The organism is Nitrosomonas limosa (genome assembly GCF_054188085.1).
In genome coordinates, this window is record NZ_CM135180.1 from 2,823,829 (window position 1) to 2,939,171 (window position 115,343).

The 115,343-nt window shown below is 48.7% G+C and carries 110 protein-coding genes (1 of these 110 running past the window's edge); 69 read left to right on the forward strand and 41 right to left on the reverse strand.

Going from position 1 to position 115,343, the window contains the following annotated elements; genetic code table 11:
- Window positions 1–112 precede the first annotated feature (112 nt).
- The 3 genes from ACV7NC_RS13165 (at window position 113) to ACV7NC_RS13175 (ending at window position 1,526) form a co-directional block, all read left to right on the forward strand.
- Window positions 113–325 (forward strand): DUF4177 domain-containing protein, encoded by a 213-nt coding sequence (locus ACV7NC_RS13165; RefSeq protein WP_307932161.1) that lies wholly within the window; start codon window positions 113–115, stop codon window positions 323–325.
- A 20-nt stretch (window positions 326–345) separates the two neighbouring features.
- A complete protein-coding gene (locus tag ACV7NC_RS13170) occupies window positions 346–750 on the forward strand; it encodes a TM2 domain-containing protein (protein ID WP_458153041.1) in 405 nt (134 codons plus the stop codon).
- 173 nt (window positions 751–923) lie between these two features.
- Window positions 924–1,526 carry an FxDxF family PEP-CTERM protein gene (locus ACV7NC_RS13175; protein WP_458153042.1) on the forward strand — a complete coding sequence of 201 codons (603 nt, stop codon included), beginning with the start codon at window positions 924–926 and terminating at the stop codon, window positions 1,524–1,526.
- Window positions 1,527–1,666: 140 nt separating this feature from the next.
- Here ACV7NC_RS13175 and ACV7NC_RS13180 read toward each other — a convergent pair whose 3' ends face one another.
- A complete protein-coding gene (locus ACV7NC_RS13180; RefSeq protein ID WP_458153043.1) occupies window positions 1,667–2,629 on the reverse strand; it encodes a chemotaxis protein in 963 nt (320 codons plus the stop codon).
- A 192-nt stretch (window positions 2,630–2,821) separates the two neighbouring features.
- Here ACV7NC_RS13180 and ACV7NC_RS13185 point away from each other — a divergent pair, with 192 nt between their 5' ends.
- Together ACV7NC_RS13185 and ACV7NC_RS13190 are read left to right on the forward strand one after the other, a co-directional pair.
- Window positions 2,822–3,742: a CPBP family intramembrane glutamic endopeptidase gene (locus ACV7NC_RS13185; protein ID WP_458153044.1), complete on the forward strand. Its 921-nt coding sequence runs from the start codon at window positions 2,822–2,824 to the stop codon at window positions 3,740–3,742.
- Entirely contained in the window at window positions 3,739–4,188 is a 450-nt protein-coding gene (locus ACV7NC_RS13190; protein WP_458153045.1) for a DUF6174 domain-containing protein, read from the forward strand. Before ACV7NC_RS13185 ends, ACV7NC_RS13190 begins: the two co-directional genes overlap by 4 nt.
- A gap of 31 nt (window positions 4,189–4,219) precedes the next feature.
- Here ACV7NC_RS13190 and ACV7NC_RS13195 read toward each other — a convergent pair whose 3' ends face one another.
- Window positions 4,220–5,458 (reverse strand): EAL and HDOD domain-containing protein, encoded by a 1,239-nt coding sequence (locus ACV7NC_RS13195; protein WP_458153046.1) that lies wholly within the window; start codon window positions 5,456–5,458, stop codon window positions 4,220–4,222.
- A gap of 231 nt (window positions 5,459–5,689) precedes the next feature.
- Between ACV7NC_RS13195 and ACV7NC_RS13200 the strand changes: the two genes are divergently transcribed.
- The gene (locus ACV7NC_RS13200; RefSeq protein ID WP_458151853.1) at window positions 5,690–6,727 is read left to right on the forward strand and encodes an IS630 family transposase; all 1,038 of its coding nucleotides are present in this window, start codon (window positions 5,690–5,692) and stop codon (window positions 6,725–6,727) included.
- A 61-nt stretch (window positions 6,728–6,788) separates the two neighbouring features.
- Here the strand turns inward: ACV7NC_RS13200 and pip are convergent, their stop codons facing one another.
- The gene (gene pip / locus ACV7NC_RS13205) at window positions 6,789–7,745 is read right to left on the reverse strand and encodes a prolyl aminopeptidase (RefSeq protein ID WP_458153047.1); all 957 of its coding nucleotides are present in this window, start codon (window positions 7,743–7,745) and stop codon (window positions 6,789–6,791) included.
- Window positions 7,746–7,893: 148 nt separating this feature from the next.
- Here pip and ACV7NC_RS13210 point away from each other — a divergent pair, with 148 nt between their 5' ends.
- Genes ACV7NC_RS13210 through ACV7NC_RS13235 form a run of 6 tightly spaced genes read left to right on the forward strand, consistent with a single transcriptional unit; the run spans window position 7,894 to window position 13,727 of the window.
- Window positions 7,894–8,151, forward strand: coding sequence for a hypothetical protein (locus tag ACV7NC_RS13210; protein ID WP_458153049.1), 258 nt, complete (start codon window positions 7,894–7,896; stop codon window positions 8,149–8,151).
- Window positions 8,144–9,331, forward strand: coding sequence for a patatin-like phospholipase family protein (locus ACV7NC_RS13215; RefSeq protein ID WP_458153050.1), 1,188 nt, complete (start codon window positions 8,144–8,146; stop codon window positions 9,329–9,331). Before ACV7NC_RS13210 ends, ACV7NC_RS13215 begins: the two co-directional genes overlap by 8 nt.
- 35 nt (window positions 9,332–9,366) lie before the next feature.
- Complete coding sequence (locus ACV7NC_RS13220) at window positions 9,367–10,089, forward strand: TerC family protein (RefSeq protein ID WP_458153051.1); 723 nt, start codon at window positions 9,367–9,369, stop codon at window positions 10,087–10,089.
- Window positions 10,090–10,116: 27 nt separating this feature from the next.
- Entirely contained in the window at window positions 10,117–10,542 is a 426-nt protein-coding gene (locus ACV7NC_RS13225; protein WP_458153052.1) for a universal stress protein, read from the forward strand.
- Window positions 10,543–10,563: 21 nt separating this feature from the next.
- Window positions 10,564–11,328 (forward strand): 3',5'-cyclic-nucleotide phosphodiesterase, encoded by a 765-nt coding sequence (locus ACV7NC_RS13230; protein WP_458153053.1) that lies wholly within the window; start codon window positions 10,564–10,566, stop codon window positions 11,326–11,328.
- An 11-nt stretch (window positions 11,329–11,339) separates the two neighbouring features.
- Window positions 11,340–13,727 carry an ATPase, T2SS/T4P/T4SS family gene (locus tag ACV7NC_RS13235; protein ID WP_458153054.1) on the forward strand — a complete coding sequence of 796 codons (2,388 nt, stop codon included), beginning with the start codon at window positions 11,340–11,342 and terminating at the stop codon, window positions 13,725–13,727.
- A gap of 48 nt (window positions 13,728–13,775) precedes the next feature.
- Here the strand turns inward: ACV7NC_RS13235 and ACV7NC_RS13240 are convergent, their stop codons facing one another.
- Together ACV7NC_RS13240 and glnE are read right to left on the reverse strand one after the other, a co-directional pair.
- On the reverse strand, window positions 13,776–14,333 hold the full coding sequence (locus ACV7NC_RS13240) for a pilin (protein ID WP_458153055.1): 558 nt from the start codon (window positions 14,331–14,333) through the stop codon (window positions 13,776–13,778).
- A gap of 102 nt (window positions 14,334–14,435) precedes the next feature.
- Entirely contained in the window at window positions 14,436–17,225 is a 2,790-nt protein-coding gene (gene glnE / locus ACV7NC_RS13245) for a bifunctional [glutamate--ammonia ligase]-adenylyl-L-tyrosine phosphorylase/[glutamate--ammonia-ligase] adenylyltransferase (protein ID WP_458153057.1), read from the reverse strand.
- A gap of 242 nt (window positions 17,226–17,467) precedes the next feature.
- Between glnE and ACV7NC_RS13250 the strand changes: the two genes are divergently transcribed.
- The 9 genes from ACV7NC_RS13250 (at window position 17,468) to ACV7NC_RS13290 (ending at window position 27,204) form a co-directional block, all read left to right on the forward strand.
- On the forward strand, window positions 17,468–18,331 hold the full coding sequence (locus ACV7NC_RS13250; RefSeq protein ID WP_458153058.1) for a carbon-nitrogen hydrolase family protein: 864 nt from the start codon (window positions 17,468–17,470) through the stop codon (window positions 18,329–18,331).
- Window positions 18,332–18,397: 66 nt separating this feature from the next.
- A complete protein-coding gene (tldD, locus tag ACV7NC_RS13255; protein ID WP_458153059.1) occupies window positions 18,398–19,870 on the forward strand; it encodes a metalloprotease TldD in 1,473 nt (490 codons plus the stop codon).
- A 118-nt stretch (window positions 19,871–19,988) separates the two neighbouring features.
- Complete coding sequence (locus tag ACV7NC_RS13260) at window positions 19,989–21,692, forward strand: acetolactate synthase 3 catalytic subunit (protein ID WP_458153060.1); 1,704 nt, start codon at window positions 19,989–19,991, stop codon at window positions 21,690–21,692.
- Between the two features lie 4 nt (window positions 21,693–21,696).
- The gene (gene ilvN, locus ACV7NC_RS13265; RefSeq protein ID WP_458153061.1) at window positions 21,697–22,188 is read left to right on the forward strand and encodes an acetolactate synthase small subunit; all 492 of its coding nucleotides are present in this window, start codon (window positions 21,697–21,699) and stop codon (window positions 22,186–22,188) included.
- 115 nt (window positions 22,189–22,303) lie between these two features.
- Complete coding sequence (gene ilvC / locus ACV7NC_RS13270; protein ID WP_458153062.1) at window positions 22,304–23,320, forward strand: ketol-acid reductoisomerase; 1,017 nt, start codon at window positions 22,304–22,306, stop codon at window positions 23,318–23,320.
- A gap of 56 nt (window positions 23,321–23,376) precedes the next feature.
- Window positions 23,377–24,042, forward strand: coding sequence for a phosphatidylserine decarboxylase (locus ACV7NC_RS13275; protein ID WP_458153063.1), 666 nt, complete (start codon window positions 23,377–23,379; stop codon window positions 24,040–24,042).
- A 138-nt stretch (window positions 24,043–24,180) separates the two neighbouring features.
- On the forward strand, window positions 24,181–24,963 hold the full coding sequence (gene pssA / locus ACV7NC_RS13280; protein WP_458153064.1) for a CDP-diacylglycerol--serine O-phosphatidyltransferase: 783 nt from the start codon (window positions 24,181–24,183) through the stop codon (window positions 24,961–24,963).
- A gap of 225 nt (window positions 24,964–25,188) precedes the next feature.
- Window positions 25,189–26,721 (forward strand): 2-isopropylmalate synthase, encoded by a 1,533-nt coding sequence (locus ACV7NC_RS13285; protein ID WP_458154947.1) that lies wholly within the window; start codon window positions 25,189–25,191, stop codon window positions 26,719–26,721.
- Window positions 26,722–26,742: 21 nt separating this feature from the next.
- Window positions 26,743–27,204 carry a TlpA family protein disulfide reductase gene (locus ACV7NC_RS13290; RefSeq protein ID WP_458153066.1) on the forward strand — a complete coding sequence of 154 codons (462 nt, stop codon included), beginning with the start codon at window positions 26,743–26,745 and terminating at the stop codon, window positions 27,202–27,204.
- A gap of 51 nt (window positions 27,205–27,255) precedes the next feature.
- Here ACV7NC_RS13290 and ACV7NC_RS13295 read toward each other — a convergent pair whose 3' ends face one another.
- Both ACV7NC_RS13295 and ACV7NC_RS13300 read right to left on the reverse strand, forming a co-directional pair.
- A complete protein-coding gene (locus tag ACV7NC_RS13295; RefSeq protein WP_458153068.1) occupies window positions 27,256–27,846 on the reverse strand; it encodes a lytic transglycosylase domain-containing protein in 591 nt (196 codons plus the stop codon).
- Complete coding sequence (locus tag ACV7NC_RS13300; protein WP_458153069.1) at window positions 27,834–29,543, reverse strand: proline--tRNA ligase; 1,710 nt, start codon at window positions 29,541–29,543, stop codon at window positions 27,834–27,836. The genes ACV7NC_RS13295 and ACV7NC_RS13300 overlap by 13 nt, the downstream gene beginning before the upstream one ends.
- A 205-nt stretch (window positions 29,544–29,748) precedes the next feature.
- Here ACV7NC_RS13300 and ACV7NC_RS13305 point away from each other — a divergent pair, with 205 nt between their 5' ends.
- The 10 genes from ACV7NC_RS13305 to ACV7NC_RS13350 all read left to right on the forward strand — a co-directional run bounded on the left by ACV7NC_RS13305 (window position 29,749) and on the right by ACV7NC_RS13350 (window position 38,677).
- On the forward strand, window positions 29,749–30,309 hold the full coding sequence (locus ACV7NC_RS13305; protein ID WP_458153070.1) for an RNA pyrophosphohydrolase: 561 nt from the start codon (window positions 29,749–29,751) through the stop codon (window positions 30,307–30,309).
- Between the two features lie 163 nt (window positions 30,310–30,472).
- Window positions 30,473–31,465, forward strand: a complete 993-nt coding sequence (locus ACV7NC_RS13310; RefSeq protein WP_458153071.1) for a cytochrome-c peroxidase — start codon at window positions 30,473–30,475, stop codon at window positions 31,463–31,465.
- 238 nt (window positions 31,466–31,703) lie between these two features.
- The gene (gene hfq / locus ACV7NC_RS13315) at window positions 31,704–31,949 is read left to right on the forward strand and encodes an RNA chaperone Hfq (RefSeq protein ID WP_458153072.1); all 246 of its coding nucleotides are present in this window, start codon (window positions 31,704–31,706) and stop codon (window positions 31,947–31,949) included.
- Between the two features lie 29 nt (window positions 31,950–31,978).
- Entirely contained in the window at window positions 31,979–33,145 is a 1,167-nt protein-coding gene (hflX, locus tag ACV7NC_RS13320) for a GTPase HflX (protein WP_458153074.1), read from the forward strand.
- 21 nt (window positions 33,146–33,166) lie between these two features.
- Window positions 33,167–34,357, forward strand: coding sequence for an FtsH protease activity modulator HflK (hflK, locus tag ACV7NC_RS13325; protein ID WP_458153075.1), 1,191 nt, complete (start codon window positions 33,167–33,169; stop codon window positions 34,355–34,357).
- On the forward strand, window positions 34,358–35,233 hold the full coding sequence (gene hflC, locus ACV7NC_RS13330) for a protease modulator HflC (protein WP_458153076.1): 876 nt from the start codon (window positions 34,358–34,360) through the stop codon (window positions 35,231–35,233).
- Window positions 35,234–35,504: 271 nt separating this feature from the next.
- A complete protein-coding gene (locus ACV7NC_RS13335; RefSeq protein WP_292916609.1) occupies window positions 35,505–35,690 on the forward strand; it encodes a DUF2065 domain-containing protein in 186 nt (61 codons plus the stop codon).
- 44 nt (window positions 35,691–35,734) lie between these two features.
- Complete coding sequence (locus ACV7NC_RS13340) at window positions 35,735–36,886, forward strand: ATP phosphoribosyltransferase regulatory subunit (protein ID WP_458153077.1); 1,152 nt, start codon at window positions 35,735–35,737, stop codon at window positions 36,884–36,886.
- 35 nt (window positions 36,887–36,921) lie between these two features.
- Window positions 36,922–38,217 (forward strand): adenylosuccinate synthase, encoded by a 1,296-nt coding sequence (locus tag ACV7NC_RS13345; protein ID WP_458153078.1) that lies wholly within the window; start codon window positions 36,922–36,924, stop codon window positions 38,215–38,217.
- A 28-nt stretch (window positions 38,218–38,245) separates the two neighbouring features.
- The gene (locus tag ACV7NC_RS13350; protein ID WP_458153080.1) at window positions 38,246–38,677 is read left to right on the forward strand and encodes a GNAT family N-acetyltransferase; all 432 of its coding nucleotides are present in this window, start codon (window positions 38,246–38,248) and stop codon (window positions 38,675–38,677) included.
- 15 nt (window positions 38,678–38,692) lie between these two features.
- Here ACV7NC_RS13350 and ACV7NC_RS13355 read toward each other — a convergent pair whose 3' ends face one another.
- Entirely contained in the window at window positions 38,693–39,064 is a 372-nt protein-coding gene (locus tag ACV7NC_RS13355; RefSeq protein WP_458153081.1) for a hypothetical protein, read from the reverse strand.
- A 120-nt stretch (window positions 39,065–39,184) separates the two neighbouring features.
- On the opposite strand from ACV7NC_RS13355, the gene ACV7NC_RS13360 reads away from it, so the two are divergent.
- Window positions 39,185–39,556, forward strand: coding sequence for a hypothetical protein (locus tag ACV7NC_RS13360; RefSeq protein WP_458153082.1), 372 nt, complete (start codon window positions 39,185–39,187; stop codon window positions 39,554–39,556).
- A gap of 29 nt (window positions 39,557–39,585) precedes the next feature.
- Here the strand turns inward: ACV7NC_RS13360 and ACV7NC_RS13365 are convergent, their stop codons facing one another.
- From ACV7NC_RS13365 to ACV7NC_RS13405, 9 genes are all read right to left on the reverse strand, one after another.
- Complete coding sequence (locus ACV7NC_RS13365) at window positions 39,586–41,133, reverse strand: M10 family metallopeptidase (protein ID WP_458153084.1); 1,548 nt, start codon at window positions 41,131–41,133, stop codon at window positions 39,586–39,588.
- A gap of 205 nt (window positions 41,134–41,338) precedes the next feature.
- Entirely contained in the window at window positions 41,339–42,067 is a 729-nt protein-coding gene (phoB, locus tag ACV7NC_RS13370; protein WP_458153085.1) for a phosphate regulon transcriptional regulator PhoB, read from the reverse strand.
- A 223-nt stretch (window positions 42,068–42,290) separates the two neighbouring features.
- Window positions 42,291–43,916 (reverse strand): formate--tetrahydrofolate ligase, encoded by a 1,626-nt coding sequence (locus tag ACV7NC_RS13375; RefSeq protein ID WP_458153086.1) that lies wholly within the window; start codon window positions 43,914–43,916, stop codon window positions 42,291–42,293.
- 197 nt (window positions 43,917–44,113) lie between these two features.
- Complete coding sequence (locus tag ACV7NC_RS13380; RefSeq protein ID WP_458153088.1) at window positions 44,114–44,824, reverse strand: Abi-alpha family protein; 711 nt, start codon at window positions 44,822–44,824, stop codon at window positions 44,114–44,116.
- A gap of 179 nt (window positions 44,825–45,003) precedes the next feature.
- A complete protein-coding gene (locus ACV7NC_RS13385) occupies window positions 45,004–45,228 on the reverse strand; it encodes a hypothetical protein (protein WP_458153089.1) in 225 nt (74 codons plus the stop codon).
- Window positions 45,225–45,467 carry a hypothetical protein gene (locus ACV7NC_RS13390; protein ID WP_458153090.1) on the reverse strand — a complete coding sequence of 81 codons (243 nt, stop codon included), beginning with the start codon at window positions 45,465–45,467 and terminating at the stop codon, window positions 45,225–45,227. Before ACV7NC_RS13390 ends, ACV7NC_RS13385 begins: the two co-directional genes overlap by 4 nt.
- 68 nt (window positions 45,468–45,535) lie before the next feature.
- Window positions 45,536–46,378, reverse strand: a complete 843-nt coding sequence (gene fghA / locus ACV7NC_RS13395) for an S-formylglutathione hydrolase (protein WP_458153091.1) — start codon at window positions 46,376–46,378, stop codon at window positions 45,536–45,538.
- A gap of 2 nt (window positions 46,379–46,380) precedes the next feature.
- Window positions 46,381–47,487, reverse strand: coding sequence for an S-(hydroxymethyl)glutathione dehydrogenase/class III alcohol dehydrogenase (locus tag ACV7NC_RS13400; protein WP_458153092.1), 1,107 nt, complete (start codon window positions 47,485–47,487; stop codon window positions 46,381–46,383).
- 13 nt (window positions 47,488–47,500) lie between these two features.
- The gene (locus ACV7NC_RS13405; RefSeq protein WP_458153094.1) at window positions 47,501–47,995 is read right to left on the reverse strand and encodes a low molecular weight protein-tyrosine-phosphatase; all 495 of its coding nucleotides are present in this window, start codon (window positions 47,993–47,995) and stop codon (window positions 47,501–47,503) included.
- Window positions 47,996–48,145: 150 nt separating this feature from the next.
- Here ACV7NC_RS13405 and purB point away from each other — a divergent pair, with 150 nt between their 5' ends.
- The 5 genes from purB to ACV7NC_RS13430 all read left to right on the forward strand — a co-directional run bounded on the left by purB (window position 48,146) and on the right by ACV7NC_RS13430 (window position 54,199).
- Window positions 48,146–49,525, forward strand: coding sequence for an adenylosuccinate lyase (gene purB / locus ACV7NC_RS13410; RefSeq protein ID WP_458153095.1), 1,380 nt, complete (start codon window positions 48,146–48,148; stop codon window positions 49,523–49,525).
- Between the two features lie 125 nt (window positions 49,526–49,650).
- Window positions 49,651–50,244: a nucleotide exchange factor GrpE gene (gene grpE / locus ACV7NC_RS13415; protein ID WP_458153096.1), complete on the forward strand. Its 594-nt coding sequence runs from the start codon at window positions 49,651–49,653 to the stop codon at window positions 50,242–50,244.
- 68 nt (window positions 50,245–50,312) lie between these two features.
- Window positions 50,313–52,247: a molecular chaperone DnaK gene (gene dnaK, locus ACV7NC_RS13420; protein WP_458153097.1), complete on the forward strand. Its 1,935-nt coding sequence runs from the start codon at window positions 50,313–50,315 to the stop codon at window positions 52,245–52,247.
- A 148-nt stretch (window positions 52,248–52,395) separates the two neighbouring features.
- Window positions 52,396–53,505, forward strand: coding sequence for a molecular chaperone DnaJ (gene dnaJ / locus ACV7NC_RS13425; RefSeq protein WP_458153098.1), 1,110 nt, complete (start codon window positions 52,396–52,398; stop codon window positions 53,503–53,505).
- A 202-nt stretch (window positions 53,506–53,707) separates the two neighbouring features.
- On the forward strand, window positions 53,708–54,199 hold the full coding sequence (locus ACV7NC_RS13430; RefSeq protein WP_458153099.1) for a hypothetical protein: 492 nt from the start codon (window positions 53,708–53,710) through the stop codon (window positions 54,197–54,199).
- 136 nt (window positions 54,200–54,335) lie between these two features.
- On the opposite strand, the gene ACV7NC_RS13435 is transcribed toward ACV7NC_RS13430, so the two are convergent.
- On the reverse strand, window positions 54,336–54,488 hold the full coding sequence (locus ACV7NC_RS13435; protein WP_458153100.1) for a hypothetical protein: 153 nt from the start codon (window positions 54,486–54,488) through the stop codon (window positions 54,336–54,338).
- Between the two features lie 373 nt (window positions 54,489–54,861).
- On the opposite strand from ACV7NC_RS13435, the gene ACV7NC_RS13440 reads away from it, so the two are divergent.
- The 24 genes from ACV7NC_RS13440 to ACV7NC_RS13555 all read left to right on the forward strand — a co-directional run bounded on the left by ACV7NC_RS13440 (window position 54,862) and on the right by ACV7NC_RS13555 (window position 84,846).
- A complete protein-coding gene (locus ACV7NC_RS13440) occupies window positions 54,862–55,242 on the forward strand; it encodes an exosortase system-associated protein, TIGR04073 family (RefSeq protein WP_458153101.1) in 381 nt (126 codons plus the stop codon).
- Between the two features lie 205 nt (window positions 55,243–55,447).
- The gene (locus ACV7NC_RS13445; protein ID WP_458153102.1) at window positions 55,448–57,031 is read left to right on the forward strand and encodes a phage tail sheath family protein; all 1,584 of its coding nucleotides are present in this window, start codon (window positions 55,448–55,450) and stop codon (window positions 57,029–57,031) included.
- Between the two features lie 80 nt (window positions 57,032–57,111).
- On the forward strand, window positions 57,112–57,570 hold the full coding sequence (locus ACV7NC_RS13450) for a phage tail protein (RefSeq protein WP_292924259.1): 459 nt from the start codon (window positions 57,112–57,114) through the stop codon (window positions 57,568–57,570).
- Window positions 57,571–57,602: 32 nt separating this feature from the next.
- The gene (locus ACV7NC_RS13455; protein WP_458153103.1) at window positions 57,603–58,073 is read left to right on the forward strand and encodes a phage tail protein; all 471 of its coding nucleotides are present in this window, start codon (window positions 57,603–57,605) and stop codon (window positions 58,071–58,073) included.
- A gap of 17 nt (window positions 58,074–58,090) precedes the next feature.
- Window positions 58,091–58,255: a DUF5908 family protein gene (locus ACV7NC_RS13460; RefSeq protein WP_458153104.1), complete on the forward strand. Its 165-nt coding sequence runs from the start codon at window positions 58,091–58,093 to the stop codon at window positions 58,253–58,255.
- On the forward strand, window positions 58,256–58,957 hold the full coding sequence (locus ACV7NC_RS13465) for a CIS tube protein (protein ID WP_458153105.1): 702 nt from the start codon (window positions 58,256–58,258) through the stop codon (window positions 58,955–58,957).
- A 9-nt stretch (window positions 58,958–58,966) separates the two neighbouring features.
- Entirely contained in the window at window positions 58,967–60,757 is a 1,791-nt protein-coding gene (gene vgrG / locus ACV7NC_RS13470) for a type VI secretion system tip protein VgrG (protein ID WP_458153106.1), read from the forward strand.
- Between the two features lie 45 nt (window positions 60,758–60,802).
- Window positions 60,803–61,102: a PAAR domain-containing protein gene (locus ACV7NC_RS13475; RefSeq protein WP_458153107.1), complete on the forward strand. Its 300-nt coding sequence runs from the start codon at window positions 60,803–60,805 to the stop codon at window positions 61,100–61,102.
- A 19-nt stretch (window positions 61,103–61,121) separates the two neighbouring features.
- Complete coding sequence (locus ACV7NC_RS13480) at window positions 61,122–61,544, forward strand: GPW/gp25 family protein (protein ID WP_458153109.1); 423 nt, start codon at window positions 61,122–61,124, stop codon at window positions 61,542–61,544.
- Between the two features lie 38 nt (window positions 61,545–61,582).
- Window positions 61,583–65,401 carry a hypothetical protein gene (locus ACV7NC_RS13485; protein ID WP_458153110.1) on the forward strand — a complete coding sequence of 1,273 codons (3,819 nt, stop codon included), beginning with the start codon at window positions 61,583–61,585 and terminating at the stop codon, window positions 65,399–65,401.
- Window positions 65,374–66,207 carry a hypothetical protein gene (locus ACV7NC_RS13490; protein ID WP_458153111.1) on the forward strand — a complete coding sequence of 278 codons (834 nt, stop codon included), beginning with the start codon at window positions 65,374–65,376 and terminating at the stop codon, window positions 66,205–66,207. The genes ACV7NC_RS13485 and ACV7NC_RS13490 overlap by 28 nt, the downstream gene beginning before the upstream one ends.
- A 1-nt stretch (window position 66,208) precedes the next feature.
- The gene (locus ACV7NC_RS13495; protein ID WP_458153113.1) at window positions 66,209–66,538 is read left to right on the forward strand and encodes a hypothetical protein; all 330 of its coding nucleotides are present in this window, start codon (window positions 66,209–66,211) and stop codon (window positions 66,536–66,538) included.
- A complete protein-coding gene (locus ACV7NC_RS13500; protein ID WP_458153114.1) occupies window positions 66,525–69,635 on the forward strand; it encodes a hypothetical protein in 3,111 nt (1,036 codons plus the stop codon). The genes ACV7NC_RS13495 and ACV7NC_RS13500 overlap by 14 nt, the downstream gene beginning before the upstream one ends.
- Window positions 69,619–74,619: a contractile injection system tape measure protein gene (locus tag ACV7NC_RS13505; RefSeq protein WP_458153115.1), complete on the forward strand. Its 5,001-nt coding sequence runs from the start codon at window positions 69,619–69,621 to the stop codon at window positions 74,617–74,619. The genes ACV7NC_RS13500 and ACV7NC_RS13505 overlap by 17 nt, the downstream gene beginning before the upstream one ends.
- 41 nt (window positions 74,620–74,660) lie before the next feature.
- A complete protein-coding gene (locus tag ACV7NC_RS13510) occupies window positions 74,661–75,014 on the forward strand; it encodes a hypothetical protein (protein ID WP_458153116.1) in 354 nt (117 codons plus the stop codon).
- Window positions 74,947–76,011, forward strand: coding sequence for an ATP-binding protein (locus tag ACV7NC_RS13515; protein ID WP_458153117.1), 1,065 nt, complete (start codon window positions 74,947–74,949; stop codon window positions 76,009–76,011). Before ACV7NC_RS13510 ends, ACV7NC_RS13515 begins: the two co-directional genes overlap by 68 nt.
- 8 nt (window positions 76,012–76,019) lie before the next feature.
- Window positions 76,020–78,650: a hypothetical protein gene (locus ACV7NC_RS13520; protein WP_458153118.1), complete on the forward strand. Its 2,631-nt coding sequence runs from the start codon at window positions 76,020–76,022 to the stop codon at window positions 78,648–78,650.
- A gap of 27 nt (window positions 78,651–78,677) precedes the next feature.
- The gene (locus ACV7NC_RS13525; RefSeq protein WP_458153119.1) at window positions 78,678–79,298 is read left to right on the forward strand and encodes a class I SAM-dependent methyltransferase; all 621 of its coding nucleotides are present in this window, start codon (window positions 78,678–78,680) and stop codon (window positions 79,296–79,298) included.
- A gap of 57 nt (window positions 79,299–79,355) precedes the next feature.
- A complete protein-coding gene (locus tag ACV7NC_RS13530; protein ID WP_458153120.1) occupies window positions 79,356–80,942 on the forward strand; it encodes a hypothetical protein in 1,587 nt (528 codons plus the stop codon).
- A gap of 134 nt (window positions 80,943–81,076) precedes the next feature.
- Window positions 81,077–82,816, forward strand: coding sequence for an eCIS core domain-containing protein (locus tag ACV7NC_RS13535; protein WP_458153121.1), 1,740 nt, complete (start codon window positions 81,077–81,079; stop codon window positions 82,814–82,816).
- A gap of 368 nt (window positions 82,817–83,184) precedes the next feature.
- Window positions 83,185–83,649: a GNAT family N-acetyltransferase gene (locus ACV7NC_RS13540; protein WP_458153122.1), complete on the forward strand. Its 465-nt coding sequence runs from the start codon at window positions 83,185–83,187 to the stop codon at window positions 83,647–83,649.
- Window positions 83,650–83,755: 106 nt separating this feature from the next.
- Window positions 83,756–84,199 carry a hypothetical protein gene (locus ACV7NC_RS13545; RefSeq protein ID WP_458153123.1) on the forward strand — a complete coding sequence of 148 codons (444 nt, stop codon included), beginning with the start codon at window positions 83,756–83,758 and terminating at the stop codon, window positions 84,197–84,199.
- 15 nt (window positions 84,200–84,214) lie between these two features.
- Entirely contained in the window at window positions 84,215–84,619 is a 405-nt protein-coding gene (locus tag ACV7NC_RS13550) for a hypothetical protein (RefSeq protein WP_458153124.1), read from the forward strand.
- 38 nt (window positions 84,620–84,657) lie between these two features.
- Window positions 84,658–84,846 carry a DUF3330 domain-containing protein gene (locus ACV7NC_RS13555; RefSeq protein WP_458153125.1) on the forward strand — a complete coding sequence of 63 codons (189 nt, stop codon included), beginning with the start codon at window positions 84,658–84,660 and terminating at the stop codon, window positions 84,844–84,846.
- 128 nt (window positions 84,847–84,974) lie between these two features.
- Here the strand turns inward: ACV7NC_RS13555 and ACV7NC_RS13560 are convergent, their stop codons facing one another.
- Window positions 84,975–85,172 (reverse strand): hypothetical protein, encoded by a 198-nt coding sequence (locus ACV7NC_RS13560; protein WP_458153126.1) that lies wholly within the window; start codon window positions 85,170–85,172, stop codon window positions 84,975–84,977.
- Window positions 85,173–85,564: 392 nt separating this feature from the next.
- Between ACV7NC_RS13560 and ACV7NC_RS13565 the strand changes: the two genes are divergently transcribed.
- Window positions 85,565–85,975 carry a hypothetical protein gene (locus ACV7NC_RS13565; protein WP_458153127.1) on the forward strand — a complete coding sequence of 137 codons (411 nt, stop codon included), beginning with the start codon at window positions 85,565–85,567 and terminating at the stop codon, window positions 85,973–85,975.
- 260 nt (window positions 85,976–86,235) lie between these two features.
- Here the strand turns inward: ACV7NC_RS13565 and ACV7NC_RS13570 are convergent, their stop codons facing one another.
- Complete coding sequence (locus tag ACV7NC_RS13570) at window positions 86,236–87,279, reverse strand: IS481 family transposase (protein ID WP_458152119.1); 1,044 nt, start codon at window positions 87,277–87,279, stop codon at window positions 86,236–86,238.
- A 585-nt stretch (window positions 87,280–87,864) separates the two neighbouring features.
- On the opposite strand from ACV7NC_RS13570, the gene ACV7NC_RS13575 reads away from it, so the two are divergent.
- Window positions 87,865–89,175, forward strand: a complete 1,311-nt coding sequence (locus tag ACV7NC_RS13575) for a porin (RefSeq protein ID WP_458153128.1) — start codon at window positions 87,865–87,867, stop codon at window positions 89,173–89,175.
- A gap of 28 nt (window positions 89,176–89,203) precedes the next feature.
- Here ACV7NC_RS13575 and ACV7NC_RS13580 read toward each other — a convergent pair whose 3' ends face one another.
- From ACV7NC_RS13580 to ACV7NC_RS13595, 4 genes are all read right to left on the reverse strand, one after another.
- Window positions 89,204–90,694: an alginate export family protein gene (locus ACV7NC_RS13580; protein ID WP_458153129.1), complete on the reverse strand. Its 1,491-nt coding sequence runs from the start codon at window positions 90,692–90,694 to the stop codon at window positions 89,204–89,206.
- 328 nt (window positions 90,695–91,022) lie between these two features.
- Entirely contained in the window at window positions 91,023–91,349 is a 327-nt protein-coding gene (locus ACV7NC_RS13585) for a P-II family nitrogen regulator (protein WP_458153130.1), read from the reverse strand.
- A 172-nt stretch (window positions 91,350–91,521) separates the two neighbouring features.
- Window positions 91,522–92,514: a sodium-dependent bicarbonate transport family permease gene (locus ACV7NC_RS13590; protein WP_458153131.1), complete on the reverse strand. Its 993-nt coding sequence runs from the start codon at window positions 92,512–92,514 to the stop codon at window positions 91,522–91,524.
- 26 nt (window positions 92,515–92,540) lie between these two features.
- The gene (locus tag ACV7NC_RS13595; protein WP_458153133.1) at window positions 92,541–92,684 is read right to left on the reverse strand and encodes a hypothetical protein; all 144 of its coding nucleotides are present in this window, start codon (window positions 92,682–92,684) and stop codon (window positions 92,541–92,543) included.
- Window positions 92,685–92,991: 307 nt separating this feature from the next.
- On the opposite strand from ACV7NC_RS13595, the gene ACV7NC_RS13600 reads away from it, so the two are divergent.
- Both ACV7NC_RS13600 and ACV7NC_RS13605 read left to right on the forward strand, forming a co-directional pair.
- Complete coding sequence (locus ACV7NC_RS13600; RefSeq protein ID WP_458154949.1) at window positions 92,992–94,452, forward strand: PAS domain-containing sensor histidine kinase; 1,461 nt, start codon at window positions 92,992–92,994, stop codon at window positions 94,450–94,452.
- Window positions 94,449–95,066: a response regulator transcription factor gene (locus ACV7NC_RS13605; RefSeq protein ID WP_458153134.1), complete on the forward strand. Its 618-nt coding sequence runs from the start codon at window positions 94,449–94,451 to the stop codon at window positions 95,064–95,066. The genes ACV7NC_RS13600 and ACV7NC_RS13605 overlap by 4 nt, the downstream gene beginning before the upstream one ends.
- An 83-nt stretch (window positions 95,067–95,149) precedes the next feature.
- Here the strand turns inward: ACV7NC_RS13605 and ACV7NC_RS13610 are convergent, their stop codons facing one another.
- From ACV7NC_RS13610 to ACV7NC_RS13685, 16 genes are all read right to left on the reverse strand, one after another.
- A complete protein-coding gene (locus tag ACV7NC_RS13610) occupies window positions 95,150–95,533 on the reverse strand; it encodes a VOC family protein (protein WP_458153135.1) in 384 nt (127 codons plus the stop codon).
- 191 nt (window positions 95,534–95,724) lie between these two features.
- Window positions 95,725–95,934, reverse strand: a complete 210-nt coding sequence (locus ACV7NC_RS13615; RefSeq protein ID WP_458153136.1) for an addiction module protein — start codon at window positions 95,932–95,934, stop codon at window positions 95,725–95,727.
- Window positions 95,935–96,125: 191 nt separating this feature from the next.
- Complete coding sequence (gene csm6, locus ACV7NC_RS13620; RefSeq protein WP_458153137.1) at window positions 96,126–97,214, reverse strand: CRISPR-associated ring nuclease Csm6; 1,089 nt, start codon at window positions 97,212–97,214, stop codon at window positions 96,126–96,128.
- Window positions 97,211–98,338 carry a Card1-like endonuclease domain-containing protein gene (locus ACV7NC_RS13625; RefSeq protein WP_458153139.1) on the reverse strand — a complete coding sequence of 376 codons (1,128 nt, stop codon included), beginning with the start codon at window positions 98,336–98,338 and terminating at the stop codon, window positions 97,211–97,213. Before ACV7NC_RS13625 ends, csm6 begins: the two co-directional genes overlap by 4 nt.
- A gap of 189 nt (window positions 98,339–98,527) precedes the next feature.
- Entirely contained in the window at window positions 98,528–98,953 is a 426-nt protein-coding gene (locus ACV7NC_RS13630; protein WP_458153141.1) for a hypothetical protein, read from the reverse strand.
- Between the two features lie 33 nt (window positions 98,954–98,986).
- Complete coding sequence (locus ACV7NC_RS13635) at window positions 98,987–99,601, reverse strand: hypothetical protein (RefSeq protein ID WP_458153142.1); 615 nt, start codon at window positions 99,599–99,601, stop codon at window positions 98,987–98,989.
- Between the two features lie 40 nt (window positions 99,602–99,641).
- Window positions 99,642–100,091, reverse strand: coding sequence for a cyclic-phosphate processing receiver domain-containing protein (locus tag ACV7NC_RS13640; protein WP_458153144.1), 450 nt, complete (start codon window positions 100,089–100,091; stop codon window positions 99,642–99,644).
- A 31-nt stretch (window positions 100,092–100,122) separates the two neighbouring features.
- Window positions 100,123–101,199: a hypothetical protein gene (locus ACV7NC_RS13645; protein ID WP_458153146.1), complete on the reverse strand. Its 1,077-nt coding sequence runs from the start codon at window positions 101,197–101,199 to the stop codon at window positions 100,123–100,125.
- 9 nt (window positions 101,200–101,208) lie between these two features.
- Window positions 101,209–102,330: a hypothetical protein gene (locus ACV7NC_RS13650; RefSeq protein WP_458153148.1), complete on the reverse strand. Its 1,122-nt coding sequence runs from the start codon at window positions 102,328–102,330 to the stop codon at window positions 101,209–101,211.
- Window positions 102,327–103,118: a hypothetical protein gene (locus ACV7NC_RS13655; protein ID WP_458153150.1), complete on the reverse strand. Its 792-nt coding sequence runs from the start codon at window positions 103,116–103,118 to the stop codon at window positions 102,327–102,329. Before ACV7NC_RS13655 ends, ACV7NC_RS13650 begins: the two co-directional genes overlap by 4 nt.
- Before the next feature lie 19 nt (window positions 103,119–103,137).
- The gene (locus ACV7NC_RS13660) at window positions 103,138–104,715 is read right to left on the reverse strand and encodes an ATP-binding protein (RefSeq protein WP_458153151.1); all 1,578 of its coding nucleotides are present in this window, start codon (window positions 104,713–104,715) and stop codon (window positions 103,138–103,140) included.
- 19 nt (window positions 104,716–104,734) lie between these two features.
- Window positions 104,735–106,255: a DUF4407 domain-containing protein gene (locus tag ACV7NC_RS13665; protein ID WP_458153153.1), complete on the reverse strand. Its 1,521-nt coding sequence runs from the start codon at window positions 106,253–106,255 to the stop codon at window positions 104,735–104,737.
- A gap of 563 nt (window positions 106,256–106,818) precedes the next feature.
- Complete coding sequence (gene cas2, locus ACV7NC_RS13670; protein WP_458153154.1) at window positions 106,819–107,106, reverse strand: CRISPR-associated endonuclease Cas2; 288 nt, start codon at window positions 107,104–107,106, stop codon at window positions 106,819–106,821.
- Window positions 107,107–107,116: 10 nt separating this feature from the next.
- Window positions 107,117–109,219 (reverse strand): CRISPR-associated endonuclease Cas1, encoded by a 2,103-nt coding sequence (gene cas1, locus ACV7NC_RS13675; protein WP_458153155.1) that lies wholly within the window; start codon window positions 109,217–109,219, stop codon window positions 107,117–107,119.
- A gap of 9 nt (window positions 109,220–109,228) precedes the next feature.
- Window positions 109,229–109,507, reverse strand: coding sequence for a CRISPR-associated endonuclease Cas2 (gene cas2 / locus ACV7NC_RS13680; RefSeq protein ID WP_458153156.1), 279 nt, complete (start codon window positions 109,505–109,507; stop codon window positions 109,229–109,231).
- Window positions 109,508–109,564: 57 nt separating this feature from the next.
- Window positions 109,565–109,924 (reverse strand): hypothetical protein, encoded by a 360-nt coding sequence (locus ACV7NC_RS13685; protein WP_458153157.1) that lies wholly within the window; start codon window positions 109,922–109,924, stop codon window positions 109,565–109,567.
- Window positions 109,925–110,110: 186 nt separating this feature from the next.
- On the opposite strand from ACV7NC_RS13685, the gene ACV7NC_RS13690 reads away from it, so the two are divergent.
- Window positions 110,111–110,326 carry a hypothetical protein gene (locus ACV7NC_RS13690; RefSeq protein ID WP_458153158.1) on the forward strand — a complete coding sequence of 72 codons (216 nt, stop codon included), beginning with the start codon at window positions 110,111–110,113 and terminating at the stop codon, window positions 110,324–110,326.
- 164 nt (window positions 110,327–110,490) lie between these two features.
- Here the strand turns inward: ACV7NC_RS13690 and cas6 are convergent, their stop codons facing one another.
- A complete protein-coding gene (gene cas6 / locus ACV7NC_RS13695; protein ID WP_458153159.1) occupies window positions 110,491–111,390 on the reverse strand; it encodes a CRISPR system precrRNA processing endoribonuclease RAMP protein Cas6 in 900 nt (299 codons plus the stop codon).
- 496 nt (window positions 111,391–111,886) lie between these two features.
- Between cas6 and cas10 the strand changes: the two genes are divergently transcribed.
- The 3 genes in view from cas10 to csm3 are tightly spaced (at most 12 nt apart) and all read left to right on the forward strand, a layout consistent with a single transcriptional unit that may run on beyond the window.
- Window positions 111,887–114,439, forward strand: coding sequence for a type III-A CRISPR-associated protein Cas10/Csm1 (cas10, locus tag ACV7NC_RS13700; protein ID WP_458153160.1), 2,553 nt, complete (start codon window positions 111,887–111,889; stop codon window positions 114,437–114,439).
- A gap of 3 nt (window positions 114,440–114,442) precedes the next feature.
- Complete coding sequence (csm2, locus tag ACV7NC_RS13705; protein ID WP_458153161.1) at window positions 114,443–115,078, forward strand: type III-A CRISPR-associated protein Csm2; 636 nt, start codon at window positions 114,443–114,445, stop codon at window positions 115,076–115,078.
- A gap of 12 nt (window positions 115,079–115,090) precedes the next feature.
- On the forward strand, window positions 115,091–115,343 hold the 5' portion of the coding sequence (gene csm3, locus ACV7NC_RS13710; protein WP_458153163.1) for a type III-A CRISPR-associated RAMP protein Csm3. Its footprint extends 545 nt past the window's final position; the window shows 253 of its 798 coding nt (coding positions 1–253); it begins with the start codon at window positions 115,091–115,093; its stop codon lies beyond the right edge, outside the window.

A 115,343-nucleotide genomic window follows, 5' to 3' on the forward strand; every position in this document is an offset into this window, starting at 1 on the left:
GCTTTCACGGCTGTTGTGCTATACAGCAGATTCGCTGCTACCATTGTTCATATCAGTTGGTTGTTAAAGGTAAACTTTTCTCGAATAAATAAGATGAGTAAGGAGATGTGCAATGGCGTATAAAGAATACAAAGTGTTATACGTGACGGAAGGCGGGCTGGGAACGCTTTTTCTGGGAGCATCGGGTATACCGATCAAGCGGCTGGAAGCGACGCTCAACAAGGAAGCAGCCGAGGGCTGGACGCTGGTGTTTCAGTTTGTCGAACAGAAACGGTTCTTATTGTTCTGGAAGCGGGAAGCCGTCATTATCACGCTGGCACGTTGACAATCTCAAGTACTATACGGATGAAAAACAAACAAGCCATCGAACAAGATGAAGAACGCATTCGCAAAATGGTGCGTGAACTGCCGGATGACAAACGGTTATGGTTCTTCCGGGAGGCGGAGAAACGGCTGAAAGATCCTGATACTTATGCAACGCTGAACTTTCTTTTTATCGCCGGTTTGCACCATTTTTATTTGGGAAGATGGGTGCACGGATTTATCAATCTTGGGGTTTTTCTGGCTGGTGCCGTGATGTTGTTTACATCGCTTTTCGGATTGGGTTTATTGCTGCTAATTGCTGTTACGGTGATCGAACTGAAAGCGCTGTTTCAGTCGCAAACCGTGGTTCAGGATTACAACAATGGCGTGATGGAGCGTATTTATCGGGAAACTACCGCGCGAAAGGAAGCATTGCCGGGGAGCTAGTACATTTGTCCTGGAAATAAAGGATTCATGTTCTATTCCCGGCTGAAAAGAATCGTTAGATCATGTACTTTGGAGGTTGATAGGTTGCCGCTTGATTGAAGGATTGATTAACTCTGAAAAAAGGAAAAATGATGAAAACGAAAAGCATTTTAAAAACAATAGGTTTATGTTTGTTGGCAGCTCCCGTTGTTGCGCAAGCGTCGTTGTTGACCATTGCACCGGGTGGCACGACAACCGTGCTGAGCACCGTTTCCGGAACTTGGGCTTCGGCGCCATCGGTGGTGGCCGGTGGGTATAACGTATTCGCGCCGCCGGGAGAAGAAGTTTGGTACGGTGATAGCAGATATAGTTTATTCGGTAACGGAAACTGGGATGATTTTGCATGGGTAGGCGGTTACTGCTTTTCGGGTTCTTGCACCGCGACATTTGATTTGGGTGGCTTAGCCTCGGCGGTGGGCGGTTTTATGAATTATGCGCCGGGTAGTGGCGGAACACCAATGATCAGCGCGCTCGCGGCGGATGGCGTGACCATTTTGGAATCGTATGATTTAGCGGCTGTGGCGCCGATTGTGACACCGGGTGGATTAAACGCCGGTGAATTCCGCGGCATTTTTCGCAGCGAAGGAGATATTGCTTACTTGCAGATTTCCGGATCGTATTTGATTATGCATGATCTGACAGTGTCTGCGGTGCCAGAACCGGAAACCTATGCCATGTTATTGGCGGGTCTTGGAATTCTAGGGTTTGCAGTTCGCCGCAGAAGACAAGTTTCGTAACCGGAAAGTTTTTGGATTGATGGATTATCTCCATGAATCCGAGGCTTTAAAATTTTCTCCAGAAAAAACAAACCCCGTCTCGTAGACGGGGTTTGTTTTCTTAAACTCAACTATTTCTGAGAACAAAATTTTACTGGGTCTCAGGCGTGCGTTTTAGTTAAAACATTCCGGATTGCCGAAGCCATTTCGTCCGCGGCAAACTTGGCGACGTACGCATCCGCGCCGACGGATTTAACATGGTTCTCATTGGCTTCACCAGTGAGAGACGAATGGATGACTACTGGAATCGATTTGAACCGCTGATCATTTTTGATATTGCGAGTCAGTGTAAATCCGTCCATTTCAGGCATTTCCAGATCCGTCAACACCATAGCAACTTTGTCTTGAATAGTTTTACCCTCGGCTTCCGCCGCATCAGCCATTGATTGAATCTTGGTCCAAGCTTCTTGCCCGGTTTTGGTCATTACAAAAGGCGCATTCATTGCTTTGAGGCCGTTCTCAATCATGCTGCGGGCGAGCGGTGAATCATCGGCTGCCAGTATCACTTTCCCTGGTGGAATCGTCAATTGGACCTCGGTACTTTCCATTTCCATTTTTCCGGAAGAATCTGGCAATACATCACGCAAAATTTGTTCAACATCGAGCACTTGCGCCAAACGGGAATCTTCCCGGTCGCCGTCGAGCCGGGCGATGCTGGTGATTAGATTGCCGCCCTTTCCATCCGCAGCGATGACTTGATTCCAATCCAGGCGGGCTATCTCGTTGACTTCCTCAACGGCAAAGGCTTGCGTCGAGCGGGCATACTCGGTTACCAGCAGAATTGAGGTTCCTTTTTTGGGTGTGCAACCGACCACTTTAGGTAAGTCAATGACGGTAATGATCTGACCACGAATGTTGGCAACGCCCATTACGTGTTCTGGAGAATTGGCAACTGCCGTGATGGTCGGCATAACCAGGATTTCCCGAATTTTGAAGACATTAATGCCAAATAATTCGCGGTGATCGGTACCCGGGGCTTCTCCTAATCTAAACAGCAGTAATTCGAATTTATTGTGCGCTGTCAGGTTCGTGCGTTCGTCAATTTCGTGTAAAGCTGTGCTCATGGCAAGTTCTCCGCAATCGTTGAGTAGGTTAGAATGTGAAGTGTATCTTACGGCTGTTGCTGGAAAAGCTTGAAAAACGAGAAAAAAGCTGGTCATTTCACTCTTCAATAAAGTATTACTACATTGTTTCTTTTGATTATTACGAACAAATTGTCCAGCTGATGCCATGTTCTATTCGATTTGTTGCTACCCATGACCGTCCTTCTCCATTATTTGCGGGATTATGTTCTAGCGGTTGATAAATGGTTATTGCTGATATGTAGCATTTGGATCGGAATTCTGGTTACAGTGAACTATCAGCTGGGTATTGAACGCGAAATAATTGCAAGTTTGGGTACGCGTTATTATCAATTTGCAGCATTGGCAGGGCTGTATGCTTGTGCTTTTGTGATTCCTTATGGATTTGTGATCTCACGGAGAAAATATCGAAATAGTTTAACGCCTGTATTCTGTTGTTTGCTGATGCTTGCACCGCTGCTATTTGCGCTTAAAGTCAGTATTGCCAATCCGCTTGAAAATTTTATCGTGGGGATTTGGGGCGATTATTTGACGGCGGTGACGACACTGCCGTTTAAGTTACTGGTGGTGTTGATTCCGTTGTGGGTTCTAGCCAGGCTCTTACTGCGGAAGCAAGGGTTCTGGGGCATGGCATGGAGGGATGTGCAATGGCGGCCTTATCTGCTGATGATGGGATTCATGCTGCCATTGATTGTTTTTGCCAGCACGCAACCGGATTTTCTAAGCGCTTATCCTCGTTTGAAGCAAATTGATTTCATTTTGCCGCATACGGATCATCCCATCATTTTTCAGTTATTGTATGAAATCAGTTATGGTTTGGATTTTGTAACGATTGAGCTTTTTTTTCGCGGGTTTCTGATTTTTGCTTTTGTCCGCTATGTTGGAGCAGCTGCGATTTTGCCGATGGCGACTTTTTATTGTAGTATTCATTTCGGTAAGCCACTGTTTGAATGTATTTCTTCCTACTTCGGCGGATTGATATTGGGTGTTATCGCTTACCGGACACATTCGATCGCCGGCGGTCTTGCCGTGCATTTAGGCGTTGCCTGGATGATGGAAATCGGCGGTTATTTTGGGAATCTTGCGCTGAAATGAAAAAAATAGTTTGGTTAATATTGACTTTTACCATTGTGGCTTGCGCTACGCCAGGGCAAAGTAATTTCGATCATCAGCAACGCAAATGGCAGGAAGCGAAAATTCCTCATTACCGGTTTGATTTGCGGATTGTTTGTTACTGTCCATTTAGAGGGCGCATGCCGTTGCACGTTGAAGTTCTGGATGGACAGATTGTATCGATGCAAGATGTCCGTGGCAGCGTTATTACACAGTCGGATATTCATTTTGAGTACTTTGAGCGTCATGCAACCATTGACCGCTTATTCTCTCTATTGCAAACCTACCAAAGCGGGAAATCTGATCGGGTTATAGTCAAATTCCATCCGGTGCATGGTTTCCCGGAGCGGATTACGGTCGATCGCATTAAAGGCGCTGCGGATGATGAAATCGGATTCGTGGTTTCTAAGTTCGAACAATTGCCTTAAGCGGTTTCGCTGATCGATTTGCAGTTTACGGTTAATTGGCAACTGGTCCGGTTTGGCTGGTCCAATCGGAGGCATGTAATTTGATGCCGTTAAATTCGTGCAAGCTTAAGAATCCCAATTCGGTCAGCGCCGCTTCAACGGCGGCATTATCGCCATTTTCGTCACTTTCGATTAATTGGAGTGCTTGGCCCAGACGGCCTTCCCGCGTTATCAATGCTTGATGCATGTCGTCCGAAATACCCAATTTGTTGACTATCTGGTGCATTTCGATGCCTAGCAACTCGTCCAGTAACGATAAAATACCGACGATAAAGGCGCGTTCCTGGTGATTTTTATCGTGCGGGCGTTCGGCAGCAGCGATCAATTCCATTAACTTGCCGCGTTCAACTGCGGTTTGCATGCGTCTGTCAGGCAGTCCGTCTTCAGTTTGAGTCGAGGTATAGAGCAGCAATTGAATCCATTTTAATAATTGCTCACGCCCCATCAGCGTAATGGCGTGTTTAATCGAATTGATTTTTCGCGGCAGATCTCCGGCTACGGAATTAACCATGCGCATAAGGTGATAACTTAAACCGGGCTGGCGTTTGAATTCTTTCTCAATCTCATCGTGATCGCGATTATCCGTAACCAGTGTCAGCAACTTCATCAGCGATAATTTTCCAGGGTCTGCGCGCTTAACCGACATCACCTCCGGCTTGGCGAAATAGTACCCCTGAAACATTTGAAATCCCAGTTGCTTGCAGCGCATTTCCTGTTCGCGGCTTTCGACTTTTAATGCTAACAGCAGGACAGGCCAGCGTTTCAGATCGTTAACCAATTTTTCCAGCGCATCGATTTCAAGTGCTAGCACATCGACTTTGACGATGCTGACAATTGGCAATAGCTGTTCAATCCGGCTATCAATCGCAACAATATTATCCAATGCGAATTGATAGCCTTTTTGCTTTAATTCTTGGCAGTGCTGCAAAAAATCGCCGGTAATGAGATCGGGTACTCTGACTTCCAGAACTACATGCTTGCATGGCAGCAAACTGATGATATCGCTCATGATCAAACCGGGATCCGCGTTGATGAATCCTCGCTGCTGCCCCAATACATTCTGGATGCCAAAGCGGCCGTAGGCGTTCACAATGACATTGGCTGATGCCGATAAATCGTCGGTAATGGCTGCTGTCTCCTGCGTTTGCTCTTGACGGAACAGCAGCTCATACGCGACCAGGTTTTGATTGCGGTCAAGAATCGGTTGCCGCCCGAGAAAATAATTGTCCATTGCAATCTCTCCGCATTCATTCGTATCTTAGTGATTTAAATTAAATCAAGTACATATTGCCAAGGCTGGGAAGTATACGGTACGGAGCGTGAAAGCCTAAAGCGGGAATAAAAGGGCTTTTCTGGATCAATGGCAAGTTTGGTTCCAGAGTATTTGCTTGCTAGTTAGCAATCCTTATTGACTCGGCACAATAATACTTGAAATTTATGAATCGCCCCCCATCTTGTTGAAATGGAAAAAGACGACGCAAGATATTCGACGCTGGAGCAACTGCATGAACGGCGCAAGCAAGTGGTGCGGTTGCATCGCAAGGGCTACGGCGTGATGCAAATTGTTGAGCTCAGTGGGCTTTCGTATCCGACAGTTCGGTTTGCGATAGATCGGTATGAAGAAGGCGGATTTTCCGCCCTGAAGCCAGGGATGCGAGGCAAGCGTGCTGGTCAAGGGCGGGCACTGACAGAGGAACAGGAACAAGCCATCCGCAAGATCATTTGTGACAAGCGCCCGGAGCAACTGAAGATGGAATTTGCGCTGTGGAATCGGGCGGCGGTCATGCAACTGATAGAGCGGGAGTACAGCATCAAGCTGTCGGTGCGCGGCGTAGGCAACTATCTGTCACGTTGGGGTTTCACTCCCCAGAAGCCGATCAAGAAGGCCTATGAGCAGCGGCCTGAAGCCGTACAAGCCTGGCTCAACGAGCAATACCCGGAAATTGAGAAGCGCGCCAAGGCGGAAGGCGGCGAGATTCACTGGGGCGATGAAACTGCCTTGGTCAATACCGATGTGCGCGGTCGTTGCTATGCTCCGGCAGGCAAGACGCCAGTCACCTACGCGACTGGTGGTGCGCGACAGAAGCTATCGATGATTGCCGCAGTGACGAATCAGGGCAAAACACGCTGGATGATCATCGACGAGGCCTTCAACGCCGACAGGCTGATCGAATTCCTCGAAGCGCTGATCAAGGATGCCGGGAAGAAGGTATTCTTGATTCTCGACAATCTGCGGGTTCATCACAGCAAACAGGTCAAGGCATGGGTCGCTGAACGACAAGACAAAATCGAGCTGTTCTACCTGCCCAGCTATAGCCCGGAACTGAATCCGGAGGAACGCCTCAATGCCGACCTCAAGCATGCCATCGGGACGAAAGTGCCGGTGCGCACCAAGGCCAAACTCAAACTCGCTGCCACCGAACACATGGTTAAACTTGAACAATCACCCGAACGGGTCAAAAGCTTCTTTCAAGATCCGAGGGTCAAATATGCCGCTTGAAACTTCAAACTTAATCTGACCGGATCAATAGTGTTGATTTATAAAATCTTCTGTCAGGTACTCAGAAGTTCCGTGATCTGAATTGATCCGTAGCGCGGATTAAGGCTGCTTGTATGCCTGGTTCCCATACTGAGTGGCCGGCATCGTCAATGATGAGGTATTCGGCTTGTGGCCAGGCATGATGTAAATCATCGGCGCTGACGATCGGGCAAACCGCGTCGTAGCGTCCTTGCACGATGGTGGCGGGAATGTTGTGCAGCTTATGCACGTTATCCAACAATGAATTTTCCGGTAAGAAGATGTTGTGCCTGAAGTAGTGCGCCTCCATGCGCGCCAGCCCGAGCGCTACGGTGTCGCTCGCGAAATAGCTGACGGTGGCAGGATTGGGTAGCAGTGTCGAGCAGGATCCTTCATAGGTGCTCCAAATTCGTGCCGCCGGCATATGGATGACGGGATCCGGATTCATTAAGCGCTGATGATAAGCGGAAAGGATATCGCTACGTTCTGGCGCGGAGAGTGGTGCTACAAATTCTCGCCAGGCTTCCGGGAAGAAATTGCGTAATCCATACAAAAACCAGTCAATTTCCTGCTGGCGGCACAAGAAAATTCCACGCAGTATAAAACCGAGACAGCGTTGCGGATGCGCTTCCCCATACGCCAACGCTAATGTGCTGCCCCACGAACCGCCAAATACAAGCCACTGTTCAATTCCTAAGTGTTGACGAAGTAACTCCAAGTCATTGATCAAATGAGGCGTTGTGTTATCTTGAATTTCGCCAAGTGGAATTGAACGTCCCGCACCTCTTTGATCATATACGACAATACGATAAGATGCCGGATCGAAAAAGCGACGGTGAGCTGGAGCTGACCCGGCCCCTGGTCCGCCGTGAAGAAATACGACAGGGATGCCGTCAGGATTGCCGGATACTTCCCAATACATGGTATGGATGTTATCCAAAGGGAGCATCCCTTGCTGATAGGGTTGAATTTCGGGATAGAGCGTGGTTTGATGGTTCATGATATGAGTACAAATGCCGTTAAATAATTTGGTTAAAAAAACTGAAAAAGAGTGATAAACAGCACAGAGTTCAAAATATAAATGAATTATAGTTCTGTTATATTGCTCGACAGGCGAACTACTGTATTTATGTTATAAGGAATATCATATGCCTAATACAATCCTGAGAGAACAAGAAGTTTCCATGCTGCGTGAAGAAATGGAAATTTTGATGAGTGAACGTCAAAGCCTCCTGAATGCAACTGGAGCAGCGGCTGTTTTTGTGGCTAAACTGGATAGTTCGAAATTGCCGGATTCGGCATGCCAAGCGGCGAAAATCTTATCCAGTTCGTTAAATAATTTACCAGAAGAAACCTTACGGGATGCGCTGGAGAGGGTGAAATCAGAATTTGCAGTTCGTGCATGAACAACAAAAAGATTCGAGTACACCTAAAGTCGGTTTGGTATTAACCGGAGGTGGTGCTCGTGCAGCTTATCAGGTAGGGGTATTACGAGCGATTGCGGAACTTTTACCCGATAAAAGCCGTAATCCGTTTCCCATCATTTGCGGTACTTCGGCTGGTGCGATTAATGCAGCCAGTATTGCAGTTTCGGCAAGCAATTTTGGTGAAGGTGTTGAGAGGCTCGAAGCCGTCTGGTCAAATTTTCACGTTGACCAAATTTATCGATCAGACTTCCTTGGGGTGTTGCATAATACCTTGCGATGCTTGCTTTCTTTGGTTTCGACTGAGTATGGCCAACATCATCCGATTTCCCTTTTGGATAACTCCCCGCTAGAAGCCTTATTAAGAAACCGATTCTCTTTCCGCACGATTCAGCATTCCATACGTTCCGGTTCTTTATATGCTTTGGGTCTTACCGCATGGGGCTATACCTCCGGCCAATCCGTCACTTTTTATCAGGCGGCTAAAGAAGTGACTCCCTGGAAGAGAGCCCAGAGATTGGGGATCCCGGCCGAAATTGGGGTTGGACACCTGATGGCTTCTTCGGCGATACCTTTTATTTTTCCAGCGGTAAAATTGAATCGGGAATTTTTTGGCGATGGTTCCATGCGTCAGCTGGCGCCGATCAGCCCGGCGTTGCATTTGGGAGCGGATAAAGTATTGATAATCGGTGTGCGCAAGCCCGTAACCGATGAACCGAAGCGTGTCAGCGTATCGGGTTATCCACCATTTGCGCAGATCGCCGGGCATGCGCTGAACAGTATCTTTGTCGATAGTTTGGACGTGGATTTGGAACGCTTGCTGCGTATTAACGAAACTTTAAAACTGATTCCTCCGGCAGCATTCAAAGAAAAAAATATTTCATTGCGGCCCGTCGAAGCAATGATGATCGCGCCTAGCGAAGGTATCAATGAGATCGCGCAAAAATATGCGAGTACTTTACCTTGGATCATGCGTTACTTATATCGTGCGATCGGTGCGATGGGACCTAACGGGTCGACCTTACTGAGTTACGTGCTGTTTGAAATGGCTTTCTGCCGTGATTTAATCGAATTGGGTTATAACGATACCCTTCAGCAGAAAACGGAATTGTTGCAATTTATCGGGGTTCAGAATAAACAAAACCCGCACGAGCGTTCTTAGCAGTTTTTTTTCATTTATATTTCGTAGGAAAGTTGATGGCATTTGATAGTCCGCAGTTTTGGTTTGCTGTATTGCAAATTATTGCGATTGATATTGTTTTAGGTGGCGACAATGCAGTTGTAATCGCTCTGGCTTGTAGGCGTTTGCCTGAACAACAGCGCAAGCTCGGGATTTTCTGGGGCGTTGCAGGTGCAATTGCGCTTCGTGTTATTCTGATTTTTTTTGCATTGAATCTGTTGACCATTCCTTATTTGAAGGTTGCAGGTGCGGCATTGCTGGTTTGGATCGGTATTAAATTGTTACAGCCTGAATCGGAAGGAGAACACGAAGTCGACGCCAGTACCACGCTGCTTGGCGCTATCAAAACCATCATCGTGGCGGATGCGGTAATGAGTCTCGATAATGTAATTGCAATTGCAGGAGCAGCGAAGGACGAAATCAGCTTGGTGATTTTTGGGCTGGTGATCAGTGTACCGATCATTGTTTGGGGTAGTCAGTTTGTAATGAAGATCATGGATCGATTTCCGGTCACTATCGCGATAGGCGCGGGATTGTTGGGGTGGATTGCTGGCGATATGGCGGTTACTGACGTAGTTACCAAAGATTGGGTCAATGCAAATGCGAAGTTTTTGCACTGGATCGCTCCCGCTGTCATGGCAATCGTAGTAATTGCCAGCGGCAAAATGCTGGCCGCTCGTAAATTGATCGAAACGAAACCGATCATCGATCTGGCCGATGAAAATAATCCCAGAAAGTAATCTGGATCGATAAATAAAGGATTAATCATGCTAAAAATATTGTTGCCTGTTGATGGCTCTGAATGCTCGAAAAAAGCTGTGGCTGATTTTATTCAATTGCTCGATTGGTACAAGGAAATACCGGAATTTCATCTGCTTAATGTCCAATATCCACTCGATGGGAATGTGTCATTATTTATCAATCAAGCTGATATCAAGCAATATCATCAAGAGGAGGGTCTGAAGAATTTGCATGAAGCTCGCGATATATTGGATCAAGGGGGAATCGCTTATCAGTTTCATATTACGGTGGGTGATCCAGCTGAAATGATCGTGCGGTTTGCAACCGAAAAACAATACGATCTGATCGTGATGGGACCGCGCGGCAGAGGCGGGATAAAAGGATTGCTGCTGGGATCCGTGACCAGCAAAGTGATGCAGCTGTCGCAAATACCTGTCTTACTGGTTAAATAATTCCTTCTTTGGATTGGTTCATTGAAACTGAGGATCTTGGGATGCAGCGGCGGTGTTGGCAGTGGGGCGCAGACCACGGCGATGCTGCTGGATGACGATATCTTGATTGACGCCGGAACCGGGGTCGGGAATCTGAGTATCGAGGAAATGATCAAGATTGATCACGTTTTTGTGACGCACGCACATTTGGATCATGTCGCTTTTATTCCTTTTCTGGTGGATACGGTCGGTTCGTTACGCACTAAACCGCTGATCGTTCATGCAATTGAGGCGACGCTCATTGTTTTACAGAAGCATCTGTTTAATTGGCATTTGTGGCCAGATTTTACAAAAATCCCGGATGCGGATCTTCCCTATATGCGCTATGAAACGCTATCGCCGGAACAGGCAATTATTCTAAATGGCCGGAAAATCATACCGCTTCCGGCGAATCATACGGTTCCGGCAGTAGGTTATCAGTTGGACTCTGGTCATGCCAGTCTTGTTTTTACCGGTGATACCACCACGCATGCCGCATTCTGGCCGATCGTGAATAGGATCCCGAATTTAAAGTATTTGATCATTGAGTCCGCTTTTTGTAATAAAAAAAGAGCGATCGCCATTCGATCCAAACATCTTTGCCCCAGTTTGCTGATGGAAGAATTGGAGAAGCTGGAGTGTGAAGCGGAAATTTTAATTTCACATTTAAAGCCCGGAGAAGCCGATATTACCATGAATGAGATCCGGCAATGCCTCGCGCGATTCAGTCCGAAACGATTGGAGAACAACCAATTATTTGAATTTTAGGAAGCGACATTATGAATACATTTGCGCCAACGCTGCTTAAACAAAAAAACACACCCAACGGTAATGTGCAGGATTTCTCCAAGAGCCTGCAAACTGTAATCGCCAGGATTCAGGCCGCGAACAATGTTGATGAAATTATGGTGGAGGTAAGTAAAGAAATCTGTGCGTTATGTAATGCGGATCGATTAACAATTTATGCATTGAGTGACGATAAGTCTTTTTTAATGACGCGGGTTAAAACCGGAATTAATTCATTTCAAGATCTAAGAATTCCGGTAACAGAGAACAGTATTATCGGCTATGCCGGACTGCAAAAGAAAACTGTCAATATTGAGGATGTTTACAATAAAAGTGAATTGAAGGCGCTGGATGCGCAATTGGTTTTTTCCAACGAAGTTGATAAACGCACCGGTTATCGAACCAAGCAAATGCTGGTTGCGCCGATTGTAAGCCAGGATAACCAAGGGTTGCTAGGCATTGTTCAAGCAATCAATCATAAAAGCAATCAAACGTTTCCGGCAGAAGTTGTGCAAGGCATTGCTGAAATTTGCCGTGCGGTTGCAGGCGCGTTCAAGCATCCGCAGAAACCAAATCAATTATTGAAATCAAAATACGATTACCTGGTTCTCGAATCGGTTATTTCGGCTGCGGAACTGGAACTCGCCGCACGCTCGGCGCGCAAAAAAGGATGTGATCTGGAAGATGTCTTGCGCGATGAGTTCCAGATCGGATCGGCGGTTATCGGCAAAGCACTTGCTTCGTTTTTCGAGGTGAAGTACGAGCCATTTAAGGCTGATCGTATCAAGCCTGCAGATTTACTTAAAAACTTAAAAAGAGACTACGTTGAAAGTAACGCAATATTACCGATAGACGACACCAAAGACGGTTTGGTGGTTTTAACGCTGGATCCCGAACGGGTTAAAACCCAACGCATCGCCAATACTATTTTCCCGAAAAATAAGATTATTTACGCTGTTACCACCAAACGGGAGTTTGAACAGACCGTTGAACAGTTTTATGGTGATACTGGTGATGGAATCGGCTCCGGCGATATCAATGAGATGCTCGTGAGTCTTCAATGGGAATCGAGTGATATCGAAGAAGCTTCTGATGAGAAAGAGGAATCTTCCGCGGCCTCCGATAACGAATTGGTTAAGCTTGTCAATAAAATCATCATCGATGCCTATAAGATGGGAGTCTCGGATATTCATATCGAGCCTTTTCCCGGCAAGGAAAAAACGAAGATCCGTTTCCGCAAAGACGGTTCGCTGATGCCGTATATCGAGATTCCAGCCGGCTATAGGAATCCGCTGGTGACACGGATCAAGATTATGTGTGACCTGGATATTTCTGAGAAGCGCAAACCGCAAGACGGCAAAATTAAATTTAAGAAGTTTGCGCCACTGGATATTGAGTTGCGGGTGGCGACGATTCCATCGGCAGGCGGCATGGAAGATGTGGTCATGCGGATTCTTGCCGCCGGTGAACCGATCCCGCTGGAGAACATGGGTTTTACGCAACACAATCTGAAAGAATTAAAAGATATCATCAGTAAGCCTTATGGCTTATTTTTTGTATGCGGGCCGACCGGTTCCGGTAAAACGACCACGCTGCATTCCGTGTTGAAATATCTGAATCAGAACGATACCAAAATCTGGACAGCGGAAGATCCGGTTGAGATCACCCAGAAGGGTTTGCGGCAAGTGCAGATCAACGTCAAGGCAGGACTTACTTTCCCGGTTATCATGCGTTCCTTCTTGCGCGCAGATCCGGATATCATCATGGTCGGCGAGATGCGTGACAAGGAAACCACCAGTATTGGCATCGAAGCATCGTTGACCGGTCATTTGGTGCTGGCGACCTTGCATACCAACAGCGCGCCGGAATCGGTAATTCGTTTGTTGGATATGGGGATGGATCCGTTTAATTTCGCCGATGCCTTGCTGGGTGTATTAGCGCAACGACTGGCGAAACGGTTATGTAAACATTGCAAGGAAGCCTATGTCGCCAGCGAACAGGAAATCGATACTTTGTTAGAAGAATATAGTGCGGAACTCAAAAATATCGATCGGTTTAAATCAGATCCCGAGACCGCACTTCGTGAAATTCGCGAGCAGTGGATCCAACAATATGGTGACGATCAGGGCCGGATTTCGCTCTACAAGGCCGTCGGTTGTGATGAGTGTGTCGGTACCGGTTATGCCGGACGGGTCGGATTGCACGAGCTGATGACTGCGACCGATGCACTCAAGAAGAATATTCAGGAACGAGCGCGCGTGGCGGAGATGCTGGTGACCGCATTGGGAGACGGCATGCGTACGCTCAAGCAAGACGGCATTGAAAAGGTTCTGCAGGGTATTACTGATATGCATCAAGTGCGAGTGGTTTGTATCAAATAAAAAAACCGCCCACAATAGGCGGTTTTTTATTTAGAACCTAATTATGCTTTAGCATATTGCACCTGCAGCACGAGTACGGCAGGTACTTGCTGCATTTACTGTCCATGTAACTTTTCCTTGAGCGTCGACGGCGGGCGTTAGAATATAAGTTTCACTATTCAATCCTTGAACCGCTGTGGCAGTAGCTGTAATTTGACCGGCGGCCGTAACAACGACACCATTTAAGAAAGTACTAGCTACAGGAGCTGCCGGTATCAATCCAAAAGCACCAAAAGCAACGTTTTGTATTGCAGGGCCGCCCGCATTAAAGCAGTTACCTTCTTGTACACATACTTCAATACCGGCTTTAATGCCTGCTGTTGCATTAATTACCTCTGTATATTTTGCCTTTAATGCGTAATTCTGATAAGCAGGCACCGCTACCGCAGCCAGAATACCAATAATGGCTACAACAATCATTAACTCGATCAGGGTAAAACCTTTTTGTACTTGTTGCATTTGTTGTTCTCCTTTAGGTTGTGAGTAGAACACACCCGATGTGTGTATTGAATCATTAGCAGAATTCATGCCAGAATTATTAAAAATTAATTCCTCTTTTATATTCAATAGTTATCAATTATATTTAAAGTAATTCATGATTAATTTAGATGTTGAGGCGAGCTGAAATCCATCATTGGGTGAACAGTCATTTAAAACAATGTATTGGTATTAGTTTCCAAAAACTTCTTCCCACAGCGTCAATACTGCTTTGCGATCATCTTTTAGATGATTGTCTTCAACCCGGGTGAATTTTTGTGCTTGGCCGTCCACTGGCGAGCTGCCGGCCATATCTGCTTCACCATTCAATCGTTGGCGGTGCTGGATGCGCCGGAATTCGCGATAGGCTGAACGCGTTTTTTCCGCAGTGATTTTGCCTATGAGTTCCAGTTCTCCCGCAAGTTTCAAGAGCGCGATATTACCAATGTTCCCGGTAAGCTGTGGGTAACGATTCGAGTAACCGAGCACCAGATATTGCACAATAAATTCGACATCAATGATACCGCCTCGATCATGTTTAATGTCAAATAACGCGGTTGGATTGGGGTGTGCTTCCAGCATTTTTTCACGCATTTTCAATATTTCTTTTTTAAGTTCATCAAGGTTGCGTTGCTTGCACAAAATTTCTTTGCGGGTATGCTCAAAAACATCGCCAACGTGCGGATCGCCGACGACGAATCGGGCGCGGGTTAACGCCTGATGTTCCCATACCCAAGCCTGGCGGTGCTGATATTGCGCGAATGCTTCCATCGAACTGACCAGTAAGCCGGAAGCACCATTCGGGCGCAGGCGCAGATCGGTTTCATACAGGAGTCCGGCGGACGTATGGCGGGTCAACCATGCGTTGATGCTTTGTCCCAGCTTGGTATAAATTTCTGCGGCATCGGGATGGTCGTCGTCGTACAAGAACACGATGTCGAGATCCGAAGCATATCCGAGTTCTTTCCCGCCCAATTTGCCGTACCCGATGATTGCGAAAGCGGGGTTTTCCCGATGGCGTTTCTTCAAGCCGGACCAAGCGAGAGTCAGGACATTGTTCAAGACCAAATCAGCCAGTGCGGTCAGGTGATCACTCAATGTCTCTAACTGCAAGGAGCCTTCAAGATCGGTGACCAGCAGGCGGAATACTTGCGCATGCTGGAAATGCCGCAAAACATCCATTTGCCACTCGATTACGTCATTTTTCGGATTGTTGACATGATTCAATTGATAAATCAATTCGTTATTGAGTATTTTCCAATCGGGAACCGGGTGCGGTTCGTGTTGACGTAATAATTCATCCAGCAGGATAGGATGGCGCCCCAAATAATCGCTGGCCCATTGACTAGTACAGGCAAGTTCCGCGACGCGCTGCAAGGTATGCGGGTGTTCCAGCAGCAACGCCAAGTAAGAAGATTGGGTGCTGATTTTTTCGAGTAATTGCAGCATACGTTCCAAGGTAATATCGGCAGGCGGATATCCAGAGGCTGCTTCAATGAGCATGGGTATCAATGTAATGATTTGCTGTTGGCTTGTTTCTGCGAGATGCTGATAGGTTGTATCTTGATAGAAAGAGCGGATCCGTTCCGAAATTTTTGCGGGCTCCGAGAACCCCATCGTGCTAAGTTGCGTGGTAGCGGCTTCGGTTTGTGAAATATCATGCGCCTCGGCCTGCCATAAATTAGCCAGCATGTCATGCGCGGGAGATTTCCGGGGAGTGGCAAAAATGAGCTCAAAGTGACGTGTTACGTCACTCCGGTGTCTGTCCAACTGTTGCATAAATCGCTCGTAGCCGCTAAAACCCATTGCCATCGCGATGCGGTGCTGGTCTTCGGGATTCAATGGCAAGGTTTGAGTTTGCTGATCATCCAGATATTGCAGGCGATGTTCCAGTTTTCGCAGGAAGCGATAAGCTTCTATGAGTTCTGTTACAGCTTGAACAGGCAATTGCTGTTTTTTTTGCAGCCGCTCCAGAACACTGAGAGTTGGCCGGATGCATAAATCCACATCCCGGCCGCCGCGGATTAATTGGAAAACCTGTGTAATAAATTCGATTTCCCGAATGCCGCCAGGTCCGAGTTTGATATTGTCGTGCAGTTCGCGGCGTTCGACTTCTTTGCGCAATTGTGCATGCAAGCGGCGCATCGATTCGTAAGCATTGAAGTCCAGGTACTTGCGGAATACGAAAGGTCTGACGATTTGTTCCATCAAAGTGGACTCGCTCTCGCTATCGTCGCCACCAGCGATAATGCGTCCCTTGATCCAGGCATGGCGTTCCCATTCCCGGCCATGCTTGATGAAATATTCCTCCAGCATCGGGAAGCTGATGGCTAAAGGACTGTTTTCTCCATGTGGCCGTAACCGCATGTCGACGCGAAAGACATAACCGTCAGCGGTAAAATCGTTGAGACTGGCAATTAATTTGCGCCCAAGGCGCGCAAAAAATTCATGGTTTGAAATCGATCTGGCGCCATCGGTTTCACCATCCTCGGGGTATACGAAGATCAGATCGACGTCCGATGATACGTTCAGTTCTCCGCCACCGAGTTTGCCCATGGCAACCACCAGTAAATGCTGGACCGCATGACTGTTTTCACCGCGCGGTAATCCAAATCGGTCAGGCTGTGCAAGCCACATTTCGTGATATTTAAGGGCGAAATCAATCGTGACTTCGGCCAGATTCGTCATGCAGGTCATCACTTCCGCTAAATCGGCCAGGCCGCTGATATCGCGAATCGCTAAACGAAGTATGACTTGTTTGCGTAAATCGCGAAGTAAGCTATTCAAGTTGTCTTCGTTTACGATTTGTCTTGAATGTGATTCGAGAAAATTCTGCATTTCTTTTCTTTGAAAAGGGGTGTGCAGATTATTTAACAAGTTAATTTTTCGTGCCGGCTCGCTGTTCAATAATTGTTGTACATAGCGGCTGGCAGGCAGCGCGGCGGCTAAAATAGCATCAGGAGAATCGTTGTCTTGTTTCATGAGTCAGTCGGACATTAACTGGTATGGATAACCGAAAAGCTTACATTAAAGTATCAAATAAGAATTGTGAATAAAACGAAATAGATCGTTATCTGACTAAATGCTAGAATCCGGGTTGAATATTATCAATTTGGTACCGTCTGGAATGCGTATACTGAATTAGTTGATAATAAATTTTATTTTTACATCATCCCTAATGATTTATTTTAGTTTTGCAGGCATTGAGCCAGAGTAAGTGACGTATGTTGAAAAATACAGTTAAAGATCATCCCTCAAACATTGGTAAAGACCCAAGCAGGGGTTTTTGTGTGGCTGCTATACAAATGGCTTCCGGTCCGAGTGTATCCGCCAATCTCGAGGAAGCGGCGCGACTGATTGAAGATGCCGTTAGCCGTGGCGCCAAATTGGTTGTGCTGCCGGAATATTTTTGCATTATGGGCATGAAAGATACGGATAAGCTGGCAGTGCGGGAGCAACCGGGCGAAGGGCAGATTCAGAAATTTCTTAGTGACACCGCAAAGCGTTTAGGAATCTGGCTGGTGGGGGGGTCAGTGCCGCTGGCTTCGCCGGATCCTGATAAAGTCTATAATAGCTGTCTGGTTTATGCGGATGACGGTCGGCAAATGGCCCGTTACGACAAAATTCATTTGTTTGGTTTGCAACTGGGACACGAGCGTTATGCCGAGGAAAAAACGATCAAGGCGGGGGATAAAGTGGTCACGGTAAATTCCCCTTTTGGCCGGATCGGTTTGTCGATCTGTTACGATTTGCGGTTCCCGGAATTATTCCGGCTGATGGATAAAGTTGATATTATCCTGGCGCCGGCTGCATTTACCGCGATTACCGGGAAAGCGCATTGGGAAGTTCTGGTGCGGGCGCGCGCTGTTGAAAACATGGCGTATGTGATAGCACCGGGACAAGGCGGGTATCACGTAAATGGACGCGAAACCAATGGCGATAGCATGATTGTTGATCCGTGGGGGGTAGTGATAGAACGTCTGCCGCGTGGTTCCGGTGCTGTTGTAGCGACGATTGATCCCGATTATCAATCGAGTTTGCGAGCCAATCTGCCCGCTCTGGATCACCGGACTTTACAAGCCTGCTGAGCGTGCATTTGAAATTTTACGTGATGGGCCTATTGCGGCTGCAGCGTGATTAATTGAATTACAACTATGAATATTGAAGGTATTGCGGAAGATAAAGATTTTATGGCGATTGCAAATCGCTGCTTGCTGATGCCATACGATCTGGACGCATCCGGCTTGCAACAAGTAATGGGACAGTTACTGTCTCATCAAATCGATTATGCGGATCTCTATTTTCAGTACAACCGATCTGAAGGCTGGATGCTGGAAGAAGGTATTGTGAAATCGGGTAGTTTCAATATTGACCAAGGCGTCGGCGTTCGTGCGATCTGCGGTGAAAAAACCGGATTTGCGTATTCCGACGACATCAGCATGCCGGCTTTGGTAACAGCTGCGCAGGCAACACGTGCAATTGCCCATCAGGGCAATCCGCAAGCGGTGCAAGTGGCAAAGCGGGCAGGGTTGAATCAGCGGGCGCAATTATATTTGCCCGAAGATCCGATTGCGAGCCTGAAGGACGCGGAGAAGGTGGCATTGTTGGAGAAAGTCGAACGCTATACCCGACAACTCGATTCCAGGATTACGCAAGTGGTGGCGTCATTGGCGGGTGAATACGAAGTGATCTTGATCACTCGCAGCGACGGCATGCTGGCAGCCGATGTGCGGCCTTTGGTCCGGCTGTCGCTGCAAGTAATCGCCGAGGAGAAAGGCCGGCGCGAGCAAGGAGTGGCTGGCGGTGGCGGGCGTTTTGGTTACGAATACTTTACTGATGAAGTTTTGCAGGATTACGCCAGGCAAGCGGTACATCAGGCCGTGGTTAATCTGGATGCACGTCCGGCGCCTGCTGGCACGATGACGGTTGTTCTGGGTAGCGGTTGGCCCGGGATATTGCTGCATGAAGCGATTGGTCACGGATTGGAAGGCGATTTCAATCGCAAGGGAAGTTCCGCATTCTCCGGTCGCGTAGGGCAAAGGGTGGCGGCGCCTGGCGTTACCGTAGTCGATGACGGCACCATTCCCCGGCGGCGGGGATCGTTGAATATCGATGACGAAGGTAATCCGACGCAATGTACTGTATTGATAGAAGATGGCATACTGCGAGGCTATTTGCAGGATAGTTTGAATGCCCGCTTGATGGATTTGCCGGTAACCGGCAATGGCCGGAGAGAATCTTTCGCGCATATTCCCATGCCACGCATGACCAACACTTATATGTTGAACGGAGACAAGGATCCGGCCGAAATTATCGCGTCTGTTAAACATGGACTGTATGCAGCCAACTTTGGCGGCGGTCAAGTTGACATTACCAGCGGAAAATTTGTTTTTTCGGCGGCAGAAGCGTACATGATTGAAGACGGCAAGATTACTTACCCGGTTAAAGGTGCTACTTTGATTGGTAATGGCCCGGATGTATTAACGCGGGTTTCCATGATCGGCAATGATATGCTGCTAGATCCGGGGGTAGGCACCTGCGGCAAAGAGGGACAAAGCGTGCCGGTTGGTGTCGGGCAACCGACGCTACGCGTCGACGGATTGACAGTGGGTGGAACGGGTATTTAATCCTTTTGACGTTACGCCTTTTGCTTTGTGTCTTTGAGTTTTTTGATACGATAGCGGTAATGAAGTTTTTGTGAATTTTTATAACTTGTTTTGAAATTGATATTAGGGTGCAATTAGCATGAGTGTAGAACTGACCGGTGCTGAAATTACCATACGGTGTTTGCAAGAAGAAGGGGTGCAATGTATTTTCGGCTATCCTGGTGGCGCGGTGTTATTTATCTACGATGAACTGTTTAAGCAAGATAAGGTTCGTCATATCTTAGTCCGCCACGAGCAAGCCGCGCTCCATGCGGCAGATGGTTATGCGCGCTCCAGCAACAAGGTGGGGGTTGCGCTTGTTACTTCCGGTCCGGGCGTCACCAATGCGGTGACAGGAATCGCAACTGCTTACATGGACTCCATTCCGTTGGTGATTATTAGCGGTCAGGTACCGACCAGCGCGATTGGTTTGGATGCATTTCAGGAAGTTGATACGGTGGGTATTACACGCCCTTGCGTTAAACATAATTTTCTGGTTAAGGATGTGACCGAGCTGGCGCAGACCATCAAAAAAGCTTTTTATATTGCTTCGACCGGGCGCCCTGGCCCCGTTCTCGTTGATATTCCAAAGGATGTTTCACAACAGAAAACCAAGTTTGTGTATCCGGACAAGATAACGATGCGTTCTTATAACCCGGTGGTGAAAGGACACGCAAGGCAGATCAAGAAAGCCGCGGAATTGATATTGAGCGCTAAGCGTCCGATGATTTATACCGGTGGCGGTGTGATATTGAGTGATGCTGCGGCACAATTGACGGAATTAACGCAACTGCTGAATTTTCCATGTACCAATACCTTGATGGGGTTGGGCGGTTATCCGGGTACCGATAAGCAGTCCTTGGGAATGCTAGGCATGCACGGCACTTATGAAGCGAATATGGCGATGCAATATTGCGATGTGCTGGTTGCGGTCGGCGCCCGCTTTGACGATCGTGTGATTGGTAATCCGAAACATTTTTACAATGAGAACCGGAAAATTATCCATATTGACATTGATCCTTCATCGATTTCCAAACGAGTAAAAGTCGATGTTCCGATCGTCGGCGATGTTCTGGATGTGCTGAAAGAATTAATAAAATTGCTGAAATCCGAAAATGCAAAACCCGATCAATCGGCATTGAAGGAATGGTGGAAACAGATTGATCTCTGGCGTGAGCGGGATTGCTTGAAATTTGATCGTGACAGCAAAATTATTAAACCGCAGATGGTTGTTGAGAAATTATTTGATGTTACCAAAGGGGACGCATTCGTAACTTCGGATGTCGGGCAACATCAGATGTGGGCTGCGCAGTTTTACAAATTCGATAAGCCGCGGCGCTGGATCAATTCCGGCGGGCTAGGCACGATGGGATTTGGCATGCCCGCAGCCATGGGGGTGCAATTGGCTAATCCGAAAGGGAAAGTGGCTTGTATTACTGGTGAAGCCAGTATCCAAATGTGTATCCAGGAGCTGTCAACCTGCAAACAATACCGGTTGCCGCTAAAAATTATCAACTTAAATAATCGCTATATGGGCATGGTCAGGCAGTGGCAAGAATTTTTCCATGGCAATCGCTATGCCGAGTCGTATATGGATGCGCTCCCTGATTTTATTAAATTGGCTGAAAGCTACGGACATGTCGGGATGCGCATCGAAAAGCCTGGAGACATTGAAGGCGCATTAAAAGAGGCCTTTAAGCTCAAGGATCAATTGGTATTTCTGGATTTCATTACAGATCAGACCGAAAACGTTTTTCCAATGGTGCCAGGTGGTAAAGGGCTTTCTGAGATGATTTTGGTGTAATTAAATGCGACATATAATTTCTTTATTAATGGAAAATGAGGCGGGAGCTTTGTCTCGAGTTGCGGGTCTGTTTTCGGCGCGGGGTTATAATATCGAGTCACTATCTGTAGCGCCAACGGAGGATCCGACCCTGTCCCGTATGACACTGGTTACGGTAGGATCCGATGATGTTGTCGAGCAAGTGACAAAACAGCTAAACAAACTGATCGAAGTGGTCAAAATTATAGACCTGAATGACGGCAATCATATCGAACGGGAGTTGATGCTGGTAAAAGTGCGCGCGATCGGGCCTGATCGAGAGGAAATCAAACGGTTGTCGGAAATTTTTCGAGGCTCCATCATCGATGTCACCGATAAATCATTTACGATTGAGCTGACGGGCACAAGCTCAAAGCTGGACGCGTTTCTTGAAGCCGTCAATAAGAGCGCTGTATTGGAAACCGTGCGCACGGGTGCGTCGGGCATCGGGCGCGGCGAATGGATTTTAAAGGTATAATTCGTTTTTGCAGATTAATCCGGGCCTTGAAAGCTTAAATCCACGGTGTTTATTTTGTTAACGAGCGATTTCTTATTGGCTTGTTTCTATCCAACATTTGTATAAAAGGAAAATAATGAAAGTTTTTTACGATAAAGACGCAGATTTGTCTCTTATTAAAGGAAAGAAAGTTACGATCGTGGGTTACGGCTCTCAAGGGCATGCTCACGCGAATAATTTAAGCGAATCTGGCGTCAAGGTTACGGTCGGCTTGCGGAAGGATGGTGCATCGTGGGGTAAAGCAGAAAAGGCAGGATTGAAAGTCAAAGAAGTGGCCGATGCGGTTAAAGGGGCCGATGTCGTAATGGTTTTATTACCGGATGAACAAATTGCATCTGTGTATAAAAAAGAAATCGAACCGGCATTGAAAAAAGGCGCTACGTTGGCGTTTGCTCATGGCTTTAATATTCATTACGGTCAAGTGGCTCCGCGTGAAGATTTGGATGTCATCATGATTGCTCCAAAAGGTCCTGGGCATTTGGTGCGTTCAACCTATTTGCAGGGAGGTGGGGTGCCGACACTCATCGCAGTGCATCAGAATAAATCGGGTAAGGCGCGGGATCTGGCATTATCTTATGCAGCCGCAAATGGCGGCACGCGCGGCGGCGTGATCGAAACGACGTTTAAGGAAGAAACCGAGACCGATTTATTCGGTGAACAGGTGGTGCTTTGCGGTGGACTAACTGCATTGATTCAAGCCGGCTTTGAGACATTGGTCGAAGCTGGATATGCTCCGGAAATGGCTTATTTTGAATGCTTGCATGAAGTAAAATTAATCGTTGATCTCATCTATGAGGGTGGAATCGCAAATATGCGATATTCAATTTCCAATAACGCAGAATATGGTGATGTATCGCGTGGACCTAGAATAATTACCGACCAGACCCGTGAGGAAATGCGGAAAATTCTTCGACAAATTCAAACCGGAGAATATGCCCGTGAGTTTATTCTGGAGAATCAAGCAGGTGCGCCTGTACTCAAATCGAGTCGCCGTCTCGCATCCGAACATCCGATTGAGCAAGTGGGTGCAAAATTGCGCGATATGATGCCGTGGATCAAGAAAAATAAACTGGTTGATCAAGGAAAAAATTAGCATATTGATTCTGATCAGATTCTCTACTTTAATTAAGTTATTGGCGTCATTTATTCATGGTTTACTATCCTTATCCTATTATTGCACGCGAAGGCTGGCTGCATATCTTGATCGCATTTTCAGCAGCAATCGGTATGACCCTGTTTGTCGATTGGTATTGGGCAATACCATTCTGGGTTATTGCTATTTTTGTCTTGCAGTTTTTCCGGGACCCACCACGGGAGGTGCCGGTTGCACTCAATGCTGTTTTGGCGCCTGCTGATGGTCGGATAGTAGCCGTTGAGAAAACACAAGATCCTTTTTTAGAAAGAGAAGCGGTTAAAATCAGCGTGTTTATGAATGTATTTAATGTTCATTCCAATCGCAGTCCGATCGATGGTGAAGTTCGCAACAAATGGTATTTTCCGGGAAAATTCATTAATGCTGATTTGCCTAAAGCATCACTGGAAAATGAACGCAATGCCCTTTGGATTAAAGCCGATAACGGTGCGGATGTAACTTGTGTACAGGTTGCCGGTTTAATTGCGAAACGCATCATTTGCCATGCGTCGCTTGGCGATCACTTGGCGAAGGGACAACGCTTCGGATTTATTCGTTTTGGATCGAGAGTGGATGTGTACTTGCCGCTGAATACCAAAGTGAATGTCAATATCGGTGATAAAGTTTTTGCGACTACGTCCATATTGGCAGAATTTCGTGAAGAAGCTAACGCTACAAGCTGAAACAAATAAATTCTTTTGGTGCATTACCTATATTTCTACAGCGTTAACCGGTACTTGGAATGATGGTTCTGAGGAAAGCGATCGTTAGTGCAGTCAGCACAATTGAATTCTTATTTACTGTGTTTCCAAGGCAGTCGAATGCCCATAACACCTGATCTACTACCTGAGCGTACTGTAATAAAGTCGCGACTTCGTCGCCGTGGTATCTATTTGTTACCCAATTTGTTTACGACGGCCGCATTATTTGCTGGTTTTTATGCGATCGTGCAGGCAATGAACGGGAATTTTGAGTATTCTGCGATCGCTGTTTTTATTGCGATGGTGCTGGATGGTCTGGATGGTCGCGTGGCGCGGTTAACCGGAACGCAAAGCGAGTTTGGGGCTGAGTACGACAGTATGTCCGATATGGTTTCATTCGGAGTTGCGCCTGCATTGATCGTTTATGAATGGTCACTCAAGGAGATGGAGCAATGGGGCTGGATTATTGCGTTTATTTACTGTGCCTGCGCTGCGCTGCGATTAGCTCGATTCAATACCAATATTGAGGTAATTGATAAGCGTTTTTTTCAAGGATTACCCAGCCCGGCTGCTGCAGCATTAATCGCAGGATTGGTGTGGGTGATGCTGAATTTTGAAATTCAAGGCAGTGAAATCAAGTGGCTGGCAAGTATTGTGACGCTATTTGCCGCATTAACGATGGTGAGCAATATTCCTTACTATAGCGGCAAAGAGATAAATTTGCGGCGCCGAGTTCCATTCTTTACGGTTTTGTTATTGGTATTGTTCTTTTTTGTGCTGATTCCAAGTCATCCGCCTGTGGTGTTATTCATTCTATTTGCAGCCTATGCATTTTCAGGATATATCATTAAATTATGGCGTTTTGGTAGAAATAAAAAGAATCCTGATGGATCTAATCGCTAATTTCTATTGCATGGGAAGGAAAAAATATTTATAGTCGCAGCCATGATGTATCTGAATAACAACTTCCAATTTTGTGATTTCCTTCCTTCCCCGATAAAAAAACTATCGGTCCTATTATTGCGCCCTGCGCGCTAAATTTCCTATCCCAATTTCATTTCTTCCCTATAAAATTCGATTAACGAATTTTGTTATTCTTTTAGATTTCTTCCTCAAGTGGAGAGCATGATGCAAGATCATTTAATTATTTTCGATACAACACTGCGTGATGGCGAACAAAGCCCCGGCGCCTCTATGACCCGGGAAGAAAAGGTGCGTATCGCTTGGCAACTGGAGCGGATGGGGGTGGATGTGATTGAAGCGGGTTTTCCGGCTGCATCCAACGGTGACTTCGAAGCAGTCAAGGCAGTGGCGGATACGGTCAAAGAAAGCGTGGTATGCGGTTTAGCCCGCGCGATCGAATCGGATATTCAACGTGCCGGTGAGGCGCTCAGAGGGGCACAATCAGCGCGTATCCACACGTTTATTGCAACATCGCCCATTCATATGAAAAATAAGCTGAGAATGTCTCCGGATCAGGTAGTTGCGCAGGCTGTAAAAGCTGTCAAATGGGCGCGGCAATATACCGATAACGTTGAATTCTCACCGGAAGATGCAGGGCGTTCAGAAATTGATTTCTTGTGCAAGATTCTGGAAGCGGTTATCGACGCCGGTGCGACTACGCTTAATATTCCGGATACAGTCGGTTACACCATGCCAGAGCAGTTCGGTAAGCTTATTCGCAATTTACGTGAACGTATTCCGAATTCCGATAAGGCGATTTTTTCGGTACATTGTCATAACGATCTAGGGTTAGCAGTGGCCAATTCACTGGCTGCCGTGATGAATGGCGCACGGCAGGTTGAGTGTACGATCAATGGTCTGGGCGAAAGAGCTGGAAATGCTGCACTGGAAGAAATTGTTATGGCTGTCCGCACACGCCAGGATTTTTTTTCTTGCGATACTAAGATTGATGCCACGCATATTGTGTCGGCCAGTAAGCTCGTTTCTGGCATTACCGGCTTTCCGGTGCAACCGAATAAAGCGATTGTCGGCGCGAATGCTTTTGCGCACGAATCGGGTATTCATCAGGATGGCGTGTTGAAGCATCGCGAAACATACGAAATCATGCGTGCGCAAGACGTGGGCTGGAATGCCAATAAATTATTGCTGGGAAAACATTCCGGCCGTAATGCATTTCGCAGCAGGTTACTGGAATTGGGGATTGAATTGGAATCTGAAGAAATGCTCAATAATATGTTTATGCGTTTCAAGGAATTGGCGGATAAGAAACATGAAATATTCGATGAAGATCTGCATGCGCTGGCTTCAGAAGAAGAATTGGTGTTGCATGAATGTTATCGGCTGATATCGTTGACCATTCATTGTGAAACGGGTGAAATTCCTTATGCCCAAATCGTGATCTCTGAAAATGGTAATGAAATGCGTGCTGAGTCTCAAGGTAGCGGGCCAGTAGATGCAACCTTCCGGGCAATTGAGAAATTACTGACAAGTGGCGCGGAACTGCAATTGTTTTCGGTTAACAATATTACCAGCGGCACCGATGCGCAAGGCGAGGTTACGGTTAGATTACGAAAATCCGACCGGATTGTAAATGGTCATGGTGCGGATACTGATATTGTCGTAGCTTCAGCAAAAGCTTATTTGAGCGCTTTAAATAAGCTTTGCAGCAAGTTAGAACGAGCTCATCCGCAAGTTTAGTGTTTTAAAGGTTTTCGAGATATGAAAAAGTTAAGCGTGCTATCTTGCGTATTGCTTCTGATGTTCAGCGTTCAAGTGTATGGATTTCAGTTTCAGGATACCGCAGGGAAAATTCATAAGCTTCAAGACTACAAAGGCAGGTGGGTGCTGGTTAATTTCTGGGCAACCTGGTGCCCGCCTTGCTTGAAAGAAATCCCTGATTTAATTTCTCTTTCCAAAGATCGCAAAGATATCATAGTGATTGGTGTAGCGATGGATTCGGATGATCCACGGATCGTTATGGAGTTTGTGCAATCAATGGCCATCAACTATCCGATTGTATTCGGTAACCGTCAGATCGCTGCGCAGCTGGATGATGTCTCACTATTGCCCAGTACCTATTTTTACGACCCTGAAGGTAATCCCGCAGCACGTCAGCAAGGGATTATTTCGAGAGAGAGCATTGAGAACTTCATTGATTTAAAGTCGGCTGAAAGAAAATAAAGTGGATTTGCAGATATTCAAGCAGCGACAGTGTTGTTGCCGAATGGCCGGTTATGAGGGGGTATAGCGCCAGGTGGTTTGCCATTTGTTGAAAACCAATTGCGGATATGAAGCGGCTCCCAGGCTGCCGTTGTATCTTCCCAGCGCCCGGAAATAATCGCCTTTTTCTTTGTCGAGGTAGTGCCGCAAAATAGTGCAGCCATAACGTAAGTTAAGGCGCAGATGAAATAAATTATGATCTTGGTGTCCGATAACACCGACCCAAAATGGCATTACTTGCATATAGCCGCGCGCGCCGGCATGGGAAACCGCGTATTTCTTAAAGCCGCTTTCCACTTGAATGACGCTCAGTACTAACTGAGGATCAAGTCCTGCACGTGTCGCTTCATAGTATACGGTTCTGAGAAAAGCTTCGCGTTCAAGGATATCCGGCATGTATTTTTCCAGGCGGCGGCTCATACTGATGAGCCAGGTGACGTTATCCGCTACCGCTGCATACTCAGTATAGGAAGCCGCTTGATCGCTTGTATCGTGAAGGATGATAGTTTGGGTGCTGGCGGCCAGCTGCTCATAATGAGGATTATTGGCGCTGGAGATCCCGGAAAACAGCAAAACGAAAATTGTAAAAATTAATTTGTGCATAGCTTGGCTGTGATAAATGAAAAAATCTCATCAAGGCGCACTGCTTGCGAAACTTGATCTCTACGGCCTTGATATTCAACGGTTGCTTCTTTAAGTCCGCGTTCGCCGATAACGATTCGATGCGAGATGCCCATTAACTCGGCATCTGCAAACATCACCCCAGGCCGTTCGTTTCGATCGTCCAGCAAAACCTCAATGTGCGCATCAATGAATTGATTGTATAATTTTTCCACTGTTTCCGCGATCTGGTTGTTTTTATGCAACCCGATCGGAATGATCGCTAGCTGAAAGGGAGCCATCGCTGATGGAAAAATTATGCCGTGATCATCATGATTCTGCTCAATAGCGGCTGCGACAATGCGCGATACGCCGATACCATAGCAACCCATTTCCATATTTCTAATCTGCCCTGATTCATCCAGAAAATTAGCCTTCATGATTTCAGAATATTTGGTACGTAACTGGAAGATATGTCCCACTTCAATTCCGCGGCATATTTCCAAAATACCTTTGCCGTCCGGTGAGCGATCTCCAGGAACGACATTTCTGATATCAAAGACATGCTCCGGCAGCCTAAGATCGCGATCGAAATTGACATCCATAAAGTGGAAGCCTTCTTCATTTGCGCCACAGACAAAATTGCTCATATTGAGCACTGCTCGATCGGCAATAACGCAAGTATCCAAACCTAGGGGGCCAATATAGCCTGGCACGGTTCCAGTAGCTTGCAGGATATCCTCTTCACTGGCCATCTGAAATCCCGATAAAAAAGGGATTTTCCTTACTTTTAACTCGTTTAGCTGGTGATCGCCGCGCAGCAATAGTAAATAAATTTGATCATTGGCCCTAACGGCAAGCGTTTTAACAGTTTTTTCCAAAGGAATATTCAGGAACTCTGCAACTTCGGCGCAGGTTTTTTTTTCAGGGGTTGCAATCTTTTTCATCACTCCTGCTGCTTCATCCCGATCTGCTGGCGAGAGTAATGAACTGGCCAATTCGATATTGGCGGCGTAATCAGAGTTTGGACAAAACGCAATGGTATCTTCGCCAGAATCTGCCAATACATGAAATTCATGCGAGCCACTGCCGCCAATCGCGCCGGTATCAGCGGCAACAGCGCGGAATTTCAATCCCAGGCGTGTGAAAATACGGGTATAAGTTTCATGCATGCACTGGTAGGTTTGCATCAGACTTTTTTCGTCGGTATGAAAGGAATACGCATCTTTCATGATAAATTCGCGTGCACGCATGACCCCGAAGCGGGGGCGGATCTCATCGCGAAATTTTGTTTGTATCTGATAAAAAATCAGCGGCAACTGGCGATAGCTTTTGACCTCCCTGCGTGCGATGTCGGTGATGATTTCCTCATGCGTGGGACCAAAACAAAAATCATGTTCATGCCGATCTTTAATTCTGAGCATTTGAGGTCCGAATACCTCCCAGCGCCCGCTTTCCTGCCATAATTCAGCCGGTTGTATCGCGGGCATCAAAACCTCAATGGCGCCGCTCCGATTCATTTCGTCACGGATAATGTTTTCTATTTTTCTTAAGACCCTGAGACCCAAAGGCATCCATGTGTACAATCCACTGCCTAACCGGCGTATAAGGCCAGCGCGCAACATAAGTTGGTGGCTAATCAATTCGGCTTCAGCCGGGGCTTCTTTTAATGTAGTAATAAAAAATTGCGAGACGCGCATGAACGATTCCATATTATAATAAAAGCAATTGCGATTTTACCTTGAAACTCAAGGGAAAGTGCGCATCAAACAAAATATCGCAGGTATGTTGATCACTTTCTTTAAACAAACGCTGCGAGATGTAATTTTCTGTTTTAGGGCACTTTTAATCTATAGTAAAGTATGAAAAAATCCACTTATTTAATGGATCAAATGAATAACTCAAATGATCGATCGTAATGGATATCGTCCCAATGTTGGTATTATTCTCCTGAATTCGAAGAATGAAGTTTTCTGGGGTAAACGAATACGGCAGAATTCTTGGCAATTTCCCCAAGGTGGCATTAAATCAGGAGAAAGCCCTGAGCAAGCCATGTATCGGGAGTTAAGCGAAGAGATCGGGTTGCGCCCTAATCATGTCGAAATTATTGGACGCACACGCGATTGGCTGCGATATGAAGTGCCTGACCGTTGGATAAGACGTGAATGGCGTGGAAACTATAAGGGGCAAAAGCAAATATGGTACCTTCTGCGTTTGATTGGGCGTGATAGCGATGTTTCCTTGCGCAGAAGTGCGCACCCGGAGTTTGATGCATGGCGATGGAATCAATATTGGGTTGAGCTGGATACGGTTGTTGAATTCAAGCGCAAAGTTTATAAGCAAGCTTTAACAGAGTTATCACGTTTGTTAAAGACGGATCCTTGTCAAAGTACTGGTGACAGCAATAGCAGCTTAACCAGACAAGCAAAGAAAATACTCACAGATCGGCTGGAAATTAACGAATAATGAATCTGTTGAGGATTTGCAAAGATGCATTTATAGTTGCAGTTACTGATTTAAGTTTTTCTGCTTTTTCTTGCTAAATTTCCAATTTCTGGTGTTTTATTAGGCGTAATCGGCTGCGCCATTACAGCCGTTTTTTCAATTATTTTAGGTAGGGAGAATACCGATGAAGACACGTACACTGGTTGCGTCACTGATATCGATTGGGGCTCTAGTCACTTCGATGAATGTTTCAGCCAATGAGCCGATTCAACCCATCAAAGCTGTCAAAGTAACAAATGCTGACATGGTTGAATTGGGAAAGATGTTGTTTTTTGATCCACGACTTTCGAAATCTGGCTTTATCTCGTGCAATTCTTGCCATAATCTCAGCATGGGCGGAACGGATAATATTCCAACTTCAATTGGACATGCTTGGCAACAAGGTCCGATTAATGCGCCGACAGTATTGAATGCGAGCATGAATTTGGCGCAATTCTGGGATGGACGTGCTAAGGATCTGAAAGAACAAGCCGGGGGACCGATTGCAAATCCTGGCGAAATGGCATCCACCCACAAGGTTGCGGTAGAAGTGTTGCAATCAATTCCTCAATACCGAGAGCACTTTGCAAAAGCTTTTGGTTCTGACCAAGTGGATATCGACCGAGTGACGACCGCGATCGCCGCTTTTGAAGAAACTTTGGTGACGCCGGGATCACGATTCGACAAATGGCTGGAAGGTGATAAGAAAGCGTTGAGCGCTCAAGAACTGGAAGGTTATGAATTATTTAAAAGCAGTGGTTGCGCCGGATGTCATAACGGTCCTGCAGTTGGCGGCGCGCTATATCAAAAATTCGGCGTGCATCATCCTTATAAAACCACTAGCAAAGCGGAGGGAAGAAAAGCGGTTACTGGAAAAGATACCGATTTGAATGTTTTCAAAGTTCCAACATTACGTAACATTGAATTAACCTACCCCTACTTTCACGATGGTGCGGCAGCAACATTGGAAGATGCAGTTAAAACAATGGGTAAGGTGCAGTTAGATCGTGATTTTAATAAAAAAGAAATTGACAGCATCGTAGCTTTCTTGAAAACATTAACGGGAGAGCAGCCGGATATCAAGTTACCGATTCTGCCGCCTTCCAATAACAATACCCCGAAACCGGTACCGTTCTGAGTTCAAAATCAATACTCGAACTATGAGAATAAGTATTGGCTGAGAGTTAAAATTGGCATCCAGGTTCAAGCGAATCTGGGTGTCAATTTCCGTAATGCCGATGCGGCCATGGTCGGCTAAAAAATCGGCAGACTATGACGAAATTTGCAGATATGAGTATAATCTGTTGTAGATTTACATCCAAAAATGAAGTAGAGTCACTTATCCGATAACCAATAATTAGAAGAGGGAGTTACCAATGGGTAACAAGGGGCAGTTACTACAAGATCCATTTCTCAATGTTTTACGGAAAGAACATATTCCGGTGTCAATCTATTTAGTGAATGGTATTAAACTACAAGGACAAATTGATTCGTTTGATCAATATGTGGTGCTGTTAAAAAACTCAGTTACACAGATGGTATACAAACATGCAATCTCAACAGTTGTGCCTGCGAGAGCCGTTTCAATTCCCATTGAAACTATGGAATCACGCGATACTTGATGTTATCTGAGTCGGGTAAGAATCAGGCGATGGCCGCAAATGCGGCTATACTTGTCGGAATAGATTTTGGAAATGCCACCCATAAAGAAAGTTTGCAGGAGCTAGAACAGCTAGCGGTCAGTGATCAACTTCAAGTGCTGGCAATTGTTGAAGGGAAACGTAGCCGCCCTGATCCGACGACCTTTATCGGCAGCGGAAAAGTTGATGAAATTGCGCAGCAACTGCTGCAAACGAAAGCTGCGTTAATAATCTTCAATCATGATTTATCGCCCGCGCAGCAACGCAATTTATCTATGCGATTGAATTGCAATGTAATTGATCGCACTAGTCTGATTTTGGATATTTTTTCTCAGCGTGCGAAAAGCCATGAAGGGAAACTACAAGTTGAACTGGCGCAGCTAGAACATCTTGCTACTCGCCTTGTACGAGGTTGGACGCACTTGGAGAGACAGAAAGGTGGTATTGGTTTGCGTGGCCCGGGTGAAACTCAGTTAGAAACAGATCGGCGGTTAATTAAGAAACGAGTTAAGTTACTTAAGGAAAAACTTGCAAACCTGCAACGTCAACGGAGTGTTCAACGGCGATCACGGCAGCGCTCGAAAGTGATATCGGTGTCGATTGTTGGATATACCAATGCGGGGAAATCAACATTATTCAATAAACTAACGCATGCGCAATCCTATGCGGCTGATCAGCTTTTCGCTACGCTTGATACGACAACACGGAAAGTTTTTTTGTCTGAAGAGGGTACAGTCGTCATATCTGATACTGTCGGATTTATTCGTGAATTACCGCATACACTGGTTGCAGCATTTCGTGCAACGTTAGAAGAAACTGTACAAGCCGATATTCTGCTTCATGTAATTGATACCAGCAGTCCAAATAAGAATGAGCAAATAGATGAAGTGAATAAGATATTAAAAGAAATCGGGGCTGATACGATTCCACAGATTTTAGTGTTTAACAAAATTGACTGTGTTGATGATACAAATTGCAGGAAAAGTTTCGTGCGCGATGAATATGATAGAATATCGCGAATTCGTTTAAGCGCAAGAACTGGCGAGGGTATTGAGTTTGTAAGGCAGGCACTATTAGAAGCAATCGTAGAAAACTCCAAAAAATTTAATGAAAAAGTAGTAAATAATAAAATCGGGGATGAACTTGGAGGTTGTACTAAGGTACGAGAACTTTTTTGAACGAACAAAATAGGAAAGATTATGGGATTAAATGATCCTCAATGGGGGAAAAATAAAGGTGATTCTGGACCACCGGATTTAGATGATGTGCTGCGTAACGTCAATAAAAAAATTAATAATATATTTGGACAGAAGAAAGGCGGTGGCGGTGGTGGTGGTGGAGACGAGGGCTCTCGCTCTTCAGGGCCTACGCCGCAAAGTGGTGGAAGTATCGCTCTAATCCTCGGTCTATTGGTTGTCGTATGGTTGGCCAGCGGGTTCTACATCGTCGATGAAGGCCATCGGGGGGTGGTCTTAAGATTTGGACAATATGTTGATACGACACCGGCAGGTTTGCGTTGGCATATGCCTTATCCGGTTGAGAAGGTGGAGATAGTCAATGTCAGTCAAGTACGAACCGTTGAGATTGGTTACCGCAATAATGTTAGAAGTAAAGTTCTGCGAGAATCGTTAATGCTAACTGACGATGAAAATATCATCGATATTCAATTCGCAGTTCAATACATTTTAAATAATCCTGAGAATTTTCTGTTTAAGAACAGAAATCCTGATGAAGCCGTGTTGCAAGCGGCTGAAACCGCCATTAGACAAGTCATCGGTAAAAGCAAAATGGACTATGTTCTTTACGAAGGCCGTGAACAGGTAGCGGCTAACGCAACCCAGTTAATGCAAAAAATTCTGGATCGCTATGAGATCGGTATTTCGATCAGTAGAGTAACAATGCAAAATGCGCAGCCGCCGGAACAGGTTCAAGCTGCATTTGATGATGCCGTGAAGGCCGGTCAAGATAGAGAACGTCAAAAGAATGAAGGCCAGGCGTATGCAAATGATGTTATTCCAAGAGCGGTTGGTAATGCGGCGCGGTTAATCCAGGAATCCGAAGGTTATAAACAACGTGTGATTGTAAGCGCAGAGGGTGACGCCAGTCGTTTTGAGCAGATTCTTACGGAATACAGTAAAGCACCTAAAGTGACGCGAGAACGGTTGTATCTGGATATGATGCAACAAGTGCTTTCAAATACCAGCAAGATTATTGTCGATCAAAAGAATGGCAACAATCTGTTGTACTTACCATTGGATAAGTTAATCAATATCAGCGGCTCTCAACCGGTTGCACCAGTAACGGTTCAACCTATGATTCAAGAAGCGACGCCTGACAGCAGCCTACGTGCACGCGAATCGTTTCGTAGCCGCGAACGGGAGATAAGATAGATGAAAAGCATAACATCCGTATTAACAGGTATTCTTGTTGCCGTTTTCTTTTTTGGCAGCTCGGCTATTTACATTGTGGATGAGCGGCAGCAAGCCATCCTGTTTCAACTGGGGGAAGTAATTGATGTAAAAACCGAGCCCGGTTTGTATTTTAAAATCCCGATTGCCCAGAACGTGCGTTATTTCGAGAAACGCATACTGACGATGGATACTGAAGAACCTGAACGCTTTATTACTTCAGAAAAGAAAAACGTGCTAGTGGATCTTTTTGTGAAATGGCGTATTGTTGATGTAAAACAATATTATATCAGTGTGCGCGGTGATGAAGGACTGGCGCAAACCCGGCTGGCTCAAACGATTAATGCAAGCCTGCGGGACGAATTCGGTAATCGTACCGTGCATGACGTGGTGTCCGGTGAACGCGACATTATCATGGAAATCATGCGCCAAAAAGCTGACAATGATGCCCGCTCTATTGGTGTAGAAGTTGTGGATGTGCGTCTGAAACGGGTGGATTTGCCGCAAGAAGTCAGCGAATCGGTATTCAGACGTATGGAAGCGGAACGTAAACGAGTCGCGAACGAATTGCGTTCAACCGGTGCTGCCGAATCAGAGAAAATCCGTGCGGATGCCGATAAACAACGGGAAATTATTCTGGCGGAAGCATATCGTGAAGCGCAAAAAACTATGGGTGATGGCGATAGTCAAGCAGCCGCAACCTATGCTGCGGCTTTTCAGAAAGACCCTGAATTTTACGCATTCTGGCGTAGTATCGATGCATACAAGCAATCGTTTAAAAACAAAGGGGATATGATGGTTCTTGAACCGACCTCCGAGTTCTTTAAATATTTGAAGAATCCGTCGATCAATAAATAGTTAACAGTGATCCCATCGAGTGATGATCGTGTTTAATTCCCAGCATAATGGATTGATATTCTTTCGCTTCTGATATTAAGCGGATTAGGTTCGGATAGACGGCACTATGATTACTTGATGAGTTTTGGATCTGCTGTTTTGATTGGTTATGAAGAGGTTCTGGGAATCGTAGTTTTTTGCACTCGATTACAACAGAACCTCTTAATTTTTGTAGTGCACGATTGGTTAAATCGACGTGAAAGCGTTAATAGCGCATGAGGTTATCGTTTAAATGTGGGAAAATTTTTTGAACGCGATAGCGTTGATGTTAATTATCGAAGGGATGCTGCCATTTTTGTCGCCACAAGCGTGGCGGGAAGCTTTCAAAAGATTGATCGAAACCAACGACAATCAGATACGGTTTATCGGTTTGACTTCCATGATGGTCGGCGTAATGCTGCTTCTTATCTTCAGTTGAATGGTTGTTCAATTCTATCTTTGATAGCTAACAATTTTTAATATATGCGTAATTGGTTACTTCCGGAATATGTCGAAGATATATTGCCCGTAGAAGCGTTGCAAATCGAAAGTATGCGCCGGCAGATTATTGATTTGCTGAGGGTGCATGGTTATCAGCAAGTGATTCCGCCGATGCTGGAATATATTGAATCATTGTTGACCGGCAGCGGCAGCGATATGGATTTACGCATGTTCAAAGTCATCGACCAATTGAGCGGCCGGATGATGGGGTTACGTGCTGACATGACGCCGCAGGTTGCACGAATCGATGCACACTTATTGAATTGCGAAGGCGTCACTCGGCTATGCTATGTCAATAGCGTGTTGCATACAGTGCCTTCCGCTATCACCAAAACGCGCGAGCCACTGCAAATTGGTGCGGAATTGTATGGTCATGCCGGTCTCGAAAGCGATCTGGAAGTACAGCGGTTGATGCTGCAATGTTTGTCAGTCGCGGGTGTTAACCAGATTCATTTGGATCTTGGCCATGTCGCGGTTTTTCGCAGCATCATCAAAGGTGCGGGCATCTCGCAACAACTCGAATCCGAGCTATACACCGTATTGCAGGCAAAAGATATTACGACATTGAGTGAATTGTGCGGGCAACTGCCGGCGCATACCCGTGAGGCGTTATTGTTACTACCCGAATTGTATGGGGATGAAAAAGTATTAGCTGATGCGTTCAATTGCTTGCCGGATTATCCCGAAGTCAGATCGGCGCTTAACGAATTATCGGCGGTCGCAGCAGCGTTGCGTGCATTTGTTGATACGATCGCGTTCGATTTGGCAGATCTGCGCGGTTATCACTATCATACCGGGATGGTCTTTGCCGCGTATGCGCAAGGTTGCTCGAATGCAATTGCTTTGGGAGGACGCTATGATGAAATCGGTAAAGCTTTTGGCCGGGCTCGCCCCGCAACTGGTTTTAGCATGGATCTCAGGGAACTGGCGAGATTGGTAAAACCGGCAATCTACCCGAAAGCCATCCGCGCGCCATATCCGCTGAAAAATCCAGCGCTTGAAAACAAAATTGCACAATTGCGACAATCAGGTGAAATTGTCATCGTCGAATTACCAGGACAGCCGAATGAATCACAGATTTGCGATCGGCAATTGGTCTGGCATGACGATCAATGGATCGTTAAAGGGATATAATTTCCGGAAAACAGAATTTTTTAGAGATAACAACTATGACAAGAAATGTTGTCGTCATCGGGACGCAATGGGGAGATGAAGGGAAAGGCAAGATCGTCGACTGGCTGACTAATCATGCGCAAGGCGTGGTGCGCTTCCAGGGGGGGCATAACGCCGGTCACACCTTGGTTATCGGCAATAAGAAAACTGTGCTGCATCTGATTCCTTCCGGCATTCTGCGTGACAACGTGGTGTGTTACATCGGTAACGGCGTGGTGATTTCGCCGGAAGCGTTACTCAATGAAATCGACATGCTTGAGAATAACGGTATTGACGTCAGTGGCCGCTTGCGTATCAGCGAGGCGTGTCCGTTGATTTTACCGTGCCATATTGCGCTGGATAACGCTCGCGAAACCGCTCGAGGAATTGGAAAAATTGGCACGACCGGGCGCGGTATCGGTCCGGCGTACGAAGATAAAGTCGCGCGGCGAGCGGTACGGTTGCAGGATTTGTTTCATCGTGACCGCTTTGCTGCAAAATTAGGCGAAATTCTCGATTATCACAATTTTGTGCTGAAAAATTACTTTCATGCGCCCGTGATTGATTTTCAGAAAACGATGGACGAAGCATTAGTGCTTGCCGCACGGATTAAACCGATGGTTGCCGATGTGCCGCGACTGCTGTATGAAGCGCACAAAGCTGGCAATAATCTGCTGTTCGAAGGCGCGCAAGGTGCGCTGCTCGATGTCGATCACGGCACTTACCCGTTTGTAACTTCCAGTAATTGCGTGGCTGGGGCAGCGGCGCCGGGTAGCGGCGTCGGTCCGCAAATGCTGCATTACGTGCTAGGCATTACCAAAGCTTATACAACGCGAGTCGGATCGGGGCCCTTTCCGACCGAACTGGATGACGAAGTTGGCAAACATTTGGCGGCCCGCGGGCACGAGTTCGGTTCCACAACCGGTCGTCCGCGCCGCTGCGGCTGGTTTGATGCGGTAGCGCTGAAGCGTTCGATCCAGATCAACGGTGTGACCGGATTGTGCATTACCAAGCTGGACGTATTGGACGGTGTCGAGAGTCTTAATTTGGGAATTGGTTACCGGTTGAGCGATGGCAAGCAAAGCGATATTTTGCCGGTCGGGGCGGATGATCTTGATCACTGCGAACCCATCTATGAAGAAATACCGGGTTGGTCGGAAAATACTGCCGGTATCAGGGAATTCTCTCAATTGCCGAAAGCTGCGCAGAATTATTTACGGCGCCTCGAAGAAGTCTGCGAAATTCCGATCGACATGATATCTACCGGTCCGGATCGCGAAGACACGATCCTGCTTCGCCACCCGTTTAATTAATCTTCAGGACGACTGACCGGAATTAATCATGGGTTCCGCCGCGTCGGTACGGATTGTGAGCTGGCAACACGAAGCATCTGCATTACGCACGATTCGCACGGCGGTATTTATTCAAGAACAACAAGTTCCCGAAGCATTGGAATGGGATGAGTTCGACGCTGTCAGTGTCCATGCGCTGGCCTTCAATGCCGCCGGACAACCGGTCGGGACGGCGAGACTGATACCGGACGGACGCATCGGACGCATGGCGGTACTCAAACAATGGCGCGGACAAGGATTCGGGGCGGCATTGTTGCAAGCGCTTTTGCAAGAATTGCAGCAACGGCGGCAAAAGAAAGCGATGCTGAATGCGCAAACTTACGCAGTACCGTTCTATCAAAAATTCGGTTTTAACGTCTGCAGTGAAGTATTCATGGAAGCTGGCATACCGCATGTCAAAATGGAATTGCGGCTGCTGTGAAAATGCAGCGAGCGTCTACTTCACCTCGGAATTTCCCCATTCACTGGCCAAAGCATCGGTAGCTTGTTTCCATTGATCGGTTGCCTGTTGGGCAGCCATCCTGGCGCGCTCTGATCGTATCTTTGCAGCTTCGGCTTCTTGTTCGGCTTCCGCCAGTTTTTGTTTTGCAGTGTTTACTTTTCTTTGGGCGAGTGCCGCGTCTTTTGCCAGAGCATCCGCGGATTTTTTTGCATCCATCATTTTTTCATACGCGATACTGGCATTTTTCTGCAACAACTCGATGGTATCCGCTTGTGCCGGCAATATCCAAGCACTCAGCAACAATAGCAACGTGCAGCCAGTACAGCGGAAATGGTTGCGGGGGAATGGTTGTGTGTGACGGTTCATGTTCATCATCGCCTATGAGTTTGAAAACTGGTTGAGTTGCTTGTCAGCGTTTGAGTTAGGGTAAAATCAGTATAGCAAAAAGCTATTGTTCAGTGTTTATCTAACATTTAGGGAAGAGAAATGCCAAAGTTATTTTTTTTCAGAGCCATCATGATCGCTTTCAGTGCCGGGTTAAGTTTATTTGCAGCGCCGGTGCTGGCGAGCTGCGAGGGTTGCTTGTGTCCGGGGGATCCCTGCAACTTGTGTCCGTTACCGGCGATGGAAAGCGATCCGCCTAAAGCAAATGAACCAGAGATATGCGCTCGCATCCGCGCGCGTGTTCCGCCAACTTCAGCGCAACCCGGATCCAATGAATATTTTCCCAGCCTGGATCAGTCAATTGCGGTTTGTGTCAATGAAGGCGGTGATGTGATACGTAACCGGTTGCGCAATAACCCGGAGTTTCCGTCGCGCTATTACTGCAAACCGCCGGCAGTGATCAAGAAACAGTGAGAATGGTGGAAAATAGCCGCAGGAAAACGTCAACCGACTTCAATATACGTTAATCCGCTTTGCACCAATCCGGTCAAATTGATGTTTTCCGCGTTGATAACGCTTTCCGCGGCCAGCACGGTTAATCCGCCAATTGAGAGGTCGCCTTCGTCAAGCATTTCAACATAAGGAGATTTTTCGCTGTCGGTCGGAAGTTCGCCAAACAGGTTGTGCCACAGCAGGGTGACAATTTTGTCGTGATCGGTCAGCCGGGTAGCGTCGATCGCGAATTTTGCCAGTTGCTCATAACTTAATCCTTCATCGGCTTTGTCCAGTCCGATGCCGACGTAACCGGTGTTGTTGACGAAGGTTGCGCCGAACACCGCACCGATCAGTTTGGCCACTTCTCCTGCATTTCCGTCGAGGTCGAGCGCCAATAGCTGATCGTCAAATTTTACCCGTTCGATATTAACGAGGCTATCTTCGTTGCCCGGGCTGGTATTTACCTTGGCGGTGTAACCGCTGGCATTTTTGCTCAGCGTGACCTGGTTACGCGGGGCTTCGATCCGAACTGTATCGATACCGGTGCTACCATCCAAATTGTTGCGACTGTTGTTGCCGATCAGGATATCGTCACCTTGTCCGCCGATGGCATTTTCAATAGTCACTTTGTCGGCGATCCATACATTCGGGATCGGCGAGCCGACATTGATGCCGTTGGCCTGTACAAAGACCGATTGCCCGATTAACGATGGGCGGGTGGCATTCAGATCGATCAAACTTGGCAGGGAACCGGCATAGTGAATCGAATCGGATGCGCCGCCTGCATCCCAGATGGTTTGATGGTATGTGTGAGCATCGTCGAACAGGTAAGTGTCATTACCTACGTGGTAGTTATTATTGGGACTGTAGAGGTATTGGATCGCAGCAATATCCAGCACCATCGGCGTCGTCGGATGAAAAGAAAAACCGTTGCCTTCATCACCATCCAGATTGGCGTAGGTATAACTCATGATGGTATGGATGGTGTTATCCAAATCGGGCGGCAATGTGGCTTCCGAAGGATCGTCAGGGTCTGCAAACGGGTGTTTCAACCCCAGTGCGTGACCAAGCTCATGCATGATCGTTTCGAATGAAAGGCTACCGGGATTCCATTCTTCCTTATTGAGCTGACTTTTAGTGTTAATCCAGATATCGCCTCCAAGCGGACTGCCGCTCGGCAGGTAAGTCCATGCCAAAGTCAGCGAATCCGCTTCGATCGTATAGGCTGCACGGATGTCGCCGACGTTGCTGGGGGATTCGCCGACTTGGGTAAAATTCAATTTGATAACATTCGCCCATTGTTGCAAAGCAAGGGTGAAATTGCTCTGATCGGTACTGGATAGAGGAGCAAATGTGCTTCTCCACGGTTCACCATCACCGGATACAGCGCCGTAGCCGTTGGAATACGTAGACCAAAATGAAGTGCTGTTGCTGGTTGGGAAGCTGTAGGAGATGGTGGAACTCAACCAGCGCACGCCATTCAATAACGCATCAATCGAGTTGACGCCGGACAGGCTGCGGTTAATGGCGCCACTGGAAAATAAGGGTGTTGGCATAGATAAAAAAGTATATGCAGTTGCACATCAATTTTTTTATTGTAACCGATCCGGAAATTATAAGCTGCTGAGATCTTATCCAGCGTAACAGAGAAATTATTGAAGGAGTTTAATGAGTTAGGGGAAAGCAAAGCGCACTGAATGTTTTGCCGGTGTTCCTTAAAAGGTATTCTAAAAATGGTAAGCAGAAATTAAAATAAATAGCTTATTCAATACTTTCTTCTTCGCACTCTACCGAAAAGCGGTAGCCCGTACCGCGCACGGTTTGCACCAGATTTTCTTTGCCAACTTTCTCCAGAATCTTGCGTAACCGGCGGATATGAACGTCGACCGTGCGATCCTCGATAAACACATGATCGCCCCATACGCGATCGAGCAATTGTGCGCGAGTATGCACTCGTTCTTTATACGCCATGAGGAAATGCAATAACCGGAACTCAGTCGGTCCGAGCGAAATTTCTGTCATTCTTGAAGGATCTTCATTCGCAGCAGCATGGACACGGTGTGTCACCGGATCGAGTTTTAAGCCGGCGATTTCGATGATTTCATCCGACATTTCCGGCAACCGGCGGCGCAACACTGCCTTGATACGTGCAAGCAATTCGCGTGGCGAAAACGGTTTGGTGACATAATCATCAGCGCCAGCATCCAATCCGGCGATTTTGTCGCTTTCCTGCACACGCGCCGTGAGCATGATGATCGGAATCGCTTTGGTGCGATCCTCGCGCCGTAATTTCTTGGCAAATTCCAGTCCGCTCGTATCCGGCAGCATCCAATCGAGCAAAACCAGATCCGGCAAAACATTATTGACCATTTTTTTGGCTTGCTCGGCATCGCTTGCGCAGAGCACGATATGCCCAGCCTTCTTGAGGTTCAGCGCGATTAATTCCTGGATTGCAAGTTCATCTTCAACTACGAGTATGGTGACAGCCATCAACGACTCCCTGTTGACCACAGTTTTATGATGCTGTAATCATATAAAGAATGCGTTACATATTTATGACAATATGATGAAGGAAATATTATTTGTCACGGATGACGAAGCGAGCCGGCGATGGCATGTGTCGAGCGGGCTTCTAAAAGATTTTTTGTGTTTACTGAGCGCGATTTTGAATGGGATTCATCCCGGCATAATACCCATTCAGGTCAATCGGCATTCAAACACCCACGATATCGCCATCGCCGCTCAAGTCGATGCGATGCGCGGCTGGGTCGTGAGGCAGTCCTGGCATGGTGACGATATCGCCGGTCATGACCAGCAAATACCCCGCACCGGCAGCGATGCGCACCGATTCGACCGGCAACGGGAATGCTTCGGGGTGGCCAACTTTTGCGGGATCGCTGCTGAGCGATAAATGAGTTTTGGCGATACACACTGGCAGCCGGTCGAAACCCAGCGTGCGGATTCGCTCGAGGTCTTTCTTTGCCGTCCGGCTGAACTCGACTTCACTGGCGCCATAGATGGTACTGGCAACGGCGGCGATTTTATCTTCGGGCGAAGCATTTAGATCGTACAAGTAGCGCACGGGCGGCTGCGGCCGGGTAGTTGCGGCGATTACTGCATGCGCCAGCGCTTCAGCGCCGGAACCGCCGTCGGTGAAGCCGGTGAAAAGTGCGGTACTTAATCCTAGCTTGGTACAGTACTGTTCGATGATACTGAGTTCGTTGTCGGTGTCGCCCTTGAAGCGATTGATGGCGATGACCGGTTCAAAGCCGAAAGCCCGCACGCTTTGCACGTGATGTTCCAAATGCGCCAGTCCGCGTTCGATTGCTTCGGTGCTGACGGAGTGGGTCGGATCGCCGCCGCCATGAACCCGCAGTGCGCGTGCGGTGACAACCAACACCACCGCGCTCGGCCATAACCTGGAACTGCGACATTTCAGATCGAAAAATTTTTCCGCGCCCAGATCGAAACCGAAACCCGCTTCTGTCACCACCCAGTCGGCACAAGCCGCGGCAGCTTTGGTGGCGATCACGCTATTGCAACCATGCGCGATGTTGCCGAAAGGGCCGCCGTGCACAAAAGCCGGTACGCCTTCGGTGGTTTGCACCAGATTCGGCAGTATCGCGTCGTGCAGCAAAGCCGCCATCGCACCGGTTGCCTGCAGGCTTTGCGCTGTCACCGGATTGCCGGAACGATCGAACCCGACCAGGATACGCCCCAATCGCGCTTTGAGATCGACGAGATCTTCGGCCAGACAGAGAATCGCCATGACCTCGGAAGCCGCGGTAATATCGAACCCGGTTTCGCGCGGCACGCCGTTGAGCCGCCCACCCAATCCGATCACCGCTTGCCGTAGCGATCGGTCGTTCATGTCCAGTACACGGCGCCAGAAAATCTGACGATGTTCCAGATCCAAACCACTGCGGAAATGCACGGCATTATCGAGCAACGCGGCAAGCAGATTATGTGCCGCGCCGACGGCGTGCAGGTCGCCGGTGAAATGCATGTTGATACGCGTCGACGGTTCAAGCTGACAACGCCCGCCGCCGGCACCGCCGCCCTTAATGCCAAAAACCGGGCCAAGCGATGGTTCGCGCAATGCCAGCGCAACGGACTGACCGATACGTGCCAAACCTTGGGCCAGCCCGATAGAAACCGTCGTTTTTCCTTCACCGGTACGCGTCGGATTAATCGCCGAAACCAAGATAATTTTGCCTTTCGGTTGAGCATTCTTTTGAGGCAAAGCACTCAACCGCAGTTTCGCCATGTGCTCACCGAACAGCATCAGCTTATCCGGTGCTAAATTAAGCTTTGCGGCGATATTCAATATAGGTTGCATATAAGAAACTCTAGATTAAGCAGCTGAAGATAGAACTAGGTTTTGGTAAGTTGAATGGAGAATTTTACAAACTGAAAAATATTGAAAGCTATTTTCTACAAAATTTTCTTGAATCTGCAGCGTAATTATCCGCAAAAAATTCTTAGCTTTGTACCTGATGCCTAATGCTCCGACGTGGCGTCAGCGACTGGCTGGAGTTAATTGTTAGATTTCTCTTTAGCTTTGTAAAAATCAACCGGGCTACCATTGAATCCGCTACACCGAACATAAAACTGCAAACACAATGGGGAGGGTGTTAGATCCGCAGTAGCTTCATCGGGATGAAAACCGCCACCTAGCCCAAGTAATCCACTAGACCTCATTTTGTCCATTTCCCGGTCAATTCTATGTAGATCATCGCTATCACAGATTTTGAATATAGCTTCTTTACTTACAGATAGATCTTCAGAGTAAATAAATCCCTGCTTTGAAACAAATATATGTGAGTTTTTGCAAGAATAAACAATGATTTTAACCTGCAAGATTGTGAGCTGACTTAAGATATCTATAAAAATATGATTGCTATCATCCGGGTGCTCACTGCATGAAGAAGCTAGCAATCCAGCCCAAGCATCCTGTAATTCACTGGAATCGGCGAAAGAGCCATTTTCGATTATCTTCCAAGCTAGTAATGGATGAATAGATTTACCTTCTATGCCTCCATTGGCGTCAACTAACTTTTCAGCTCTCTTTCCAATTTCAGTAGCATTATTTGCGCGCCAAACTTTTACTTTATCCTGAAAATATAAGCCGATTTCTTCTGCTACAGGCATACAAATTTTGCCAAGGAAAGCACCAAGACCATCTACGGATTTTTCTATTGCTTTACTAACGGGTTGAAGTCCTAACAGGTCTCTATCATCAATCAAAATACTCTCCTAATTACCTGTCAACGCATCACGATGATAGCTCAAATGCTTACCGACAAACGTGCTGATAAAGTAACCTGTAAGGCGGAAGCCCGTCAGGGTGTTCAGCCGTTTTTAACATTAGGCTTATATTTATGCTTTTGGCGGAACGCTTTACCAGACTTCCACCCTACGAACTACTAAGCATGCGCAGAAATAACACGTTCAACAACATTTTCCGGTAACGATATGCAAGTAAAAGCAGTGGCCGGGAATAAATAATCTTCTCCCGATTCATCAATCACACGAATCTGCCCATGCTTCTCCGCATCGGCATCGGGCAGTACTTCGTACAGTTTGCGGGTTTCTAGCGATACTTCATAGCCGCGATTGTCAATGCAAATTGCAAATTGATGTTTACTCATGATGTTATATCCCTATAACGTTTGATTTTGAATTCACGCTTGCCGATACCGGCCGCTTCATACCAATGAATCTCGGCTTCCCGGATTGATCCGTCATGCAAGCGCACCATCGCATAACCTTTGCGTTTGCGCCAATTACCCGGACCATGAATTTTTCGAAGCCGGTTTATCTCCCGGATACCGGAACCGCGAGCAATTGTTTCGGAGTATTTGATTTCGCCGATAATTTCAAAGTCCATGCGAAATTCTAGCATAACGAACTAAAGCTACTCAGTTGTTTATTGGCATAAATGTAATTAAATGCATGCTAACCAAGCTGCTCTCGATGATAGTTCAAATGCTCACCAACAAACGTGCTGATAAAGTAATAACTGTGATCGTAGCCTTGATGATAACGCAGCGTCAGCGGTTGATCGGCGTCGCCGCAGGCTTGTTCCAGTGCTTCGGGGAAGAGTTGTGTGGTTAGGAATTGATCGTTGAATCCCTGATCGACGAGTAGATCGGGGACGCGGTGTCCGGCTTGGAGCAATGCGGTGGTGTCGTATGGTTGCCAGTCTTGCTGGTTTTCGCCGAGGTAGTTGCTGAATGCTTTCTGTCCCCACGGGCAGCGCATCGGGGCGCAAATTGGTGCGAATGCCGAGACCGAGCGGTAAATTTCTGGATAGCGTAGGGCCAGCGTTAACGCACCATGACCACCCATCGAATGACCGAAAATACCGATGCGGTTGGGATCTGCGGGAAAATGTTGCACGATGATGTCGCGCAATTCCTGCGTCACGTAGCTTTCCATGCGGTAATGTCGCGCCCACGGTTCGGTGGTGGCGTCGAGGTAAAATCCCGCACCGGCGCCGAAATCCCAGGCGTCGGTTTCTCCGGGAATGCCGGTTTGGCGCGGGCTGGTGTCCATCGTGACCAGCATCAAGCCGAGTTCAGCGGCGTAGCGCTGCGCGCCGGCTTTGATCATGAAGGTTTCTTCGGTGCAGGTCAGTCCGGCGAGGAAGAACAGTACCGGAACGCGTTGCTGTTCCGCTTGCGGCGGTTGATACACCGAGAAGCGCATCGGCAGACCGATGACGGTGGACCGATGCTGGTAATAGCCTTGGATTCCGCCAAAGCAGTGGTGCAGGCTGCGGGTTTCGAGTGTCGTCACGATCAGTAAATCACCACGGAGCGGATCGATTCACCGGCTTTCATCAGGCGGAAGCCTTCGTTGATGTTGTCCAGCGTCAGCGTGTGCGTGATCAGCGAGTCGATGTCGATTTTGCCTTCCATGTACCAGTCGACGATTTTCGGCACATCGGTGCGGCCGCGCGCGCCGCCGAACGCGGAGCCTTCCCATTTGCGTCCGGTGACGAGCTGGAACGGCCGCGTGCTGATTTCCGCACCGGCTTCTGCAACGCCGATGATGATGCTGCGCCCCCAGCCTTTGTGCGTGCATTCGAGCGCCTGGCGCATCACTTTGGTGCTGCCGATGCATTCGAAGCTGTAATCCGCGCCGCCATCGGTCAGTTGCACCACGGCGTCGACGATGTTGGGCACGTCGTTCGGGTTGATGAAATGCGTCATGCCGAATTTGCGCGCCATCGCTTCGCGTTCGGGGTTGATGTCGATGCCGATGATTTTGTCCGCGCCGACCATGCGTGCGCCTTGAATCACGTTCAAGCCGATGCCGCCCAGACCGAACACCGCAACATTCGCACCGGCTTCGACTTTGGCGGTGTAGATCACCGCGCCGATGCCGGTGGTGACGCCGCAGCCGATATAACACACTTTATCGAACGGCGCATCCTGGCGGATCTTCGCCAGTGCGATTTCGGGCACGACGGTGTAATTCGAGAACGTCGACGTGCCCATATAATGAAACAGCGGCTTGCCGCCGATGGAAAAACGCGATGAGCTGTCGGGCATCAGGCCTTTGCCTTGGGTGCTGCGGATGGCCTGGCATAAATTGGTTTTTTTCGACAAGCAGAACTTACACTCGCGGCATTCCGGCGTGTACAGCGGAATGACGTGATCGCCCTTACGCAGCGATTTGACGTTGGGACCGACATCGACCACCACGCCCGCGCCTTCATGACCGAGAATCGCCGGAAACAAACCTTCGGGGTCGGCGCCCGACAGCGTGTAGTAATCGGTATGGCAAATGCCAGTGGCTTTGATTTCAACCAGCACTTCGCCGGATTTCGGGCCTTCCAGATCAATTTCTTCGATGGTCAACGGTTCGCCTGCTTTCCAGGCGACAGCAGCTTTTGTTTTCATGAGGGATTCCTGTTCAAAATTTGATGGTTTGGTGTAAATGCTTGAGCAAACCTTGGCTGGCTTCTTCCACCATGTTGAGGACCAGCTCGAAGCCTTGATGGCCGCCGAAGTAGGGGTCCGGCACTTCGGTATCGCCGTCGTAGCTCTCGCCAAAGGTCATGAATAACTGGATTTTGCCGTGATGGTGGCGTTGACTGCGCTGCTGCAACAGCCGCAGATTTTCCTTATCCATCGCCAGGATATAATCGAATTCGTCAAAATCGCGCGATTCCACCGCTCTCGCGCGCAAATCGTCCATTTTGTAGCCGCGCTTCAATGCGGTGTGCTGCGAGCGTTCATCCGGCGGATTGCCGATATGGTAGGCATGCGTTCCCGCCGAATCGACTTCGATCAGATGATCCACGCCCGCGGCTTTGACATGATGACGGAACACCGCATCGGCGGTCGGTGAACGGCAGATATTGCCCATGCAGACAAACAGTACTTTGATTTTCTTTTGAGTATTCATGAGTGTTTCTTAGTGGCAGCGATTATTAATGGCAATGGGTGGTATTTTACACGGCTATGAACGCAAGAACAGTGCACAGCCGCTGAATACCATCTGCAACAATAATAAGCAAGCGTGATAGAATCCGCGCTTCATTTATCCTTAATCATTATGAATTTCTCTGCTATTACCGCACTCTCGCCATTGGATGGGCGTTATCACAGCAAAGTTGAGTCACTGCGGCCGTATTTCAGCGAGTTTGCATTGATCCGTTATCGTGTGCAAGTCGAAATTGCCTGGCTGAAAGCGCTCAGCGCCGAACCTGCGATTACCGAAGTGCCGCCTTTCTCGACAGAAACCCATGAACGCCTGGATGAGCTACTCGCAAATTTTTCGGTGACAGATGGTGAAGCCGTCAAGGCGATTGAAGCCATTACCAATCACGACGTGAAAGCGGTCGAATATTGGCTGAAACAAACGCTCAGCGATAATGCGGAAGTCACGAACGTAGCCGAATTCATTCACTTTGCCTGTACTTCGGAAGATATCAACAATCTGTCGCATGGATTGATGCTCAAAACCAGCTTGCAGCAGGTGATGCTGCCGGCATTGACCGCGATTATTGCTAAACTGATCGAGTTGGCGCAGCAATTGGCGGAAATACCCATGCTTGCGCGCACGCACGGACAGCCGGCGTCGCCGACGACGCTTGGAAAGGAAATGGCGAATTTCGCCTATCGGCTGCAACGCGCGAAGAAACAACTCGAAGCGGCCGCCATTCTGGGCAAGATCAATGGCGCTATCGGCAATTACAATGCGCATTTATCCGCTTACCCGCATTTGGATTGGGAAAAGTTCGCGCAATCGTTTGTGGAACAATTGGGATTGGAATTCAATCCGTATACCACGCAAATCGAACCGCATGACACCATGGCCGAGCTGTTTGATGCTTATGCCAGAATCAATACCATTTTGCTCGACCTGAATCGCGATATTTGGGGCTATATCTCGCTTGGTTATTTCAAGCAAAAAACCAAAGAAAACGAAGTGGGCTCTTCAACCATGCCGCACAAAGTCAACCCGATCGACTTTGAAAATTCCGAAGGCAACCTCGGCATTGCGAACGCCCTGTTGCGTCATTTGAGCGAGAAGTTGCCGGTTTCGCGCTGGCAGCGGGATTTAACCGATTCAACGGTGTTGCGCAATATGGGCGTTGCATTAGGTCACACCTTGCTGGCATACGATTCCTGCATCAAGGGTTTGAATAAACTGGATGTCAACATTGTGCAGATCCTGGAGGATCTGGATAACACCTGGGAAATTTTGGCCGAGCCGATTCAAACGGTCATGCGGCGTTATGGTGTCGCTAATCCGTATGAGCAACTGAAAGCGTTAACGCGCGGCAAAAGCGGCATTACCCGGGAAACGCTGCATCAGTTTATCGCGCAAATCAATATTCCCGAAGCGGAGAAAGAACGCTTATTGGCATTGACGCCTCGCAACTATATTGGCAAAGCTAGTGAGCTGGCTGTCGCTGTGAAATCGAAATAACAGATTTTTATCTGTAACCGATTGAACTGGAATAGTTAATCTGAAAAAGTAAAAAAAGTTTTGTTTCTGGCTTGAAATTTCAAACGGTGACCCCAATATCGCTTGCACAGTTATTAGGAGGAATAATGCAAAGTCCAGAAAATCCGCAAAATGCAGAAACCAGTCAAGCAGGCGCAGCAGAAAATTTGGAGGGAATGAATATTCCCGGCGCAACCAGCGATCCCACCATTCAAACGGGTGGAATTGGTATTGCACAACCCAATCTTGAACAATTGTTGAAAGAGGCTGAGATAAAAGCCGCCGAACACCATGATGCGTGGATACGCGCGAAAGCGGAAACCGAGAATATCCGCAAACGCGCTCAAAGCGATGTTACCAATGCGCATAAATACGCGGTTGAAAATTTTTCAACCGAATTAGTTACTGTAATGGATAGCCTGGAAGCTGCGTTGGCAGTGGAAAACGCGACGGTAGAGAATTATAAAAACGGGATGGAATTGACGCAGAAGCAACTCGCCAATGTGTTTGAGAAGTTTAGTATTAAAGCGATTGATCCCAAAGGTGAGAAGTTCGATCCGCATCAGCATCAAGCCATGTGCATGGTGGATTCCGAATCGCCCCCCAATACCGTGGTTCAGGTCATGCAAAAAGGTTACAAGCTGCATGAACGAGTCATCCGCCCAGCGCTGGTATCGGTTTCTAAATCCAAAGATACTTGAATTTTTGACAGATATCTCCATTTACCAATCAATTTACAAGCAGAATTAATTTCAAAAAGGATCTAAATATGGCAAAAATTATCGGTATCGATTTAGGAACGACCAATTCTTGCGTAGCCGTGATGGAGAACGGTAAGCCCAAGGTCATTGAGAATTCGGAAGGCGCCCGGACGACCCCATCGATTGTGGCTTATACCGAGGAAGGTGAAATTCTGGTGGGCGCTTCGGCGAAACGTCAAGCAATTACCAATCCGAAAAATACTTTGTTCGCAGTCAAACGATTGATTGGACGCCGTTTTGACGAAGATATGGTGCAGCGCGACATCAAGATGGTGCCGTACAGCATTATCCGGGCGGATAACAACGATGCCTGGGTTGAAGTGCGCGGCAAGAAAATCGCGCCTCCTGAAGTGTCGGCGCAAGTATTGGTGAAAATGAAAAAAACCGCCGAGGATTATTTGGGAGAACCTGTCACCGAGGCGGTTATTACGGTGCCTGCGTATTTCAATGATTCGCAACGTCAAGCAACGAAAGATGCCGGGCGTATTGCCGGGTTGGAAGTAAAGCGGATCATTAACGAGCCGACCGCCGCTGCACTGGCTTTCGGTTTGGATAAAAAGGAAGGCGACCGCAAAATCGCGGTTTATGACCTCGGTGGCGGTACTTTTGATATTTCCATCATTGAGATTGCGGAGATTGAAGGCGAGCATCAGTTCGAAGTACTGGCAACGAATGGCGATACTTTCCTTGGCGGTGAGGATTTCGACTCACGCGTTATTGAATACCTGGTCGACGAGTTTAAGAAAGAAAACGGCATCGACCTGAAGAAGGATATGCTGGCATTGCAACGTCTGAAAGATGCGGCCGAAAAAACCAAAATTGAGTTGTCGTCCAGCCAGCAAACGGAAGTCAATTTGCCTTACATCACGGCCGATGCATCCGGACCCAAACACTTGGCGGTCAAAATAACCCGCGCGAAATTGGAAAGCCTGGTGGAAGATTTGATCGAGCGTACCGCAGGACCGTGCCGCACGGCGCTCAAGGATGCTGGTTTGAGCGCATCGGAAATTGATGACGTGATTCTGGTCGGCGGGCAGAGCCGTATGCCGAAAGTGCAAGACAAAGTGAAAGAAATTTTTGGCAAGGAACCGCGCAAAGATGTGAATCCCGATGAAGCGGTTGCTGTCGGCGCTGCCATTCAAGGCGGTGTGTTGCAAGGTGATGTAAAAGACGTGCTGTTGCTTGATGTGACGCCATTGTCCCTGGGTATTGAGACACTCGGCGGCGTGATGACCAAGCTGATTCAGAAAAACACCACGATTCCGACCAAGGCGCAGCAAGTATTTTCTACCGCAGAAGATAATCAAACGGCGGTTACGATTCATGTGCTGCAAGGTGAACGGGAAATGGCATCCGGCAATAAAAGCCTGGGTCAGTTTAATTTGAGCGACATTCCGCCATCGCCGCGTGGCATGCCGCAGATCGAGGTAACGTTTGATATCGACGCTAACGGTATTCTGCATGTGTCCGCAAAAGATAAGGCAACCGGTAAGGAAAACAAGATCAAGATCCAGGCCAGTTCCGGGTTGTCGGATCAGGAAATCGAACGCATGGTTAAAGACGCGGAAGCACATGCGGAAGAAGATCATAAGGCAATGGAGCTGGTGTCCGCCCGTAACCAGTGCGATGCCATGATTCACTCGGTCAAGAAATCTCTGAAAGAGCATGGCGATCAATTGGGCGGTGATGATAAAGCCAAAATTGAAGCAGCGTTAAAAGACGCGGAAGATGTGCTTAAGACCGATAACAAGGAAGCCATTGAAGCGAAAACACAGGCTTTGACCGAAGCTGCACATAAATTGGCCGAGAAAATGTATCAACCACACGATCAACCAGGTCAGCAAGCGCAACCCGGTGCCAATGCAGGTTCGAACCAAAGCGAGAAACCGGTCGAAGGCGAAGTTGTGGATGCGGAGTTCGAGGAAGTTAAAAACAAAAAATAATTGTTGCTGACACAACGATATCACTGCAGAGGCGCACCAAGAAAGAGAAATCTTTCTGGTGCGCGCTCTGCGTTTTAGCGTTAGAAAAAAAACATCCATAATCAAGAAACAGAACACCCTATATCTGTCACGGTAGCAGGAAATCAATATGAGTAAGCGCGACTATTATCAAGTGTTGGGCGTCAGCCGCGATGCCGACGAAGCCACGATCAAAAAAGCCTATCGCAAACTGGCAATGAAATATCACCCGGATCGCAACGCCGGTGATGTGAAATCGGAAGAAATGTTTAAAGAGGCGAAAGAAGCTTATGAAGTATTGACCGATCCGAATAAACGCGCCGCGTATGACCAATTTGGACATGCTGGCGTCGAAGGCAGTGCGGCGGGTGCCGGTGCGCAAGGTTTCAGCGATGCTTTCAGCGATATTTTCAGCGATTTATTTGGCGGGCGCGGTGGGCGTGCCAATGTGCATCGGGGCTCGGATTTGCGCTATAACCTGGAAATTTCTCTGGAGCAGGCTGCGCGCGGGACTGAAACTAAAATTCGCATTCCAACGATGGAAATATGCGATGTTTGTCATGGTAGCGGTTCCAAGCCCGGAAGTTCGCCAAAAACCTGTTCAACCTGTAACGGGCATGGCCAAGTCCGCATGCAACAAGGATTCTTCTCTATCCAGCAAACCTGTCCAAAATGCCACGGCAGCGGCAAGGTCATCACCCAGCCATGTTCCAGTTGCCACGGTGTCGGGCGGGTGAAACAGCATAAGACGCTCAATGTGAAAATTCCGGAAGGAGTCGACGATGGCGACCGGATTCGCATTTCCGGCGAGGGTGAAGCCGGCGTCAATGGCGGGCCGCCGGGGGATTTGTATGTGGTTGTGCACTTATCGGCACATTCGGTATTCCGCCGTGATGGCGATCATCTGCATTGCGAGATTCCGATTAGTTTTACTGTCGCGGCGCTCGGCGGGGAAATCGAAGTACCGACCCTGGAAGGGCACGCCAAAATCAAGGTACCGGCTGAAACGCAGACCGGTAAAATTTTCCGGTTGCGAGGTAAGGGTATCAAAGGGGTGCGCAGTCATGACAAGGGGGATTTGTTGTGTCATGTCGTGGTGGAAACGCCGGTTAAGCTGACCTCACGTCAAAAAGAACTGCTGGAAGAATTGGAAGCTATTAGCTTGAAAGACGGGTCACGTCACAGTCCTCGCGCAAAATCCTGGATGGATAAAGCGCGCGAATTTTTCTCTGAAAAATGAATCGGTTGTCCGATTAATAGTATCGGACTCCGGTAATCTAATTCGCTAATGATCTAAGCAGGGCGATTTTATCCAGTAATTTACAAAGAGTTTGCATTTCCTTCACAATTCGCGATTCCTCTTGGCCTATAGTAAAGCCTGTTAATTCAAACTATTTTTCATCTTCAACGGATGGAAATTATCAGTTAAAAAAGAGGCGATTATGGCGACGATATCATTTTTAGTGAATGGCAGAGCAACGAATAACCACAAACCAGCGGCTTGGGTGACGATCGAAGAAAACACTGACGGTTCCCTCAATTTCAAGGTTAACCAAGTGGGTGGCAGTATGGGGAGTTTACGCGGGGTGTACTTTATTATCGAGGATGACAGCATTGTGAGTGCCTTACAAGTAACCGCCATGAAACAGTTGAACCGCGCCAGCGTCATGAAATCACTGAGAAATGGAACAGACTTAGGCCTGGTGAATGGCGAAGATGCAATGGTTGTGGAAGAGGGTGCTCGTTCGAACGAATCTCATGCGAGTGCTGAAAAGGGAAGCAGTTATGCTTTTACTTTGAGCAGCAGAATCCGATCGTTGACATTGAATGATTTTTTCCACATTCATCTGGATTATTCCGTTGGTTGTAGCAGCACTGCGGATACGGTAAACGACGATGAAAGTTTTCGCTGGCTTTATTTAAGTCTTAATTGATTGATAGGGCATTGTGCGCTTAATGCGAAATCGAACGGCAGCAATTTAAACTATCCCTTGAGTTTAATGAAAGTTGCTGTTCGGTTCCGCTTTCTGCATGAGGGATTTCAAGTTACAGCATAACCAGCTTGATGGATTATTTCTTTGCCAGTAACACCATCGCACTGATAAAAGAAATCAATAGACCTAACAGCAGTGGCGCCAAAACTACGCCATCCCCGGTAACTTCGTAATAGCCAAACAGTATCAATGCAAAGGCTAATGAAACAATCACAATCATTTTATTCATTTAACGCTTCCTGTCGCAATAAATCACAATCAATCCGTTTCTTGGCAGCCCTAAGGGTATACCGGTTTGTTACTTACGATACTTGTCGTTAATGAACTGTGCCAAGCATAAACCGGCAACCAAAGCAATGATGCAATAAAAAGTAATTTCGATTAAATCCGACATTTATTTCAATTCTCCGCAACCAAGATAAGAAGTTTAATCATACTATATCCGTCAGTGGAAATTGAACGGAAAACGCTCTATCTTTTTCCGCTAGCGGATAATCAGATTTCATCTGACATAGTGATTGCGCAAGTGATGGCTTCACTTTCACTCATTTCCATGAAATCATACCGGACATTGCATTTATAACTCAGAAAGGAGTTTTACCATGAAAGCAGTCGTTCGCCTAATGCTTATATTTTTTCTGTTATTGTCGGTTTCGACGTCAACACATGCAGAAAATATCACCGCCGACATTTACTTCAATAGAGCAGGGACGAAGATCGTCAGCGGTATCGCTAATGTCGCAACCGGATGGATGGAGCTGCCGAAAAACCTTGCGATATGGAATGAGAAGGATGATCAAATTGTTATAGGCACCATTAATGGATTGCTTTGGGGCATGTTTCATACGGTCGGCCGCACGGCCAACGGTGCGATAGATTTCGCCACTTTCTGGTTGCCTACTTACCCAATTCCCGATCCAGTATTCATTTGGGAAGATTTCTGGAAAGAAACCGACTACCTTGGCTGGCGCATGGGGAGATAATTCCGAACTATTTGGAGCGGGCATTCTTAAACGCTCTTCTAATGATCTTACAATTTCCTTGAGGTTTCGCCATTCTTCGGCTAAGCTGTAATATGTTAAATTGAATTAGAGGAAATAAGTGTAACACTGTAATATTTCTAAGTTTTGTCGGGTTCAATTAAGCAAGATGTAGAGCGCTACTAATCCAATCAATAAGGAGCTGGCTATGGGGCAGTATAAAACACCGGGTGTTTACATTGTTGAAAAGAGTGCGTTTCCCAATTCCGTCGTAGAAGTCGCTACAGCTGTGCCGGCATTTATCGGGTATACGGAAAAAGCAAACAATAAGGGCAAATCTTTGTTAAACAAAGCGTGGCGAATCTCGTCCATGTCCGAATTTATTAGTTTTTTCGGCGGCCCGCCCAAAACGCAATATCAGATAGCCGAAGTTGCGGTTCCCGCCCCTGCTCCCAGTGGGAAAGATAAGGATAAAGATTCTGGTAAGGGGAGTGCTGTTGCGGCGGTAGTAACTGAATCCGATTTCTCCAGCAATGATAAAGAGTATGGTTTGACGCTGCAGGGGGCTCGCTATTTTCTTTATCACAGCATGATGCTGTTCTTTCAGAACGGCGGCGGAGCTTGTTATGTGATCTCGGTAGGAAATTACGAGCAGGAAATAGCAAAGCAAATTATTGAAAAGCCAAAACTGAGCGTAGGAATTGATATTCTGCTAAAAGAACAAGAACCAACCATGGTAGTGATTCCGGATGCGGTGTCGCTGGCCGAAGCGGATTGCATTGCGCTGCAGCAGGCGATGCTCAGCCATTGCGGGCAAGTGATGAAAAACCGTTTTGCTATTCTGGACGTGTTTGACGGTTATAAGGAAGCGCAGGATAGCGGATGTATCGAGAATTTCCGCAACGATCTCGGTACGAACAGTCTGGATTTTGCTGCGGCGTACTATCCCTGGTTGAATACCTCGATTGTGCAAACCGGCGATTTAAGCTTCGCAAATGTTTCCAACCTGGATAAACTGAAAGAATTGCTGAAAGCGGAAACTGACGGTAGTGATCTGGATGACAAGAAAAAAGGCGAAATCAACGCCAAAATTGCGGAAATTGGTGTGACGCCGAAAACCGATCAAATGTCCAGCGATGAAGATTTGCACAAAATTCTCACCGCGGTTTGCCCGCTTTACAAGAACATTATCGAAAGTATCAAGCTCAAGCTCAATTTGTTGCCGCCAAGCGCAGGCATGGCGGGTGTCTATACCATGGTGGATAATTCCCGTGGCGTGTGGAAAGCGCCCGCCAATGTCAGTCTGAACGCGGTGATTTCACCTTCTGTGGAAATCACACATGCGCAGCAGGAAGATTTGAATGTGACGACTGCCGGAAAATCGATCAATGCGATTCGCACTTTCATTGGCGAAGGTACATTGGTTTGGGGCGCGCGCACGCTCGACGGCAATAGCCTTGATTGGCGCTATATCAATGTGCGCAGAACCATGATCATGCTGGAAGAATCGATCAAGCTGGCAACCAAGGCCTATGTATTTGAACCGAATGTTTCCAATACCTGGGTTACGATCAAAAGCATGATCAGTAATTTCTTGACCAGCATCTGGAAACGGGGTGGTTTGGCTGGCGCAACACCGGACGACGCCTTTGGTGTTTATGTCGGTTTGGGCGAAACCATGACGCCGCAGGACATTCTGGATGGCATGTTGAAAGTGACCGTGCTGGTTGCATTGAGCCGCCCGGCTGAGTTTATCGAGATTACTTTCCAGCAGCAGATGCAGAAATCTTAACCTGAAAGTTAAGCTGTTACTAATGCAGTTGACGGACACGACATTTATTTCTTAATCAATAAAATAAGCAGGAGTTAATCATGGCAGATGATGGATCAGCTCAATCGACAACAGTTTGGCCCATGCCGAAATTTTATTTTCAGGTTAAATGGGATTCACAAGTGATGCGGTTTCAGGAAGTCAGCGGATTGGATATCCAATCCGAAGAGATAAAATACCGTCATGGCGATAGCCCGGAATTTTCGGTCATTAAGATGCCGGGGATGAAGAAGTTTGGCAATATCACCATGAAGAAAGGCATTTTTAAAGGGGATAACAAATTCTGGGATTGGTTTAAGCAAATCAAGATGAACACGATTAAACGCCTGCCGGTCACAATCAGCTTGCTTGATGAAGGGGGTAAAGCAACGATGGTATGGACGTTGACCAATGCCTGGCCGACCAAAATTACCGGTACCGACCTGAAATCGGAAGGCAACGAAGTGGCAATCGAGAGTATTGAGATCGTGCATGAAGGCTTGACGATCGCCAACAGTTAATCACAAGCTCCGGAAAGCAGATGAGCGGTTCGATGAATATGTCATTGTCGGGCAATATTTATCCGCCATCTGCTTTTTATTTTAAGGTAATTATCGGACCGCCGGCCGGTTTGACGGTTGACACTTCGTTTCAGGAAGTTTCCGGGATCGATATCGAGATGGACGTCGAAACCGTGATCGAAGGCGGTGAAAACCGGTTTGTCCGGCAATTGCCGAAAGGCACCAAGCATTCGAATTTATCGTTGAAGCGGGGAATAGCCGCTTTAGATTCACCGCTGGTGATTTGGTGTAAATCTACACTGGAATCCGGTTTGAATTTAGCGATTAAACCCTTGCCGGTACTGGTGTACCTGATGAACGAAGACAAGGCGCCGATTCGCGGCTGGTCTTTTGATTCGGCGTATCCTTTGAAATGGGAAGTGGAAAGTTTCGGATCGACTAAAAACGAAGTGGCGATTGAAAAAATTGTGCTGAGCTATACCGCTTCATCCCGCATCATTTAGCCCGTCAGGATAAGAAGATGTCTATTGAAATAAAGCAATTACTGATCAAATCAAACATCGTCCAAAGAACCAAACAGGAGGATCCGGAGCTGCCGGAAGAGTACCGGGAACTCAAGGAGGATATTCTTTCCGAATGCCGCCGCATGATTCATGATTCTTTGCAGCGAATGGAAGACCGCTAAATGCTGCTAAGCGGAACAAAAACGCTGCTGACGATTTCTCCGTGCACAGTGAATAGCGGCAAGATCAGCGTGGATGGCTCCAGGCAAAAATTCGAAGCAATGATCAATCCCGCGGGATATGAGCAAACGCTCCGGTTAAGTTATTCGAAAAACCGGGTGCTGGGCCAACCGGGAACGGAAACCAAATACGATATCAGTCATCCGGAGAAATTTACGCTCAAGGAATTGATATTGGATGCAACCGGCGCGGTGCGTGCTAACCCGCTCGATGTGGTTAGCGATCCGGTCCCGATCAAGGATCAAGTCGATTTATTGAAAGATGTGGTTTACAACTATCAAGGCAGTAAGCACGAAGCGCCGATTGTGCAAGTAAAATGGGGAGAATTGCTGTTTTATGGACGGGTGGAAACCCTGAAACTGGATTACACCTTGTTCAAACCGAGTGGCGTGCCGCTCAGAGCCAAAGTCACGTTGACATTTGTCGAATATCAAAGCAGTGAGGAAATTTCCAAAGAAGCTGCAACCGAGTCACCGGATTTAACCCATCTGATCGAAGTGAAAGCCGGTGACACCCTGCCGCTGCTGTGTTATCGGATTTATCAGGACTGCGGTTATTATCCGCAAGTCGCCAAGATAAATAACCTGACAAATTTTCGTGATCTAAAGCCCGGGATGAAGCTTCAGTTCCCGCCATTAAGCTGAGTTTATACTATGGCAGAATCCCCTTTGACCGGTAGCACAGGTGTGGTTTCGGTAACCATCCAAAGTGATGGTGCTGCGATCGCAGACTCGGTTCAGATCGTATCCATCGAAATATTTTACGCGGTCAACAAAATTCCGCACGCCAGGATCGTTTTATTGGATGGCGATATGCCGAACAATGATTTTCCGGTGAGTAATGCTGACGATTTTAAACCCGGAGCGGAAATTACTATTAATGCCGGATACGCCAATCAGACCGACACGGTTTTTAAAGGCATCGTGATTAAGCATGGCATCAAAATGGACGGCGATAACTTCTCCCGCTTGATTGTGCAATGCAAAGATAAAGCGGTTGCCATGACAGTGGGGCGCAAGAATGCCAACTATGTCGATTCGAAAGACAGTGACATTCTCAGCAAAATCATCGGATCCTATGGTGGACTGTCGTCCGAGGTAGCGGCCACAAATACCAGCTTTAAGGAACTGGTGCAGTATTACTGTACGGATTGGGATTATGTGCTCGCCAGAGCTGAGGCCAATGGTTTGTTGGTGACGATCAATGAAGCCAAAGTCAGTGTTAAAGCTCCGCAAGTGAGCGGTGAACCGGTGTTGACGCTGACTTACGGGATCGATCTGATGGCATTTGGTGCGGACTTGGATGCCGCTGCCCAATATGAGGAAGTGAAAGGTGCCGTGTGGAATTTAACAGACCAAGCGGTACAAGTTTCACAAGCAGCTCCAGACAATCTGACCAGCCAAGGAAATCTGACAGGAAGCGATTTGGCCGCCGTGATCGCGGCCAGCAATTTTCGCTTGCAAACGCCGATATCACTCGACGATTCGGCGCTAACCGATTGGGTTAAGGGGCAGCAAGTAAAATCGGCTTTGGCGAGAATCCGCGGTTATGCATCGTTTCAGGGCAGCGCCAAAGCCAAAGTCGGTGAACTGATCGAGTTAAAAGGTGTTGGTGACCGCTTTAACGGCAATGTATTGGTGACGGCTGTAAAACATGAAATCAAACAAGGCAACTGGGTCACGGAAATCGAATTCGGCCTGTCGCCGCTCTGGTTTACGGAACAGTATAAAACCGAAGCGCCGCTGGCGTCCGGATTGGTACCTGGGGTCAGCGGCTTGCAGATTGGCGTGGTGAAAAAATTGGATGCCGATCCGGATGGACAATACAAAGTCCAGGTATCGGTTCCGGTGATGCAATCGGATACCGAAGGCGTGTGGGCGCGGCTTGCGAATTTCTATGGGTCGAATGGTTTTGGCGCTTTTTTTATTCCGGAAATCGGCGATGAAGTGGTGTTAGGTTATTTCAACGACGATCCCTCGTATCCGGTGATTCTAGGGAGTCTGTACAGCAGCAATCGCAAACCGCCATACGAATTGACTGCTGACAATTACATCAAGGCGGTGGTGACAAGAAACAAACTCAAGCTGGAGTTTGACGACGAAAAGAAAATCATCACGCTGATTACTCCCGCCAACAACAAGATTGTCATCAACGACGATCAGAAATCGATTCTGTTGCAAGACCAAAATTCCAACAAGATTGAACTGAATTCCAGCGGTATCGTGATCGATAGCCCAAAGGACATTAAGATCAGCGCCAAAGGCAAGATTACCATTGATGCCGTTGGCAATATCGAAGCAACGGCGCAAGCGGATATCAAGTGCCAAGGATTGAATGTCAATCATCAGGCAAATGTCGGTTTCAGCGCCAAAGGCAATGCCACAGCCGAATTGTCCGCCAGCGGGCAAACCACGGTGAAAGGCGGCATTGTTATGATTAACTAAGCTTCACCCGGAAAAATTAACGATCGATACAGGAGTAGCAGAATCATGCCGCCAGCTGCCCGAATAACCGATATGCATACCTGTCCGATGCAGACTCCCGGCGTTCCGCCGATTCCTCACGTCGGTGGTCCGGTCAGCGGACCTTGTGTGCCGAATGTGTTGATTGGCAACCTCCCCGCTGCGGTCGTGGGCGATATGTGCGTGTGTGTCGGACCGCCCGATTCGATTGTGAAAGGCTCGGCAACCGTCATGATTGGTAATAAGCCGGCGGCCCGGGTTGGTGATACCACCGCGCATGGCGGTGCGATCGTGATTGGTTTTCCGACTGTGATGATCGGCGGTTAATATTGGGATTCCATTAGAAATGACGGTCGATAAATCCTTTCTCGGCACCGGCTGGGGGTTTCCGCCCGAGTTTCAGATCAATGGATCGGTGAAGCGCATCTCTGCTGAAGAGGATATCCGGGAAAGCTTATACATTTTATTATCGACCAACCCCGGAGAGCGGGTGATGCAACCGACCTACGGTTGCGGTTTGAAAGCGCAGATTTTTGAAGAAATCAACGAGACCGCAGTGACGGTGATGATCGATCTGGTCAGACGCGCTATCTTGTTTTTCGAGCCACGGATCATCGTGGAAGCGATCACCGTCGAGTCGGATAATGCAAACGATATCTTGAACGGACTGATAAAAATTAACATCAGTTATATCGTGCGGACAACCAATAATCGCCATAACATTGTTTATCCGTTTTATTTCACTGAAGGGACTAACGTTAAGTTGTAATTTGTTCGGGTAAGCGGATGGGAATGCTGAGAGATTCAATGAATAATCAACTGCATATCAGTGATGGCCGGAGTCAGCAGAACAGACTGTTGCCGGCGTTGCATGAGGGTTATTTTAATGTCTCGGAAGTGCACTTCCATTCATTGCTGGCGCTGTTGGTTGATTATGCACAAGTGATGGATTTTTACACCCTGGAACACAAAATTGCCGGGACCTGGAAGCATTTTTTCTCAGCGGATGAAACCGTTGTCATTGCGACAATACTGGCGGTCGATTTGAAAAAATTGGCGGCGGGTAGTGTGGTCCAATCAACTCCGACGGATCCGGATAACTCAATCATCAATACGCTGCAGTCTTTAGCCCGCACGGAAGTCAATCGGCATGTGATTGCAGCCTATACCTCGCTGCATTTGCTGGATCAATGGCTGCAGAAATTCGCGTCGCCCCATAACCGGGTTGGCACAGAGTTACGCAAGATTCTGGAAAGCGTCATTACCGGACTGAAGAAAGATATCGATGTTCTTTGGCAATATTTGGCCGGACATCTGGAGGGTTGCAAACAGCAACAAGTTTTTTCCAGTGATTTAATTGCTTTGGTGTTATCTGCCGAAGAAAAATCGTGGATCCATCGTGGAACAAGCACCGTTGCGACAGCCGATACTGCAACCATTCGATCCAGTCATTATGCATTTGTTAAAGCTATTGAAATGGTGCAAATCAATGCCGCCAAGCTGCTTTCATCCTCTTTGCGGAGCGGTGATCACGATCCTGCAGTGGGTTTGTTGCTTGCTTTTTTACAGCTATTTCAGAAACTGCAAAAAAAATTAAACCGGTTCACGCTGAGTTATGTTGATTTTTACTATGATGAAGTGCTCAAGGCTCAGCGGCGTGATTTTTCCCCGGATTTTGTTTATTTGGTAATTACACCGAATAAAAAGGACTCTAATGTCTTGATTCCACAGGGAACCGAATTTCTTGCGAGATTGGATGAAGAAAACCTGAATATCGTCTACACCGCTACGGCGGATGTCGCGATTAACGATGCAGCCGTTCACTCAATCTATACCCTTTTCTTTAAAAGAGATCCGATGAATTTTCCAGAAAATAATTTACTGGAAAAAGCCGAGTTGGATGATCGATTCCATGAATCCGGAAGACAATTGGCAACCGGGTGCTGGCTGCGCGAGGTTCCGGTGTTGCCGGGGGCGAATGTTGATCAGGAAGATATGCTGTCCTATTCATTATTCGGCGCACCTCGAGAAGGAGAGGAGAATGCGCTGGTGCAGCAAGCGGATATCGGTTTTGCATTCGCCAGCAAGGTGTTGCTGCTGAAAGAAGGACAAAGGACGATAACGATTGAGATTTGCTTCAAGGATAACGGACCGACTTTTAGACAATGGCTTCAAAAATTAGCAGGAGCCATGCTTTCCGGTGATCATCCTGCTACGACGCTAACGCCTATTCAAGAGCAACAAGCTTTTTTTAAAGCGTTTAAGGATGTTTTTGTAATCAGCTTATCCACGCAAAGCGGGTGGCAGGAAGTAGCGGAATATTTACCATTCTATCCAGGAACCGGCCCGCAGCAAAACCCCAATAGTTTGCGCGTAACCCTGGCGTTGCCGGAAAGTTTTCCCGCAATTATCGCGGTGAATCCGGATGTGCACGGAACCGATTTCGGAAGCGAGCTGCCGGTCATCCGGTTTTTATTGAATCCCCGGAGCTATTTATATCCTTACGGGATTTTTTCCAAGTTGGAAATAGCTTCGATTGAGATAGGCGTCGAAGTCGAGGGCTGCAGAACACTGCAGCTCTACAATAATATTGGGCAATTATCGCCGCTGACCCCCTTCACACCTTTCGGTCCGATCCCGGAAGTGGGTGCGTATTTGATCGTGGGTTGCCCGGAAACGTCCGGTAAACACTTATCCGACTTTAATGTCACCCTGCAATGGGGAGGCATTCCCACTGCGCTTGGCGGATTTAGGTCCCATTATCAAGGCTATGAACTAGCCGGAAATACCGATTTCCTGGTGAGCGCCACAGTTCTGGCCAATGGCAAATGGTTGCCTGAAAATACCGGATCGGCTAACGTCAGCTCGCTTTTTGAAATGAATACCGGCCTGGACGGCGGCAGCGAGGTCAGTGAGTATCGCCAGTTATCTTGTAATGCCATTATTTCCAACTGGAGTCCTCTTGAATACCGCGGCTCCGGAATTCACTACAGTTATTCGCCATCCGCCAATAAAGGGTTTTTCAAATTTACACTCATAGCTCCGGCGCAGGCTTTTGGACATCGAGAGTATCCGCAAGTGTTGACGGAGGTGTTGACGTTTAATGCAAAACAGAAACATAGCCAGTCACTGAGAAAAATGCCGAATCCGCCTTACACGCCGATGATCCTATCGATATTTGCAAACTATAAGGCAGTCTCGAAAATCATCGTGGGCAGGGATGAAGCTAACTGTATACCGGTAATGCAAGAAAAAATCATTCATTTGCATCCGTTGGGTTGGAATAATGCAATGATTAACTCGGATCGTAGCATTTTTTTATTACCGCATTATGCCTACTCAGGTAATTTATTGATCGGTTTGCGAGGATTGATGAATGGTGGCGTGATTACGCTGTATTTTCATTTGCGCGAGAATTCGCTGCCGATTAAAGATGCCTATCTGAAAGAGTTACGGTGGTTTTATATGGCCAATAACCAATGGCTGCCATTAACTGCGCGAGAGATATTGTCAGACTCCACCCAAAGGTTCATGAAGTCAGGAATCGTTACTTTGAATATTCCGATGGATATTACGCAGGAAAACACGGTGCTTCCAGCCGGGCTATCCTGGTTGCGACTGTCAGCCGAACACGAGCTGGAAAATTTTTGCAGTGTATATTCAATCCATGCACAGGCGTTAAAAGCCGGCAGGCGGCCGGATCACGGCTCTCACAGTAATTTGATCCGGCTGCCGCCCGGTTCCGTGACGCGCGCCCGTAAAACAATTCCCGGTATCGGGGGCATCCAACAAATTCAGGCATCGTTCGGCGGTGGACTGCTCGAAGACCGGGACCAGTTGCGTGTTCGTATCAGCGAACGCCTGAAACATAAACAGCGCGCATTACTGCCGGCGGACTATGAATTGCTGATACTGGAAAAATTTCCGCAAGTCTATAAGGTAAAATGCTTTCCCAACATGACTCCGGATTTTGTGACCACGCAGCGGTTTTCTCCCGGTCAATTGATGTTAGTCGCGGTACCTTATCTGTCGCATGATGAAATTACGATGCAGCGGCCATTCTTGAGCGGTCATATGATCAATGAAATACAAGATTACATCTGTAAGCTGACTTCGCCGTTTGTCGCGATTCATGTCTGTAATCCGGTTTATGAAGTGATCCAGGTCCGGTGTACGGCCAAGCTGAAAAACCCGCTCTTGGCCGGCCAGCATCTGAGTCAATTGAATACCGCGATTTCTGATTTTCTGTCGCCATGGAATGAATCCGTAGGAAATACCAGCCATTTTGGCTGGTGTATCAGTAAGCACGATATTGAATCTTATATTCAGAATATCGACTACATTGATCGTGTCACCAATCTGTCAATCTTACGCATCGCACCCAGAGGCGAAGGCTTTTTTGAATTGTTCGATAGCGCGGCGCAAATGGCGGATAGCACAGAATCCGGGGATATCGTTCCAATCTATCCTTGGAGTATCGTGGCGCCCATTAAGCAACATTTTATCGAGATGGATGACCGCTATGATTTGATCGAACCGGAAATAACCGGGATTGGGGAGTTGGAGATTGGCAGTACTTTTATTATTTCTGATGAAAAATGGCGCGAAAAGATAGAAAAACACTAGAAGCCAAATTCAAGAATGGAAGAATGCCGTCGGAAGTCGCATTTGCCGATCTCATTGATTCAACTTTGAATCTGATTGACGATGGATTCGAAAAAACTGTCGAAGACGGGCTCAAGGTCGCGCAATTGGGTGATGGAAAACTGATGAGCTTTTATCAAAATATGTCAACGCTCAGCGCTATGTGGTTTGTTGGGATTGATAAAGCAACTGCGAATTTAAGCTTTGGCAATCCTGAGAATCCCCATGTCTTGACTTTGCGCAGCATCGGCTCTGCGAATTCCGAATCCGCAAATGCCGCTAAAATGGGGGTAGGCATTAATACTGCGACACCCCGTTTTGAATTGGATGTGGCCGGAACGATCGCGTCTCATGGTCGTGTGGGCCAGCGCGGAGAATTTGCCGTACCTGCTGACGGTAATTGGCACGATATTACCGAAATGTTGACTGGCTGCCAGGCGTTTGAAGTGGTTGCCGGTGTCGGCGGTAAGGATGCCGACGGCAAGTTTGCGTTGATGCACGCATTTGCCCTGAATACCTACAATACCAAGGGGCATATCACTTATCACCAGTCCCATTACGGTGCAAAATGTAACCGCCTCGAATTGCGCTGGCAAAATGGCGAAAATGTCGAAAACTTCGAATATAGGCTGCAAATGCGTGTCGAAGCCGCATACGGAGATAATATCTGGGTCAACTATCATATGACCCGGCTTTGGCATGATCCGCTGATGTACGAGAGCGAAAAGCAACCCGAATCGGTTTATCCGCAGGTTATGCGTAAGCGGCAACAGGCAACGGACAAGTAAAATGGCCGAGCGCACGTTCACTATCAGTTTGAATCTGGAAGAAGGCAATGTGCTATTGGAAGCGCTTGCGGAATGTCCATTTAAATCTGTTTTTGAGTTGATCGGCAAATTGAATCAGCAGGCCAATCAATTGTTTGTTCCCGGTACTTCTCCGCAGGAGCGGCGGCAATTTATTTTTACCGAAGCCGAACTTTCGCGTTCTCTCAAAGCTTTGGAAAACATGCCCTATCATCGCGTCCACAAGCTGCTGGAAGATTTGAATGGACAGATCGGGATGCAACGGAATAATCAGCATTCAACCGCAGTTACAACCGGCTATGTCAACATCTGATCAAATACCACGGCTTAGGATTGATCCGGATGGTCTTGATTTTGATACATTAAGAAAAGAAGCATTCGATAGGGTTCAGGATCTCAGCGGGGAAATCTGGACCGACTACAATACCCACGATCCAGGCGTTACCATCTTAGAACATCTTTGCTATGGTTTGACGGATCTATCTTACCGAACCGGATTTGAAGTTCCAGACTACTTGGCCGGTCAGGACCATAAAATCGATTATCGCCAGCATGCATTATTTTCGCCTGAGGAAGTGTTTCCTAGTGCAGCCGCCACAGAAATCGACTATCAAAAAGTATTATACGATGCGATCCCCGAGATTGATTATGTTTGGCTGGAGCCTTATACCTCCGGCGAGGCTCCTGCCCCGAAGGGACTCTATTCGGTTTTCGTGAAACTGGATGAAGCGCAATTGCAAAGTGGCATCGACAAACCGGGACCGGAAGATGGCCGGTTACGGGAATTTTCGACGGAACTCGAGTCGATCAGCCGGACCTCGGACCAGGTACGCAACCAACTGGATCAGCTCGGTGATAGCTTGGATCGCTGGCTGGAAACTTTGCAAAGAGGGCGGGATGCGGTGAGCGATCCCGCCCAGGTAGATCCGGCGCCCGCGCAATTCGTCAACCAACTGAACGATATATTGCGTCAGCTCGATCGTGCCTTGTCCGCTATCGATAGCATTTGGAGCCGGATCAACAGTCTTTGGTCGGTTATGGTTGATTCTATAACCGGTTCCGATTTGACTGACCGTTTCCAAGAGATTCTGATGAAAATGAATGCAGTATTCGGTTATACCAAACTGCACGAAGCACTGCAGCATGCTTTAGCGTTTTTTCATCTGCACCGTGAATGCGAGCCTATGGACATTGACCGGCTGGCAACTCTGATTATTCCGCTGTCGAAGTTCGAGCACGCATTGATCAAGCTGGATCAATTGCTGCTGGAAATCGGAGATGGCTTATTCACGCAAATTGAATTACCGGATAATGCCATCACAGCGTCTGACGAGGCAGCGATTAAACAAAAAATTCGAACGGTTTTTTTGCAGCATCGCAATCTCTGCGAAGATATTCACCATATCGAAATCATTCACACCATGCCTTTTTTTCTGGCGGGAGAAGTGGAAATTCAACCGTCATACAGCCGGGCTAAGATTTATGCCGAGATTTTTCTCAAATGTGCACATTGCGTTTCATCCGGAATCCAGATTGATCGCTATGAATCGGTTTTCGAAAAATTGGGCGATTACGAGCAGATTTTTTGCGGCCCTTTGACAAGTCATGGACATATTAATGATCGTTGCTTTGAGGGATCGCAGCAAGTTCTGGGTGTGATTGATCTCATTACCCTGGTGAATCAAATCGAAGGGGTCGTTCAAGTCCGTGAGTTGTATTTGCTGGATCGGGACAATAAAAAGCACACTAGCATTTCCTATGATTCTTCCCGCTACGTTTTTCCGGATTTATGTTTTCCCAAATCGGGCAATCCGAAGCAAGTGTTGAAACTGGTTTTTGCGCAAACCGCCAGTCAACGGCAAACGGCTCGAAGTACTCCGGGTTTTGGATCTTTCGACGGCGCTCCGGATGCCGAATTACTCGAAGAGGCCCGGCTGGAGCTTCGTAAGTTGGTTTTTGAATACTACGCCTTCAGGAACAACCGCGTTTCGTATCCGCAATTGATCCCGCTGCCCAAAGGCCAGCGCCGGCCCTTGCAAGACTATTATTCAATCCAGCATCACTTTCCAGCTATTTATGGAATTAACCGCTATGGTGTTCCGCAATCCAAACCTCTCGAAGTCAAAGCACGGGCGAAGCAGCTAAAAGCCTATTTGTTTCCCTTCGAACAGCTTATGGCGGATTATTTGCAGAATCTGCAAGAGCTTCCAAATTTATTTTCACTGGATCCTGAGCTTGAGCAATCTTATTTTTCTCAATTTCTGGACGATCAAAATATTCCCGGTATCGAGCAGCTTTATGCGGGCGGCCAAGCGAGCAGCCGGACTTTATTATCCGGCATTTTGCGCCACTACGATGCTTACGCCGAACGGAGAAACCGGCTGCTGGATACATTACTGGCAATGCATGGTGAAGAATATCCGCAAAAGCTACTGCTGCAATTCGACTGTTATTGGCGAGAGAATCCGGAAAACTGGATTATTAATAACAAAATCAATTTTTTGAGGTGTGTCCGGGAAATTACACGCGACCGCGCGCTTGGCTACAATTATTTAAAGCCGGCGATACGGACCGCCGGGCAGGCGGTTACTGAAAATATCGCGGGGGCTCATCTGCGCATCAATGTGCTCTTGGGGTTGACGCAATATCGCAGCATGCCCTCAATTACAGAAGTTTTACTGGCGAGAAACTGCCGTCTGATTCCTGATCGGGTGCTGGCGCAATCGGTCAATTTTCTCTCCGAAGAGATGGAACAATCAGCGGAATCAATCTTCTTCGAGGTAGGAAAATTCGCCGGACTCTCGACTCCTGCAGCGTTGCCAGCGCTGGGCTATAGCATTTTTAAAGCCGGAACTGAGTTACGTAATTATCGGTTGGTCAATTCGGGCGATCAAACGGTGGTATGCCTAAAAACCGGGCAATCTGCGCGACTTTGGCCTTTGGAGACAAAAGCCAGCCGGGATGAGGCGATCCGCTATGCTTATGAGCTGTGTCATGCACTTACGCAACTCAATATCACTTGCGAAGGCTTTCATTTGATAGAGCATGTATTACTCCGGCCCCGAGGCGCAGAACAGTCCGGCGTTATCCCCGATTCCGGTTCTTTTTTTGATTTCCGGGTCAGTGTGATTTTTCCCTCGTGGACAGCGCGTTTTTCAAATCCGGCGTTCAGGAAGTTTGCAGAAGAAACCGTGCGTTACAACCTTCCGGCGCATGTATTCCCGGAGTTTTATTGGCTGGATTTTGTTTATATGCGAGATTTCGAGCAGCGTTACCGGATATGGCTGGATTGCATGCAACAAACCGATCCGGATCAGCCGAGCCTCGAGCAGCTCAACAATGCATCTAAAAGACTCATCACTTTCCTTGTGAAAAATAGAAAGGAAAATAGCCATGCGTGCTGGATTTAGTGAAAACTCACCGGCACATTGCATTGAAGAGCTTATTTTTGATTGTTCTTTCGATTCCATGACCATCGCACAGACGTTCGAAACGGATATGAGTGGTTGGTTAACAACCCAATTATTGCCGGTCATCGATAGCGTTTTTCTCGAGTTTGACGAGACCGGCGTGGTATGGCGTATGGATCAGCTGGAGCTCGATCTGGGCGATATTCACGAGGACAACTTTTACGATGTACTGGTGCAGCGGTTACGTGAAAAACTGAGCGAGTGTCTACACGCACAACAAAATAAAATACCTGACATCGGTCTGGAGACTGCGGCCTTGGGGTCGGCACGGCGTATCACTCGGCTGCAGTCGGATCTGGAACAATTGCGGGATTTCTTGTTAACCGGTACTTTACCCTGGCATATCGACGGCAAGGATCAACGGGCCCATGAAACCATGCTTCAACGCGTGTTGCAGTCTGAAAATGCCGGGGAGTTATTGATTACTCTGTTGAAACGTTTGCCGGCGGATGATCGGACAATCTCGGTGAGACGTTTGATCTCACAATTTCCCCAGCAGCATTTGGAAAATTTGCTTTTCCACATGACCCCGGCGCATGCTGCCATGCTCGCAGATTTTATGAGGATTTACCGGCAAGCCCTGTTTGAACACGCTGATTTACAAAGCTCGCCTGCTGAGAAATCGGTCGCTGCATGGGTTCACTCGTTCGAATTTTTACTGTTAAATAACCGGCTGCCCGATCACCCAACAGCGCTATTGCGCCAATTAATCGATCAAAATGCGATCAGCCAGCCGTGGCAAGAGCCGGGACAGTTAGTGAGACAATTGATAGCAACAGCGTCTCAATGGAAAAAATCCGGAAAGATTGATGATGTTTTGTGTGAGGCTTTGCAAGCACTTGATACCGAATTTTTCGGGCGGAAGCCTGTTGCGATACTTCCGGGTAACGCCGCAGCTCGTAGCGGGTCAGCGAGGCGTGCGCTTATTGAGCGAGAGACACCGGTGGCGCGGGTCATAGCCGCGCTATGCGGAATGGGACCAATAGGAGCACCGGCTCACAAGTGGACGGATCAGGAGCCGGCGGCCTTCAGGCGGGAATTGCAAAAGTGGCTAAGTGCAGCGGCAGTGAGAGCCGAGGTGATCAAACTGCCGACCCGCCTGCTGCAGGATATTCACTTCGTGTTGTCGGAGCAAGCGGCGTTGATAATGGAAGACTTGCTTGGTTACAGCGACAAGCTGTACAAGCTGAAGCATCAAGGCGGTGAGCTTAGCCGTGCACAATGGCAACAGAAACTGTGGATGGCCAGTTTAACCTACTGGTCATCGCAACCCGGCACGGCGTTGGAGCCGCTGGCTTACTTGCAAGCGCTGGCGCGCGGTGTAACAGACCAGGACAATCCGCAGAAACTATTGCGTGCCTGGCTAACGGCGCTGCAACGCACACAATCGCATGGAACGCTGGTTACGCAACTGCAAATGGGCATGGCAACTGCACCCGGGCGGCAGACGGCCAGAGGGAAAGCCACAGCATTTCTGGTGGATGAAGTAGCGGAAGGCGTTACAACTTACCAGGAACAGCAACAGCAGCCTCAAGCCGAAGGGATTGATACCGCGCAACAGCAACTGCGGCAACACTTGCAAGCGATGCCGATCAAACAGCCGGAACAACTGCAGCAGTTCTACCAGGAATTACGCCGTGGCCGCCATGATTTAACGGCAACGCACCTGCACGTAAATGACTTGCGCAATCTGATTGAAGGATTGCTGCGGGCTGAATCGGCGGTTTCAAATGCCGACCGCCAGCTTTTTCTGCAAAGCATCGATCAGCAAGCGATGCGGATAACTGATCAACGCGGCTACTACCGGAGCATACTGGAAGCGATGCTGCAAAATCGCGAAATTGACGTGGAAGCAATTGCAGCATCGGTGCAGCGGGACGCTGAGAGCGTCAGCACCGGAGGCAAAGAAATCTCAACAAGCGATACGTTTGCGGATATGGCAAAAGCTGGGCAAGCCGTGCCCCTCAAGGCAGATCCGCCAAAGCCCGCACCGCCAGGCAGCGAATCGGACTGGCAAGCGGAAGCAGCGTATCACGTAACCTATGAAAAGATCTTGCGCGGGTTGCAAAAGGTTGGATTGCTGAAAGAAATCGCGCGATTCAGCGCGACCGGCATGCGGGTAGCGCAAATACAGCAACGGCTACGGGAGCTGCTCAGCAGCATGGAACTGGACGAACTGGCGGGTAAATTACCGCCGGCATTGGCACTTGATCTCGTTTATTTGCTGCAACCGCAGGCGGCGCGCATCATGGAACATCTGCTGGCGCAGGGTACGGCATTGCATGGGATCGCGGGGGAAGAAGCGGCGCTGAACCAGGCGCAGTGGGCGCAACGGATACGCCGGGGGGCAATTGCTTATTGCCTAACGGAAGCTGATCGCGAATTCGAGCCGGCGATCTACCTGCACACACTGGCGCGCGCGGTATCCGCTGGCACCGATAGCGGAGAGACGCTGCTGGCTTGGTACGAGCAACTGGAACAGATCAAAGCCTACGGGGCATTGCATGCGATGTTACAAATGATCAATAAGTTATCCCAGGCTTCCCAAAATTCGATATCGCGGACTCCAACAGTTGCACCGAGTCACGTTGATAAAATAAACCAGGAAACGGCAGCTCAGCCGGCCGTGCTTGACGGTGCATGGAGGCCAGCACGGCAGAGACAGCTGGAGCGAGAAACACCGGCGGCGCGGGTCATAGCCGCGCTATGCGGAATGGGACCAATAGGAGCACCGGCTCACAAGTGGACGGATCAGGAGCCGGCGGCCTTCAGGCGGGAATTGCAAAAGTGGCTAAGTGCAGCGGCAGTGAGAGCCGAGGTGATCAAACTGCCGACCCGCCTGCTGCAGGATATTCACTTCGTGTTGTCGGAGCAAGCGGCGTTGATAATGGAAGACTTGCTTGGTTACAGCGACAAGCTATACAAGCTGAAGCATCAAGGCGGTGAGTTTAGCCATGCACAATGGCAACAGAAACTGTGGATGGCCAGTTTAACCTACTGGTCATCGCAACCCGGCACGGCACTGGAGCCGCTGGCTTACTTGCAAGCGCTGGCGCGCGGTGTAACAGACCAGGACAATCCGCAGAAACTATTGCGTGCCTGGCTTACGGCCCTGCAACGCACGCAATCGCATGGAACGCTGGTTACGCAACTGCAAATGGGCATGGCAGCTGCACCCGGGCGGCAGACGGCCAGAGGGAAAGCCACAGCATTTCTGGTGGATGAAGTAGCGGAAGGCGTTACAACTTACCAGGAACAGCAACAGCAGCCTCAAGCCGAAGGGATTGATACCGCGCAACAGCAACTGCGGCAACACTTGCAAGCGATGCCGATCAAACAGCCGGAACAACTGCAGCAGTTCTACCAGGAATTACGCCGTGGCCGCCATGATTTAACGGCAACGCACCTGCACGTAAATGACTTGCGCAATCTGATTGAAGGATTGCTGCGGGCTGAATCGGCGGTTTCAAATGCCGACCGCCAGCTTTTTCTGCAAAGCATCGATCAGCAAGCGATGCGGATAACTGATCAACGCGGCTACTACCGGAGCATACTGGAAGCGATGCTGCAAAATCGCGAAATTGACGTGGAAGCAATTGCAGCATCGGTGCAGCGGGACGCTGAGAACGTCAGCACCGGAGGCAAAGAAATCTCAACAAGCGATACGTCTGCGGATATGGCAAAAGCTGGGCAAGCCGTGCCCCTCAAGGCAGATCCGCCAAAGCCCGCACCGCCAGGCAGCGAATCGGACTGGCAAGCGGAAGCAGCGTATCACGTAACCTATGAAAAGATCTTGCGCGGGTTGCAAAAGGTTGGATTGCTGAAAGAAATCGCGCGATTCAGCGCGACCGGCATGCGGGTAGCGCAAATACAGCAACGGCTACGGGAGCTGCTCAGCAGCATGGAACTGGACGAATTGGCGGGTAAATTACCGCCGGCATTGGCACTTGATCTCGTTTATTTGCTGCAACCGCAGGCGGCGCGCATCATGGAACATCTGCTGGCGCAGGGTACGGCATTGCATGGGATCGCGGGGGAAGAAGCGGCGCTGAACCAGGCGCAGTGGGCGCAACGGATACGCCGGGGGGCAATTGCTTATTGCCTAACGGAAGCTGATCGCGAATTCGAGCCGGCGATCTACCTGCACACACTGGCGCGCGCGGTATCCGCTGGCACCGATAGCGGAGAGACGCTGCTGGCTTGGTACGAGCAACTGGAACAGATCAAAGCCTACGGGGCATTGCACACGATGCTGCAGCGCATGATTTCGCAATCCATCATAACTTCCGGGTTGCGTGCGGAAGCAACCAGGCCGCAGAGTCGAACAGTGAGCAACGCTACAGAACTTGCAAGTCCTGAAGCATTTCCGGCGATCGATTGGGATTCTCTGCTGAAAGGATCACAATCCGGCGATGTCTACGAAGAGATTTTCATTGATAATGCCGGAATGATTTTAGCCGCGCCCTATTTGCCGCGATTGTTCACATTGCTGGAACTGGTCAACGACGGCGCATTTGTTAACCGGCAAGCAGCGGAGCGGGCGGTCCATTTGTTGCAATTTCTGGTCAACGAGCAATTGCAGTCACCGGAATATCAATTGACGCTGAATAAGATTTTGTGCGGTATCACTACCGGCATTCCGATTTGCCGGGAAATTGAGATCAATGACCGTGAACAAGAAACGATAGAAGGCTTGCTGTGCGGCATGATTCAAAACTGGAAAACTGTCGGTAATACCTCCATCAGCGGGTTACGCGAAACCTTTCTGCAGCGTAAAGGCGTATTGCAGTTAAAAGAAGATGGGCTATGGTATTTAACGGTCGAGCCGGGTGTGTTTGATATGCTGCTGGATAGTTTGCCGTGGAGTTTTTCGGTAATTAAGCACGCTTGGATGGAACATGCAGTGCATGTAACCTGGCGCTAAATTGTTGTGATCTGTTTTTTTACATCGAAAGAACATAAGCTATGATCGAGAGTCATGCGAATGCTATTACTTTAGAAAAAGAGGTCGCCTGGTTTAAAGCGGTGCTCGCAGCACGTTGCGATATTTACTTTTGCAGAGAATCCGCCATTAAGGATATTCGCGCGATTGAGCCGCCGGATATCAGCGCCGACTCTTCCGATTACGCTCAATTGATACAAGCCTGCAACATGGGCTTTGATGAGCGTCTGGTGCTGATTCTGGCATTGTTGCCGCATATTCAACCGCATGTACTGGATACCTTTTTGCTCAATAATCAGGAAACAGCCCGTGGTTTTACCGAGTTTGGCGGATGGAAAGAAAGGAAAAGGGCACAGCGGTTTCTTACCGACGTGTGAAACCGCAGTCTTTATTCTTGCCGGAGAAGATCTGTCGCGGCGCTTTGAAGCGATGAATTTGTTTCAAACGGATCATTTTCTGTTGAAGCAGCAGATGATCAGAATAGAACATAATGCCAGTGGAGAACCGTTCTTGAGCGCCATGCTGATGGTAACTGCCGAGTGCTTGAATCGCGTAACGCTCGGTCGTCGTGATAAGCCTGACTATGGCATTCATTTTCCTGCAAAATTGATAACAACTTCCTTGACATGGGATGACCTGGTCTTGAACCCGGAAGTAATGGATGAGGTGGAAAATATCAATGCCTGGCTGCGTTTCTCGCAAGTGATCTTGCAACAATGGAAATTAGAGAGAAATATTAAACCGGGATATCGAGCGCTATTTTACGGTCCGCCGGGCACTGGAAAAACCTTGACCGCGACATTAATTGGTCTCAGCATCGGCGTTGATGTCTATCGCATTGATTTGTCGATGGTGGTATCGAAGTATATCGGCGAGACTGAAAAGAACCTTGCCAACGTATTTGATCAAGCTATCAATAAGAACTGGATTTTGTTTTTTGATGAAGCGGATGCATTGTTCGGCAAAAGGACACAGACCAGCAACTCGAACGACCGTTATGCCAATCAGGAAGTGTCGTATTTGTTGCAGCGGGTGGAAGACTATCCCGGCGTCGTGATTCTGGCAACCAACCTCAAGGCTAACATCGATGAGGCTTTTGCCCGGCGCTTCCAAGCTTCGATACACTTTGCCATGCCGGATGCCGATCAACGTCTGCGCTTATGGCAAGGGATGTTTGCGAATCCCGGGCTGTTGTCAGCCGATGTGGATTTGGTAAAACTGGCGGAACGATACGAGCTATCCGGCGGAGCTATTACCAATGCAGTGCGTTATGCTGCCATTCAAGCGGTACGCATGAACCGTAGCACGATCCTTCAGTACGACCTGATTCAGGGTGTCACCAAAGAGTTACTTAAGGAAGGTCGAACCTTGTGAGTTATGCGATGAATAAATTTCTCTCCCTTGTTTTCATGGTATGGTGTTGTTGCATAACGGCGGTGTCGGCAACGGAAGTTTACTATGATCGCCTGCTGGATCAAGATCATTTCAGCCACTTGAACAGATCCACTGTCAAGCGGATGCAGCAAAATCTCGCGGTGATCTACCGGTATGACCGCGATTGGGCAAGGGATGTCGCGCTGAGCCAGCATCCTCTTACAGATGGCACCCTTGGACCGGTCACCTTATTCTGGCTGCAACGTTTTATTTACGATTTTAAGATCGAACCCGTAGGCCGCCGCTATGTTGATGAAACGATTTTACGGTTGGAACGCATTGCATCGTTCGCCGGCATGTTTCCGGAAGAATTGAAAATCCTCATCAGTTCGGATTTCTCGGAATGGAACGATGATCAGCCGGACAAGCAAAAGAGCCAGTATTTTGGTGTGCGGCGGAGCGGCAGCGACCAAGCATTATTGGATCTGGTGTATCTATACTTGCAAGTGGTTGAGCCGCCGCCGGACCCCGGTAAACCCAGTAAGAATCAGCTCGTAACTTTTTATTACCAATTATCCGCGGAAGATTTCAAGGTATTGCAAGGCAAGAACCAGATACAAGCGCAACTGGCGAAGCTGGTCAACAAGCGTTTTGATAACGCCGAGGCGCTAAAGGAAGCAGTTACGGGGGTGCTGAATGAATATCCGGAATTGGCTGAAAAACTGGCGGTTGTGATTGAGCGTTATTTCCGTTACGCCGATCCGGTAATCAGTCAGAGTTTTCTGGAAATTCTGATGGGCGATTCGTTGTTTGCTTCGCTCAATAGTATTCTCGTCAAGTTGCTGGAAAATACCATCAGCGGCATTGCCTATCCGGATCAGCATTTGTTTGCGCAGGCGGTGAAATCCAAAGTCAGCGCAGGCGTTGGCGCTTGTCAAAATCTCGATCAGCAGAATGAATATATTTCCCGTTTAAAGCTGAGTGACGACGATTTTGATAAACTCACGGAGGATTTGTTGACCGGTCCTTATCAAGGAATACCCGATTTCTCACAGCAACTTAAGCAGATTGATTTATTGCGCATGCGACGCAAGGACGACTGTGAGGCGGAAGATCTGGCGCTGATCAATGAATTCGTAAGCGGCGTCTATGAGAATGTCATCCATCCCGCGATCCAGTTGCACTACAAGAAGAAACCCGACTATCGTGCCACTAACCCGATACGGTGGGATGGCAGCGGTTGCGGTTGTGTTCTTGATGATTTAACCGGGACGGTGTACGGTCTTTATCCATTTTGGAGAGCGGATGGTGCAGCGCAGTCGGTTAATTTCAGTGTCTTGTCCCGAGTGGCGTACTACGGATTGTCATTCGACGAGGACGGCATCATCAAGCAAACCAATAATCCGCATAATGATGTTACGGTGCTGTCGGTGAACGATGCCGGTCAGAACCTTCAAGCCGCATTTATCCGCACAGCCCGCAAACACAATAGCAAAGTCGACTGGGTTGTGCATAACGACAAGCCCTACTGGGACCGTTGGAAAGCGATGACGGTTGCTGCCAGAGTGATGGTTCTCGAAACCCTGACGGATAGTATCGTCAATCTGCTGACCGCCCAGCTTACCGACAGTGCCTCAAAATTTGCACAGAACCTGACATTGGGGGTAATCAAGCCGGCGACGCGCGGGGATGGCGTAACGCTTTACTTTAACGATTTTCCGGATGATTACGAATCGGTAGGATTGTTTAACCGGTTTTTTTCGGACTTGCAGAAACGATTGCAGGTTGAGGGCAATGATTACTTTGTCAATATTCTGGTTTCCCAATCCAGGCTGGGAAGCGGAATTTACCGGTATTCCAATTTGCTGGCATGGATCGATCAGACGAAACCTGCAACCGGGATAGCGAGTGCAGCGAATATTTCATCGCAGGAAACATTGAATACCAAGATTTTGGTGTTTATCGAAGAGCCGACAACCGATTCGAAGAAGAAATTACGGTTGGAAATTGAGAATAGCGAGTTACACGGTATGGAGCGGGGATTACTATTGAGAAATATCATTCCGGTGATCGAGTTCGATGGCAAAAATTGGAAGCAATTGGAAGATGACGTGGTGTATTTCAAGGATAATTTTGGCGGTATTGGCTTTTGGCCGTTCCTGACGAATGAAGCCGAAGTCACCGCAGAAATGCCGTTCCGCTGCGATGAAATTCAATCGGTGAGCGGTTGCCTGACTCGATTTTTTCAGGCGACGACTTGGCATGGAGAACCGGAATCGATGCTGGAAAAAGTGGTTTGCGATAACCGTTATTTATTCCGCATTGCATTCGGTTTATTGGTTAGCATTTGCTTGATTTATACCGGTCTGTATTTTTATTCATGCCGGGTCCGCAGCAAAATCAGGAACTGGTACGTGTTTTATTTGATTCTGATCGTGGTTCCAACCTTGATCGTTGCGATACTGCTGTTGACGTATGACCCGATGCTGGAGCCGGTATCGGAAGGCAACTTGCCATTAATAATGCTGCTTTTTGGCGGTGTTGCAGCCAGTATCGTCGTATATCAAAGACGGAAAAAACAAATGAGAAAGCCGACGCGCCCAAGAGGGTTGGCTTATGGCAATCAAACCGAGAATTAAACGATTGATTTGAAATGGCGAGTAACGATGAATCTCATCGAAAAAGCAACGATCTTGCACTACCACCGGCACCGTATCGGTCAGTTTCAACCAGGTACCGTTGAGGCGCTCGGTTGGCGCAGTAAGAACAGTCAACAGTTACGCTTCCAAGCATTGATGAAAGTTGGAAATCTGAATGGCGCGATGATTTTGGACATCGGTTGCGGTTATGGCGATTTAAAAGCTTTCCTTGATTTGCATTTTTCGGATTTTGACTATACCGGTATCGATCAAATGCCGGAGTTTATTGCCGAAGCCAGGAAGCGTTACGAAGGCATTGAGCGGACAACTTTTTATCAAACGGACTTCAGTACCGCGGTGTTACCGCAAGTTGATTATGTGATTGCCAGTGGCGTATTGGGCTATCGTTGTAAAGATGAAAATTTTTATACCGGCATGATCTGCAAGCTGTATAACAGCGCCGGAATCGCGCTGGCTTTTAACATGCTGGATAAAAGCCGTTTCCCACACCATGATTTGCTGGTCGGTCATGATCGCGATGAAATTCTGGCGTTTTGCCGGGTATTGTCACCGCGAGTAGAATGTTTCGATGATTATTTGGAAGATGATTTTACCGTATTGATGTATCGGGATGGGGCGGATAGTTAGGTTGTTTGCAAAGGGATTGGAAAAAAATCCAGAAACGGGGGCTAGGTGAAACGAACAATGTTGTTTAAACCGGAGCGACAAACATCCCAAGCTCAGCTTGCTGATGAAGAGCCAGTTGCGATTCACAAGCAAAATTTTGTGGATAATCGCTCAAGTACAATTGCACAACGGAAGCTGATCAAAAACATCCATTCCAGTTCGAAGATTGTAGCTCAGCGCCGGATGTCGGCAGCGTTTCATAATAATGGTCGCATAGCATCGCCAATGCAGATGATAGAACTGAAAAAAACAAGATCTGATTCGAAATTTCAGGATACTTCAGGCCGACCCGTTCAGCGGCAGGTTTGGTCAACAGGAGTGCTCGATAATCGGCAAACCGATGTAAACTGGACCACAAGCAAGATTCAAGGCGATGGTACAAATACAACTGTGGGTGTGAAAATGATCGCAAATCCATTGGGTCCCGATCATCTACAAGGTGGTCCGCCGAAATCCGGGGCCCAAAAGGGATTGATGCGTCAACTACCCACAGATCCTAAATTACCAACTGACCAGAAATATATTCGTGGCCATTTATTAAATGACAATGTGGGTGGGCCGGGTGAGGATTTTAATCTTTTCCCGATTACGGGCGAAGCAAATCACCAACATGAGCATTTTATCGAAAGCACCGTAAAAAGCTGGGTGAACGACCATAAACAATGGGTCAAGTATACAGTGGAAGCAAAGCCAGTCAAAGTTGACATGAAGGCAGAGACAGTTAATGCCACTTTTGATTGTGAAGCACAACTGCTCAATCCGGCAAAAGCTATGCAACCGATGGATACCGTGAAGGTTACGATCCCTTCGATATATAAGGGACGTCCACCCATTGATGGAAGCACGGCAAAACCATCCGGGGGACTTGCGCCGGTTGGTCCACAGGCTGCCAAACACAACCCCCTCCTGTCACTTGCCAAGAAAAATGCGCATGAATACAAACTGGATGACAGAGTGTTTCAAGTTATTCAACAATGGGCTTCCATGTATAGCGGTAAAGAAATTATCGATTATCAAAAAATAGAAACGATCGGTAAGTCGCTTGGTAATTTGTTTGAGAATGTTCTGGAGGATGCGCTGAAATTTGGCAACCTACCGCAAACTCTTGATAAAGGACAAAAAGCAAGCCTTACCAAGTTAAATAAGAAAGCTGAAGAGTTGATAAAGAATTTTTATGGCTTAATAGAGAAAGATTTTGGTCAGGCTTTTGTTGAAGTCATGAAACAAGATCCTATTTTGGAATCGAATTATTCAACATCATACGGTTACTCTACGAACGAATCCATTTTTGATTACATGCCGGAACCCAAATCTTCATTTTCCGACACATTTAACTTTTCTCCACAACCGGGAAATTTTCAGCCTATGCCGCAACAGCAGCATCAGGGTGGCGCACTGAATTTACTGAATCAGCCTGTAAACATTGCACCACAGCATTTGTCCATGCTTGCTAATAATTTTGTACAACCGTATTCGAATCAGTTTCAGCAAGATTACTGGAGTACGTTTGATCTTCTTGGCGATGGGGGCCAGAATGTGGATCTGGTAAACGATAATTATTTTGATAATGAAAGTGATATGGAAGCGGATGATCTAGGATTTTAAGGGTTAGTCAGTGTTCCCTTACCTATTGAAAATCATTCTTCTGACTTGGGGAATGCGAGAACAATCTCTCGAACCATGTTTCTATAGATCGAATTTAGTTACAAGTCAGTCCCTAAAGCATATTGGAGGGTAATATGAAACAATCATTTTTGGTTGAACCGCAGCGCCAACAAACGCGCAGTTCTGCTGCCATGGCAACTATTTCATCCGTTCATCAAGGGATGGTGGATAATCGTGACTCGTCAGCGGATCAACGGCAATTGAAAGTTGCCATGGCCAATACACCGCATGCGATTGCGCAACGGCGAATCAGTCAGCAAATGCACAGCAGCTCGCGCATGCTGGCGCAACGCAAAATGCTTTGCTGTGATGCCGTGCAGCGTGTCGAGGAAGATGAATCGCTGCAAAAGAAATCCGAGCCGATCCAGCGGGTTGAAGAGGAAGCGTTGCAGAAAACAGCAGCGACAGATACGCCCGCGCAATTGAAAGAACATTCATCCGCCCAACCGAACAACACCGGTTTGCCGGATAATCTCAAATCCGGTATTGAATCGTTGTCAGGCCTGTCGATGGATTCCGTCCGCGTCCACTACAATTCCCCTCAGCCCGCTCAGCTCAACGCATTGGCGTATGCGCAAGGCACCGATATCCATGTGGCGCCGGGGCAGGAGCAACATTTGCCGCACGAAGCCTGGCATGTGGTGCAACAAGCGCAAGGGCGGGTACAGCCGACCATGCAGATGAAAGACGGTGTGTCGGTCAACGATGATCAAGGACTTGAAAAAGAAGCGGATGTGATGGGTGCTAGAGCGATCTCAGGCGCTTTCCAGAAAAAGATGGTTGATGGTGCCCCTCACGCAAATTCTCTGACCGGTACGTCTTACCAATTAAAGCGGTATACGGTTGAGCGCAATTTGAAGTTGGACCTGGGGACTAAAATATGGGAGAAAGATAAAAAGAGTTCGCAACCGGCGAAAACCAGAGCAAGGGGACAAGCGCTTGCATTTTTGCGTGAAATGTACCCGGCAGTTGGAAATTTTGCGAAAGATGCGCTACCGGAGGACAAGGATAAAACTCGCGGGGCAGAGTTTTTAGAGGCACGAGACCGGCTTGATCAGAAGTACAAAATCTTGGACACGGATTCAGAAGATCAAACAGCGGAATCCACTCGTACAGCCATTTACCGTAATGCGCCTGAAGGGGAAAGGGCAAAGAAATCGCAGGCGCTTGGGGTAATAGGCCTAACAAAAAGGGATGATTATATTGGCGCTCACTTGGTAAAACGTGAATGGGGAGGCGATGACAATATGTGGAATGTGGTTGCCTGGCTGGAAAGCGCCGAGAAAAAATGGGCTGCGAATTTTGAACGGCCCGTCGATATGAAAGGTGTTTTTGGTGAAGATCCTGGCAGCGTGTCGATCAGCGTGCAAAAAGAAGACGAGCTTATCGCTCCCGATGATTACAAAGCGATTGCTAAAGATGAGAAATTGACCGGCACCGCATACGAAAAAATAGCGATTGAGCGTGCAAAAATTAATCGTGCGGTAGAAAGTGTCCCACTTGTGGCTGCTGGAGTTAATAATGTATCAACTACTACACTTAACGGCACTGAGACAGGTTATGCGATTGCAGAGGATGCGGGTAAGAAAAAATTCACGAGCGATGTGAGCGAGGCAATGAAAATAACCGCTGAACGCAGCGATTTCGGTGGTAAACGTCCGATTCCTTCCAGTTTTGAGGCGGCTGATGAAGTCACTAAAGTAAACGCAACAAAAGAAAGGCGCGAAGACTGGAAAAAAGAAAAAGACACCTATAACGCAGGCGGTATTGGTGCATTCGATTTTACCAATACAGTTTTCAAAGAGAGTGACTAACGGGTTCAAATTTCAAGTGTAGCGCCGGAGTCAAGGGATACCTGATAGAGGGCGAGGCATCCGACTCGTTTCCCGTGTTAATTTATTTGTGGTAGTTCAGTACCGATCAAACAGTTACCCGATGTAATGAGGCGGCGGTCAATTCAAATTCAACATTCGAAATGGTATTTTCTTCATTGGATCCATCCATCGGGGTACACCGAGTGTTATACAATCGAAAACGGTGTCAATCGTTTCAGTCAGTTGAGTCACGGGTTGTGCGCGGGAAGTTCAAATTGCAGAGTCTGAAAATCATTCAGAAAAATAGAAATCTGTAGGATGCTTTTTGCAATTCATCGCGCATCAAATTTAGAAATCGCAAATTTTGTATGAATATCCACCGGCGCCCCGCGCAAAACTCCGATTACGATTGGCTGTTACGCCTGCATCACTCCGTGTACCGGCATTTGATCGTCAAAGAATTCGGTTACTGGGACGAAGACGAGGAGCTTGAGTTATTCACCGAAGCGTGGCAGACACAAAAAATTCAGATTCTGCTGCGTAACAACCAACGTGTCGGTATGTTGATGATTCTCGAAGAAACCGAGCGGTTGTGGCTGGATGAAATACAAATCGATCCGCAGTTCCAGAATCAAGGAATTGGCACTACTGTGATCGGAGAATTGATTGCCACTTCGCGGCATCGCCAGTTGCCGGTTCACCTGCGGGTGCTGCGCGCCAACCGTGGCGCCCAGCGGCTGTACCGCCGGCTGGGTTTCCGCCGGATCGAAGAAGCAAAACACCATATTGTGATGGAATTGACATGGACAGTGCCCGGTATTGCCGCGGAATGAATGCATTTCCATATACTTGGTTCGGGTTTTTGCAATTCGACGGAATTCTGTGAAACGGCATCAGTCATATTGAAAGGTTATATTTAAAATTTGCGGTGAGGTTGCTATGCAATCGGTTCAATGGAAAGGTTTGTCAGTGGTTCTCCTGCTCGGCTTTAGCGGCAGCGTGGCATGGGCGCATGGGCATCATCATAGTCATTCCGGCATCGGTCTGGGTTATTACGGCCCGGGTTTTTACGGCAGTTATGGCTATGGCGGCTATGGATTTGGCGGCTATGGATTTGGCCGCTATGGGTTCGGCGGTTATGGTTACGGCTATCCCTCTTACTACTATCCGCCTTGGTATGCGTATCCGCCAGCAGTGGTCGTACCCACAACGCCGCCGGTATACATTGAGCGGCAAGAAGCGCAACCGGCTCAATCGACCCAGCCAGACCAACCGCAATCCAATTTCTGGTATTACTGCCGCAACCCCGATGGTTACTATCCTTATGTCAAAAGCTGTCCGGGCGGCTGGTTGCCGGTGCCGCCGCGGCCAGCTGGTCAATAACGCCAAGAGGAAATCATGATAAGCCGATTGTTCTTTCTGTTGATCATGCTGGTAATTCTGACCGCTTGTGTCAGTACGCCAAACGCGCCGAGTGTGATCACCCTGCCGGGCAAGGGGGTCAGCTTCGAGCAGTTTCGCGCGGACGACTACGATTGCCGGATGCTCGCATTCCAGCATCTGGAAGGCAAAACATCGCAGTCTGCGTCGGCGGCTACCGCAATGCACAGGAGTCAGCGGCAATTCGATATCTACTACATTCAATGCATGTATGCCAGAGGCCACCGCGTACCGATGCTGGGAAGATTGACCGGTGATCCAGCGGATATTGAAACAAGCAATCCCAAGGTAACCGCGCCACCGGCGGGCTTTAGGCCACCAGCGCCGCCCGCAGGTAACCCGCCACCTCCGCCATCACGTTAGCAGCCGTTGAATTGGTTATTTTTTAAAGGAGCAACGATATGATTGAGCAAAAAAATATCCAGGAGCCCGAGAAAGTATCGTGCGAAGTGTGTTTCAAGGAAATTCCTGTATCAGAAGCGACCAGCGTCAAAGCGACCGATTACATTATGTATTACTGCGGCCTGGAGTGTTACGACCGCTGGAAAAAGCAGCAAGATGGGACTCCGGTTTGTGAGAAAAAAAGCTAAGGAAACGTTGATTAATTGACTATACGAGCGAGTCACTGCGCTGTGCGGTACTCGCTTCCTCGCTTGTCTTGTTGATATATCTCGTTCGCCAGATTAATCAACGTTTCCCTAAATCGTGGATTTCAGTTCTACGGTTTTTCCCAAGTTTTCATATTGAGCGGCAGTGCTGCCCGCTTATCGTTTAGTATCGATTGAACCATTCCAGATAAATCCTGGCGTAAGATCCCGATAATCGCCCGGATTCCATCGAATTCCATCACCAACAGTGACGCAAAATCGGGTGCATATTTCCACGCACGGTACATATCCGCCGTCTGTGCATGCAACCTGTTCTCACCTCCAAGTTATCAGTAAAATAAGAATATTCTGACTGAAAATGAAGGTCATTCCGATAGCTTTTATAACTTCGGTTGCGCTAAATTTCTATTTTATAAATTTACTTATTAATATATGAATAACATTGATAGTGATGATGGATTATCGAATTAATAGCTTTAAAGTTTTAATGAGAATGTGGTTGCTGTCGCCAATGCCATGCTTGAAAACTTCAAATGCAGCGGTCTGCAGATCGGTTTTTTTCATTTTTTGTTTGACACTGATTTATTGCAGGCTTTTGGCATATCCGCATTCGATGAAATATCGGCGAACCGTCGGATAGGGGAAATTGGGATCTGAATATCTGCTGCACTTTTTACAAAATTAAACAAGGTAAGCAAAAATGACTAAACTATATCGACCAGAATTTGTATATTTGACGCAAGGTTATTACGGTGAAATACGTTGGCACATTGAAGAACCGACGAGAGATCAAATGACAAAGGAATGGGTTAGCGATTACATGATCACAGTTTCTGAGGGTATTCCAAATCCTGACTGGGAAGAAGTGATAATTGACATTAGATCATTTGAGTGTGCTGCGGATGGATATTCGTTCGAGCATGGTGTTTTGAAACGTACTGATGCCGATGGCAGCAATGTTGCGTTTAAGGACGGCCGCAAAGTTATTCGCATCGATCAACCCATTGTCGATAGCACTCGCCATCTTGAAGCTGCAGCCTATCAAAACGCATTTCCGAGAAAAGAAAATCAGTACAGCAAAGACTTGTCAACCGATGAATTCAATATTTAGTAATCACTTCGTTTTTTGGAAAAATGTAGGTCCTGAGTAAAATTGTAGTTGTATTATCTGACCAACATAGTTGGGAAAATTGGCCATTTCCAGTTCTGCTGGTGAAATATATCCAACCAGCTGTTGTAATAGATAATTTTGAATTGGCTTCTATCAGGTATTCTGTGTAATATAAGTCGACAAGCGCAATCTTTATTTGTAGTAATCGCGACCTGATCTGACAGCCCCCCCGATTTGACGATGTGCCTGTTAGATCAAATTCAGTTATTCAATGCGGTGATTTTATCGTTCCATACCTCCTTTGCGTCAATTAAAGTTTGCATTGGCGTGCGTCCGCAGCACATCTTTCCTTGGTGAGTACGCGAACTGTTGTAATACGCCATCCATTCATCCAGATCGTGTTGTAACTCCTCGATCGAGTGGTAGATCTTGCGCCGGAATGCCACTTGGTAGAATTCCTGCAAGATGGTTTTGTGGAAACGCTCGCAAATACCGTTGGTCTGAGGATGATTGGCTTTCGTTTTGGTATGCTCAATCTCGCTCAGTGCCAGATAGAGCTGGTAATCGTGACTCTCCGGTCTGCCGCAATATTCGGTGCCACGGTCGGTCAGGATGCGGATGACGCCCATACCTTGCTCAGCGAAGAACGGCAGTACCCGGTCATTGAGCAAATCAGCCGCTGTGATTGGTGTCTTGGTGGTATACAACTTGGCGGCCGCCCATTTGGAATAGGTGTCGACGAAGGTTTGCTGGTATATCCGCCCCACACCCTTGAGGGTGCCGACATAAAACGTGTCCTGGCTACCGAGATAGCCAGGATGAGCGGTCTCGATCTCACCATGGGCCACATCATCGTCCTGTTTTTTCTCTAGCGCCTGCACCTGCGCCTCAGTCAGCACCGTTCCGGTCTCGGCGACATGCTTTTCCAAAGCCGACAAACGCTTTTTGAACGACTCCAGATTCTGGCGCAGCCACACCGAACGAACACCAGACGGAGAAACAAAGATTCCGCGTTTGCGCAGTTCATTGGAAACTCGGACTTGACCAAAAGCCGGTTGCTCCAGGGCGAAAGCAGTGACCGCCACCTCCGTCGCTTCTTCTACACGGTTCTTGATGTTGGGCTTGCGTCGATTCGCATCGATCAGCGCTTCAACGCCCCCTGCTTCTACCGCTGCTTGATAGCGATAGAAAGTATCGCGGGAAAAACCCATCACCTTACAGGCGCGGGATACATTGCCAAGTTCGGCTGCCAAATTAAGCAGACCAATCTTGTGTTTGATGACTTTCTGTTGAACACTACTCATGGGATTACTCCTTTTCGCTTTCGCGTTTGGTTGATAAAGTTTCGCACCTCTATCAAACCGGGTAATCCCACCTCTTGGCAAGACCCTGCTGTCAGATCAAGTCTGAATTACTACACTTTATTTCAGTTGATAATCGAGCTTCGTCTGTGCGAAATTAGCTTATGCATTACGTAATATCTTTTTGATCGGCCTAAATTTCCGACGATTCCTTGACACCAACCCATACTTCCATTTCATCCCTCTTTCGTTTTACCTAAATACGAAACTATTTAGCTGTTTGGCCGAGTTTCGACGCGATCGGTTTGCTTCTTCGTATTGATGATCTATCAAATCATTTTATTTCTAGAAAGCTGGTAGATTCATGGGCTTCTATCCACCAAGACGGTGCATTGGTTGCTTAAGATACCGGAAAGTGCTGGATCCTTGATTATGCAAGCGACCTATTTCCACTTTCATATCATTGAAATAATAAGAATATTCTGACAGGAAATGAAGGCCATTCCGATAGCTTTTATAACTTCGGTTGCGCTAAGGTTCGTCCCTATCATTTTGCTTTTATATATATAAATAACCATGAAAGGGACAATGAATTACCGAATCAATAGCCTTGTGGCTCTAGCGGGTATGGTTGCCGCCGCGATCATTACAGCTGATCATGCTGTCGCCAATGCCATGCCTGAGATATTCAAGCGCAGCGGTGTGGAAATTGGCGGCTGGATCAACGGCGGGGCAACTTATAATGCCAACAATCCGTCGGATGGTTTTAATGGTACGGTGACATTTGCCGATCGCGCCAACCGCTTTCAATTAAATCAGCTTAACCTTTTTATCGAGCGCAGTGTCGAATCGGACTCCAAACATTGGAGCGTCGGCGGGCGCTTCGATTTTATGTTTGGGACCGATGCCATTTACACCCAGGCCTTTGGCATATCTGCATTCGATGAAAATACCGGTGAACCGTCGGATAGGGGGAATTGGGATTTGAATATCTGCTGCAAATCGACGCGTACGTATGGTATCGCGCTGCCGCAAGCTTATCTTGAAACGCATGTGCCGGTTGGGAATGGCTTGAATATCAAAGCGGGTCATTTTTATACCCCGCTGGGCTATGAAAGCGTGCCCGCTCCCGACAATTTCTTCTATACCCGCGCCTATATCCTGAACAGCGGTGAGCCCTTTACGCATACGGGTTTTCTGGGTACCTACGCGATAAACCGCAACTGGACCGTTCGCGGTGCGGCGACTACCGGCAGCGCTACCGGCGGTTGGGATGGTGGTTTCGACAAGCAGCTTGATAATTGGGGTGGACTAGCGCATCTGCTTTGGGATAGTGACGATAAGAAAACCAGCATGTCCCTGGGCGGCACCTATGGCCAAACTGCGGTGGGCGAGCCCTGGATGATGTACAGTGTGGTGTTGCAACGTTGGCTCACGCCCAAGCTGCATGCTGTCTTGCAGCATACGAACGGCTGGGCGGCCAATATCAATTTGCCTGAAGGCATCGGCAATGCTGCTTGGTATAGCATCAATTCCCACCTGACTTATGAACTGCGGCAAAACCTGTCGATCGGTATTCGCGCCGAACGTTTTCATGACCGCAACGGCTGGCGGGTATTTTCCCCTTACCGCATCTTGTCCGCATTAAACAATAAGGGTGTCAGCTACGCCGGTAATGTACCCTTCATCAGCGCGCCCGCGGATTATTACGCCGTTACCGTGGGTATGAACTGGAAGCCGGCGATGCGTTGGAACAAAGGCTGGCGGCCAGTGCGCAATTTGCTTATCCGCAAAAATATCCGCTACGACCGGGCGGACGGCATCGATATGGCGTTCCGCCCGTTCGACGGCAAGAAGGATCAGTTTTTATTCTCGCTGGATGCGGTGATTCCCTTTTGAAATCAATTCAGAAACTATTAGTGTTTCCTTAAAACTTAAACGTTGCCATGGTATAACCATAGTTGGTGTCGGCCATGCCAGGAGTGTTAGCGACTTTCTCGAAGTAATCGCCTTTAAAGATATGGCTGTAGCCGATGTCAAAGCTGACGCGTTTCAGGAAGCTGAATTGCGGATCCCAGCCGATACTGATGTCGAGCATATTGCCGAGGAAGGTGCCGGCGCGGCCGGTCGGGTCTTGCAAACCGCTGCCAACGTAGGCGCCGTGTTTATCGGCGAGCCAGTAAGCGCGGTGCGACATCATCAAGCGGACAGTCGGAGTTGGAACCAGCGTTGCGCGGAAGCCGACCGGGGATATCAAGTTGGACGGAAAAAAAGGCCCGAACATACCGGTTGGGCCATACTCGACGCGGCGCTTGGCGTATAGAATGTCGAAGTTTTTGTCGGGGTCGCGGTCTCCCGATGAATAATCGAATAGATAAACGGCTCTGAGCGGCATTGGGGTATTGAAACTATACCCAACTTCACCATGATGACGATGGGCGAACAAACTCTTATCGCGGGTATCGCCAAACTGGTACATCGATTCGATTTCATAATCCATACTGCCTTTCGCAGGTTTGGCGAACAGCCGGAAACCGGTGGTCGATAAATTGCGTTGCCTGAGATTGTCCCCTTCGTTTAACTGCAGGAAATAACCATCGACATTGGCCCAGCGTAGATCGCGGTTGGTCACGTAGACCCCGGAAAAGTAAGTCTCGGGTGTGTTCCAGTTCAACGATGTGGTAACCCGGTTGACTGGCCGGGCGCCAAACACGCGCAGGCTCCATTTTTCATCGGTATTGCCCATCATGAAGTGCAAACCGTCAAATGCGGGCGAGAGCGTTCCCCAGCGGTGTCCCCCGACCAGGCGAGCCTCACCCAGATCCATCATGAAGCGGCCGACTTCGAATTTCGCGGCATACCCTGTTCCGAGAAAGTTTTTGCCGTGCAGACCGAGATGCATTTGGGTAAAGTCAAAATGATCGGCGATATTCGGGTTATGTTCTTGCCCGAAATTGGCCAGCGGGGCGCGGATATCGGTCAATTCGAGCGTGAATTTCAGTGGATCGATGATATTTTTGATTTCCATCAGAAAGCGGGTGCGCTGATGGATCTGATCGTTGAATCCCGGGATGCTTCGGGTGAAACCGTTATCGTAAACATCGTACCGGGTACGATGCTCGACCGCAATGTTCAGCCAGTCGGGCGCCATGGCGGCCAATGGTGTTTTATGCTCTTCCATCAGCTTGGTCAGATTGTCAAAGTCGAAGCGGGTGCGCCCGGGGGTTTCCTGGGCGCTGAAAGACGTGCCGTTGGTTCCGTTGGCTGGTGTATTGGTTCTTACGATCGAAGGCGTTTGTTCAGTTTTCTGGGCTTTTTCTTTGGATAACTCAGCGGCTAACAGGTGCCTGCCCCATAACACGCAGCCGCAGCAGAAAAATACCAGCCAACAAGTGTATTGAATTCGTCTCCAGGTCATTTTTATTCCCTCATCAAGTAGTTGCCGGTTAAAGAAAATCCGGGTGAATCGATCAAGTTTTTATTAATATACCGGGCGATAGTTGCTGGAAAAATCCGTGCGAGCACTTAAGCGCAATCCCTTATAAGTCTTGTGGTAATGTGAATTATTAAAGATAATCATATGGTTGAAAATATGCGATGCTATTTCCTATAGCAATTGCAATACGGGCGGCAGGACCTGGCTACAAAAAAAACGTTGGGAATGGCGGGTGTGTTTGTAATCCTGGCTGTATTCAGCCAGGATTTGGAAGTGAAGGGGTTTAAGAATGCAGGAACGGTGCTGACGCTCAATACGAAACCGCCGGCCCCATGACCCATTGGCAATCGGTGACCAGGCACATGCCCCCGAAGCTTCGCAAATTCGGCTGCAATATGCTGATGATCTTTGCTGCCTGACTGTCTTCGCAGGCCAGTACCATGATGGCGTTGGGCAGTTCCAGCGCGTAATCGTCCGGATTGCGCTCACCGGTCGATCCGAATCCTCCGGCTTTTTTGATGACCGTGTAGCCGCGCACATTGGCATCGCGCAGCAGCTTCAGCAGAGCATCCAGAGAGTTTTCGTCAATGACGATCTCGATTCGCTTCATGGGTTTCAGTATTTCCTTTTCTAACATGATGATGTGTCTCCATATGAATTAATAATGTGGTAACCGGGATGCGAAAGCGTTGATAACTTGCGGCGGCGCCGGAACACATCGCCGCCGCAAGTGCGCTCCTGATGCTGAAGGAGGAAAACATCAGGAGCAGGCCGGAGTGGTGTGCGGCCATGGCTGGCTGATACGCCGCTTACCAGGGGTAGTAAGTAGCATGCAGATATTGCGCAGCGGCGTAATACATGGGAATACCGACGACGACATTGAACGGGAAGGTGCAGCCGAGCGACAGCGTCAGATAGAACGACGGATTGGCTTCCGGAATCGCCAGGCGCATCGCCGGGGGAACGGCGATATACGAGCAACTGGCTGCCAGCACCGTGACCAGCGTGATACCGCCAACCGAGTAGCCGAGCAGAAAGTGTCCGACAAACAGCCCGCAGACAGCGCCGATGAGCGGCATCACAATACCGAAGCCGACCAGGAAAACACCGACTGACTTGAATTCCGACAATCGTTTTCCGGCTTCCATCCCCATGTCGCATAAGAATATGCACAATGCGCCCATGAAGATCAGCTCAAAGAACGGTTCGATCTTGTGGTAGCTGGCATCGGAAACAGCCGCGCCGATTGCCATCGAACCGAACAGCAGCAGAATACTGCCGTTGGTAAAGGCTTCGATGATCAAGTGCTTGTACATTCCTTTGTCGGCTTTGGCAGCGCCACCCATGACTTTCCGGGAATAACCGGCAAGCACCAGCCCAATCATGATCGCCGGCGATTCCATGATCGCCAGCATGATCACCGGGTAGGCTTCGTACGTTACACCGATACCGGCGAGGAATGCGACTGCGGTCATGTAGGTACCGGCGCTGACTGAGCCGTAATGGGCGGAAATCGCCGCGGCGTTGAGCGGATCGATTTTGCCGACCAGACGCAAGATCAGGTAAGCAACGATCGGCAAGCCGATGCCGAATGCGAGCGCCGCCCAGACCGCCGGAATAGCGGATGCCATATCGGATCCGGCAAGCGCCTTACCGCCATGAAGTCCGATACCGATGAGTAAGTAAATGACGATCATCTTGTGCATATCGGGCGGGAATTTCAGATCGGACTTGATCAGACAGGCAAACATTCCCAATGCAAAAAACAGAATCGCCGGTACGAGAAGACTGGACAGAGACATAATGGAACCCCTCTATACGTGACAAGTTAAACAACTAAAGTTAAGCGTGCTTGATCTTGCGGTACGGCTGGTTTCGAAGCCATGTCCACCGGATCGCTCAGCAGCGGTTGGTGCGGCAATATCATTAAAGCCGTCATCAGCAGCCCGCATACAAAAATTTTTTTGATCATCGTGTTTCTCCAAACAGTTAAAAATCAGATTTTCCTGGGTAAAAACAGCACGCTGACAGATGCGCCGATCGCAGAAATTTTCTGCGCATCCCGGTCAAAGCAACCGGTGCCATTTCCTACCGGGCAAATCCTACAAGAGAACCCCGTAGGGAAATATCCGTGCGGACACGTAAGTGCAAACCCTTACGTATCAACAAATTGATAGTAAATTGCCGATTTCTGTCGTAAGCTGATTGGCGTTTCAATTCCGAATCGACGGGTGGAGAAACATTTGAATAGTGCAGTGAGAGGATTAACTTTCTTGACAGTGTTCGAAGCCGCAGCGGATGCCATGATTCTGGCGGACGACGCAGGCCGCATCGCGGTCGTCAATCCCGCAGCGCAGCGGCTGCTCGGTTATACCGGCGGCGAACTGCAAGGCGTGACGGTGGAAATGCTGATCGCGCCGCGCTACCGGAAGCAATACCGTTATTACCAGGATCTCTTTTTAAAACGCCCGGCGAAGCGCGCCATGAGCGCCGGTAATGAATTGATCGTGCTGCATCGCGACGGCAAGGAAATGTTGCTCGATATCAGCCTCAGTCCGATCCGGAAGAAACAGCAATTGCTGGTGCTGATTATTTTCAATGCCGCGCGGCGGCGGCTGGATACCGAAGAAGCCTTGCACATCAGCGAAGAGCGCTTGCGTCTGGCGAAGCAAGCGGCGGGATTGGGTATTTTTGACTACGACTTCAAACGCAATATCGTTTTCTGGGATACGCAAATGCGTAAGCTGTGGGGGAAAGATTCCGAGGAATCCGTCAGTTATGAGGAATTTGTGGCGGCGATTCATCCGGAAGACCGCGAAGCGCGGCAACTGGCGATCGAAAAAGCGATGGATCCCGCCAGCAGCGGCGAATTCAAGGCGCAATACCGCATTATTAATCCGCTGAACGGCATGGAGCGCTGGATCGCGGCGCATGGGCGCGTCTATTTCGAATCCGGGCATCCGCATCGCCTCATCGGGGTGACGCGCGATGTCACCGAGCAAAAGAAAATCCAGAAGAAATTGCAACTGCATCGCGACGAAACCGAAAACATTCTCAAGCAGCAAGTCGCGGCGCGCACCGCATCGGCAATTGCGCACGAGCTGAATCAGCCATTGGCCGCGATTTCCGCCTACAGTGAAGTGGTGTTGCATGCGCTTGGCAGCGGCAGTACCAGCTATAGCCATCTGAAACGAGCGCTGGAGGGGTGCGTGGAACAGGCGCAACGCGCCGGGCGCAGTCTGCACGAATTGCTGGCTTTTCTGCAGAAAGGGGAACTGGTGACCGAGCGTTCCAGTTTGAATGAAATCGTGTATGAAGCATTAAACGTCGTCTACAACGATGGCTACGGCAGATTCCACCCGGTGCTGCTGTTGCAGGAAAATCTGCCGGAAGTGCGCTGTAACCGTACGCAAATCCAGAAAGTGCTGGTCAATCTTTTCAGAAACGCGATCGAAGCGATGCGCAACCTGGATTCGCCCGATCTGACGATCATCACGCGGCTGGAAACGGCCGGTGAAGAGGAAGTTGCCGAAGTGATCGTGCAGGATAACGGACCGGGATTCGATCAGAATCTGGTCAAGCGGATCTTTGAACCGTTTTTTACCACCAAGCCGACGGGTATCGGCATGGGGTTGGCGATCAGCCGCGCCTTGATCGAAGCCAACGGCGGCCAGCTTTGGATCGATGCCGGCGCCCGGACGGGCGCGAAATTTCATTTTACTTTGCCTTTTGAACCATGATGACGCAGGAACCGGTTGTTTATATAGTGGATGACGATGCGGCGGTGCGGGATTCGCTCACGCTGATGATCGAACAGGCGGGTATGGCCGTGCAATCGTTCGAGAACGCAAGGATGTTTCTGAATGCCTGTCATCCGGATTTTTTCGGTTGCATCATCATCGACGTGAAAATGCCCGGCATGGACGGTCTGCAACTGCAGGAAGAATTGGCTTGGCGCAAGATCCGGTTACCGGTCATTTTTCTGACCGGACACGGCGACATTCCGATGAGCGTGCGGGCGATCAAAGGCGGCGCGATCGATTTTCTCACCAAGCCGGTGATCCGCGAGAAGCTGCTGATCTGCATCCGTACGGCTTTTGCCGAGGCCAAAAAGCATATCAGCGACGTCACCGGTCATCAGGAAATCCGCTCGTCTCTGATCAAGCTGACGCGGCGCGAGCGCGAAGTCATGCTGCTGGCGGTGCAAGGTCTTGCCAACAAGGAAATCGCATCCTGTCTGGGAATCAGTCACCGCACCGTGGAAATTCACAAATCGAAGATCATGCAAAAGACTGGCGCGACCAATTTGATTGATCTCGCACGCATTGCGCGCGAAAACGATCTGCATGATTGATCGCATCAACGGCTTCGGGAAACTGCATCAGTTGATTCGCGCCGGGAAGCTGTAGTGTCTTGAATTAGGAGCCGTCGCTGGGATCATTGCGGCGGCATGACGTAATCCGCCGTCAGCATTTCCAGCAGATGCCGGTTCGGGTCGCGGAAATACACGCCGCGCCCGCCGTGGTTGTGATTGATCGCCATATCATCGGCGCTGCCGGGGCCGCTGCCGTAAGGAATTTTTTCTGCCAGCAAGCGCGCAAAAATCTCGTCGAATTCCCGCTCCGAGACTTTGAATGCATAGTGGTGCGGCTCAAATTGCGTCTCGTTGTCGAAATCCAGGCACAGCGTGTCGTTGACGCGCACCACGATAAAGTGGGAAAACGCGCCGACGTACTCAAAACCGAACACCCGGCTATAAAATTTCGCCGATTCGACTTTATCGAAACTCGGCACGATGGTGTGATTCAAGGTGATGGGCATGGCTGTTCTCCTTTCCTTTCTGTGGTGAAACCGGTAATCTAATATTCCGGTCACAGTCTGATGATGCATGGTGTAAAGGTTTTAGCGGTCATGTCATGGTCTTTGCTGCCACTTTTGCGGGTGGCGGCTGCCATGCATGACGGCGATGACGATGATCGTTTCTTGCGCGATGCGAAAAAATACCGTGCGCTTCACAACCGCTTTCTGATACCGGCAATCACTTCACTGGCTTCCCGGCCCTGTGCTTGATCCGCTTCGTAAGCATCCAGGCGCCGGTCCAGTTCGTTTTTTTGTTCGGGCGTAAACGGCAGCATGGCATGATCTTCGGCAATGCTATCCCAAAGATCTTCCACCAGCAGAATTCTTTCGCGGATAGACAGTGAATTAAGTGGAATCGGCATGGATAAAACACCTCGCTGAAAAAAACAGTTGCAAAACAGATAACCAGTATAGCGCTAATGTACCCGGGATGAAAATCCGGTCAGGAGTTTGACGGGTTAATGGGGTTGACATGGATACAAGCGCGAAGCAGTCTGTAAAATTTGTTTTGCACTGCTGTAGTAAAAAAGGCCGGTTTTCGATTTTTCCGGAATTACAACGTGATCTTGTCTGAACCAAGTTTTAAGCCATACTTCTTATGGTTTCTTTCACCGAAAGAGCCGATTTGATAAATACTGGCTTCAAGCGGTAATTGCTTTGCAATCCGGCTATTGATTTTGGATTTTTTCTCCTCAATGAATTGCATGTCGAATCCCGCTTTGAGTGCTTTTTCGCATTGTTCGAAATATGGCGACATCCGGCCCACAATTCCCGCATAAATATCAAGAAACTCACGATGATCAGCGTTTCTTACGGAAAAAGCGCCGTCGCCGGATGTGTTGACTTGCCTGCGGGCGAGCCAAAGATAAAAGGCAAACTGCGCGGGAGGCAGCTTCACTGCCTTGCCGCCGCAAAAAATGGTTCGCTCATCGACATTAAACGACAACGAAACGAAGTGAATCCCCGCTTGCACTTCTTTAACGGTTTCATGAAACGAGGAGGGAGGGTTTTGCAAACCCCCTCGTAGTCTGACAAAAGGAATATCGGCCAGCATGATGCGTGCATCCGAGGTATGCACGGGGCGATTGTCGCGCGACATGAGAACTTTGCCTTCTAACGGCGGGAAATAAAAATCGGCTAACGACTCGAACGGTTCGTTGACCAGTACATGCGATAATTGATCCCACGGTCTGCCGAACAACGAAAGTGCATACCCGACGAAGAATCCCATGCTTTTTCTGCCGCCGGCAATCGATACATGCAACATGGAATTTTCACTGCGGCAAAATTCACGAACATAATGCAATATGAAATCCGCAGCGCGCAGATTATCTTCCGGAGTGCGAATATCCTTAAGCGGTTGACCGGATGCATCCTCGATGACATGAATATTTTCCGGGGAGAATTGAACTCCATGCAGCGCATAATCTTTACATAACGCATGAAATTGTCCGATCGCGGGATCGAGCAATGAAAGCCGGGCGCGCTCCGCGCCTTCCTGGGTTGAAATGATGTGAATTTCGGTTGGAATAAACCGGCTTTCGGCTTGCACAGCCAGCGCATAAAGCGTTTCGGTAACAATCTGCGGGGTTAATCCGGTGACCGCCAACAATACGCGGCGAGGAAAAGCAAGCGCTGTCATTTCGTTAGCCATCCTCTTAAAGTACCACGAAGGTCGCGCAGTTGAGCACCGGAAACGACGGTTAATTGCAAATCGGCTGCTCTACTTTTGTCGACGCTCCGCAGACTGCCGCGGTAATCGATCAGCATTGCTTTGGTGCGCAAGCCGCCCATGCGGCGTAATGAATTCAGTTTGTAAAGTGCCTCAACGCCGACTGTTCCAGCTCCCAAGTTGGAAGACTTGCATTCGATAATATGCAGAGTGTTCTTTAGCAGGCAAGCGGCATCCAATTCATTATGATTTATCCCGTTTGGCGCCTGTCCTTCGAGGTTAATCCCCCAATCGGTAATATTCAATTCTCCAGAAAGATCGGAGAGAACGCAATAAACCCAATACTCCAACCAACCTCCGTTCACGAAATGCCGGTCAGCTTCATTGGGAAAAACAATTTTATTGTGTTGAATACTCAGTTTATGGTTTTTCTGAAACAACGAGATCAAAGTTTTAAACGCTTTATTATTCAGCAAATCTTGTGTCAATTTAGGAGAGGTCAATGTTTGTTTGGCTTTTTGAGCATAATAGTTTAATGATCCTAACGCATTACCCTGATGCATGCTCTTGTCAGCCAGTGTGCTGACAAAATTCCGGGTTGATTCAGGGATATCCGGTTTTTCAAGTTGCAGCGCTTTAAAACCATGTGCTGCAAGGTATTGCTGGAGATTGATTTGAGTCGGCAAAGTAAACGTCTTGCTGCGAGGATCGAGGCTGATGACTTCGTCATTGTCGACATTGACGTAAAAAACCGGCTTCTCCGCTTTTCGGAAAACATCCTGAGCAGCCATGGCCATCAATTTGGTTCCACCGGTGACATTCAATGCCACGTGATCGTTTTGCGCGGCAAGCCACTCGGCAATGGTTAGCCAGCATTGCGAGTAATCATAAGGATTTGGAATCTGCAATGCAGCCACTAGAATACCATGCTTGGATAATACGTTACTCAGCCAATCAGCTTTTTCCTGCATTTGCGGACTGGTGGCCAGCGTCACGGTTTTGGGCCGGAAATCCGGATCCAACGCAGGCGTCAAATTGGGTGTTGCTTGATCGGAAACCAAACACAAGTGATGATCAAATTTCTTGACTGGCATGACTGTTATCCTTTCGGTAGGGGTTGCTATGAATGGCGATAGATGGCGATCATCATAATTAACAATCTTGTGATGACATAAATGACAAGTTTGACATGCGAAAAAAGAACGATCGTATTCTAATGAGAATTTGTCACATAAGCGATTCGATAATGATCACATTGCCATCAAGTTTGTGGTGAGAAGGTTTCAACGGCTTGTAAACACGGCAACAAGTACGGCAAGCGCCAAAATAACAAACGACCAGCGGAAAATCGCTTTGAATAGGCCTCGAATGGCATCGGCGAGCAATTGTCCTTTAGCGGCATTCCAGGCATGTATGCCAAAAATTGCGCTCATTGCAGTGCCAAACAGCAATAAACCGATTATCGCGGTGATCGACCAGGCAAACAATTGCGCCATCTGTGGCGGCAAAACGGCAAACAGTTCATTGAAAAATGCGCCTGCAATGGCGGCGATAAACGGTAATGCAATGGCAGTAACGATGAGAAAGCTCGCTGTTCTTTTTGCGCCGATTATCAGGCATAGTCCGCCTAATACCAGCAGCAATGTTAAGACGTTCCCGAGCATTTCTTCGGGAATCAACATCAACATCGAATTAAATGAACGATTCATCGCAATCTCCTCGGTGTCCTATAAGGACGATAGTTAATACCTGATTTTCCATTCCGGGCGCACCCGATCCAGAATAACCTGATTGCCCCCTCCTACGGCGCCTTTGTCAAGGCCGTGCGTAGCGCCTTCATAGACGCGGGTGCCCTTCGGCACGCGAACGGCAACGATACGATCTGCCCGGTTACCGTAGCGCGATACATCGATGGCACGGTCGATTACTGCCTGGGTGCCGCTGGCACTGTTGCGGCTCCAATACGAAAATCGTTCGTTCACGGCGCCGAATTTTCGTGACGGCAGGTGGTAGTTGCGATACAGGATGGTATCTTTGCTCAGAATCGTTTCGGCATACGATCCACCGCGAAAGGTATTCGCGGTTTTCTCATCCAGCGGGCAAGGATTTGCCGGTTTGCAAAGCGATGATGTCCAGCGTTTTACCACGCGGTCGGGTTCGCGGGCTGCCACGCGTTGTACAAACGGTTTTGCCGATACCGGCAGTGGGCGCTTCATTGTATGCCGCTGTGCCGCAGCGGCTGCAGCATGCGCTGCGGCTCTTTGAGCACTGCCGATGTAAGCCGATGCCGCAGGTGAAATAATCAGGCAAATCAGTGCGGCGGCTACGGTATAAACGCCAGCATGGATTGCGGGCATCGAAATTTCTGTTGCTGACGGGACCCTTTTGCACATTGAATCAATCATCCTCTTGCCGGTATTCCCAAAGCTCCAGAACGTTATCCAGCCAGGCTTCGAACCGCTCGTTTGTGAGATTGGTCATGGGGTTGATGGTGACATCAAAACCGGCACCGCATAATTTACGCTGCATTCTCGCGGCGCCGACAGCGTTGATCGAATGAATCAGAACGGGTATTTCCTTATCGATTTTTTTGATCAAACTATCGACAACGTTTGTGCCGGAAAATAACTTTTCTGTTTCATTGATGACTTGCTGGTCGAGATCATGGTCGAGCATGATGCCTGCAAAGTCATACGGAAGACTGTGCTGCAAGGTGCCGATGGCGCGTCCGGCGCTGGCGGTGACAATAAGCACGACGCCTTCGGGCAACCAATCGCGAAATTGCTGGATACGCGCATTGCTGTCTTCAATCAAAAGCAGTCTGGGTATCGGTTTTATCATTGACATCGGTTATCCTTTGGATTTTTAGTCACTATCATCATGGTTGTTCGGATTGAAATGCATCATTGCAATCGCTTGGCACAGTAAGCACGTGCGAGATGACTTCTTCGGGCGTCAGTAATGCTGCATCGTTCCAACTACTGCCGCCGACTTCGTTGCGTCCACCCCAGCCGCTGCTAGAAGGAGAGAAACCGAGCAAGTTGCGTTTAATTGTCTCTGCTTGTGTAAGCTTCTCCCAGATATAACATTCGCTAAATTTGGGCGAGCCGCATGGGTGCAGCGGAACACTGCCCAGAGTATAGCTATAGCCAGGCAGTGTAACCTTGCGGTCAGGATGAACGACTTCAAGAAAACGATCCCGCACGGTCAGTGTAATATTGCGATGTCCGGTTTGCTGGCGAACCCAGTCAATTAGATGACGCGGGTCGACATAGGCGGTAATGCCGCGTTGATCGAGTACGCCGATGCCGTTGACAAGCCGGCAGCGTGCCCAGATTTCCGGACGTTGTCGATGAAACTGCGCCCAATATGCGCTGGCTTCGCCTGTTTCGCCCGGCCAGGCACCGAATCCTTGCGCGGCTTGCACCAGCCATTCGGTGCCTTGCTGAAAAGCGCGTGAAGCAAACTGCAGTTTCTGCTCGGCAGACCATGTGTTGCGGTCATTCGGCAATTCCAATCGGGCTGCGAGTGCATGCGACGACAATTTAAGCGCGGCGACTGCATTGCGGGCGAAATCCTCCAATCCGGAATCGGATTGTGTTGACGGCTGACCTAAGTGATCGCATTCGTAAGCAATGGCGCACAGATGGTTTCTGGCGCGATTCAACACGGCAGCCGCGGGTTGTATTGCTAATAGTTGCAACCAAGCGGCTGCGGCGCAGGCATCGGCATCGACTTGTGTCGTCACAAAACAAGCATTCGCCGGAATGTTTGCAGTATCTGGGATCTCCAGCAACTGGATCGGTGCGCCGCCCGGTTTGTGATGATCAAAATGCTGATCGCGCGCGCGCGGCAGCCAGTGCGGCACTGTGCCGTCGACCATCACAATCGGTAGCCGGTCGGGTAGATCGGCGATCTGGGTCGTTACAAGATATCGATAAGCGCGATGTGACATTATTACTCCCTAAATGGCCGCTAATCCTAAGTTTTCCGCCAGCGAGCGAACCGCCGCTGTCTCTGTGGAAACCGGGCGGCGGTTTAATGCTCCGTCGCGTGGAGCGATACGCCAGTCGGGACAATATTGCCCTCTGATCGAAACGCATAGCTGATCTGACGGCGACATGCTTGCCAAAGCATTCAATACCGGAACATGGCAGCACTCGAAATGATCCGGCAGTACCAGTAAGCGAACGATTACCGGAACTTGTTGCGCCAGCATGGCCTGGATAGCTGCGGAAGCAGTGTCGAAATATCGGCGGATGCCCGATAAACGTTGTCCGCACGCGTCATTGCCATATTTAAAATCCGGCAGCCAGATATCAACGATGCCATGCAACAGCGAAATGGTCTCGTGCGTTGCAGCGCCATGACAATTCCAAACCAGCGGTAATGCCCAGCCGTGCGGCGCATATTTGAGGAATTGGAGAATGGCATACAACGATTCATCAGGATTTCCTCCGGCAAAGGAAAGTGTACGCGCTCCGGAAGTATCCAATGCATCCCATAGCGAAGCTTGCAATGGTTCGCCGGCGATGTTGCCGGGATCGAGAATGGCATTTTGCTGGCAAAACCGGCAACGCAAGCCGCAACCGGCGAGACTGACCAACAGCGATGGATTAATGGCTGGTTCCTCGCCAATATGCACGAAGTGTTCGGCGATCAGCGCTTCCCCGCCCAGTCTGCATACGCCCGTTTCGCCCGCAAGCCGGTCGACTTCGCAACGTTGTGCGCATAGCGTGCAATTTTGCATGATCCGGCGTGCCAATTCGATTTTGACATCGAGCAGCGACGCCTCGCCATCACTGAAACCGATTGAGACGAATTCACAGGCACAGGATAAGCGGCGGTTATGAATCCGCCAAAGTTCGACCAAGGATAATTTCTCGATTTCATCCACACTATAACCGCAGCCGGTGTCGCGCGTCTGCAAAAAACGCGGCGCATTGCTTCCGGGTAAAGACTGGCTCTGAATGACGTAACCTGGATCGAGCGCTTGCATCAATGCTAGGCAATCCCAGCCCGGATCGACAATTTCCAATCCGCCTTGGGAATTGATTCGTATGCGTAATTCAGTTTGTCGGCTCATGATGATTTCACTTGAGTTTTGGTCGGTTCGCCCGGTAATTGGAACCAACTATCTTTTTTCTTCATCGCGATAACTCTGCCGCCGATGGCCGTGGCGAATTGTTGCACGATCGTTTCGCAGCGATTTCCTTTGCATAAGTCGATGTCGATCCACGTTGTGCCATCTGATTGAACCTGGGCTTTGATCAGAGCGCTGCCACCGGATTGTTCCAGGTTTTGCTCCTGCGCGAGAATTTGCAATTCCCCGGTTGACAAGCGCACAGACTCAAACTTCATGCCTTTTTCGTTCAGGAATTTCAGCACCTGGTTTTGGGTGAAATGTCCGATGAGATTGTGCAACGGCTGCGCATCGGCAATTGAATGCAAACGGAGGCAGCCTTGCGCATTCCGGCTTACGGCAATGCGCGACCCATCAGCATGTTGCAACAGTGTGCCGCCGTTCAAGCGGTAATCCGGTGTCTGGATTGCCGTGTACCCAATCTGTCTGGCGGTATTCAATAATTGCGGCAGGTCATTCAAATGAAGATTCAAAGTGGTCACGTTGGATAAGTGTTGAAATTCTTCAACGGGCACTGCTTCTAATGCGTCGAATTGCTGTTGATACGTTTGTTCGACGGCGCGGATTTGCGCCAATTCTTCCGCGCTTGGTTGCAGCTGTTCCCACAGCCATTCAGCCAAGCTTTGCCGATTAACGGCGTCCGTGAGCGTATAATCGCTACTGCTCGCGTTGGCCGTCAGATCGCCGTCAAACGATGAATCATAGGGTGAAACATTGCTAGTATTGCTCATACGATGACTCCTTTAAAAATCAATCTTGAGTTGATGAAGCAGGATCGCAATAGCGTAATCCCCATTGACGCAATTCCCGGAATTCGTCGTAAAGCGCAATCACACGCGCTTGTTTACGTTTGATTTCGCTTTCCAGCCGCGCTATCGTCAGCGGTTGCTGCTCAGAGCGGGCGCGAAACACTGCTTGCTTAACCACCGAGCGTAAGTCGGCGCCGGAAAATTTGCCGGTCAATCCGGCAAGCGTTGCGGCTATCTCGCTTGGTTGCTCGATATATCCGTTCAACCATTGTTCAAGCATTTGCCGGCGTGCTGCAGTTCCAGGCACGTCGACAAAGAAAGCGGCATCGAAGCGTTCCGAGCGCGTCATGGTTAAGCCGATCTCGCCCATGCGCCGCAGGCTGTTCGATGTGGCGACGATGTAGTTGGGATAAGGATTGTCAGAAAGCCATGACAATAGCGCGCCGGTGCAACGCATCATGGTGCCGCCGTCGCGTTCCGACGAATCACCAAAAGCTTTTTCAATTTCATCGATAAACACCACATTCGGACTCATGGCTGCCAGAGTTTGGAACGCTTGGGCAAAGCGGCGTTCGGTTTCGCCCAGCAAGGAATTCATCAGCGAGGAAATCCTGAATTCAACCACCGGCAATCCAACCAACCGTCCAATTGCACGCGCCAGCATGGTTTTTCCAGTGCCGGGCGGGCCGATTAGCAAGATACCGCGTGCACGGCCTGGTCCGGTAATCTGCATGTTTTGCTGTGTTATACGTAGATAATCCACCAGGTTATCCAGACCGACCGGTTCTTCCGCGGTGCTGGTTTCCAAAACATTCATCGCCAGATCCCGGCTTAGCTGCTCCTTTTTCCGTATCGTGAGCAACCGGTATGCGGTGTCGAAATTTTCGGGGCCGGACGAAAGTGCATCTTGCATCGCATCCTTGGCCGCGCTACGGGACAAACCTACCAATTCCGTAGCCAAGCGGTCGCCTTGCAGCTTGATTGTTTCAGCCGGCATGGGGGTTTTGGTGTGATGCGCGATTAATGCAATCTCGCGGCGTGCGATGCTGCGCAATTCGTCGATGCGCGGATAGGGGATGATCAGCCGTACGAATTGATCGCTCAGAATCGACGGCAAGTGTTTTTCGGATTGCGGCGCTTCGATGAAAACGAGTACCAAGCCGACGCTTTTTGTTTCGGTCGAGAGCATTTGCGACAGCAACATGCGTACCCGTTGATCGCCTTTCTCGTCCGCTAAAAACGGAAGGCAGTCTTCCAATATGACCACGCCTCCGCTGGAAATTTGCTGCGCGTCCTGCAGCAACGTCAAAACATCGTTGGGGCCTTGGCCGACGATATCCCAGCCACGTGCTCCGCTCTGATAATAACGTTTGGCCGCCGAGGTGAAATGATACAGTGCGATTGCTCCGCTTGCGGTGTCGTGACCGAATACTTCCTTCAATAGATTGAGCGCATGATCGCGGTCGTGGGTGCCCAGAAAGCAAGCACGGATGTTTTGCGCGACTTGGCTGGCTTTCATGATGCGCGCCAATTGCGCCTGGATCGCATCCATCGATTGGTTATAGGCAAATTTGCTCATGATCTTCTCTGTCCCTGTTCTAATGAAACAATTGCTTGCGAAATGCTTGTAGCCAAATTTCCTTAGGATTGTCGGGGTTTACCCAGTAACGTTCGGGGTTGGTCATAGCTTCCGCGGTGGAAATGCGCTCATCCGCTTCGCCACCAATGACCCGGTGACAATCGCCGTCATGCGCCGGTGTTTGTGCTTGTGCTCCAGCATCCTGGGCGCTTGCGCTTTGATCGGCAGCGGCGGGGCATGATGCTGCCGATGGGTCGAATAGCGGACTGTCCGTTGTGCCAGCCGTAGCGAATGACTGCGCGCGTAGCGGCGATGCCAAGCCGTTGTTGGCGTAATCCGCCTCGAGTTTGCGAAGCTCGGCCCCATATTGCAATTCAAACTGACGCAGATTCAATTTCCCGCGATAGGAAAATTCGGCTTCAAGATTGGCCCTCGTCAATTCATAGTCGAGTTGAATCTGGCGCGCTTCCGTTCGTGTGCGTTCACGCAAGAGCGCTGTATAGATAGAAGCGGGTTTGTTTAACATCATGATGAAAAAAATCATCTCGAATGTTATCAATACATATTCAATAACTTTGGAATGAAAAGTCAGCGTTCCGCCATACGTTTCGTCCTGCTTGAGTTGACCCAGCGCCGCCTGCCGCATGCCTAAATCGCTGCGAGCAGGTAACAACTTCGCATCGCGTTCTGCGATCAATTGCGCATGCCCAGCCTCGAAACGCGCCTGCGCCGCCAGGATACGCGCTTCCATGGTTTCCAGCTGGCGATCCAGTTCGGCAAGCCGTGCGCTATCGCGCTTAAATTCATGCTGTATGCGCGCGGCATGGCGAGTTGCTTCCTCTTCTTTCGCTTCGAAGGCGCGAAATTTCCGGCCTTTGCCGCTTTCGAGTTCGTGTTTCCATCCAATACGCGCATCAGACGCGGCGCTTTCATACATCTGCAAGTCGCTGCGTAGCTGGTGCAAGCGGTTAATCAGGATTTGGCGTTCCTGTGTAACGGTTTTGTGATCGTTTTGTGGGGTTTCCAGCATATCGGCATACAGCCTCTCCTTAGCAGCGCGATATTCCGTTTCGATCGGCGCATTATGTTGCTGCCGGTTTTTTTCCAACTGGTTATCCAAATCGGCTTGGTAAAACCACAACATACCAAATGCCCCAGTCAACTGTGCAATACAGAATGCAATCAGCAGCCGCAGCCCGATCTTCATCCAATGGCAGAGCTTTCTCCACGCAGTTGTGCGCTCGGACAAAATTCCTTTCGGTTCCCAGTCGGCATGAAAAAAAGCCAACTCGAGCAGACAAATTATTAAGCTGACTAAAATACCGCCCAAAATAGCACCCCAGATCGGCAGTATTTGCGTGAATACTAAACCGCCCCATACAGTGATCCCGAATACCAAAGAAGCAACCAGTCCCAACGCGTGCAAAAGGACCCCTTGCCGCTCTTTCGATCCATTGCATTGACGAACCAAATCCGCGTCCATGAAAGTGATGGCGCAGCAGATGTTCAGCAAGCGGTCGGATTTGTTGTCAGCGTCCATGGTGGTTTCTCCTTTACAGATATTGCACTTCGCGATCGATGATGTGCACATTGTAAAAGGGCGCCGGGTGAAAGGCTTGCACGGCAAGTTTGCCAGAATGGCATACGTCGCCCGGCCAAGAAAAATAACGGCAGGTTGCTGATATTTCAGATGGTTATGTTTTGTTGGAGAAACGGGATGGAGCGATGTCGGGTGATCACTGTAATGAATCAATGATACAGAAAAGTATTATCGGTGCATCTGGGATTTTCTGTCAAAAAAAGGGCCTGACTTCGGCCCAACTTCCCGACGTACAGACGGCGCTACGGAAAAATCTGGTCAAGTCTTAATGGGCCTGACTTCGGCCCAACTTCCCGACATCATAGGTAGCTTTGTTACCAATATTAGTGGGTCTTAATGGGCCTGACTTCGGCCCAACTTCCCGACCGCTTCGCTCAGTGCCCTTTACTGGCGCGGGTTCCAGAGCGAAAAACGGCGGTCTCTGGTTGTTTCCATTCAATTTGCCGGAAAGTTGTGCAATATTAGCCTGTAACCCGCATGAATACAAGTGCGGCGCGGTCCGTTCAAATGATCCAGTGTGGTGCGGTTGACGCATCGGGCAATTTGCCTTGCCAGCAGATATGATGGCGGCAACGCATGCAAACCGGGATGATCAAGATATGATCCTCGGCCGGATCGATCAAGCGGCGTAGGCGCAAGCGCAGAGCCTTCAACGCATCCGGCGTCAGGCCGCATTCGAACACGCTTTTTTGCACGCGCACTCCGGCGGCTTCCAACACTTTCGCAACCCGGTTGAGGCGATACGGATGCGCGATATCGTAGGAAACAACAACCAGATAGATTTCACTCATGATCAACCGCTCAACGCCAGCGCGTCGCCTGAAATTGATTTGCGTCGTGCGAACGGTAGGCTTTCATCAGCGCCAGGATGTCGTGATCGATGATGCGGCGCAGATCCATTGCCGTGCCGGTTGACGGGTGCTGTTGGACGCCGTTGAAGCGATCCTCGATTGCGCCGATGAAAATGCGCACGGTATCGCTGCCCAATTGGCAAGCGCCGTCATGCACGGTATGCGATTGCGGATCAAGCTGCCGGGTGTGCAGCAGCTTCAGCACGGTAGCGTCGACGGCGTAGGCGCGGAAATTCTCCATCAAATCGGATGCCAACGCCAGGTGGCTGCCGCCCGGGATGTGCAGCATGCCGAGATGCGCGTTCAATCCGCGCGCCTGGAGCAATCCGGCAGTTGCCTGGTAAAGCAGCGTATAACCTAACGACAACAAGGCATTGACCGGATCCGGCGCGGGGTGTGCTTGCCGTTTGCTGAATTGCCAAGGCGCGGGAATCAGTTCGGCGAACGAGCGCCAATAAAGCGCTGCCGCAGCACCTTCGCTGCCGCGCAGGCTTTCCAGGCTGCCGGCGGTTTTAAGCGATTGTTCGATATGCTTCATGCGTTCCCGGCAGGATTCGATGGTATCGGACAAAGATGACGGGTGGCGGTGGCGTTGAAAGCGGGCCAGGATAACGCGGCTATTATGCAGTTTCGCGGCGACGATGACGCGGGCGAACTCGAGCTGGAATGCCGCGTCCGCGTGGCACGCAAACTGCGCTTGCAATAGCGTGACATGTTGCCCGCCGGTGGAGTCGAAACGGCCGTAATAACGGCCGTAGCGCGACAGATAGGCGACGGCGCATTCATGCCGGGCGGCCAACTGCAAGGCTTGCGTGCTGACCGGAATGGCGCCGAACAGCATGATCTGATCGACCTGATGCGCGGGCAGGCTCAGCAATGTTTTATCGCCCTGAGCCACCCGGAAGCGCTGATTGTCGACGGATAGCTGTACCTTGTGGTCGACCAGATAAAGCGTGCGCTGCAAAGGGGCCAACGGCGGCAGTTCTTGCGCCAGCGAAGCGGATTCATGTTCGCCGGAATCCGTGAATTCTTGCAAATCCGGTGCTTCGCCGGCGGGCGGTGCCTCGCGGTCCGGTCGTTTCGCTACAGGTTCAGCAGGTACTGGCGCGGTAAGCGAAATAGCTTCCTCCGGTACTGTCTGCGGTATCGCAACCGGCGGCTGCGGGGCGTCCGGTATCGTGCCCTTGCCGCGCGCCGGAATGGCAAAGCTGCGCACAAAATACCAGCCGAGAAATTCCAGCCCTTCGTCGAAGTGGACAATTCGGGTTTTCAACGGGTTGAGCTTGAGCGCCAACCGTTCCAGCACGTCGCGGCTGAGTTCGAGCGCGGCTTCGGCTTTTTCCCTGGATTTGGCCAACACGATGAAGTCGTCGGCGTAACGGATCAGCACGTGATTGGCATCAAGCAACGCTTCGTCCAGCGTATCCAGATACAAATTGGCCAGCAGCGGTGAGATCGGGCTGCCTTGCGGTATGCCTTGCCGCGGCAGGGAAACGGTTCCGTTATCGTGGATCGGCGCGGTCAGCCATTGTTCCACCAAGGCGATCAGAGCCGGTTCGGGTACGAGCGCTTGTAATTTCGCCAATAGATCGGTGTGCGGGATGGTGTCGAAAAAAGCTTCGATGTCGGCATCGACAATCCAGTGATAACCCTGGCGTTGATAAAAACCGGCACGATCAACTGCCTGGCGCACGCCGCGCCCGGTCCGGTAAGCAAAGCTGCAATCTTCCAGTTCGGCCTCGACAAGCGGTGTCAAAACTAGCGTCAGACTGGTTTGCAGAATGCGATCGCGTACCGCCGGAACTGCCAAGCCACGCGGAGATTTTCCCGGGCGCTCCACCCACAGACGCAATAGCGATTGCGGCCGGTAATTGCCACTGATCACTGCGCTGGCCAATTGGCGCAACACAGTGTCGATATCCGGCTTCAGCATTGTAATGCTCTCGCCATCGACACCCGCCATACCATTATTGCCGGCTACCTTGTCCCAAGCCCGGCGCAGCATGCCAAGCGTCAGCATCTTGCGCAGCAGCGGACCGATGATACGACTCATCGCGTGATCCTAGATAATCCAGTGACTGCCGCCGGGCTTCAAGCCGCGCCCTAACCCCTCACCGCCGGAGCGGGCAAGGTCCATTCTGCACAGCGGATAATATCGGGCAGAATCTTCGCAGTGATGGAGAATTTTACGCATGGCAGCTTGCAGCCGCAGCAATTCGCCGCTATTGAGTTCCATCAAGAAAACGCTTTTCTGTACGCGCTCGCCCCAGCGTTCGCAAACTCTGGCCGCGTGGCGTAGTCGCCGCGGATCGGCGATATCGGTGATAACCAAGTAGTGCATGGTTTGTAAAAAATGCGAAGACTGCATTTCGCTCACTTCGGCAGATTCCAGACCAAACTAGTAACACAATGCAGTAAGCTGCGCATTGTGTTGCTTAATCTCCTGTCGCACACGCTCGGCATGGCGAACTGCTTCTTCTTCACGCATTTTCGCTGCGCGAAACCTCTTGCCGGGGGCGACCTCGTGATTCCATTCGAAACGTGCTTGAGATGCTGCATGTTCATGCGTCTGCAAGTCGCTGCGTAGCTGGTTCAAACGATTTTCCAGTATTTGACGTTCCTGCGCACCGACTTTGTGATCGTTCTGTACAGTCTCCAACACATTGGCTTGGTAAAACCACAGCGCACAAAATATTCCCGTCATCAGGGCAAAGATGCGTGCGGGCAGCAAGCGGTCTAATTTGTTCTGAATATCCATTGTAGCGCCTCCTTTACGAAATTGAATCACAAGCAATCAGTGATGATCGTCATTGTAAAAGGGCGCCGGGTGCAAAGCTTGTGCGGCAAGTTTGCCAGAGTGATATGCGCCACCTTGCTGGGAAAGTCATAGCAAGCTACTGATATTTCGGATGGTTATGTTTTGTTGGAGAAACGGGATGGAGCGATGCCCGGCGATCACTGTAATGAACCGATGATACAGAAAGGCATTATTGGTGGCCCGATATTTTCTGTCAAAAAAGGGCCTGACTTCGGCCCAACTTCCCGACAGATACACAAGAGCGGATGGGTATATTGTGGATTTCGAGTCTTAATGGGCCTGACTTCGGCCCAACTTCCCGACTTCAACTTTGTTTTTGGCGAAGAAGAAAATCCGTCTTAATGGGCCTGACTTCGGCCCAACTTCCCGACCCGCTTCGCTTAGCGCCCTTTACTGGCGCGGGTTCCAGAGCGAAAAACGGCGGTCTCTCGTTGTTCCCATCCAATTTGCCGGAAAGTTATGCAATATTAGCCGGAAAGCCTCATGAATACAAGCGCGGCGCTGTTTCATCCGGTTGCGGCGCAATCGATCAATGGCGTGCCGGTATGGTACAGGCCTTGGCCGAGCGCGGGACTTTCACCGGCGCCGAACCATGCACCCCAGTGCAGCAGCGCGGCGATTGCCGGTGGCATTGGTCTGGCATAGGTTATCTGCCCAACCAATCCTCTACAGTGGAAGGGATTTTGTTTGGTGCTGGAACCGTATTGCCATTGCACCGCCGTCAACCGGTGCGAAACGACCGGTTGACGCCGGATTTGTTCTTCCGCTTCGATCCAGGGCATCGAACCGATGTTCAGCGCAGCGGCCAAATCCGGTTCTACTCTGCCGATGCGCCGGGTTAATGAGCGGACGATCCGCAGCAGCTTGGGTGGCATCCATTGTCCTTGTGCTGTCTTGTGCAAATCGCCGAGCGTGAGCGGCGTAAAAAAATTCAGCGTAATGCCGTCGGTGCCATGCGGGGTATGGGTAAAATCCGGCTGCGGGTCAGGAATGTTTGTCGCCGGGTCCTGCCAAGGCGAAACAGGAGTGCCTGGTGCATGGTAGCGGATCCGGCAGCGTTCAACGCGATCCTTGCGGCCGTTGAGATCGATCGTGTGCCAGTGGCCAAGCAGCTTGGCCACTGCCTGCGCATGTTGCCGGGCCGGGCCGTACAGGACGATGCCGCACGCCATGACAATGCTTGTGGAACTGTCCGACGCGCGCCAGCCATATGGCGGCGGCAAGATGGCATAATGTTTAAATCCGCTGCCCGGTGTAATGCCCAGATCGCCGCCGAGAACGGGCGCATGCAGCCGCACCAAGCGTTCCAGAACGCCGTGCAGAACGCCGCCGAGAAACGGCGATGCCGCCACGGCCGGTTGGTGCTGATTTTTTTGCAGCGTCACTTGCAGTTCGAGCAGAATCATCGTGAAAGCCCCCGATTTCCGCGGCTTGGGGCAGTCGTGTGAGCCAGTCGATTCTTTATAAAACAGGCGAATTGTTGTGCGGCAACCAGGATCAAGAATCGCTTGTGCAGATAATTAATCAATTTTTTCTTCATTGAATTTTATCGGTAATTACATGGTACATGGTTACAAGTGTAACACTCGCGTTGAAGAATACCTGGGAAGATGTCCGGAATCTAAATTGATTTCTGGGGCGGTTGTTTAATTGTTTCGCTATATCGCGATCCCTTGTTGTGTAGTAACGGTGAAATCTCGTTCTTGGGAACAATCCATTGGTGTTTTCACTTGTGCTGCCCTGCCATGAAGTTGATAAATGGTTTCTGGATTGATTGCGGCAAAGTTGTTGATTACAGATTGGTAATATTTTTTGACCTTACCCCGTCTTCTATAAGGCATAAATCTGGTATCGTTCTATTCATCCTTGGATTCACCTTATTCATTGAACCGGAAATATGGCATGAAAAAACACGATCATATTGTTTTAGGTTGCTTATTGCACGACATTGGCAAGCTTTTCGAACGAGCGGAAACGCTGGATCAACATCGTAATAATGAGGATAAGCAGCAGAGCCATTGCCCCAAAAACACTGAAAAAGCCTCTTACAGTCATCTTCATGTATTACATACGATGGCTTTTTGCGAGTTGCTTGCTGAAAAGATACCGCAAATCCAACCTGAAGAGCATCAGAAGACTGTAATAACTGATCAAAGCTGGATTAACCTCGCGGCCTATCATCATGCGCCACCGGAGAGACAGGCAGGTTATTCGGAAAAAATTGTCCAGGCAGCCGATCATTTTGCAAGCGCTGAACGCGAGCAAGGCAGTTTTTATGAGCAAGACATTCATAAGAAAACCCGGCTTGAATCACTTCTTGGACGAATTCAGATTGGTGAAACTGCAAGGCAAAACGAACATTTTTTGCCGCTTAATTTTTTGGAATTATCGGAAGAACATATTTTTCCTAAACAGGCTGCCACTTTTGGTATGGAAAAGCAAAGTGTTGCATGGCTAAGTCCAAATAGTTTGGTTTCAGACTACCAAGCAGTGGCAAAGCGTTTTCTGTCCGAATTGGATGGATTGCAGCAATTTCAAGACAATACCGCCAAGGAGAAAATCCTCAAATCCGTTTCCCGCAGCTTGCTGAGCATCATGGAGCGTTATTTAAGCCAAATACCGGCGGCAACCAACATACAGCACCCGGATATTTCTCTTTTTGACCATCTTCGGATTACTGCGGCAATTGGCGAAGGTTTGTATTTACATCATGAGAAAGTTGATCAACCCAGCGAGTTTAACGACCAAGCAACTGTCAAGTGGCAGCTAGTTTGCGGTGACTTCTCAGGTATTCAAAAATTTATTTACAAAGTTACCAGCAAAGGTGCAGCCAAAGGCTTACGAGGCCGTTCGTTTTTCATTCAATTGCTGTGCGATGCCGTTGCCGAGCAAATTATTCGCGATCTGGGGCTTTATTCAACTGCCAGAATTTATTCCTCCGGCGGCAAATTTTACTTGCTGATTCCTGTGCACCTGAAAGATCAAGTCAAACATATTGCCGACTCTGTCAATCAAGCTTTGCTTGAAGAATTTCAGGGTGAGGTTTTTTTAGGTGTGGGTTTTGCTGACATCTATGGCGATGACTTCAAGGAAGGTAATATGGGCAAGCGCTGGCAACAGGTGAACGAAGATTTGCAAAAGCAGCGCTTACAACCTTTCAAGACCCAAGTAAGCCAGGGGATTGAATATTTCACCCAACAAACGCAACATGAAAGCGGTGCATGTAAGATTTGCGGACGTGATGATCTTGATGCCGGCATTAACTCCGATCAGAACTGTAAGCAGTGCCACAACTTGGAACGACTGGGGCAAGTATTGGCTGATGCACGTTATTTGTTCTGGGTATGGAAAGAAGACCGGAAAACTTTACAGAACATACTCAAAAATAAACATTTCAAAATGTCGATGGCGGGAACGGATTGCGATTTGTATTTTTTGGAAAGTGAACCGGACTTTAGCGAATTGATCGATTTATCGGAATCACACTTGGAAGCGCTCAATGAGTGGGCGGGTTTAAAACCCAACCCGCAAGGCTATTCACAGGGTATTCGCTATGTCGGCAAGTGGCAGGGTGATAAAGACAATGGGAGCCGCGACTTCAAGGATTTTGCGGATAACGCCCAGGGTATTAGTCGTATGGGTGTATTGCGTATGGACGTGGATAACCTTGGTGAAATATTCATTCGCGGCTTGAATTTCGGCAAAAAGGACTCCGATGGCAAACATGTCAGTATGGGTTCGTTATCTCGCGTTGCTACGGTGTCCAGACAATTACACCTGTTCTTTGCCGGGTACTTGCATAGAGTTCTCGACGATTACTCGCAAAGTCAAATTATTTATGCCGGTGGGGACGACGTATTTATCATTGGCAGTTGGAACGAGTTACCGGAAGTCGCTCAAAGAATCCGCAGCGAGTTTAGTCGCTACTGCGGGAATAACCCGTGCTTTACAGTGTCCGGCGGCATTGCTACCGTCGGGGGCCGATATCCCATTTCACGTGCTGCCGATTTGGCGGGCGAAGCTGAAGAAAAAGCAAAAGGATTACGGCGTGGAGATAAAGAGAAAGATGGGCTATGCTTTTTGGAAACAGTCATTGGCTGGGAAAGCTTTGCCGAAGCAATCCGATTGCGCGACACCTTACTGGATATTGTCGATAAAACCAACAGCCATGCCATCATCGACCGTTTGCGGCAAGTCGTGATTGTCGTCGAAGAAATCAAAGCGAGGGAAAAATCAGGTAAATTCCAAGAAATGATTTATTGGGACAAATGGCGCTGGCGGCTGGTATACAACCTCAAACGAATGCGGAAACGTTACCCGGGAGTTGAATCCCAGCTCGAAAATTTACTGCAGCAACTAATCACCCCAAAAATTCCGGCAAACAAGCAATCAGTCATGGAATGGCTGCAACTGCCGGTGCGTTGGGCGGAATTTTTAGCCCGAAAGGAGAAATAAACGATGACTTTGTTTTTATCAGAAAACCCAAAAAACGATTTGAATTTTGAGTTTCGAAACTTCCAGCCAGTTTACGAGGAACTTAATAAAAAAGGTGATGAAAAACGAAAAATCGAAAATGCATTTCATCGTGCTGACATTTGCTTTAGAAATTTCCCTGAAATAATAAAAAACATCAGAAGTCAGCCAGGTCAAAATCTCAATAATCTAAAAGATGAATGTAAAAAATTCTCTAAATCAATAAGTAACCCTGATGACAAGATACTGAAATGCATTATCAAACAAGATGAAGGCGCTAGATGGCTGGTTTGCTTCGGAGAAAGACTTGGAGGTTATTGTGCCATAACGGCAGTTTCCAGTTCTCAACTAAGAAATGCTTATGGGCAAATAAAAAGTTTAGAAATGCGCATTGCAAATTTGCCGCTTGAAACTCCGATAGACGCGTTAAATTTAAGAAAAATGCAGTTATTGATTCCGAGGTTAGCCTATGCCGCTAAGCGAGAGGGAGGCGGATTAATTCAACTCAGTGACATTTTAACGTCTGCTATTAAATCTGTTGAAACAGTTGGGGATTTTATGCGTTTTTCCCAATTCTTTGAGGCTATTTTGGCATATCACAAAGCATACGGCGGTAAATAAAAGGACATGATCATGAGCGAACAAACCAATCCAAAACTGAAAAGCAAAATTTTCATCAAAGGCAAAATTACTGCTTTAACCGGTTTACATATCGGCGGCAACTCCATCGGCATGGCCATTGGTGGCGCGGATAAAGTCGTTGTGAGGAATCCATTAAACAATGAACCTTATATTCCCGGTTCTTCATTGCGCGGAAAAATGCGGTCGTTGCTGGAAAGAGCCAGAGGCGATGAAAAGCATAATCTCAGGGAAGGCGGATTCAGTT

Bases quoted from the DNA above. Each gene is read 5' to 3' on its own strand.
- ACV7NC_RS13165 (WP_307932161.1), top strand. From the start codon at position 113: ATGGCGTATAAAGAATACAAAGTGTTATACGTGACGGAAGGCGGGCTG.
- dnaK (WP_458153097.1), top strand. From the start codon at position 50,313: ATGGCAAAAATTATCGGTATCGATTTAGGAACGACCAATTCTTGCGTA.
- ACV7NC_RS13490 (WP_458153111.1), top strand. From the start codon at position 65,374: ATGGCGCGAAAAGATAGAAAAACACTAGAAGCCAAATTCAAGAATGGA.
- ACV7NC_RS13455 (WP_458153103.1), top strand. From the start codon at position 57,603: ATGAATATGTCATTGTCGGGCAATATTTATCCGCCATCTGCTTTTTAT.
- ACV7NC_RS13570 (WP_458152119.1), bottom strand. From the start codon at position 87,279: ATGAGTAGTGTTCAACAGAAAGTCATCAAACACAAGATTGGTCTGCTT.
- ACV7NC_RS13365 (WP_458153084.1), bottom strand. From the start codon at position 41,133: ATGCCAACACCCTTATTTTCCAGTGGCGCCATTAACCGCAGCCTGTCC.
- ACV7NC_RS13350 (WP_458153080.1), top strand. From the start codon at position 38,246: ATGGGTTCCGCCGCGTCGGTACGGATTGTGAGCTGGCAACACGAAGCA.
- glnE (WP_458153057.1), bottom strand. From the start codon at position 17,225: ATGAAACAAGACAACGATTCTCCTGATGCTATTTTAGCCGCCGCGCTG.
- csm6 (WP_458153137.1), bottom strand. From the start codon at position 97,214: ATGACAGCGCTTGCTTTTCCTCGCCGCGTATTGTTGGCGGTCACCGGA.
- ACV7NC_RS13690 (WP_458153158.1), top strand. From the start codon at position 110,111: ATGCCCGGCGATCACTGTAATGAACCGATGATACAGAAAGGCATTATT.
- ACV7NC_RS13685 (WP_458153157.1), bottom strand. From the start codon at position 109,924: ATGGATATTCAGAACAAATTAGACCGCTTGCTGCCCGCACGCATCTTT.
- ACV7NC_RS13180 (WP_458153043.1), bottom strand. From the start codon at position 2,629: ATGAGCACAGCTTTACACGAAATTGACGAACGCACGAACCTGACAGCG.
- hflK (WP_458153075.1), top strand. From the start codon at position 33,167: ATGGGATTAAATGATCCTCAATGGGGGAAAAATAAAGGTGATTCTGGA.
- ACV7NC_RS13340 (WP_458153077.1), top strand. From the start codon at position 35,735: ATGCGTAATTGGTTACTTCCGGAATATGTCGAAGATATATTGCCCGTA.
- ACV7NC_RS13385 (WP_458153089.1), bottom strand. From the start codon at position 45,228: ATGAGTAAACATCAATTTGCAATTTGCATTGACAATCGCGGCTATGAA.
- ACV7NC_RS13285 (WP_458154947.1), top strand. From the start codon at position 25,189: ATGCAAGATCATTTAATTATTTTCGATACAACACTGCGTGATGGCGAA.
- ACV7NC_RS13495 (WP_458153113.1), top strand. From the start codon at position 66,209: ATGGCCGAGCGCACGTTCACTATCAGTTTGAATCTGGAAGAAGGCAAT.
- ACV7NC_RS13500 (WP_458153114.1), top strand. From the start codon at position 66,525: ATGTCAACATCTGATCAAATACCACGGCTTAGGATTGATCCGGATGGT.
- cas2 (WP_458153156.1), bottom strand. From the start codon at position 109,507: ATGCACTACTTGGTTATCACCGATATCGCCGATCCGCGGCGACTACGC.
- ACV7NC_RS13665 (WP_458153153.1), bottom strand. From the start codon at position 106,255: ATGGACGCTGACAACAAATCCGACCGCTTGCTGAACATCTGCTGCGCC.
- ACV7NC_RS13565 (WP_458153127.1), top strand. From the start codon at position 85,565: ATGACTAAACTATATCGACCAGAATTTGTATATTTGACGCAAGGTTAT.
- ACV7NC_RS13235 (WP_458153054.1), top strand. From the start codon at position 11,340: ATGAATACATTTGCGCCAACGCTGCTTAAACAAAAAAACACACCCAAC.
- ACV7NC_RS13225 (WP_458153052.1), top strand. From the start codon at position 10,117: ATGCTAAAAATATTGTTGCCTGTTGATGGCTCTGAATGCTCGAAAAAA.
- ACV7NC_RS13480 (WP_458153109.1), top strand. From the start codon at position 61,122: ATGACGGTCGATAAATCCTTTCTCGGCACCGGCTGGGGGTTTCCGCCC.
- ACV7NC_RS13645 (WP_458153146.1), bottom strand. From the start codon at position 101,199: ATGTCACATCGCGCTTATCGATATCTTGTAACGACCCAGATCGCCGAT.
- ACV7NC_RS13660 (WP_458153151.1), bottom strand. From the start codon at position 104,715: ATGAGCAAATTTGCCTATAACCAATCGATGGATGCGATCCAGGCGCAA.
- ACV7NC_RS13200 (WP_458151853.1), top strand. From the start codon at position 5,690: ATGGAAAAAGACGACGCAAGATATTCGACGCTGGAGCAACTGCATGAA.
- ACV7NC_RS13295 (WP_458153068.1), bottom strand. From the start codon at position 27,846: ATGCACAAATTAATTTTTACAATTTTCGTTTTGCTGTTTTCCGGGATC.
- hflX (WP_458153074.1), top strand. From the start codon at position 31,979: ATGGCCGCAAATGCGGCTATACTTGTCGGAATAGATTTTGGAAATGCC.
- cas2 (WP_458153154.1), bottom strand. From the start codon at position 107,106: ATGAGTGAAATCTATCTGGTTGTTGTTTCCTACGATATCGCGCATCCG.
- ACV7NC_RS13465 (WP_458153105.1), top strand. From the start codon at position 58,256: ATGCTGCTAAGCGGAACAAAAACGCTGCTGACGATTTCTCCGTGCACA.
- ACV7NC_RS13210 (WP_458153049.1), top strand. From the start codon at position 7,894: ATGCCTAATACAATCCTGAGAGAACAAGAAGTTTCCATGCTGCGTGAA.
- ACV7NC_RS13440 (WP_458153101.1), top strand. From the start codon at position 54,862: ATGAAAGCAGTCGTTCGCCTAATGCTTATATTTTTTCTGTTATTGTCG.
- ACV7NC_RS13345 (WP_458153078.1), top strand. From the start codon at position 36,922: ATGACAAGAAATGTTGTCGTCATCGGGACGCAATGGGGAGATGAAGGG.
- ACV7NC_RS13185 (WP_458153044.1), top strand. From the start codon at position 2,822: ATGACCGTCCTTCTCCATTATTTGCGGGATTATGTTCTAGCGGTTGAT.
- ACV7NC_RS13335 (WP_292916609.1), top strand. From the start codon at position 35,505: ATGTGGGAAAATTTTTTGAACGCGATAGCGTTGATGTTAATTATCGAA.
- ACV7NC_RS13545 (WP_458153123.1), top strand. From the start codon at position 83,756: ATGCAATCGGTTCAATGGAAAGGTTTGTCAGTGGTTCTCCTGCTCGGC.
- ACV7NC_RS13300 (WP_458153069.1), bottom strand. From the start codon at position 29,543: ATGCGCGTCTCGCAATTTTTTATTACTACATTAAAAGAAGCCCCGGCT.
- ACV7NC_RS13190 (WP_458153045.1), top strand. From the start codon at position 3,739: ATGAAAAAAATAGTTTGGTTAATATTGACTTTTACCATTGTGGCTTGC.
- ACV7NC_RS13535 (WP_458153121.1), top strand. From the start codon at position 81,077: ATGAAACAATCATTTTTGGTTGAACCGCAGCGCCAACAAACGCGCAGT.
- ACV7NC_RS13360 (WP_458153082.1), top strand. From the start codon at position 39,185: ATGCCAAAGTTATTTTTTTTCAGAGCCATCATGATCGCTTTCAGTGCC.
- ACV7NC_RS13590 (WP_458153131.1), bottom strand. From the start codon at position 92,514: ATGTCTCTGTCCAGTCTTCTCGTACCGGCGATTCTGTTTTTTGCATTG.
- ACV7NC_RS13310 (WP_458153071.1), top strand. From the start codon at position 30,473: ATGAAGACACGTACACTGGTTGCGTCACTGATATCGATTGGGGCTCTA.
- ACV7NC_RS13170 (WP_458153041.1), top strand. From the start codon at position 346: ATGAAAAACAAACAAGCCATCGAACAAGATGAAGAACGCATTCGCAAA.
- grpE (WP_458153096.1), top strand. From the start codon at position 49,651: ATGCAAAGTCCAGAAAATCCGCAAAATGCAGAAACCAGTCAAGCAGGC.
- pip (WP_458153047.1), bottom strand. From the start codon at position 7,745: ATGAACCATCAAACCACGCTCTATCCCGAAATTCAACCCTATCAGCAA.
- ACV7NC_RS13400 (WP_458153092.1), bottom strand. From the start codon at position 47,487: ATGAAAACAAAAGCTGCTGTCGCCTGGAAAGCAGGCGAACCGTTGACC.
- vgrG (WP_458153106.1), top strand. From the start codon at position 58,967: ATGGCAGAATCCCCTTTGACCGGTAGCACAGGTGTGGTTTCGGTAACC.
- ilvN (WP_458153061.1), top strand. From the start codon at position 21,697: ATGCGACATATAATTTCTTTATTAATGGAAAATGAGGCGGGAGCTTTG.
- ACV7NC_RS13640 (WP_458153144.1), bottom strand. From the start codon at position 100,091: ATGTCAATGATAAAACCGATACCCAGACTGCTTTTGATTGAAGACAGC.
- ACV7NC_RS13655 (WP_458153150.1), bottom strand. From the start codon at position 103,118: ATGAGCAATACTAGCAATGTTTCACCCTATGATTCATCGTTTGACGGC.
- ACV7NC_RS13220 (WP_458153051.1), top strand. From the start codon at position 9,367: ATGGCATTTGATAGTCCGCAGTTTTGGTTTGCTGTATTGCAAATTATT.
- ACV7NC_RS13510 (WP_458153116.1), top strand. From the start codon at position 74,661: ATGATCGAGAGTCATGCGAATGCTATTACTTTAGAAAAAGAGGTCGCC.
- hflC (WP_458153076.1), top strand. From the start codon at position 34,358: ATGAAAAGCATAACATCCGTATTAACAGGTATTCTTGTTGCCGTTTTC.
- ACV7NC_RS13375 (WP_458153086.1), bottom strand. From the start codon at position 43,916: ATGCAACCTATATTGAATATCGCCGCAAAGCTTAATTTAGCACCGGAT.
- ACV7NC_RS13615 (WP_458153136.1), bottom strand. From the start codon at position 95,934: ATGCCGATTCCACTTAATTCACTGTCTATCCGCGAAAGAATTCTGCTG.
- cas10 (WP_458153160.1), top strand. From the start codon at position 111,887: ATGAAAAAACACGATCATATTGTTTTAGGTTGCTTATTGCACGACATT.
- ACV7NC_RS13445 (WP_458153102.1), top strand. From the start codon at position 55,448: ATGGGGCAGTATAAAACACCGGGTGTTTACATTGTTGAAAAGAGTGCG.
- ACV7NC_RS13595 (WP_458153133.1), bottom strand. From the start codon at position 92,684: ATGATCAAAAAAATTTTTGTATGCGGGCTGCTGATGACGGCTTTAATG.
- hfq (WP_458153072.1), top strand. From the start codon at position 31,704: ATGGGTAACAAGGGGCAGTTACTACAAGATCCATTTCTCAATGTTTTA.
- ACV7NC_RS13555 (WP_458153125.1), top strand. From the start codon at position 84,658: ATGATTGAGCAAAAAAATATCCAGGAGCCCGAGAAAGTATCGTGCGAA.
- ACV7NC_RS13610 (WP_458153135.1), bottom strand. From the start codon at position 95,533: ATGCCCATCACCTTGAATCACACCATCGTGCCGAGTTTCGATAAAGTC.
- ACV7NC_RS13580 (WP_458153129.1), bottom strand. From the start codon at position 90,694: ATGACCTGGAGACGAATTCAATACACTTGTTGGCTGGTATTTTTCTGC.
- phoB (WP_458153085.1), bottom strand. From the start codon at position 42,067: ATGGCTGTCACCATACTCGTAGTTGAAGATGAACTTGCAATCCAGGAA.
- ACV7NC_RS13605 (WP_458153134.1), top strand. From the start codon at position 94,449: ATGATGACGCAGGAACCGGTTGTTTATATAGTGGATGACGATGCGGCG.
- ACV7NC_RS13485 (WP_458153110.1), top strand. From the start codon at position 61,583: ATGAATAATCAACTGCATATCAGTGATGGCCGGAGTCAGCAGAACAGA.
- ACV7NC_RS13630 (WP_458153141.1), bottom strand. From the start codon at position 98,953: ATGAATCGTTCATTTAATTCGATGTTGATGTTGATTCCCGAAGAAATG.
- ACV7NC_RS13405 (WP_458153094.1), bottom strand. From the start codon at position 47,995: ATGAATACTCAAAAGAAAATCAAAGTACTGTTTGTCTGCATGGGCAAT.
- dnaJ (WP_458153098.1), top strand. From the start codon at position 52,396: ATGAGTAAGCGCGACTATTATCAAGTGTTGGGCGTCAGCCGCGATGCC.
- ACV7NC_RS13530 (WP_458153120.1), top strand. From the start codon at position 79,356: ATGTTGTTTAAACCGGAGCGACAAACATCCCAAGCTCAGCTTGCTGAT.
- ACV7NC_RS13195 (WP_458153046.1), bottom strand. From the start codon at position 5,458: ATGGACAATTATTTTCTCGGGCGGCAACCGATTCTTGACCGCAATCAA.
- purB (WP_458153095.1), top strand. From the start codon at position 48,146: ATGAATTTCTCTGCTATTACCGCACTCTCGCCATTGGATGGGCGTTAT.
- ACV7NC_RS13460 (WP_458153104.1), top strand. From the start codon at position 58,091: ATGTCTATTGAAATAAAGCAATTACTGATCAAATCAAACATCGTCCAA.
- pssA (WP_458153064.1), top strand. From the start codon at position 24,181: ATGCCCATAACACCTGATCTACTACCTGAGCGTACTGTAATAAAGTCG.
- ACV7NC_RS13475 (WP_458153107.1), top strand. From the start codon at position 60,803: ATGCCGCCAGCTGCCCGAATAACCGATATGCATACCTGTCCGATGCAG.
- ACV7NC_RS13635 (WP_458153142.1), bottom strand. From the start codon at position 99,601: ATGCCCGCAATCCATGCTGGCGTTTATACCGTAGCCGCCGCACTGATT.
- tldD (WP_458153059.1), top strand. From the start codon at position 18,398: ATGAATATTGAAGGTATTGCGGAAGATAAAGATTTTATGGCGATTGCA.
- ACV7NC_RS13575 (WP_458153128.1), top strand. From the start codon at position 87,865: ATGAATTACCGAATCAATAGCCTTGTGGCTCTAGCGGGTATGGTTGCC.
- ACV7NC_RS13435 (WP_458153100.1), bottom strand. From the start codon at position 54,488: ATGAATAAAATGATTGTGATTGTTTCATTAGCCTTTGCATTGATACTG.
- ACV7NC_RS13260 (WP_458153060.1), top strand. From the start codon at position 19,989: ATGAGTGTAGAACTGACCGGTGCTGAAATTACCATACGGTGTTTGCAA.
- ACV7NC_RS13650 (WP_458153148.1), bottom strand. From the start codon at position 102,330: ATGAGCCGACAAACTGAATTACGCATACGAATCAATTCCCAAGGCGGA.
- ACV7NC_RS13355 (WP_458153081.1), bottom strand. From the start codon at position 39,064: ATGAACCGTCACACACAACCATTCCCCCGCAACCATTTCCGCTGTACT.
- ACV7NC_RS13390 (WP_458153090.1), bottom strand. From the start codon at position 45,467: ATGGACTTTGAAATTATCGGCGAAATCAAATACTCCGAAACAATTGCT.
- ACV7NC_RS13525 (WP_458153119.1), top strand. From the start codon at position 78,678: ATGAATCTCATCGAAAAAGCAACGATCTTGCACTACCACCGGCACCGT.
- ACV7NC_RS13550 (WP_458153124.1), top strand. From the start codon at position 84,215: ATGATAAGCCGATTGTTCTTTCTGTTGATCATGCTGGTAATTCTGACC.
- ACV7NC_RS13505 (WP_458153115.1), top strand. From the start codon at position 69,619: ATGCGTGCTGGATTTAGTGAAAACTCACCGGCACATTGCATTGAAGAG.
- ilvC (WP_458153062.1), top strand. From the start codon at position 22,304: ATGAAAGTTTTTTACGATAAAGACGCAGATTTGTCTCTTATTAAAGGA.
- ACV7NC_RS13250 (WP_458153058.1), top strand. From the start codon at position 17,468: ATGTTGAAAAATACAGTTAAAGATCATCCCTCAAACATTGGTAAAGAC.
- ACV7NC_RS13275 (WP_458153063.1), top strand. From the start codon at position 23,377: ATGGTTTACTATCCTTATCCTATTATTGCACGCGAAGGCTGGCTGCAT.
- cas1 (WP_458153155.1), bottom strand. From the start codon at position 109,219: ATGAGTCGTATCATCGGTCCGCTGCTGCGCAAGATGCTGACGCTTGGC.
- ACV7NC_RS13430 (WP_458153099.1), top strand. From the start codon at position 53,708: ATGGCGACGATATCATTTTTAGTGAATGGCAGAGCAACGAATAACCAC.
- ACV7NC_RS13540 (WP_458153122.1), top strand. From the start codon at position 83,185: ATGAATATCCACCGGCGCCCCGCGCAAAACTCCGATTACGATTGGCTG.
- ACV7NC_RS13520 (WP_458153118.1), top strand. From the start codon at position 76,020: ATGAATAAATTTCTCTCCCTTGTTTTCATGGTATGGTGTTGTTGCATA.
- ACV7NC_RS13450 (WP_292924259.1), top strand. From the start codon at position 57,112: ATGGCAGATGATGGATCAGCTCAATCGACAACAGTTTGGCCCATGCCG.
- ACV7NC_RS13625 (WP_458153139.1), bottom strand. From the start codon at position 98,338: ATGCCAGTCAAGAAATTTGATCATCACTTGTGTTTGGTTTCCGATCAA.
- ACV7NC_RS13305 (WP_458153070.1), top strand. From the start codon at position 29,749: ATGATCGATCGTAATGGATATCGTCCCAATGTTGGTATTATTCTCCTG.
- cas6 (WP_458153159.1), bottom strand. From the start codon at position 111,390: ATGATTCTGCTCGAACTGCAAGTGACGCTGCAAAAAAATCAGCACCAA.
- ACV7NC_RS13290 (WP_458153066.1), top strand. From the start codon at position 26,743: ATGAAAAAGTTAAGCGTGCTATCTTGCGTATTGCTTCTGATGTTCAGC.
- ACV7NC_RS13585 (WP_458153130.1), bottom strand. From the start codon at position 91,349: ATGTTAGAAAAGGAAATACTGAAACCCATGAAGCGAATCGAGATCGTC.
- csm2 (WP_458153161.1), top strand. From the start codon at position 114,443: ATGACTTTGTTTTTATCAGAAAACCCAAAAAACGATTTGAATTTTGAG.